This window comes from Waterburya agarophytonicola KI4 (genome assembly GCF_020640915.1).
GTDB classification, from domain to species: domain Bacteria; phylum Cyanobacteriota; class Cyanobacteriia; order Cyanobacteriales; family Xenococcaceae; genus Waterburya; species Waterburya agarophytonicola.
Genome location: NZ_JADWDC010000008.1, coordinates 1 through 115,343, shown reverse-complemented (window position 1 = coordinate 115,343; position 115,343 = coordinate 1). Strand labels below are relative to the sequence as shown.

Annotated in this window: 108 protein-coding genes (1 of these 108 running past the window's edge); 62 read left to right on the top strand and 46 right to left on the bottom strand. The window is 38.4% G+C overall.

The window, feature by feature from the left end; translation table 11 throughout:
- Window positions 1-45, bottom strand: the start of a protein-coding gene (locus I4641_RS05215; RefSeq protein WP_229639414.1) for a DUF4168 domain-containing protein. It extends 366 nt beyond the left edge of the window; the window shows 45 of its 411 coding nt (coding positions 1-45); it begins with the start codon at window positions 43-45; its stop codon lies off the left edge, out of view.
- A 488-nt stretch (window positions 46-533) separates the two neighbouring features.
- Here I4641_RS05215 and I4641_RS05210 point away from each other — a divergent pair, with 488 nt between their 5' ends.
- Complete coding sequence (locus I4641_RS05210; protein WP_229639413.1) at window positions 534-1,598, top strand: acyltransferase family protein; 1,065 nt, start codon at window positions 534-536, stop codon at window positions 1,596-1,598.
- A gap of 35 nt (window positions 1,599-1,633) precedes the next feature.
- On the opposite strand, the gene I4641_RS05205 is transcribed toward I4641_RS05210, so the two are convergent.
- On the bottom strand, window positions 1,634-2,203 hold the full coding sequence (locus I4641_RS05205; protein WP_229639412.1) for a CesT family type III secretion system chaperone: 570 nt from the start codon (window positions 2,201-2,203) through the stop codon (window positions 1,634-1,636).
- 119 nt (window positions 2,204-2,322) lie between these two features.
- Here I4641_RS05205 and tadA point away from each other — a divergent pair, with 119 nt between their 5' ends.
- On the top strand, window positions 2,323-2,868 hold the full coding sequence (tadA, locus tag I4641_RS05200; protein WP_229639411.1) for a tRNA adenosine(34) deaminase TadA: 546 nt from the start codon (window positions 2,323-2,325) through the stop codon (window positions 2,866-2,868).
- On the opposite strand, the gene I4641_RS05195 is transcribed toward tadA, so the two are convergent.
- A complete protein-coding gene (locus I4641_RS05195) occupies window positions 2,860-3,249 on the bottom strand; it encodes a hypothetical protein (RefSeq protein WP_229639410.1) in 390 nt (129 codons plus the stop codon). The genes tadA and I4641_RS05195 overlap by 9 nt on opposite strands.
- Window positions 3,250-3,390: 141 nt before the next feature.
- Here I4641_RS05195 and queA point away from each other — a divergent pair, with 141 nt between their 5' ends.
- Window positions 3,391-4,473: a tRNA preQ1(34) S-adenosylmethionine ribosyltransferase-isomerase QueA gene (queA, locus tag I4641_RS05190; protein WP_229639409.1), complete on the top strand. Its 1,083-nt coding sequence runs from the start codon at window positions 3,391-3,393 to the stop codon at window positions 4,471-4,473.
- A gap of 16 nt (window positions 4,474-4,489) precedes the next feature.
- Here queA and I4641_RS05185 read toward each other — a convergent pair whose 3' ends face one another.
- From I4641_RS05185 to I4641_RS05175, 3 genes are all read right to left on the bottom strand, one after another.
- Window positions 4,490-5,179, bottom strand: a complete 690-nt coding sequence (locus I4641_RS05185) for a J domain-containing protein (protein ID WP_229639408.1) — start codon at window positions 5,177-5,179, stop codon at window positions 4,490-4,492.
- 103 nt (window positions 5,180-5,282) lie between these two features.
- Window positions 5,283-6,236, bottom strand: a complete 954-nt coding sequence (gene cysK / locus I4641_RS05180; RefSeq protein ID WP_229639407.1) for a cysteine synthase A — start codon at window positions 6,234-6,236, stop codon at window positions 5,283-5,285.
- A 438-nt stretch (window positions 6,237-6,674) separates the two neighbouring features.
- Window positions 6,675-8,048, bottom strand: a complete 1,374-nt coding sequence (locus tag I4641_RS05175) for a cobyrinic acid a,c-diamide synthase CobB (RefSeq protein WP_229639406.1) — start codon at window positions 8,046-8,048, stop codon at window positions 6,675-6,677.
- Window positions 8,049-8,194: 146 nt separating this feature from the next.
- Here I4641_RS05175 and I4641_RS05170 point away from each other — a divergent pair, with 146 nt between their 5' ends.
- From I4641_RS05170 to I4641_RS05150, 5 genes are all read left to right on the top strand, one after another.
- Window positions 8,195-9,403 (top strand): response regulator, encoded by a 1,209-nt coding sequence (locus tag I4641_RS05170; protein WP_229639405.1) that lies wholly within the window; start codon window positions 8,195-8,197, stop codon window positions 9,401-9,403.
- Window positions 9,404-9,495: 92 nt separating this feature from the next.
- Window positions 9,496-9,861, top strand: coding sequence for a response regulator (locus I4641_RS05165; protein WP_229639404.1), 366 nt, complete (start codon window positions 9,496-9,498; stop codon window positions 9,859-9,861).
- A 25-nt stretch (window positions 9,862-9,886) separates the two neighbouring features.
- Window positions 9,887-10,363 carry a chemotaxis protein CheW gene (locus I4641_RS05160; RefSeq protein WP_229639403.1) on the top strand — a complete coding sequence of 159 codons (477 nt, stop codon included), beginning with the start codon at window positions 9,887-9,889 and terminating at the stop codon, window positions 10,361-10,363.
- Between the two features lie 39 nt (window positions 10,364-10,402).
- The gene (locus tag I4641_RS05155; RefSeq protein WP_229639402.1) at window positions 10,403-12,793 is read left to right on the top strand and encodes a methyl-accepting chemotaxis protein; all 2,391 of its coding nucleotides are present in this window, start codon (window positions 10,403-10,405) and stop codon (window positions 12,791-12,793) included.
- A gap of 65 nt (window positions 12,794-12,858) precedes the next feature.
- A complete protein-coding gene (locus I4641_RS05150; RefSeq protein WP_229639401.1) occupies window positions 12,859-15,981 on the top strand; it encodes a response regulator in 3,123 nt (1,040 codons plus the stop codon).
- Here the strand turns inward: I4641_RS05150 and I4641_RS05145 are convergent, their stop codons facing one another.
- Both I4641_RS05145 and I4641_RS05140 read right to left on the bottom strand, forming a co-directional pair.
- Complete coding sequence (locus tag I4641_RS05145; protein ID WP_229639400.1) at window positions 15,982-16,764, bottom strand: cobalt-precorrin-6A reductase; 783 nt, start codon at window positions 16,762-16,764, stop codon at window positions 15,982-15,984.
- 11 nt (window positions 16,765-16,775) lie between these two features.
- Window positions 16,776-16,970 (bottom strand): hypothetical protein, encoded by a 195-nt coding sequence (locus I4641_RS05140; protein WP_229639399.1) that lies wholly within the window; start codon window positions 16,968-16,970, stop codon window positions 16,776-16,778.
- A 233-nt stretch (window positions 16,971-17,203) separates the two neighbouring features.
- Here I4641_RS05140 and I4641_RS05135 point away from each other — a divergent pair, with 233 nt between their 5' ends.
- The 4 genes from I4641_RS05135 (at window position 17,204) to I4641_RS05120 (ending at window position 22,502) form a co-directional block, all read left to right on the top strand.
- Complete coding sequence (locus I4641_RS05135; RefSeq protein ID WP_369426726.1) at window positions 17,204-19,717, top strand: sugar phosphate nucleotidyltransferase; 2,514 nt, start codon at window positions 17,204-17,206, stop codon at window positions 19,715-19,717.
- A 115-nt stretch (window positions 19,718-19,832) separates the two neighbouring features.
- Window positions 19,833-20,336, top strand: coding sequence for a single-stranded DNA-binding protein (locus I4641_RS05130; protein WP_229639397.1), 504 nt, complete (start codon window positions 19,833-19,835; stop codon window positions 20,334-20,336).
- Between the two features lie 98 nt (window positions 20,337-20,434).
- Window positions 20,435-21,598 carry a 1-deoxy-D-xylulose-5-phosphate reductoisomerase gene (gene dxr / locus I4641_RS05125; RefSeq protein WP_229639396.1) on the top strand — a complete coding sequence of 388 codons (1,164 nt, stop codon included), beginning with the start codon at window positions 20,435-20,437 and terminating at the stop codon, window positions 21,596-21,598.
- Window positions 21,599-21,683: 85 nt separating this feature from the next.
- Entirely contained in the window at window positions 21,684-22,502 is an 819-nt protein-coding gene (locus I4641_RS05120) for a tetratricopeptide repeat protein (RefSeq protein WP_229639395.1), read from the top strand.
- 22 nt (window positions 22,503-22,524) lie between these two features.
- Here I4641_RS05120 and I4641_RS05115 read toward each other — a convergent pair whose 3' ends face one another.
- Genes I4641_RS05115 through I4641_RS05100 form a run of 4 tightly spaced genes read right to left on the bottom strand, consistent with a single transcriptional unit; the run spans window position 22,525 to window position 27,538 of the window.
- Entirely contained in the window at window positions 22,525-23,097 is a 573-nt protein-coding gene (locus tag I4641_RS05115) for a hypothetical protein (protein WP_229639394.1), read from the bottom strand.
- Between the two features lie 17 nt (window positions 23,098-23,114).
- Window positions 23,115-24,329 carry a type II secretion system F family protein gene (locus I4641_RS05110; protein WP_229639393.1) on the bottom strand — a complete coding sequence of 405 codons (1,215 nt, stop codon included), beginning with the start codon at window positions 24,327-24,329 and terminating at the stop codon, window positions 23,115-23,117.
- 55 nt (window positions 24,330-24,384) lie between these two features.
- Window positions 24,385-25,494 carry a type IV pilus twitching motility protein PilT gene (locus I4641_RS05105; protein WP_229639392.1) on the bottom strand — a complete coding sequence of 370 codons (1,110 nt, stop codon included), beginning with the start codon at window positions 25,492-25,494 and terminating at the stop codon, window positions 24,385-24,387.
- A 37-nt stretch (window positions 25,495-25,531) separates the two neighbouring features.
- Entirely contained in the window at window positions 25,532-27,538 is a 2,007-nt protein-coding gene (locus I4641_RS05100) for a GspE/PulE family protein (protein WP_229639391.1), read from the bottom strand.
- A gap of 232 nt (window positions 27,539-27,770) precedes the next feature.
- On the opposite strand from I4641_RS05100, the gene grpE reads away from it, so the two are divergent.
- The 5 genes from grpE to rsgA all read left to right on the top strand — a co-directional run bounded on the left by grpE (window position 27,771) and on the right by rsgA (window position 33,313).
- A complete protein-coding gene (gene grpE, locus I4641_RS05095; RefSeq protein WP_229639390.1) occupies window positions 27,771-28,520 on the top strand; it encodes a nucleotide exchange factor GrpE in 750 nt (249 codons plus the stop codon).
- A gap of 139 nt (window positions 28,521-28,659) precedes the next feature.
- On the top strand, window positions 28,660-30,657 hold the full coding sequence (gene dnaK, locus I4641_RS05090) for a molecular chaperone DnaK (RefSeq protein ID WP_229639389.1): 1,998 nt from the start codon (window positions 28,660-28,662) through the stop codon (window positions 30,655-30,657).
- Window positions 30,658-30,798: 141 nt separating this feature from the next.
- A complete protein-coding gene (dnaJ, locus tag I4641_RS05085) occupies window positions 30,799-31,938 on the top strand; it encodes a molecular chaperone DnaJ (protein ID WP_229639388.1) in 1,140 nt (379 codons plus the stop codon).
- On the top strand, window positions 31,935-32,219 hold the full coding sequence (locus I4641_RS05080) for a sulfurtransferase TusA family protein (protein ID WP_229639387.1): 285 nt from the start codon (window positions 31,935-31,937) through the stop codon (window positions 32,217-32,219). The genes dnaJ and I4641_RS05080 overlap by 4 nt, the downstream gene beginning before the upstream one ends.
- 5 nt (window positions 32,220-32,224) lie before the next feature.
- Window positions 32,225-33,313, top strand: coding sequence for a small ribosomal subunit biogenesis GTPase RsgA (gene rsgA, locus I4641_RS05075; RefSeq protein ID WP_229639386.1), 1,089 nt, complete (start codon window positions 32,225-32,227; stop codon window positions 33,311-33,313).
- Here the strand turns inward: rsgA and I4641_RS05070 are convergent, their stop codons facing one another.
- The 4 genes from I4641_RS05070 to I4641_RS05055 form a co-directional block, all read right to left on the bottom strand.
- The gene (locus tag I4641_RS05070) at window positions 33,314-34,543 is read right to left on the bottom strand and encodes an HhoA/HhoB/HtrA family serine endopeptidase (protein ID WP_229639385.1); all 1,230 of its coding nucleotides are present in this window, start codon (window positions 34,541-34,543) and stop codon (window positions 33,314-33,316) included.
- Between the two features lie 77 nt (window positions 34,544-34,620).
- Window positions 34,621-36,165, bottom strand: coding sequence for a hypothetical protein (locus tag I4641_RS05065; RefSeq protein WP_229639384.1), 1,545 nt, complete (start codon window positions 36,163-36,165; stop codon window positions 34,621-34,623).
- 473 nt (window positions 36,166-36,638) lie between these two features.
- Window positions 36,639-36,812 carry a hypothetical protein gene (locus I4641_RS05060; RefSeq protein WP_229639383.1) on the bottom strand — a complete coding sequence of 58 codons (174 nt, stop codon included), beginning with the start codon at window positions 36,810-36,812 and terminating at the stop codon, window positions 36,639-36,641.
- Between the two features lie 107 nt (window positions 36,813-36,919).
- A complete protein-coding gene (locus I4641_RS05055) occupies window positions 36,920-37,081 on the bottom strand; it encodes a hypothetical protein (RefSeq protein ID WP_229639382.1) in 162 nt (53 codons plus the stop codon).
- A gap of 134 nt (window positions 37,082-37,215) precedes the next feature.
- Here I4641_RS05055 and I4641_RS05050 point away from each other — a divergent pair, with 134 nt between their 5' ends.
- Genes I4641_RS05050 through I4641_RS05040 form a run of 3 tightly spaced genes read left to right on the top strand, consistent with a single transcriptional unit; the run spans window position 37,216 to window position 38,642 of the window.
- A complete protein-coding gene (locus tag I4641_RS05050) occupies window positions 37,216-37,557 on the top strand; it encodes a helix-turn-helix domain-containing protein (protein ID WP_229639381.1) in 342 nt (113 codons plus the stop codon).
- A gap of 20 nt (window positions 37,558-37,577) precedes the next feature.
- Window positions 37,578-38,195 (top strand): ImmA/IrrE family metallo-endopeptidase, encoded by a 618-nt coding sequence (locus tag I4641_RS05045; RefSeq protein WP_229639380.1) that lies wholly within the window; start codon window positions 37,578-37,580, stop codon window positions 38,193-38,195.
- 33 nt (window positions 38,196-38,228) lie between these two features.
- Window positions 38,229-38,642, top strand: a complete 414-nt coding sequence (locus I4641_RS05040) for a C6orf136 family protein (RefSeq protein WP_229639379.1) — start codon at window positions 38,229-38,231, stop codon at window positions 38,640-38,642.
- A gap of 79 nt (window positions 38,643-38,721) precedes the next feature.
- Here I4641_RS05040 and I4641_RS05035 read toward each other — a convergent pair whose 3' ends face one another.
- From I4641_RS05035 to I4641_RS05020, 4 genes are all read right to left on the bottom strand, one after another.
- Window positions 38,722-39,426, bottom strand: coding sequence for a DUF8692 domain-containing protein (locus tag I4641_RS05035; RefSeq protein WP_229639378.1), 705 nt, complete (start codon window positions 39,424-39,426; stop codon window positions 38,722-38,724).
- Window positions 39,427-39,532: 106 nt separating this feature from the next.
- On the bottom strand, window positions 39,533-45,388 hold the full coding sequence (locus I4641_RS05030; RefSeq protein WP_229639377.1) for a translocation/assembly module TamB domain-containing protein: 5,856 nt from the start codon (window positions 45,386-45,388) through the stop codon (window positions 39,533-39,535).
- Between the two features lie 298 nt (window positions 45,389-45,686).
- A complete protein-coding gene (locus I4641_RS05025) occupies window positions 45,687-46,397 on the bottom strand; it encodes a 16S rRNA (uracil(1498)-N(3))-methyltransferase (protein ID WP_229639376.1) in 711 nt (236 codons plus the stop codon).
- Window positions 46,398-46,568: 171 nt separating this feature from the next.
- Window positions 46,569-48,617 carry a DNA cytosine methyltransferase gene (locus I4641_RS05020; RefSeq protein WP_229639375.1) on the bottom strand — a complete coding sequence of 683 codons (2,049 nt, stop codon included), beginning with the start codon at window positions 48,615-48,617 and terminating at the stop codon, window positions 46,569-46,571.
- Window positions 48,618-48,731: 114 nt separating this feature from the next.
- On the opposite strand from I4641_RS05020, the gene I4641_RS05015 reads away from it, so the two are divergent.
- Complete coding sequence (locus I4641_RS05015) at window positions 48,732-49,535, top strand: SDR family NAD(P)-dependent oxidoreductase (RefSeq protein WP_229639374.1); 804 nt, start codon at window positions 48,732-48,734, stop codon at window positions 49,533-49,535.
- 11 nt (window positions 49,536-49,546) lie between these two features.
- Window positions 49,547-50,890 carry a flavin-containing monooxygenase gene (locus tag I4641_RS05010; RefSeq protein WP_229639373.1) on the top strand — a complete coding sequence of 448 codons (1,344 nt, stop codon included), beginning with the start codon at window positions 49,547-49,549 and terminating at the stop codon, window positions 50,888-50,890.
- A gap of 75 nt (window positions 50,891-50,965) precedes the next feature.
- Here the strand turns inward: I4641_RS05010 and I4641_RS05005 are convergent, their stop codons facing one another.
- Complete coding sequence (locus I4641_RS05005) at window positions 50,966-52,627, bottom strand: DUF3685 domain-containing protein (RefSeq protein WP_229639372.1); 1,662 nt, start codon at window positions 52,625-52,627, stop codon at window positions 50,966-50,968.
- Window positions 52,628-52,717: 90 nt separating this feature from the next.
- Between I4641_RS05005 and I4641_RS05000 the strand changes: the two genes are divergently transcribed.
- On the top strand, window positions 52,718-54,550 hold the full coding sequence (locus tag I4641_RS05000) for a tetratricopeptide repeat protein (RefSeq protein ID WP_229639371.1): 1,833 nt from the start codon (window positions 52,718-52,720) through the stop codon (window positions 54,548-54,550).
- Window positions 54,551-54,650: 100 nt separating this feature from the next.
- Here the strand turns inward: I4641_RS05000 and I4641_RS04995 are convergent, their stop codons facing one another.
- Window positions 54,651-55,868: an ABC transporter permease gene (locus I4641_RS04995; RefSeq protein WP_229639370.1), complete on the bottom strand. Its 1,218-nt coding sequence runs from the start codon at window positions 55,866-55,868 to the stop codon at window positions 54,651-54,653.
- Between the two features lie 34 nt (window positions 55,869-55,902).
- On the opposite strand from I4641_RS04995, the gene I4641_RS04990 reads away from it, so the two are divergent.
- A complete protein-coding gene (locus tag I4641_RS04990) occupies window positions 55,903-57,414 on the top strand; it encodes a cryptochrome/photolyase family protein (protein WP_229639369.1) in 1,512 nt (503 codons plus the stop codon).
- A 37-nt stretch (window positions 57,415-57,451) separates the two neighbouring features.
- Here I4641_RS04990 and gloA read toward each other — a convergent pair whose 3' ends face one another.
- Window positions 57,452-57,874 carry a lactoylglutathione lyase gene (gene gloA / locus I4641_RS04985; RefSeq protein ID WP_229639368.1) on the bottom strand — a complete coding sequence of 141 codons (423 nt, stop codon included), beginning with the start codon at window positions 57,872-57,874 and terminating at the stop codon, window positions 57,452-57,454.
- A 260-nt stretch (window positions 57,875-58,134) separates the two neighbouring features.
- Between gloA and I4641_RS04980 the strand changes: the two genes are divergently transcribed.
- The 3 genes from I4641_RS04980 (at window position 58,135) to I4641_RS04970 (ending at window position 60,157) form a co-directional block, all read left to right on the top strand.
- Window positions 58,135-58,329 carry an NblA/ycf18 family protein gene (locus tag I4641_RS04980; protein WP_229639367.1) on the top strand — a complete coding sequence of 65 codons (195 nt, stop codon included), beginning with the start codon at window positions 58,135-58,137 and terminating at the stop codon, window positions 58,327-58,329.
- Between the two features lie 370 nt (window positions 58,330-58,699).
- Window positions 58,700-58,930 carry a hypothetical protein gene (locus I4641_RS04975; RefSeq protein WP_229639366.1) on the top strand — a complete coding sequence of 77 codons (231 nt, stop codon included), beginning with the start codon at window positions 58,700-58,702 and terminating at the stop codon, window positions 58,928-58,930.
- An 81-nt stretch (window positions 58,931-59,011) separates the two neighbouring features.
- Complete coding sequence (locus I4641_RS04970; RefSeq protein ID WP_229639365.1) at window positions 59,012-60,157, top strand: histidinol-phosphate transaminase; 1,146 nt, start codon at window positions 59,012-59,014, stop codon at window positions 60,155-60,157.
- On the opposite strand, the gene I4641_RS04965 is transcribed toward I4641_RS04970, so the two are convergent.
- Entirely contained in the window at window positions 60,154-60,600 is a 447-nt protein-coding gene (locus tag I4641_RS04965; protein ID WP_229639364.1) for a tellurite resistance TerB family protein, read from the bottom strand. The genes I4641_RS04970 and I4641_RS04965 overlap by 4 nt on opposite strands.
- Before the next feature lie 285 nt (window positions 60,601-60,885).
- Between I4641_RS04965 and I4641_RS04960 the strand changes: the two genes are divergently transcribed.
- Window positions 60,886-61,749 (top strand): ion transporter, encoded by an 864-nt coding sequence (locus I4641_RS04960; RefSeq protein ID WP_229639363.1) that lies wholly within the window; start codon window positions 60,886-60,888, stop codon window positions 61,747-61,749.
- Window positions 61,750-61,953: 204 nt separating this feature from the next.
- Complete coding sequence (locus I4641_RS04955; protein WP_229639362.1) at window positions 61,954-63,168, top strand: serine/threonine-protein kinase; 1,215 nt, start codon at window positions 61,954-61,956, stop codon at window positions 63,166-63,168.
- Between the two features lie 33 nt (window positions 63,169-63,201).
- Here I4641_RS04955 and I4641_RS04950 read toward each other — a convergent pair whose 3' ends face one another.
- The gene (locus tag I4641_RS04950) at window positions 63,202-64,131 is read right to left on the bottom strand and encodes a Tll0287-like domain-containing protein (protein WP_229639361.1); all 930 of its coding nucleotides are present in this window, start codon (window positions 64,129-64,131) and stop codon (window positions 63,202-63,204) included.
- A 263-nt stretch (window positions 64,132-64,394) separates the two neighbouring features.
- Between I4641_RS04950 and I4641_RS04945 the strand changes: the two genes are divergently transcribed.
- The 3 genes from I4641_RS04945 to I4641_RS04935 all read left to right on the top strand — a co-directional run bounded on the left by I4641_RS04945 (window position 64,395) and on the right by I4641_RS04935 (window position 66,838).
- Window positions 64,395-65,282 (top strand): phosphate/phosphite/phosphonate ABC transporter substrate-binding protein, encoded by an 888-nt coding sequence (locus I4641_RS04945; protein WP_229639360.1) that lies wholly within the window; start codon window positions 64,395-64,397, stop codon window positions 65,280-65,282.
- A gap of 108 nt (window positions 65,283-65,390) precedes the next feature.
- Window positions 65,391-66,320 carry a geranylgeranyl diphosphate synthase CrtE gene (gene crtE, locus I4641_RS04940; protein WP_229639359.1) on the top strand — a complete coding sequence of 310 codons (930 nt, stop codon included), beginning with the start codon at window positions 65,391-65,393 and terminating at the stop codon, window positions 66,318-66,320.
- Between the two features lie 50 nt (window positions 66,321-66,370).
- Window positions 66,371-66,838, top strand: coding sequence for a divergent PAP2 family protein (locus I4641_RS04935; RefSeq protein ID WP_229639358.1), 468 nt, complete (start codon window positions 66,371-66,373; stop codon window positions 66,836-66,838).
- A 17-nt stretch (window positions 66,839-66,855) separates the two neighbouring features.
- Here the strand turns inward: I4641_RS04935 and I4641_RS04930 are convergent, their stop codons facing one another.
- From I4641_RS04930 to I4641_RS04920, 3 genes are read right to left on the bottom strand one after another with little or no spacing between them, the layout of a single operon-like run.
- Window positions 66,856-67,707, bottom strand: coding sequence for a phosphatase domain-containing protein (locus I4641_RS04930; RefSeq protein WP_229639357.1), 852 nt, complete (start codon window positions 67,705-67,707; stop codon window positions 66,856-66,858).
- Window positions 67,708-67,721: 14 nt separating this feature from the next.
- Window positions 67,722-68,804 carry an RNA ligase gene (locus I4641_RS04925; protein ID WP_229639356.1) on the bottom strand — a complete coding sequence of 361 codons (1,083 nt, stop codon included), beginning with the start codon at window positions 68,802-68,804 and terminating at the stop codon, window positions 67,722-67,724.
- Between the two features lie 7 nt (window positions 68,805-68,811).
- On the bottom strand, window positions 68,812-70,935 hold the full coding sequence (locus tag I4641_RS04920) for an ATP-binding protein (protein ID WP_229639355.1): 2,124 nt from the start codon (window positions 70,933-70,935) through the stop codon (window positions 68,812-68,814).
- A gap of 121 nt (window positions 70,936-71,056) precedes the next feature.
- Between I4641_RS04920 and I4641_RS04915 the strand changes: the two genes are divergently transcribed.
- Window positions 71,057-71,749 (top strand): RibD family protein, encoded by a 693-nt coding sequence (locus I4641_RS04915; RefSeq protein WP_229639354.1) that lies wholly within the window; start codon window positions 71,057-71,059, stop codon window positions 71,747-71,749.
- A gap of 113 nt (window positions 71,750-71,862) precedes the next feature.
- Complete coding sequence (locus tag I4641_RS04910; protein WP_229639353.1) at window positions 71,863-73,842, top strand: PAS domain-containing protein; 1,980 nt, start codon at window positions 71,863-71,865, stop codon at window positions 73,840-73,842.
- 34 nt (window positions 73,843-73,876) lie between these two features.
- Here I4641_RS04910 and I4641_RS04905 read toward each other — a convergent pair whose 3' ends face one another.
- Window positions 73,877-74,527 (bottom strand): CDP-alcohol phosphatidyltransferase family protein, encoded by a 651-nt coding sequence (locus I4641_RS04905; RefSeq protein ID WP_229639352.1) that lies wholly within the window; start codon window positions 74,525-74,527, stop codon window positions 73,877-73,879.
- Between the two features lie 99 nt (window positions 74,528-74,626).
- Window positions 74,627-76,429, bottom strand: a complete 1,803-nt coding sequence (gene proS / locus I4641_RS04900; RefSeq protein ID WP_229639351.1) for a proline--tRNA ligase — start codon at window positions 76,427-76,429, stop codon at window positions 74,627-74,629.
- A 106-nt stretch (window positions 76,430-76,535) separates the two neighbouring features.
- On the opposite strand from proS, the gene I4641_RS04895 reads away from it, so the two are divergent.
- Entirely contained in the window at window positions 76,536-77,051 is a 516-nt protein-coding gene (locus I4641_RS04895) for a molybdenum cofactor biosynthesis protein MoaE (protein WP_229639350.1), read from the top strand.
- A gap of 5 nt (window positions 77,052-77,056) precedes the next feature.
- Here I4641_RS04895 and I4641_RS04890 read toward each other — a convergent pair whose 3' ends face one another.
- The 3 genes from I4641_RS04890 to I4641_RS04880 form a co-directional block, all read right to left on the bottom strand.
- The gene (locus I4641_RS04890) at window positions 77,057-78,400 is read right to left on the bottom strand and encodes a TRAP transporter large permease (RefSeq protein WP_369426725.1); all 1,344 of its coding nucleotides are present in this window, start codon (window positions 78,398-78,400) and stop codon (window positions 77,057-77,059) included.
- Window positions 78,401-78,403: 3 nt separating this feature from the next.
- Window positions 78,404-78,946 (bottom strand): TRAP transporter small permease subunit, encoded by a 543-nt coding sequence (locus I4641_RS04885; protein ID WP_369426724.1) that lies wholly within the window; start codon window positions 78,944-78,946, stop codon window positions 78,404-78,406.
- A 151-nt stretch (window positions 78,947-79,097) separates the two neighbouring features.
- Window positions 79,098-79,496 carry a TetR family transcriptional regulator C-terminal domain-containing protein gene (locus I4641_RS04880; protein ID WP_229639347.1) on the bottom strand — a complete coding sequence of 133 codons (399 nt, stop codon included), beginning with the start codon at window positions 79,494-79,496 and terminating at the stop codon, window positions 79,098-79,100.
- Here I4641_RS04880 and I4641_RS04875 point away from each other — a divergent pair.
- From I4641_RS04875 to rlmN, 5 genes are all read left to right on the top strand, one after another.
- Entirely contained in the window at window positions 79,462-80,043 is a 582-nt protein-coding gene (locus I4641_RS04875; RefSeq protein WP_229639346.1) for a cupin domain-containing protein, read from the top strand. The two genes, I4641_RS04880 and I4641_RS04875, sit on opposite strands and share 35 nt — an antisense overlap.
- A gap of 118 nt (window positions 80,044-80,161) precedes the next feature.
- The gene (locus tag I4641_RS04870; RefSeq protein WP_229639345.1) at window positions 80,162-81,493 is read left to right on the top strand and encodes a hypothetical protein; all 1,332 of its coding nucleotides are present in this window, start codon (window positions 80,162-80,164) and stop codon (window positions 81,491-81,493) included.
- A 140-nt stretch (window positions 81,494-81,633) separates the two neighbouring features.
- Window positions 81,634-82,683 (top strand): ferritin-like domain-containing protein, encoded by a 1,050-nt coding sequence (locus I4641_RS04865; RefSeq protein ID WP_229639344.1) that lies wholly within the window; start codon window positions 81,634-81,636, stop codon window positions 82,681-82,683.
- A gap of 55 nt (window positions 82,684-82,738) precedes the next feature.
- The gene (gene uppS, locus I4641_RS04860) at window positions 82,739-83,488 is read left to right on the top strand and encodes an undecaprenyl pyrophosphate synthase (RefSeq protein WP_229639343.1); all 750 of its coding nucleotides are present in this window, start codon (window positions 82,739-82,741) and stop codon (window positions 83,486-83,488) included.
- Window positions 83,489-83,557: 69 nt separating this feature from the next.
- Window positions 83,558-84,604, top strand: a complete 1,047-nt coding sequence (rlmN, locus tag I4641_RS04855) for a dual-specificity RNA methyltransferase RlmN (RefSeq protein WP_229639342.1) — start codon at window positions 83,558-83,560, stop codon at window positions 84,602-84,604.
- A gap of 87 nt (window positions 84,605-84,691) precedes the next feature.
- Here the strand turns inward: rlmN and I4641_RS04850 are convergent, their stop codons facing one another.
- Window positions 84,692-84,889, bottom strand: coding sequence for a hypothetical protein (locus I4641_RS04850; protein WP_229639341.1), 198 nt, complete (start codon window positions 84,887-84,889; stop codon window positions 84,692-84,694).
- Window positions 84,890-85,182: 293 nt separating this feature from the next.
- Between I4641_RS04850 and menB the strand changes: the two genes are divergently transcribed.
- The gene (gene menB / locus I4641_RS04845; protein WP_229639340.1) at window positions 85,183-86,016 is read left to right on the top strand and encodes a 1,4-dihydroxy-2-naphthoyl-CoA synthase; all 834 of its coding nucleotides are present in this window, start codon (window positions 85,183-85,185) and stop codon (window positions 86,014-86,016) included.
- Between the two features lie 150 nt (window positions 86,017-86,166).
- Here menB and I4641_RS04840 read toward each other — a convergent pair whose 3' ends face one another.
- From I4641_RS04840 to I4641_RS04820, 5 genes are all read right to left on the bottom strand, one after another.
- A complete protein-coding gene (locus I4641_RS04840; protein ID WP_229639339.1) occupies window positions 86,167-86,472 on the bottom strand; it encodes a hypothetical protein in 306 nt (101 codons plus the stop codon).
- Window positions 86,473-86,769: 297 nt separating this feature from the next.
- The gene (locus I4641_RS04835; RefSeq protein WP_229639338.1) at window positions 86,770-87,405 is read right to left on the bottom strand and encodes a DciA family protein; all 636 of its coding nucleotides are present in this window, start codon (window positions 87,403-87,405) and stop codon (window positions 86,770-86,772) included.
- A gap of 45 nt (window positions 87,406-87,450) precedes the next feature.
- On the bottom strand, window positions 87,451-88,254 hold the full coding sequence (gene pgeF, locus I4641_RS04830) for a peptidoglycan editing factor PgeF (RefSeq protein ID WP_229639337.1): 804 nt from the start codon (window positions 88,252-88,254) through the stop codon (window positions 87,451-87,453).
- Window positions 88,255-88,412: 158 nt separating this feature from the next.
- On the bottom strand, window positions 88,413-89,207 hold the full coding sequence (locus I4641_RS04825) for a hypothetical protein (RefSeq protein ID WP_229639336.1): 795 nt from the start codon (window positions 89,205-89,207) through the stop codon (window positions 88,413-88,415).
- Between the two features lie 128 nt (window positions 89,208-89,335).
- Complete coding sequence (locus I4641_RS04820; RefSeq protein ID WP_229639335.1) at window positions 89,336-90,130, bottom strand: type 1 glutamine amidotransferase; 795 nt, start codon at window positions 90,128-90,130, stop codon at window positions 89,336-89,338.
- A 186-nt stretch (window positions 90,131-90,316) separates the two neighbouring features.
- Here I4641_RS04820 and clpS point away from each other — a divergent pair, with 186 nt between their 5' ends.
- From clpS to I4641_RS04800, 4 genes are all read left to right on the top strand, one after another.
- Window positions 90,317-90,610 (top strand): ATP-dependent Clp protease adapter ClpS, encoded by a 294-nt coding sequence (gene clpS / locus I4641_RS04815; protein ID WP_263858142.1) that lies wholly within the window; start codon window positions 90,317-90,319, stop codon window positions 90,608-90,610.
- A gap of 40 nt (window positions 90,611-90,650) precedes the next feature.
- Window positions 90,651-90,932 carry a DUF2103 domain-containing protein gene (locus tag I4641_RS04810; protein ID WP_229639334.1) on the top strand — a complete coding sequence of 94 codons (282 nt, stop codon included), beginning with the start codon at window positions 90,651-90,653 and terminating at the stop codon, window positions 90,930-90,932.
- Window positions 90,933-91,109: 177 nt separating this feature from the next.
- Window positions 91,110-91,523: a nuclear transport factor 2 family protein gene (locus I4641_RS04805; protein ID WP_229639333.1), complete on the top strand. Its 414-nt coding sequence runs from the start codon at window positions 91,110-91,112 to the stop codon at window positions 91,521-91,523.
- A gap of 174 nt (window positions 91,524-91,697) precedes the next feature.
- Complete coding sequence (locus tag I4641_RS04800) at window positions 91,698-92,180, top strand: orange carotenoid protein N-terminal domain-containing protein (protein WP_229639332.1); 483 nt, start codon at window positions 91,698-91,700, stop codon at window positions 92,178-92,180.
- 86 nt (window positions 92,181-92,266) lie between these two features.
- On the opposite strand, the gene I4641_RS04795 is transcribed toward I4641_RS04800, so the two are convergent.
- Window positions 92,267-93,208: a spermine/spermidine synthase domain-containing protein gene (locus I4641_RS04795; RefSeq protein ID WP_229639331.1), complete on the bottom strand. Its 942-nt coding sequence runs from the start codon at window positions 93,206-93,208 to the stop codon at window positions 92,267-92,269.
- Between the two features lie 440 nt (window positions 93,209-93,648).
- Here I4641_RS04795 and I4641_RS04790 point away from each other — a divergent pair, with 440 nt between their 5' ends.
- Both I4641_RS04790 and I4641_RS04785 read left to right on the top strand, forming a co-directional pair.
- Window positions 93,649-94,692 carry a response regulator gene (locus I4641_RS04790; protein ID WP_229639330.1) on the top strand — a complete coding sequence of 348 codons (1,044 nt, stop codon included), beginning with the start codon at window positions 93,649-93,651 and terminating at the stop codon, window positions 94,690-94,692.
- 72 nt (window positions 94,693-94,764) lie between these two features.
- Window positions 94,765-95,313, top strand: coding sequence for a hypothetical protein (locus I4641_RS04785; RefSeq protein WP_229639329.1), 549 nt, complete (start codon window positions 94,765-94,767; stop codon window positions 95,311-95,313).
- Window positions 95,314-95,370: 57 nt separating this feature from the next.
- Here the strand turns inward: I4641_RS04785 and I4641_RS04780 are convergent, their stop codons facing one another.
- Window positions 95,371-97,281: a thiamine pyrophosphate-binding protein gene (locus I4641_RS04780; RefSeq protein ID WP_229639328.1), complete on the bottom strand. Its 1,911-nt coding sequence runs from the start codon at window positions 97,279-97,281 to the stop codon at window positions 95,371-95,373.
- A gap of 231 nt (window positions 97,282-97,512) precedes the next feature.
- Here I4641_RS04780 and I4641_RS04775 point away from each other — a divergent pair, with 231 nt between their 5' ends.
- The 4 genes from I4641_RS04775 (at window position 97,513) to I4641_RS04765 (ending at window position 103,524) form a co-directional block, all read left to right on the top strand.
- Window positions 97,513-98,367, top strand: coding sequence for a DUF547 domain-containing protein (locus tag I4641_RS04775; protein WP_229639327.1), 855 nt, complete (start codon window positions 97,513-97,515; stop codon window positions 98,365-98,367).
- 699 nt (window positions 98,368-99,066) lie between these two features.
- Window positions 99,067-101,190, top strand: a complete 2,124-nt coding sequence (locus I4641_RS04770; RefSeq protein ID WP_229639326.1) for a glycosyltransferase — start codon at window positions 99,067-99,069, stop codon at window positions 101,188-101,190.
- Between the two features lie 19 nt (window positions 101,191-101,209).
- On the top strand, window positions 101,210-101,344 hold the full coding sequence (locus I4641_RS23760) for a hypothetical protein (RefSeq protein ID WP_263858141.1): 135 nt from the start codon (window positions 101,210-101,212) through the stop codon (window positions 101,342-101,344).
- A gap of 95 nt (window positions 101,345-101,439) precedes the next feature.
- Complete coding sequence (locus I4641_RS04765) at window positions 101,440-103,524, top strand: M3 family metallopeptidase (protein WP_229639325.1); 2,085 nt, start codon at window positions 101,440-101,442, stop codon at window positions 103,522-103,524.
- A 318-nt stretch (window positions 103,525-103,842) separates the two neighbouring features.
- Here the strand turns inward: I4641_RS04765 and I4641_RS04760 are convergent, their stop codons facing one another.
- The 3 genes from I4641_RS04760 to I4641_RS04750 all read right to left on the bottom strand — a co-directional run bounded on the left by I4641_RS04760 (window position 103,843) and on the right by I4641_RS04750 (window position 106,945).
- The gene (locus I4641_RS04760; RefSeq protein WP_229639324.1) at window positions 103,843-105,222 is read right to left on the bottom strand and encodes a CHAT domain-containing protein; all 1,380 of its coding nucleotides are present in this window, start codon (window positions 105,220-105,222) and stop codon (window positions 103,843-103,845) included.
- A gap of 118 nt (window positions 105,223-105,340) precedes the next feature.
- A complete protein-coding gene (locus I4641_RS04755; RefSeq protein WP_229639323.1) occupies window positions 105,341-106,327 on the bottom strand; it encodes a CBS domain-containing protein in 987 nt (328 codons plus the stop codon).
- 255 nt (window positions 106,328-106,582) lie between these two features.
- Window positions 106,583-106,945: a recombinase family protein gene (locus I4641_RS04750; protein ID WP_229639322.1), complete on the bottom strand. Its 363-nt coding sequence runs from the start codon at window positions 106,943-106,945 to the stop codon at window positions 106,583-106,585.
- A gap of 88 nt (window positions 106,946-107,033) precedes the next feature.
- On the opposite strand from I4641_RS04750, the gene I4641_RS04745 reads away from it, so the two are divergent.
- From I4641_RS04745 to ctpC, 6 genes are all read left to right on the top strand, one after another.
- Window positions 107,034-107,333 carry a 2Fe-2S iron-sulfur cluster-binding protein gene (locus I4641_RS04745; RefSeq protein WP_229639321.1) on the top strand — a complete coding sequence of 100 codons (300 nt, stop codon included), beginning with the start codon at window positions 107,034-107,036 and terminating at the stop codon, window positions 107,331-107,333.
- 62 nt (window positions 107,334-107,395) lie between these two features.
- Entirely contained in the window at window positions 107,396-107,731 is a 336-nt protein-coding gene (gene trxA, locus I4641_RS04740) for a thioredoxin (protein WP_229639320.1), read from the top strand.
- Between the two features lie 88 nt (window positions 107,732-107,819).
- Window positions 107,820-108,110: a hypothetical protein gene (locus I4641_RS04735; protein ID WP_229639319.1), complete on the top strand. Its 291-nt coding sequence runs from the start codon at window positions 107,820-107,822 to the stop codon at window positions 108,108-108,110.
- A 70-nt stretch (window positions 108,111-108,180) separates the two neighbouring features.
- Window positions 108,181-108,795, top strand: a complete 615-nt coding sequence (locus I4641_RS04730; protein ID WP_229639318.1) for a CBS domain-containing protein — start codon at window positions 108,181-108,183, stop codon at window positions 108,793-108,795.
- Between the two features lie 49 nt (window positions 108,796-108,844).
- Complete coding sequence (locus I4641_RS04725) at window positions 108,845-109,297, top strand: CBS domain-containing protein (RefSeq protein WP_229639317.1); 453 nt, start codon at window positions 108,845-108,847, stop codon at window positions 109,295-109,297.
- A 205-nt stretch (window positions 109,298-109,502) separates the two neighbouring features.
- Window positions 109,503-110,798 (top strand): carboxyl-terminal processing protease CtpC, encoded by a 1,296-nt coding sequence (gene ctpC / locus I4641_RS04720; RefSeq protein ID WP_229639316.1) that lies wholly within the window; start codon window positions 109,503-109,505, stop codon window positions 110,796-110,798.
- Here ctpC and I4641_RS04715 read toward each other — a convergent pair whose 3' ends face one another.
- Entirely contained in the window at window positions 110,799-110,996 is a 198-nt protein-coding gene (locus I4641_RS04715; RefSeq protein ID WP_229639315.1) for a hypothetical protein, read from the bottom strand.
- A gap of 82 nt (window positions 110,997-111,078) precedes the next feature.
- Entirely contained in the window at window positions 111,079-111,195 is a 117-nt protein-coding gene (locus I4641_RS04710; protein ID WP_229639314.1) for a photosystem II reaction center protein I, read from the bottom strand.
- Between the two features lie 307 nt (window positions 111,196-111,502).
- Between I4641_RS04710 and gcvT the strand changes: the two genes are divergently transcribed.
- The 5 genes from gcvT to I4641_RS04685 all read left to right on the top strand — a co-directional run bounded on the left by gcvT (window position 111,503) and on the right by I4641_RS04685 (window position 115,276).
- The gene (gene gcvT / locus I4641_RS04705) at window positions 111,503-112,621 is read left to right on the top strand and encodes a glycine cleavage system aminomethyltransferase GcvT (protein ID WP_229639313.1); all 1,119 of its coding nucleotides are present in this window, start codon (window positions 111,503-111,505) and stop codon (window positions 112,619-112,621) included.
- 105 nt (window positions 112,622-112,726) lie between these two features.
- Window positions 112,727-113,479, top strand: a complete 753-nt coding sequence (locus I4641_RS04700) for a DUF3747 domain-containing protein (protein WP_229639312.1) — start codon at window positions 112,727-112,729, stop codon at window positions 113,477-113,479.
- Between the two features lie 127 nt (window positions 113,480-113,606).
- On the top strand, window positions 113,607-114,266 hold the full coding sequence (locus I4641_RS04695) for a YdcF family protein (protein ID WP_229639311.1): 660 nt from the start codon (window positions 113,607-113,609) through the stop codon (window positions 114,264-114,266).
- A 62-nt stretch (window positions 114,267-114,328) separates the two neighbouring features.
- Window positions 114,329-114,637 (top strand): YbbN family protein, encoded by a 309-nt coding sequence (locus tag I4641_RS04690; protein WP_229639310.1) that lies wholly within the window; start codon window positions 114,329-114,331, stop codon window positions 114,635-114,637.
- Window positions 114,638-114,685: 48 nt separating this feature from the next.
- Window positions 114,686-115,276 carry a hypothetical protein gene (locus I4641_RS04685; protein ID WP_229639309.1) on the top strand — a complete coding sequence of 197 codons (591 nt, stop codon included), beginning with the start codon at window positions 114,686-114,688 and terminating at the stop codon, window positions 115,274-115,276.
- The last annotated feature ends 67 nt before the right edge of the window (window positions 115,277-115,343 follow it).

Below are 115,343 nucleotides of genomic sequence, written 5' to 3'. Positions count from 1 at the left end.
TATGTCGGGAATAAAGCCACTAATTAATCCTATTCCCGCTAGCATAGTACTACTGAGGAGATGAAAGCATATTTTGTTTAGTTTAGGTGAGACTGAATTAAAATTTAACATATTGATAGCGTTATCGATCTCGGAAAGATTACTAATTATTTTGAAGTCATTTATAAGATATAAGTTCCTATTTTTTAGATTTTTAGCTCAAAATTTAATTAAATTATATTTTAGTTACTCAATCTGAGTCATTTGAACTGAGAGAGAATAGTAAGCTTTTACCAAAGATTGTTATTGTTGTTATTAAGTTTTCTTGAAATATTTATGACTTTTTTTTATTGCAAAGCCTGGGCAAATATATGGACTAGGTAAATTGATTGTTGTATTGTAATATTAAATCCAGAAAATAATTATATGTAAAATAAATGTCAAAAAGGCTAGTTTTCAGGCATTAAAATATTTAAAGTTTTGATAAACATCAACTTATTAAAGTAATTTTTAATAAAAACATCATTTTTACCTTTTTCTCTTTAATTTATTGAATGATTACTCAATCTCCACCAAAGAAAAAAAAATTTATTAATTCCATTAATTATTTTCGAGGACTAGCAATTATAATAATTGTTTTAGGTCACTCCTACGATCTGGCTCATTGGAATATATCTAGCAATGTTGGCAATTTTATTCAGGCTTTGAGCCTAAACGGTACTGTATATTTTGTCTTTATTTCTGGCTTTCTGTACTATCACATTTTTTATCATAGATTTAACTACAAAAAATTTATGTTAAAGAAAGCACAGTATGTTTTATTACCTTATATACTTTTTTCTTTTATTCCGATTTTACTCACTGTTTTTTTTGATGGCGGAGGAGCAGCACTACCTGATAATTTAAGACAGCAACCTTTTCTTGCGGTAATTTGGTATCTTGCTACAGGTAAAATAATACATGCTTATTGGTATATACCAATGGCGATACTATTGTTTGCAGTCTCTCCCTTGGTGAATTTTATTATTAAATCTGATAGGGTATTAACAGCCTTTTGGCTTCTATTACCTGTATCATTAATCATTCACAGACCAATTGATAATTTGAATGCAGTTCACTCCTTGATCTACTTTTTTCCTGTATATCTTTTGGGTGTTTGGAGTTCGATTAATAATAAAAAAATCTATGCCTATCTTAAAGACAATAACAAGAAAATTATAATTGCTTTTCTCGCGATCGCTTTAGGGTTAATTCAAATTTTGGTTTTCAAACAAACAGGAAACTTTCACAAAGATTTTTGGGCAATAACCATACCTGATGTTAATTTGCTGCAAAAGATCCTATTGTGTTTTCTATTTATGTCAATCTTAGATATATACGAAGACACTAACTTTAATATAGTTAATAAAGTGGCAGAAACTAGTTTTGCGATTTACTTTATTCATCCGTTTTTAATCAATGCTTTATATAGCATTTCTCTAAAACTGAATATTGATTATCAAGGTAATTTTTTCACTCTAATTATAACTACTTTTTTAGTAACTCTAACCTCTATGGCGATCGCTTTAGGTATCAAAGCCGTACTTAAGAAAAATAGTCGCTATTTAATTGGATGGTAGGGGTCGAGGAGTAAGGAATAAAGTAATATATCAAGTCAAACTTCTACTTCAGACCATAAACGGTCTAACTGCATCTTCCAGGCTGCTAGAAACTGTTTTCTTTGAGCGGGATCTCCATCGAGTCCGCCCATAACTCCTTCCTGATAAAAGCGATCGATAGTTTGATAGGTAGCTTCTAAACTTTGTCCTTGAGCTTTGGCAGCTTTGACAATTTGAATAATTTGCTTTTCAATTAATTTGTTAAAAGATGAAGATAAACCTTTTTCCGCTAGGGATGACAAAGATGCGATCGCACTTTCCAAGTCTTCGGCAACTAAGGTTTCTAAGCGATGATGATATACTCCCCACAAAACATTTTGATTGATGGCGTAACGCGCTTCTCCCGTAGCCTCAAAATTATCTTCTAAGATCTGGGGTAATAAAGACTGAGCCTCGCTAGCTGTTGCAATAGGAGTTAATAATCTGAGCCAAGTGCGATCTTGAGAAAGAAGCAACAATAAATGAATCTCTGAATTTTTGATTTGCCAAGCTTCTTCTACATCATGTTTGATATCTTCGGTTTCAAACAGTTTTTCTAGAATAGACGAAATTTCTGTTATTTTCATTACTCGAACCTATAAATAAATGTTATCTTCCTCGGCTTAACATTTAGTTTAATAGTTTTCAATAACCGAAATATCTGTAATTTTATATATTTCTTTTTGTTTTTATTTCTTTTCTCGCGATGAATCAAAAACTTAAATCCCAATATCAAATTGTTAAACAAACTTTCGCCGATTTGAATTATGATTCTTATCTAACTCATACTCGATGGATGGAATACGCGATCGCTTTAGCTAAAACAGCAGGAAATGCAGGAGAAATTCCCGTTGCTGCTATAATTCTCGATTCTCAAGGGAATTTAATCGCAGAAGCTACCAACCACAAAGAAAGGTATCAAGATGCTACTGCCCATGCCGAAATATTAGCAATTCGCACTGCCAGCAAAGTCCAGCAAAACTACTACCTCCAAGACTGCACCTTATATGTAACTCTCGAACCTTGTCCCATGTGTGCGGGGGCAATTATACAGTCGCGGTTAAATTTATTAGTATATGGTGCTGATGAGCCAAAAACTGGAGCAATTCGCACCGTTACTAATCTCCCTGACAGTTGTTGCTCTAATCATCGACTAAAAGTCTTAGCAGGAATCAAATCAGAATCTTGTCGCCAACAACTCCAAACATGGTTTAGTCAAAGAAGAAATACCAAAACCGAAAGATTAAGCTAATGTTTCGGGACAGTAGCCTAGCCCCTTGGTAAACTGTTGACGGAATGCTTCGATATCTTTGATATCGGGTTTTCCATGAGAAACTACTGCAACCTGGTAGCGACGCATTACTTCCACGGGAGATTGTCCAGTTTCTAAACTCCAAAACACCATTTTAAGACGCATTTCTGGCTCGTAGGTAATGCCTAGCTCAGACATAAAAGCTTGAAAATTGCCGTGTAATTTAGGTTCGAGAGCTTGAGGAAAACGAACCTTAACAATCCAACCGTCAATTTGATGGATTACAGTTAAAGAAGCATTTGCAGTATGCTTCATGTTAAGAAGATAATCAATTGTTCTTAGAGTTACGCTGGCATTTGCCAAAAAATAAAGATAGTCCATAAACACCATTTTTCAGGAATCTTATTTATAGTTTGACAATAAATGTGTCAATTGCGCTTGGGGAAAAGCACCCGATCTTTTAAATTTGCTATAGGGGATATTACCCAAATAAGATCGTCCAATATAAACTTATCACCAATAATGAACGAGGATTTTTTACTTTCTAGCTACACTTACCAATTACCTCAAAAGCTGATTGCTCAAGCTCCTGTCACCCCAAGAGATAGCTCCCGTCTACTGATCGTAGATTCACCGATTTCTTGCAGACATGAAGTTTTTCAAGCTTTACCCCATTGGCTGCGGTCGGGAGACTTGTTGGTGCTTAATGATACCCGCGTAATTCCTGCTCGTCTATATGGTCGCAAAACTACTGGCTCTCAAGTAGAAATTTTATTATTAGAAGAAAAACCAAATAACTGCTGGTTGGCTTTGGTCAAACCAGGAAAACGATTTACCCCTGGGTCTAAGATTATCTTCGATGCCCTAGACGATCAAAAAGATCTGGGAGATTTTCAGCTTCAAGGGGTAGTAATTGATCGCGATGCAGCAACAGGAGGGCGATTGTTACAATTCGAGCTACCCGAAGGCACAACTCTGTGGCACTTTTTAGCAAATTACGGGCAATTACCCCTACCACCTTATATTACAGAAAATGATTCCCCAGGAGAACGCTATCAAACAGTATACGCTGAAAAACCTGGAGCGATCGCAGCACCCACCGCAGGATTGCATTTTACCCCTGAATTATTGGCAAAACTAGAGCAGCAAGGAATAGATCGAACCTATATTACTCTTCATGTGGGAGTGGGTACTTTTCGTCCTGTAGAAACAGAAAAAATTCTTAGCCATCAGATGCACCAAGAATGGATTGAAGTCAGCCCAGAAACTGTCGCTAAAATTAATCAAACTAAGGCTAGAGGAGGTCGAGTTTTTGCAGTGGGGACAACTGCTGTAAGAGCTTTAGAAGGTGCAGCCCAACAAGCAGGAAGCGATCTAATACAACCATTTAGGGGTAAAACAAATCTCTTCATTTATCCTGGCTATCAATGGCAAATAGTTGATGGTTTGATTACCAATTTTCATCTACCAGCCTCTAGTTTATTAATGTTAGTTAGTGCTTTAATTGGCAGGAAACGTTTATTAAGTTTATATCAAGAAGCGATCGCCCTCAACTACCGTTTTTATTCTTTTGGCGATGCGATGTTAATCTTGCCTCAAGAATAACAAGTTCGATCCAGCTTTAAAGAACAGAATGCACTCTTTCTTGAGCTTGAAGGTGTAGTTTACCCGCGATTCTAAATATTTCTTGTCCTGTATGTAAATATTGGTCGTTGTAGTTCATCGTAAACCACTGTAATTCCTTGATACCATCTCCTATGTGGTTCAAACAGTAGTAAAGATTGGCTGCAACCCCCGCTAGTTGGGGAGGATTGGGTTTAGATGCTAGTTTTTGCTGCGCCTGTTGCCAATAGTCATTGCAAGTATCGAGATAAGTAGCAAAACTTTCCATCAAGTCATCATCAAAAGGATCGGCAGACAGTTCCTCTATTTCCATTTCTAGAGGCTGAAGAATTTTTTCTACCAAAAAACAAATGGGATGATAAATCTCTCTCAGCCATTGCTGATAAGTAATTTCAGGATTAGCATTAGCTTTTCTTTGTTGATATTGCTTCTGGGCTGCTGCATTTCTGGTTTGTCGGCTGACAAAAAAATCATTAGTTTGACCGAGTTGTTGTTGTCGATCATACAACCGCCGACTTTTACTATTGCCGATGATTTCATAAGCAGCATTAAGAGCAATAATGCGATCGCAATTTTTAGTTTCTCTTTGGCTGTCAGGATGAAATTGCTTTGCCAAACGTCGATAAGCCTGTTTTATTTCCTGTTGAGTGGCTTGGGAATTTACCTGGAGAGTTTGATAGTGATTCACTGCTCTTTATCAGTCTTGAATGAGTTTTGCTAAATAATATAACCCTAGAATTAAGTAGAGTGAGAAAAATATAGCTAACAGCCACGGGCTATTAGCTATTTGCCTAATTAAATACGGGCTGTTCCATATCTGCAAACAACGGCGTGCTGAGATATCGTTCGCCAAAGCTAGGCTGAATCATCACAATCAGCTTGTCTTCGTTTTCGGGTTTTTTAGCGATCTTGATGGCTGCTGCGAGGGCTGCACCTGTAGAAATCCCCGATAAAAGTCCTTCTTCCCGAGCTAAACGACGACCAAAATGAATCGCTTCCTCATCAGTAACAGTGACAATCTCATCAATCAAATCAACTTTCAATACTTGGGGTACAAACCCCGCGCCGATGCCTTGAATTTTGTGAGAGCCTGGATTTCCCCCCGATAAAACTGGGCTTCCTGTAGGTTCGACTGCGATCGCTTTTATCTTAGGATTATACCGCTTTAAAACTTCTGCCGTTCCTGTAATTGTCCCTCCCGTACCGACTCCTGCGACGATAATGTCAATTTTTCCTTCTGTATCTGCCCAGATTTCTTCTGCGGTGGTGCTTTTATGAATTTCAGGGTTGGCGGGGTTGTTAAACTGCTGCAACATATAAGCGTCGGGGGTACTTTCGCTAATTTCTTGTGCCTTTCTAATACAGCCTCCCATGCCTTCGCTACCAGGAGTTAATTCTAGCTGCGCCCCATAGGCTTTCAACATTGCCCGTCTTTCCTTACTCATACTTTCAGGCATAGTTAAAATCAGCTTATAACCCTTGGCTGCTGCTGCCATTGCCAAAGCAATACCCGTATTACCCGATGTTGGTTCGACTAAAATAGTCTTACCAGGAGTAATAATTCCCTCTGCTTCAGCAGCCTCGATCATATTGACCCCAATACGATCTTTTACCGATGCTGCGGGGTTCATTCCTTCGAGCTTGACGATTATCTTGGCTACGCAGCCTTCTGCTTGGGGGATACGATTAAGTTGAACTAAAGGTGTTTTACCAACTAATTCTGTGACGTTTTTTGCAATTTTCATGAAACGAGATCTAATATAAATCTATATCTTTATATTTTGCTTGTTTAATAACTAATAAGATCCCTTGGTAACTAAATATTTAATATTTCTCAGGGTTATTTTGTTTATCTGAAAATCTTAAATTTCAGCAAAATAGCCAAAAACTATCCGCCCCCACAAGCTTATAACGGCGAACAACAAATTGCTCTGGCTATATACTCGCGAGGGCGGTCTAGAGGGTCTCTTAGTCGAAACCTAACTGCTGGAAGGATCTCCAACAATGTCTACCTAGTTGCTTCCTAAGAAGTGTTAGATGTGACTGTTTAGAGAACAGCCCCAGCGCGCAGCTGGCTATCATCAACTAGAAGACCCATGTTACTAATATGTTCTGTCATGGGCATCACCTCCTGCATTCCTAATAATGATTAATTGATAACTATGTATCTGAGATCAATATAACTAAGTTTGATAATTCTGGCAATTATTCAAAAATCGTTGGGCTAGATGTTGCGCTTCTCCCCAATGGAGATGGAGATAAGAAGCGTGGACTCGATTGATTTGCCAGCCTTCTGTCAGTTGAGGGCTTGATTTATGAAAGCTCTGTAATTGCCACTGTGGTTTGACGGGTAAAGTTTTAAGTTGAGAGCGATGAAATTCATGTCCTGTGATTGTTTGACCTGGACTGATTAAAGGACTATCTTGCAGAGCGATCGCCTTGCGATAACCCAAAGTTAATTTGGCTTCCATCACCACCGTAGTTGGTATTATTCCCACCATCGATCGCCTTCGTCTTGCTAAATCGATTAGCTGTTGGCAGAGATACATCAAGCCACCGCATTCTGCGTAGGTAGGAATACCACCAAGAATGATTGTTCTGAGTTGTTGTAAGACGTTTTTATTTTCAGCTAACTGTGAGGCAAAGACTTCAGGAAAACCACCGCCAAAGTATAGTCCTTGAATACCATCGGGAATATTTTCATCGTTCATCGGACTCCAATTGATTAATTCTGCCCCTAACTGAGTCAGAATATCCAAATTATCTTGATAGTAGAAGTTGAAAGCTGCATCTTTTGCTACGGCAATTTTGACTTTAGGGAATAGAGTACGGGGAGTGGGGAGTAGGGAATTTGAGATAGAAGGCGTGCTAATTAAGGGAAAGATTTTATCCCAATTAAATGATGTCTGCGCCAAGTCTGCCAACTGAGAGAAAATATGTTTGATATTAGGAAGTTCCCCAGAAGGAATTAGACCTAGATGGCGATCTGGTATAGTAACTTGGGCATTGCGTCGCAACACTCCCAAAATAGGCATCTCAATTGTATCTAATGCCGTAGATAACAATTCCAAGTGGCGATCACTGGCAACTTTGTTCAGAATTACCCCTGCAATTTTCACCTTAGGATCGAGACTGGCGTAACCATAGGCGATGGCAGCAATAGAAGTAGACATACGAGAACAGTCCAAAACCAACACCACAGGTAAGTTGAGTATTCTCGCAATATGTGCTGTACTGCCATAGTCATTTAAAGTTTTCGTGGGTTCTAGATTGCTAATGCCATCGAATAAGCCCATCACTCCTTCAATTACTACCCATTCAGCATTATATGCGTGACGTTGAAAACAATTTTGAATATATTGGGGGGAAGTAAGTACGGGATCTAGATTCCTACAGGGGACTCTCGTCACCAATGAGTGAAACATGGGATCGATATAGTCTGGTCCAACTTTAAATGATTGCACTCTTTTTCCCCGATTCGCCAGAAAAGTCAAAATAGCTAAGGTAATAGTTGTTTTGCCTACTCCAGAGCGATCGCCAGCAATGATTAAAGCCATATCATCTGTCTGTGGTTATAAATCTTTCTTATTAGAATATGAATTCTAAGCTAATTTCTGGGAACTATAACAAAAGAACTATTGCACCTCTATTAATTATTTTTCTATTTTTTAATTACGATCGCTAATATTTTTCTAGCAATATCATGAACAACAGTTTACAGAATCCTTTAAAAGTCCTTCATACAAAATCTAAAGAGTGTTGGTCTGGTTGTTTGGAAATATTAGAACCCAAAGATCCTTCTGTTAGTTGGCAAGTATATTTATTTCAAGGCAAAATACAGTATATCAGTATTACAGCAGGTCAACAAACTCGATTAAATTATCTCTGGCAGCAGTTCAGATTAGGTTCAAAGTGTCCCGATCTCGAAGATTTCCACCAAAAAACTTCTGAATACACACAATTATGTAAATGGTTATTTGATAAAAAACTAGAGAATGACCAAATTAAAAAGTTATTGTTTATGTTTGTTCGGGAAGGATTAATTAACGTTTTAAGTATCAAGGAAACTTCAATTGAATTGAAGCCAGGTAAAAGAATTACAAAAGCACTTATTAGCTTTGAGTTGACCAAGCTAATTGCTAATGAGCCAATAAAAGCACAAGTAAAGGCTTGGCAGGAAGTAAGAAAATACTATTTTTCTACTGCCAGTCGTTTATATATCGAACAAAAAAATGCTCTAAAATTCTACAAAATCTGGAAAGATTTATACACTAAGCCAGAATTAAAGAAATTAGCAAGCTCTCAAAAACTTTCTAGCTTCGTTAGTTTATTTGTCGCCAAAAGTAATCTATATGAAATAGCAACTAAAGCTAAAGTTGATACTTATTTTTTAGTAAATTATCTTCAAAAACCCATAGAAGAAAATATTCTCGAACAATTACCATTTGGAGAAGTAATTGTTGCAGATGAACCAAGAGAAAATAATGATAATTCTCACGTTAATACTGGTGACAATAGAGATCGCCAATCATCGAATGTAATTGTCTGTATTGATGACAGTAAAACAGTACAAAAACAAGTAAAAATGACCTTAGAAGCTGCTGGCTACCAAGTGTTTGGCATACTCGATCCAACTATGGCTCTCAAAGATTTATCTGAACATCAACCATTAATGATTTTTATGGATATCAATATGCCAGATATCAATGGTTATGACTTGTGCGCTCTTTTAAGAAAATCCCAAAAATTCAAAGAAATACCGATTGTCATGCTAACTGGTAGAGATGGAATGATAGATCGAGTCAGGGCTAAAATAGCAGGGGCAAATGATTATTTAACCAAGCCTTGCGATCCTAACAAATTAATTGCCATGGCAAAAATTTTAGAACATTCCATGGTAACTGCTCCATAAATTGATTGATGATAGTTTAACCTATTGTTTGGGAATTATATCAATAATCAAACAGTAATTAATTAAAGAGTAATTGACAGTAACTAATTATTATGAAAACCATCTTGATTGTTGAAGATACTCACGCAGAAAGACAAATGAGTTCTGCCCTGTTGTCTCATGCAGGTTTTAAAGTAGCTGTAGCAGAAAGCGCAGAATCTGCCTGGGAGTGGCTTAATAGTAACCCCAGTCCCAATTTAATTTTGCTAGATATTGTGATGCCAGGAGAAAGTGGTTTAGATCTCTGTCGCAAAATTCGAGAAAACTCTCAATGGAAAAATTTACCAATTTTATTTTGTAGTTCCAAAGCAGAAGAATTCGATCGCTTTTGGGCGATGCGTCAAGGAGGTAATGAATATATTACCAAGCCTTATGTACCTCAAAACTTAGTTGATAAAGTAATTCAATTTGCTAATTGAACTGAAGTTATTAAATTAATTAGTAATGAATCAAGAATATTTTAGTGTTGCATTATCTCCAGAAGAAAGCTTGGCAATACCATTGCCAAATATGGGAAAAGTGGTGCAAATAGAAACGATAGATATTTGTGCAGTTCCAGGAATAGCTGATTTTTGGTACGGGGTAGTCAATTTTAAAGGTTCTCTATTATGGGTTCTAGATAGCGATCGCTATTTCAATTTGAACAATAAAAAAGAGCCTCTTTTAAAAAAGCTGACGGCAGTAATTATCAAACAAAGTTACTCTGAAAATTCCCGAAAAATAGCTTTGGTAACGCCACAATTGTCAGGAATTATATCCTTGAAATCAGAGCAGTTAAAACCATTACCTGATAACTTTGAACTTGCTTTAAAAGACTGTTGTTCGGCTTATATTAATCTCGAAACTAAACGTACTTTTATTTTAAACCCGATCAATTTATTGCAGAAATTACACCAGCAATCGAGTTTGGCATCTGCTTAGACTTTAATTCTACTTATTTTAATTGTTAGGAAAAATCTTATGTCCGATCTGTTTGAATTAGAAAACAACAATACCGACGAACTTGTAGGTAAAATTGTTCAAGCCAGCTCTTTAGAAAGTAAAGGAGAAATAGCTCAGGCGATCGCTCTTTATCAAGAAATTGCCCAACAAGATCCTAGTGGTAATTATGGCGATGTAGCCAGAGAAGCTTTAAATAATTTACAGGATGGTAGTACCAGCGAAAATCGGGATATTATTTCACCAGTAGAAGCAAAAGTATCTTATGGTCTTTGGGATAGATTTAATCTTCGATCCAGAACTACTCTGATTTTAATTGGCATTAGTGCTTTTTCTACCATTGCAGTTAGTTCTATTGCCTATAAATTTGCCAATGGTTCGATGACAGAACAAATTACTCTTGCCGAGCAAAAAGCTGCGGTGCAAGTGGCGGATAAAGTTGCATTTTATATGAGGGAGCGTTTTGGAGATATTCAGATTATGTCCAATCTGACCATTTTAACCAACCCCGAATTGAGATCTCGAACTAATTTTAAAGACAAGCAGGCTGCCTTAGATTCATTTATCAAAGCCTATACAATTTATGATAGTCTTGCTTTTTTCGACCTAAATGGTGATGTTATCTCTCAATCTACAGGTACACCATTAAAAAATCATAGTAGTCGTAGTTATTTCCAAGCAGCAATCAAAGAGAATAAACCAGTATTAAGCCAGCCAATTTTATCGAAAAGTTCGGGCATTATGGCAGTGTATTTAGCTGCACCAGTTAAAGATAGCACTACAGGAAAAAATATTGGTGTAATCAGAGCAAGGATGCCAGTAAGCTACCTCAGAGATGTTATTCTCTCAGAAAATCGAGAAAATAATTATCTTTTAGACGACCAAGGACAAATTTTTGCTGCGTCTAACCAACAAGAGTTTGAGAGAATTCAAAATTTGCCAGAGAAAACCCAACCAGCCAGCAGTCTATTTAGTTTCTTTGATCGCTTGCAGCAATCTAGTACCAACCAAACCATTGTGAGCGATCGAGAATTGGTTTCTTATATTCCCTTTAGCGAATTTGAAGATGAATTTCGCTCCCAATTGCCAGATTTGGGTTGGAGTACGATGACAACTATTGATAAAGAGATTGCCTTTACTGCCCAAAGACAGTTATTACTCTCCTTTGCCATAGGTACAATCTTAATCACTGCTGTAGTAGCGGCGATCGCTTCGATAGTTGGTTTAAAAGCTACTCAGCCACTTTTACAAGCAGCACAAGCCGTCAAAAAACTGGGACAAGGTAACTTTGATGTTCGAGTACCCGTATCGGGAAGGGATGAGTTAGCCGATTTAGGAAATAACATCAACAAAATGGCGGGACAGATCCAAGATCTACTTCATACTCAAGAAGCAGAAGCCAAAAGTCAACGTCAAGAAAAAGAAAAACTGCAACACGGTGTAATGGGTCTGCTTTTGGACGTAGAAGGTGCAAAACAAGGCGACTTAACCGTTAGAGCAAACATAACTGACGGTGTGGTAGGGTCGATTGCCGATGCTTTTAATTCGACTCTTAAAAAATTACAGATATTATTACAGGAAGTACAACAAGTATCTAGCGAAGTCGGGGAACTATCTCAAGCAGGGGAAGGATCGGTAAGACAATTATCAAAATCTGCTTTAATCCAAGCAGCAGAAATAGATAAAGCGTTAATTAGTATTGACGAAATTAATGAATCAGTCAAAAGTATTGCTGATTATGCTCAAGAAGCAGCCAAAATTGCTCGGGATGGTTCGATTCAAGCCAAAGAAGGGGATTTAGCTATGGATGCCACAGTAGACAGCATCGAGAAAATTCGCACTACCGTGGCTAACACCTCCAAAAAAGTAAAACAGTTAGCAGAATCGTCTCAAGAAATTGCTCAAATTGTCGCAATTATCTCAGGAATCTCAGAGAAAACCAACCTTCTTGCATTCAATGCTTCTGTAGAGGCAGCAAGGGCGGGAGAACATGGAGAAGGATTTAGAATCGTAGCCGAAGAAGTACGACGTTTGGCAGATCGGATTACCGAAGCAACAAAAGATATTCAACAGTTGGTAACAGCAATCCAGCAGGACACCACTTTAGTATTACAAGGTATGGAAAGCAGTACCTCAGAAGTTGTCAACGGTAGCGAATTAGTTCGCATGACCAAACTTAATCTACAAAGCTTGGCGCAAACTAGTCAGCAAATAGATCGCTATCTCAAATCAATTTCTACTAACACTGCCAAACAAACAGACGATTCCAAACAAGTTAATGAAAAAATTAATAGTATCGCTTTGGTAGCCAAAAATACCTCTGACGAAGCAGAAAACGTAGTGCAATCTTTGCAGACTTTGGTGCAAGAAGCCCAAACCCTTCAAGCATCTGTATCCCAATTCAAGTTATAGAAGAGAATCTTCACCCCGTCACCCTGTCACCCCGTCAATCTCGACAAGTAAATTAACTATCCAACATGAGTTCTCAGTTAGATCCTGCAATTCTCGCTGCCATTACCGCCGAAGCGCGTCAGTGTTTCTTAGATGAAGATGCCCCAGAATATCTTCAGATGTTAGAAGAAGGTATATTGGATCGTGCCAATCTCGATTTTACAGCTTTATTACGTGCTGCCCACTCTCTCAAGGGTGGTGCTGGTTTGGCATCATTAACTAGTTTGCAACATCTGGCACACAAGCTAGAAGATGTCATGCTAGGAATTCAAGGGGGACAAATTGAAGAACTAGAATTAGCTTGGGCATTAGTAGAAAAGGGCATTGATGAAGTAGGTTACATTTTAAGCCAAGCCCGTAGCGTAGATAATGCGATCGCCAATCCCGAATTGATTGTTGCCTTAGAGTCTTTAGTTGAATCGAATTCAAATAATCCTCAAAATAATTCTACTAGAGGCGACGATGGAGATAGTAGCCAAAATGCTCTACTGCACAATACCTTGACAGTGGATTTGGAAGATAGCTTCATTGTGATTGAAGAATTGCAATTAGATACTTCTGAGGAGATACTCCAGCCAATCTTGACGGGTTTTGTCGAAGAATGTTTATTTCTGGCAGAAACCTTAGATTTGTCTTGGTTGGGAGAAGCAATTATTCCGATCTCTGAAACTTTAACAGAGTCAGATCTAGTGGAAGCTTTGTTAGTGACTCAAGAAGTTATCGCTAATTTACGGACGGAAATTACCAATTACTTAAGTAATCTTGCTGCTAATCAAAAGTCAGAGACAATATCAACAGCAGATCGGGATAATTATGAATTAGTTATTCATGGTTTAAACCACGATCTAGAAGAAGTTTTGCAGGCGATCGCCGATCTGGCGATGGATACTCCCGAAGAAGTTATTAACCAAGCCTTGGCAGGTTTTAGCGATCAATGTAATTTTATCGCCGAGACATTAGAATTACCTTGGTTAATCGAAGCAGTCAAACCAATTGAAACTTTAATGGTGGAAGCCGATCCTTTGGAGGCTTTATTAACCGTACAAGAATTAGTCGGAGTAATTCGCCAACAACGAGATCTCTATTTAGATAATCTTTTAAGTATGGAGGAAGAAGTTGCGATCGCAACTTCTTCCTCCATAGAGCCATCTTTATACGAAGATGAAGACGACGAAATAAATGATGAAGGTGGATTTTTTGATTTTGGCGAAGACGAGAATGAATCCCAACTCAGTACGGTAATATTTGCCCCGTCTCAGGTATCTACAGAAAAAATAGTAGCTGAAATAGCTCAAGAATCTCAGAAAGTTACTGTCAACCAAGTAAAAATTCCTCTAGATCGACTGCAAGACATGACCAACAATGTAGAGGAATTGATTTTGACTTACTCTCGTTTTGGTCGTCAACAAGAACTTCTCAATCAAGCAAATCGTCGCTTGCGATCGCTAACTCGTCAGTTTGAACCTATTCGAGAACAAATCCAAAATTTATACGATCAACTAGCAATTAGCTCGGTTAATCTATCTCAACCAGCAAACCAAGGAGATAAAAATGATCCAGAAGATAACAATAATTTTGATTCCCTAGAAATGGATCGCTATACAGATCTCCATGTTAGTCTCCAGTCGTTTCAAGAATTGATGTTACAAATTCAAGAAACTCGAACCGATATTGATTTTGTAGATCGAGAATTAGGGGAAGACATCGAACAAACTCAGAAAAATTTAAACACATTATATTCTGAGGTGACAGATTCTAGAGTCGTTCCTTTTGATTTGTTAGCCAAGCGATTTATTCCCCAAATAAAGGGTTTAAGCCAAAGATTTGATAAGCCAGTCGATCTCAAAATTGAAGGTAAAAACACTCTGGTAGACCAAATACTTTTAGAACAGCTACAAACACCCCTAACTCATTTACTTAATAATGCTTTCGACCACGGTATCGAATCGAAATACGAACGTTTTGCTCATGGCAAACCAGAAACAGCAACCATTTGTCTGACTTCTAAATTAGAAAAAAACAATCTCGTGATAACTATTCAAGATGATGGGGGCGGAATTAATGTTGAAAAAGTTTATCAGCGGGCAGTACAAAGGGGAATCTGTCCTCCTCAAAAATCTATTAAAGATTTTCAACCAGGAGAAATTCTCAACTGGATTTTTGAGCCAGATTTTTCGACCGCAGCTAAAGTCAGCGATATTTCTGGTCGGGGTATGGGATTAGATATTGTTCTTAATTTGATTCGCCAACTTAAGGGTCAAATCCAAGTACAAACAGATCTTGGTGTTGGTACTACTTTTACGATTATTTTGCCTGTTAATCTTAGTTTGCAATTACTATTATTAGTTCAATTGCAAAATCGTTTAGTAGCTATCCCCCACACCAGTATTAGAGAAATACTACCTTATAGAGATTTATCTTTTACGAACAACCAGAAAAAGTACATCAATTGGCAAGGAAAAACTATTGCTTTAGCTGTTGCATCTAATTTATTCCCCTGTCCCAGAAAACCTTTGAATTTTAGCCAAGGTAAGGTTGGTATCGTTTTAGAAACAGCCTTTGATCCCCTAGTAATTTTAGTCGATTTAATCCTCAGAGAAGAAAAACTAATTATCAAACCTTTTGACGAAACTCTTCCCGTACCCCCCTCTCTAGCAGGTTGTACGGTTTTGGGTACGGGAGAAGTAATTCCCGTACTTTTTCCTCAAGGTTTGCCACAAAAAAGTATACTATCAGCCTCTAATAAAGATAGCACTACTACTATAGCCAATGTGACTTCTACCATTTTGATAGCAGAAGATTCTGTAGCTACTAGAAAAATGCTCGACAAAATATTAACGGCTGTTGGCTATCAAGTTCTTGTTTGTCGCGATGGGCAAGAAGCTTTAGAACAAATAGATCGCCACAAAGGCAGAATTGATTTGATTGTTTCTGATATAGAAATGCCTAGGTTGAATGGTTTTGAACTTTTAGCAAAGATTAGACAAAAACCTGCCTTCAAAAATACTCCCATAATTATGGCAACATCTCGTACTGGCGATCGCCATAAAGAAGAAGCCAAACGACTCGGTGCCACAGACTATCTAGGCAAACCCGTTCAACCCCAACAGTTAATTGATACTGTTTCTGCATTGTTGAATAAAAAATAATCACAAAATTAAAGCTCGAAACTTAACAAAGTCTAGTATCCCCGACAAATTTGTAGTTTTTTGGGGATAGGTTATTTGGGGACGGGCGATGATAATCAAAGGAATATTTAAGTCTAGGGCGACTTGACGTTTGATATCTTCTCCTCCTGCTTTTCCCGATGCTTTGGTAATTACTAGGGATATATTCCATTGTTGCCACAAAGCCTTTTCCAAATCAGGGGTAAGTGGCGGACGGATGGCGATGGTGCGATCGCTTTTAAATCCTGCACTCTGGGCTATGGTGATAGATTCTATTTTGGGCAATACTCTGGCGTATAAAGTAGCACGATCTTGCCAAGATTGAAATTGCGGTAAAGTTTTGCAACCGATGGTGAGTAATACTGTTTCTTCTTGGAGATAATTACCCGCCAAAAGAGTCTCAAAACTATCGAGTTCCGTAATTAAAGAGTTGGCTATAGTTGAATTATTTCCTTGATAGTTGCTTCTTTCGTAGCGTAGATAAGCAATATTTAGCTTCGTTGTAATAGCGATCGCTTGTTGGGAAACCTCTACTGCATAAGGATGAGAAGCATCTATTACCGCCGTAAATTTTTCTTGCTGACAAAATGACTGCATCCTGGCTAAATTCATGCAGCCTGTAACTATTTGAAGACCGCGATCGTATAAAGAACGAGCAGAGGGGGTGGTAACGCTTATGACTAGGGGTATATTATTGCCAGCCAGAATCTTGGCGATCGCAACACTGTCACTCGTTCCTCCAATCAACCAAACCTTACTTCTCATTCAACAATTATTCATCTTCCTTTCAAAGCTTTTTGGAAGTTGCGACGATAAGATTTATTAGAAACCAAAAGTACTGGCCACAATAAAGCTAGAGTAATACGCCCTGGCAAACCAGAATTAAAATTAGTACGGCGATAACCAGATAAAAATTTCCAAATTCCACCAACATAAACCGCAAACAAAATCCAACCGATTAAGTATGACATAGGAATTAAGTTACAAGTTTCCAATAAAAAATCGACAATGATTATATTTTAACAATTGACAAATTTTCTTTCTTTTAATTTTAATAATCAAGCCAGACAATCTTCACTGTTCTACAATACTCAATAAATCCACGCACAAAGAATAATTTGTTACGTTGTGTCATTAATCAAATAGTTATCAAGACAAGAAAACATTCAAAAAACAATATTAACCGATAATTAAGGAGGTTATGATGCGAGCTGTACTAATGGCAGGTGGTTCGGGGACAAGATTGCGTCCTTTAACCTGCGATCTTCCCAAACCGATGGTTCCAGTGCTGAATCGTCCCATAGCCGAACATATAATTAATTTATTGAAGCGTAATAATATTACCGAAGTTATTGCCACTCTTTATTATCTCCCAGATGTCATGCGAGATTACTTTCAAGATGGTAGTGATTTTGGGGTGCAAATGACCTATGCCGTTGAAGAAGAACAACCTTTAGGAACTGCTGGCTGTGTCAAAAATATTCAACAGTGGTTGGATGAAACTTTTATCACCATTAGCGGGGATGCAATTACCGATTTCGATCTGCAAGCAGCGATCGCTTTTCATCGAGCCAAAAAATCAAAAGCGACCCTTATTTTGACTCGGGTGCCTAATCCTGTAGAGTTTGGCGTAGTGATTGCCGATGAAGATGGTCGAATCAAACGTTTTTTAGAAAAACCTTCCCTCAGCGAAATATTCTCCGACACAGTCAACACTGGAACATATATTCTCGAACCAGAAGTCTTAAAATATTTACCAGAAAATCAAGAGTCAGATTTTTCTAAGGATTTATTTCCTCTTCTCTTAGAAAAGGGCGAACCCATGTATGGTTACATTGCGGAAGGTTATTGGTGTGATGTCGGTCATCTAGAAGCCTATCGCGAGGCACAATATGATGGGTTAGATAAAAAAGTCAAACTAGATTTTTCTTATGAAGAACGTTCCGCAGGAATTTGGATTGGGAACAATACCTATATCGACCCTAGCGTTTCAATTGAAGCACCAGTTCTAATTGGCGACAACTGTCGTATTGGGGCAAGAGTACGCATCGAAGCAGGGACTGTAATTGGCGATAACGTCACTATCGGAGCCGATGCCGACCTGAAACGACCAATTATCTGGAATGGTGCAACAGTGGGGGATGAGGCTCATTTACGGGCTTGTACGATCTCTCGTGGCACGAGAATGGATCGGCGATCGCAAGCTTTAGAAGGTTCGGTAGTAGGAGCTTTATCTATTGTGGGAGAAGAAGCCCAAATTGCCCCTGGAGTTAGAGTATGGCCGAGTAAAAGAATTGAATCTGGAGCAATTCTTAATATCAACTTGATTTGGGGCAATACGGCTCAACGCAATCTTTTTGGGCAGAGGGGAGTTTCGGGATTAGCCAACATCGATCTTACTCCTGAATTCGTAGTTAAGTTGGGTGCATCTTATGGTTCGACTTTAAAACTTGGTTCGACTGTATTAGTATCTCGCGATCAGCGCAGTGTTTCGCGGATGATTGGCAGAGCAATGATTGCAGGTCTTATGTCAGCAGGAGTAAATGTCCAGAATTTAGAGGCTACAGCTATTCCTATTGCTCGAACTATGATGAATAATTCCATTGATGTATCTGGGGGAATTCATATACGTTTAGAACCCAACCGACCCGATTATCTATTAATTGAGTTTTTTGATCGCCAAGGAATTAGTATTTCCAAGTCTAAAGAAAAGAAAATTGAAGGAGCTTATTTTAAAGAAGATTTGCGTCGAGTTGCTATTCAAGAAATTGGCACGGTTAGTTATCCCAGCGGGATTATGGAAATTTATAGCCGTACTTTTGAAAAATATCTCAATATTGCAGCAGTACGTAATAGTTCCTCCAAAATTGTTATTGATTATGTATATGGAGTATCGGGAGCGATTTTGCCTCAGCTTTTGGCTAAATTTGGCTGTGACGCAGTGGTGTTAAATGCCAGTCTGAGAGAAACCGCTATTTCTGCCGCAGAAAAGGAAATGCTACTAGATCAATTAGGTCATGTGGTAGAAGCGTTGCAAGCCAATTTTGGCGTCCAGGTTTCAGCCAATGGAGAGCAGTTTATCTTAGTCGATGAAGCTGGTTTACCGATTCGCGGAGAGGCTTTAACTGCTTTGATGGTCAATACTATTTTTACCGCCAATCCTCGCAGTACAGTAGTCGTACCAGTGAATGCTTCTAGTGCGGTGGAAGAAATAGCTCGCCGTCATGATGGCAATGTGATTCGTACCAAAGTAAACCCCACGGCATTGATGGAAACTTCTCAAGACAATCTTAATGTAGTGTTGGGGGGCAACAGCGACATGGGATTTATCTTCCCCCATCTCCATCCTGGTTTTGATGCCATGTTTAGCATCGCCAAGTTGATCGAAATGTTAACTATCCAAGAGCGATCTCTGGCTGATATTCGCAACGATCTGCCTCATGTCTGTCATAAATTTTGTTCTATACGCTGTCCCTGGAAAGTAAAAGGCTCTTTGATGCGTCATTTGGTGGAAACTCATCCCACAGAGAATTTGGAGCTAATTGACGGGGTTAAAATTATTAATCCGCAAAATGACAATTGGATTTTGATCTTGCCCGATGCAGGAGAACCTTTGGTACATATTTACGCCAACAGTGGCGATCGCCATTGGGTTGAGGAGCAGCTTGCCCAATATCGTCAGCGAGTCCAAAATTTTATCGATCGCGAGCAGAATTAAGCGACCGCCAGCTTAAGATAGCTTTAAAATTACAGAGAACAAAACTCTCTATAATGAATAGTACAATTGTTCAATAAGTTTTTAACAGTTCAGATCTATAAGGAGTAGTAAACCCATGAATAGCTGTATTTTGATGGCACAGGTCATCAGCAATCCTGAATTACGTTCTACTCAAGATAATACTAGTGTTTCTTCGATGATGGTTGAATTTCCTTCTGGTAGAGAAGGAGAAGACCCAGGAAAAGTGCAAGTAGAAGGATGGGGTAATTTGGCAGAGGACATGAAAAATTCTTACCACGTTGGCGATCGAGTAATTATTGAAGGGCGGTTATCAATGAATTTGTTTGAAATGCCCGAAGGTTATAAGGAAAAGCGGGCAAAATTGGTTGCTTCTCGTATTTATCCTATGGATAGCTCCGATAATCACAATAATTCAGCTTCTGTGACTAATAATCAAACCTATCGAGCACCTAGTGAACCTTCTTCTAATGTGGTAGACTTTGCTTCAACTTATCAAGCACAAGCCGCGCCTGTTTCTGCCAACACTACTACCACCACTCCCGAACCAACTGCACCAGCAAGCGACAATAACGAAGATTGGGATCAAATTCCTTTTTAAAAACTTTACAGGAAAATCTCAAAACAAAAAAACCTTAACTAGACCCCACCTGAGAACATATAGTTAGATCGGACATCGATCGCTATATTAAAAACATCATGAAAGCAATTACTATTTTGGGGTCTACTGGTTCGATTGGCACGCAAACCCTCGACATTGTTACTCATAATCCAGATAAATTTCGCGTGGTGGGGTTGGCAGCAGGGAGTAATATAAACTTGCTAGCAGAGCAAATACGTACTTTTAAACCCGAAATAGTTGCCTTAGGCAATGAAAAAAAGTTAGCTGAATTAAAAGATACTATTGCTTCTATTCCCAATCCACCCGAAATATTAATCGGACAAGAAGGCATCTGTGAAGTAGCTCGTTATGGCGATGCAGAAAGCGTTGTCACGGGGATTGTGGGTTGTGCTGGCTTGTTGCCTACTATTGCAGCTATTGAAGCAGGAAAAGATATTGCCCTAGCCAATAAAGAAACATTAATTGCTGGCGCACCGGTAGTATTGCCCTTAGTCAAAAAACATCAGGTTAAACTACTCCCCGCAGATTCCGAACATTCGGCAATTTTTCAGTGTCTGCAAGGATTACCCCCAGGAGGATTGAGAAAAATTATTCTGACTGCTTCAGGTGGTTCGTTTCGCGATTTGCCCGTGGAAAAATTAGGTTCGGTGACGGTTAAAGATGCTCTCAAACATCCTAATTGGTCGATGGGACAAAAAATAACTATTGATTCGGCTACTTTAATGAACAAAGGTTTGGAGGTAATCGAAGCTCATTATTTATTTGATCTAGACTACGATCGCATTGAGATTGTGATTCATCCCCAAAGTATTATTCATTCATTAATTGAGGTACAAGATACATCTGTCTTGGCACAATTAGGTTGGCCTGATATGCGTTTACCATTACTTTATGCCTTATCTTGGCCAGAAAGGATCTACACTGATTGGGAACAGTTAGATCTAGTCAAAGCAGGAGATTTAACTTTTCGCGAGCCAGACCATCAAAAATATCCCTGTATGCAACTAGCTTATGCTGCGGGAAGGGCAGGAGGATTGATGCCAGCAGTTTTAAATGCAGCCAACGAACAAGCGGTGGCATTATTTTTAGCTGAAAAAATTGGCTTTTTGGATATTCCTCGATTAATTGAAACTGTATGCGATCGCTTTTCGAGTCAAAACAAAACCAATCCCAGCCTGGATGATATTTTAGCCGCAGATAGTTGGGCAAGACAAGCCATTATTGATGCGGATGCAAATTAAAATTAAAAGCGATCGAATATTTGTCCGTATCTTTGAACCAAAATTACTATATCTTAGGTATAAAGTCCTAAAATAATTCAAGTATATGAATCGGTGGTTAATAAGTCTATTTTTAATCCTTTCTTGTTGGATATTTCCTGGTAGCGTTAAATTTACTGAAGCTTCACCAGTTGAAGTCACCGAACTAAGTTCTCAACAAATTGCTCAAGGGGAAAAAATCGCCAAAAAAGCTGTTCGTGCTGCTGAAAAAGGAAATTTTGCCATAGCGGAAATTTATTGGACAGAGTTAGTTGAAAAATTCCCCGATAATCCTGCTGTTTGGAGTAATCGAGGTAATGTCCGCATTGGTCAATATAAACTTACCGAAGCGATCGCCGATTTTGATCGCTCGATTGAAATTGCTCCCTTATATCCCGATGCCTATCTTAATCGAGGTATTGCTTATGAAGGAAAAAAACAGTGGGATCAAGCGATCGCCGATTACAATCGAGTCTTAAAAATTACACCTCAAGATCCAGTAGCTTTAAATAACCGAGGTAACGCTAAAGCTGGTCAAGAAAATTGGCAGGATGCTCTAACAGACTATCAGCAAGCTGCCGATCTTGCTCCTACCTTTCCCTTGGCAAGAGGCAATGCTTCTCTAGTTATGTATCAAATGGGCGATCTATCTGAGGCGATTCGCAATATGCGAAATTTGGTGCGTAAATATCCCATGTATTCTGACATGCGAGCAGCATTAGCAGCAGCTTTATGGGTAGAAGGACAACAAGGAGAAGCGGAAAGCAATTGGGTTGCAGCAGTTGGCTTAGATAGTCGCTATCAAGATTTAGATTGGATTGCCAATATTCGTCGTTGGCCTCCTAAAATGGTTGATGCCCTGGAAAAATTTTTGAATCTCACATGAGCGAAACTTAAAGATTAATTGATCAATCCAAGATTGTCTCGTTTATTTCGGTTTCTGGTAAAGAAAATTGAGCTTGAACGACAAAAGGAAAACCAGCCCCAGATAAACCTTGTTTAATACGATCGCTCGTCCCTGCAAAAATTACAAACAAAGGGCTAATCTCCTCGGCTGCTTCGCTAAATATATGCTGCTGCTTGGGAGGCATTAACCATTCATAATCTCGATCTAAATAAACTTGAGTTTGACGCCAGCGATTGATCAGATCAGAAAAGTCTTCTTCAGGACGATGGATAAAAACAATAATTTCGACACCCATTTTAACCTGCCATTCGGGATCGCACATCAAAATCCCCAGATCGCAAGGTAAGGAAGTAGCAATGCGGGTGGTTTTAGTTTGTAAAGGATTGTTCGAGTCCAGATCGGGGCGGCGAATACGAACTACAGGAAGAGGAATAGTAATTAAACTTTGTTCGACATCTCCACTATCAGGCAAAGCTTCAAGATAGGCAGGATATTGCTTTAATAAAGCGATCGCTCCCCTAGAAGTACTATATTCTGCTAGGGAGGATTCATAGTCAGATTGTTTGATAGACACGCGATCGCTCCTGGAAATTAGGCTAATTGATCGAAGATCGAGAACATAGGCAAATACATCGAAAGTAGAATTGTACCTACCATAAACGCAATACCCACCATCATAATCGGCTCTAGCATACTAGTCAGAGCTTTAACAGCTTGTTGCACCTCATCTTCATAGAAATCGGCAACTTTTTCCATCATGCCGTCTAATTCTCCAGTTTCTTCACCAATACTAATCATTTGAATTGCTAGGGGAGGAAACACATTTTCTTTCTGAATTGCCAGGGAAATCATTCCTCCTTGTTGAATATCTGCTTTGGCATTCATTACAGCATTAACAATTACTTGGTTGCCAATGGTATTACACACAATATCAAAACACTGCAATACAGGAACCCCAGAACGGGTGAGAGTACCAAATACCCGACAAAAACGAGCTACAGCAATCTTTTCATTCAAGTCACCAAATAAAGGCATTTTCAACATAAAGCCATCAATTTGCAAGCGACCCCAGGGGGTTTTATAGTAAGTACGGAGTAAGAAGCTGATTACGGTAAACCCGACAATTGGGATTAAAACTTTCCAACTGCGAAGAATATCACTAATAGTTAACATTGTTCTCGTCAGCAGGGGTAATTCTGCACCTAAAGATTCAAAAATCCCACCAAATACTGGAATCAAAAAAATAGTCATTCCCAAAAAAGCCAGTAAGGCGAAAATCCCTACTGTGACAGGATAAGCCATTGCAGACTTGATTTCATTTTGTAATGCTGCCATGTCTTCTAACAGTGTCGAAAGACGCATCAATACTTCATCTAGAACCCCCCCAGCCTCTCCAGCTTCAACCATGTAGACATATAGATCGTTGAAACATTCAGGATGTTTACTCATCGCGTCAGATAGACTCGTACCCTGTTGTACCTCGGCACTAATAGCTAAAAGAGCCCTTTTTAATTTAGCATTGGGAGCTTGGTCTGCCAAAATCCCTAAAGCACGGATAATAGCCACCCCCGCATTGACCATTACCGAAAACTGACGAGAGAAAACTGCTTTATCTTTGACTGTTACTTTAGCTAAGGCTAATTCTAAGGCTGAAAGATCGATTTCAAAACCAGATTTATCGATTTTACCCACAGCTACGTAACGATTTTTTAGTACGAGACGAGCTTGTTCTGCTGAAGCTGCTTCGATTTTCTCTTTAAAAACTTTACCTGAATGATCTTTTACTTTTGCTACAAATATAGACATAAATAAACCACTAATTAAGTTGCGATCGACAAATAGTTGAATGAATATTGACTAGTTAACGACCTTTGGCATTTTTAGCCATACCCATCCCCCCTGCTGCACCAGCAAGGCGTTGTAGTTCGTCAGGTCGAGAACTTTTGCCAATTCCTTCTTCCATACTGATAATGCCCTTTTTAACCATGTCGGCTAAAGCTTGTTCCATAGTCTGCATATCCATTTTTGCCCCTGTTTGGATAGCTGAATACATTTGTGCTGCTTTCCCTTCTCGAATCAAGTTAGCGATCGCAGGAGTAACAATCATAATTTCCTGTGCCATAATTCGTCCGAATTCTCCTGGTTTGGGATTTTTCTTTTTGGCGAGGGTTTGGCTAAAGACAGCAATTAGAGAGTTAGATAACATCGCCCTAATTTGTGCCTGTTGACCTGCGGGGAAAACATCAATTATTCTATCTACTGTTCCCGAAGCGGAGTTTGTGTGCAACGTACCAAAGACTAAGTGACCTGTTTCTGCTGCGGATATAGCCAGACCAATGGTTTCCAAATCCCGCATCTCTCCTACGAGAATGATGTCTGGATCTTCCCGTAAAGCAGCTTTAAGAGCATTAGAAAAACTTTTCGTATCTTCTCCTTTTTGTCGTTGATGAAAGAGACTTTTAATATTGTCAAAAACATATTCAATTGGATCTTCTACGGTGAGGATATGCTCTCCTCTAGTACGATTAATTAAATCCAGCATTGCAGCCAGAGTAGTGGTTTTACCAGAACCTGTAGGTCCTGTTACCAAAACCAAACCTCTTGGTCTTTCTGTAATTCTTCTGACAACTTCAGGCAAACCTAACTGATCGAAGTTAGGAATTTTAGAAGACAATGCCCGCAAACAAGCAGCATAACAACCCCGTTCTTTATAAACATTGACTCTGAAGCGAGCTAAACCTTTGACTCCATAAGCACAGTCTAATTCCCAATGTTGCTCTAGTTCCTTTCTTTGGGTGTTGTTAAGCATGCTAAAAATTAATCTTTGGCACTCTTGGGGAGTTAGTTCTTCGCCAATAGGAGTCAATTTACCGCTGATGCGAAAATACACGGGCGCGCTAGCTTGGACGTGCATATCCGAGCCACCCATTTCGACCAACTGTTCCATCAAATCTTCGATCATTAAATCCATAATTCTGTCCTCTTAAAACTTTTTTAATATTATTTTTCTAACTAAAACGGGGAGTCATACAGTAAGGACAATCCAACCATTCGGGTTGTAATTCTGCACTACAAGTCTTACAAGTCAAACCACTTTTACGTTTGGCTTTTAATTCTGCTTCTAAGCCAGAGTCGGTGAAGGTTACTCGTTCGACTTCTTCTAAGGTGGTATGTCCTTCTTTTACGAGGTTTAAGCTATATGCCAGGATAGTAATCATTCCTTCTTCTACAGCAGTTTCTTTAATGCGATCAGTATTTGCACCCTCATTGACCAAAGATTGTAGCTTTTCTGAGTTGCGCATTACTTCATAGACACCAACCCGCCCTTTATAGCCCACTCCACCACATTTACGACAAAGACTATTACTAGCTTTTGCTTGGGCAATTTCTTCAACGTTTAAAGTATTAGATTTGTAGAAAGTAACTTCTTCTTCGGCATTAGCAGATAAACCAAATCGAGATAGTTCCGCGTGGGTAGGATTATAAGCAATACGACATTCACTACATACCCGACGCATTAACCTTTGAGCCAACACCCCCACCAAAGCACCAGAAATCATAAAGGGTTCTACCCCCATCTCATCCAAACGAGCGATCGCCCCAGCAGCATCATTTGTGTGCAAGGTAGTTAATACCAAGTGACCAGTTAATGCAGCCTCAATCGCAGTTTTAGCAGTTTCCGAGTCTCTAGTCTCACCTACTAGAATCACATCGGGATCTTGTCTGAGAAAGGCCCGTAGAATAGAGGCGAAGTTCATTCCTTTTTCACGAATTACCTGTACTTGGGTAATTCCATCCAAAGAATATTCGATAGGGTCTTCTGCGGTACTAATATTAATATCGGGACTGTTTCTTTCTGCTAGTACTGAATAAAGACTAGTGGATTTTCCCGAACCAGTAGGACCTGTGACTAAGATCAAGCCAAAGGGACGTTTTGCCATATCCCTAACGATTTCTAAAGTCTCAGGATGGGAAATCAGTTTATCTAGACCTAACTGAGTAGCCGAGTTATCCAAAATTCGCAGTACAACCTTTTCTCCGTAGCGACTGGGTAAAGTATTAACCCGAAAATCAACTTTTCTACCCTGGAACATCCGACGAATCTTACCATCTTGGGGCAAGCGTTTTTCGGCGATGTCTAATTCAGCCATGATTTTAAAACGAGCTATTACCGCAGGAATAATCTTCTTGGGCATTTGATCGAAGGGCTGCATCAAAACGCCGTCTTTGCGGTAGCGAATTTTTAATCCTTCTTCTTGAGGTTCGACATGAATATCAGACACGCCATCTTGTAATGCCTTCGCCAAAATTTTGTTGACCAAAGTGATTATCGGTGCTGCTTGAGCTTCATTAGCAGCACCAAGATCGTCAGCAACCTCCTCATCTGTTTCTTCTAAATTAAAATCAAAACTATCTAAATCTAAAGAAACATCTACATTAACTTCTTGTTTTTTAGCTGTTTCTTTTTTAACTTGCTCGTCTAAAAATCCATCGATTAGTTGTTGATAATCTTCTTGAGTAATTACCTGTCGTTTGAGTTTAATTCCCTTGGGTCTTAAAATACGATTGAGATCGTCTTGGGCTTCGAGGTTTTCGGGATCTACCATCGCCACCAACAAAGCTGGGTTTTCTCCCTCTTCTTTATGTAGGGGAATTAGTCGATAACGACGACAGATATCAAGAGGAATTAAAGAATTAATCAATTCCTCCATTTGATTGTCAGCAAACTTATCTGTTTCGATTTCTGGATCTATAGATTCGACCCCATAAAGAATTTTGAGTTCAAATAAATGATGTTTCTTATATTGACGTATTAAATCTGGCGGTAACTGTTTGCCCGTGGTCGATTCCAAAATATCCACCAAAGAGCGACCAGATTTACGGCTTTCTGCCAAAGCCTTTTGCATTTTATCGCCATCAATAAACCCTTTTTGCACCAATTGGTTGCCAAAGGGGGATAAGTTGCTTCGTAAAGCGATCGCCCGAGTTTTTTTAGAAGAGGAAGAATAAGCCATAAAATGTAAAAATATCTCAGTCTCGTTCTTTAGTGTTCCCTAAAGTTTTCTCAAAATTTCAAATCATCCAAACAAAAGATGATTTTAGAGATCGACCTTTAGAGTTTTATCTTGTGGTGCAAACAGTTTTGAGTTCCCAAAACGATTTTTTACTAAAATCTCAACGAAAGCTGTTAGTTAAGATAGATAATGCAATATCCTATATTTTGTATGTGAAGTCATAAGTGTTCCTATGAGTGAAGAGCAAAAAACACCAGAAATCGTATCCGAAAGCCCAGAAGTAATTATTACTGACAATACATCTGACACGACAGAATCTATTCCAAACCCTGAAGAATCTATAGATACGGCTAATTTATCAGAACAAACTTCTTCGATTGAAGATAGGGAAGAAGAAGTTTCCTCCGAGCAAGAAGAGATTTTTGCTGCTTTCCAACAAGAAAATGCTAATCTTAAAAAACTTTTGGATGAAAAAAGCGGACAAGTAGATTTGACCAAAGCACAATACGCAAGATTAGCTGCTGATTTTGATAATTTTCGCCGTCGAACTACCAAAGAGAAGGAAAATCTTGAATTACAAGCAAAAAAAGATGTAATTAGTCTTTTATTACCTGTAGTGGATAATTTTGAACGAGCTAGAACTCAACTAAAACCTGAAAGTGAGGGTGAAAAAGCAATTCACAGTAGCTATCAAGGAGTGTACAAGACTTTGGTTGAATGCCTCAAAAAAATGGGAGTCTCGGCAATGCGTCCTGAAGGAAAAGAATTCGATCCCAACTTTCATGAAGCAATGTTGCGAGAACAAACAGACGAGTATGCCGAAGGAACAGTTATCGAACAACTAATGCGGGGATATATTTTAGGAGATACAATCTTGCGCCATGCTATGGTCAAAGTTGCTGTTCCTCAAGAACCTGTGATAACTTCGGAAGAGAAAAACATAGAAGAAGAACCACAGGAAAATAATAATCCATCATCCTAAAGTTATAAACTGCTTATTTTACAGCAGTTTATAGGGGATACATTGATTTCGGCATATTTATAATGCCGATTAATTTAGTTTAATTTTGCTGTCAACTTCTCCAAATCTATAGATAAATGGAAATTACTGCCTAAGCACTATGGCAAAAGTTATCGGTATTGACCTGGGAACTACCAACAGTTGTGTTGCTGTGCTTGAAGGAGGCAAGCCTGTAGTCATTGCCAACTCCGAAGGTGCGCGTACAACTCCAAGTATGGTGGCATTTGCCAAAGGTGATACTCGTTTAGTAGGTCAACTTGCAAAAAGACAATCAGTTACCAATGCTCAAAATACTGTTCACAGTATTAAGCGTTTTATCGGTCGCAGATGGGAAGATACGGAAGAAGAAAGGTCGCGCACTCCTTACAAATGTATCCCTGGTCGAGATGATACCGTCGACGTTAAAATTGGCGATCGCAATTATACTCCCCAAGAAATTTCGGCAATGATTTTGCAAAAGCTAAAAGCTGATGCTGAAAGTTTTTTGGGTGAAACTGTGACAGAAGTTGTGATTACTGTTCCTGCATATTTTACAGATGCTCAAAGACAGGCAACGAAGGATGCGGGGACTATTGCTGGTTTAGAAGTGTTGCGTATTGTTAACGAACCTACCGCTGCAGCATTAGCCTATGGTTTGGACAAACAAGACCGCGAAGAACATATCCTAGTTTTCGACCTTGGAGGCGGTACTTTTGATGTATCCATTCTACAACTTGGGGGCGGGGTCTTTGAGGTCAAAGCAACCTCAGGTAATAATCATCTTGGTGGTGATGATTTTGATAACGTCATTGTCCGTTGGATGATCAAAGCTTTCTATGCTCAGGAAGAAATCGACCTCCGTACTGACAAAATGGCACTACAGAGAATGCGAGAAGCAGCCGAAAAAGCTAAAATAGAACTTTCTGTTGCCCCTAGCACTTCGATTAATTTGCCATTTATTACTGCTGATGAAACAGGTCCTAAGCATATCGAAATGGAGTTAAGTCGAGCTAACTTTGAGGAATTATCTAAAGAACTGATTCAAAAAACTCTCGACCCTGTCAAGCTGGCTCTCAAAGACGCGGAATTAAAACCCGAGGAAATAGACCGTATCATTTTGGTAGGAGGTTCTACCCGAATTCCCGCAGTCCAAACAGCAATTAAAACGATTTTTGACGGAATGCAAATAGATCGTTCTGTTAATCCAGATGAGGCGGTGGCTGCGGGTGCTGCTATCCAAGCAGGTGTTTTGGGTGGAGAGGTTGAAGATGTTTTGCTCCTTGATATCACTCCCCTTTCTCTTGGTTTGGAAACATTGGGAGAAGTCTTTACTAAAATCATTGAAAAAAACACCACTGTTCCTACTAGTAAGTCACAAATCTTTTCTACTGCTGCCGACGGTCAAACTAGCGTCGAAATTCATGCTCTTCAAGGAGAGAGAGCAATGGCAAAAGATAATAAAAGTTTGGGTAAGTTCTTGCTCACAGGAATTCCTGTCGCTCCGAGAGGAATTCCTCAAATCGAGGTTACTTTTGAAATGGACGTTAACGGCATTTTGCAGGTTTCGGCTCAAGATAAAGGGACTGGAAAACAGCAGAGTATTACTATCAGCAATACTGGAGGGTTAAGCTCTAACGAAGTCGAAAAGATGCGTTTAGAAGCGGAAAACTATGCAGAACAGGATCGCCGTAACATCGAACTAGTTAAATTAAAAAACCAAGCTGAGAATTTAATCTACAATTATGATGCAACCTTAAGCGAACAGGGGAATCTAATTCGAGACGAACTCAAAGCCAAGATTGCCAGAATTAAGGAAGAATTCAAGATAGCTTGTAATAATCCTCACGGCACAATGAGTGAGATTAATGATATTTTGGAAAAACTTCGTCAGACATTATTAGAAATTGGTACTGATGTATATCAACAAAAAAATTCTGAAGGTGATGATTCGTTCATGTTTGATGATGATGATTTTGCAGAGGCTAAGACTGAGATGGAGCTAGCACAAGAGAATAGTGTCAAAGCCGTAGTTAGCATTTCTAACGATGCCAAAATAGAAGGAGGTGATGATTTAGGCTTGGATGATAGCTCCTTTGATGATTACGAATCAGTAGATTAAGTAAAATAAAGCTATCTAAGAAATAGCTTTAACATAGCTAGAAAGAAAATCATTTATTCTTAGTAGTAACCGTACTATATTTTCTAGTTCTGATTTTGCTAAAGTAACGATCGACAAACCGTAGGAAAAAATTAAGATTTTATGGCAGGGGACTACTATCAAATCCTGGGCGTATCCCGCGATGTAGATAAAGACGAATTAAAGCGTGCCTATCGCAGTTTAGCTCGCAAATATCATCCCGATGTCAACAAAGAGGCGGGAGCAGAAGAAAAGTTTAAGGAAATTAATCGTGCTTACGAAGTTCTTTCTGAACCAGAAACTCGCGCCCGATACGATCGCTTTGGAGAAGCAGGAGTACCTGGGGCTGCAGGTGGTGGCGGCTATGAATATAGTGATATGGGTGGTTTTGCTGATATATTTGAAACTATATTTAGTGGATTTGGCGGTGGCGTAGGTAGTACTAGTGGAGGTCAATCTCGTCGTCGTAATGGTCCCGTTCGTGGAGATGATTTGAGATTGGATCTCAAATTGGATTTTCGAGAGGCTGTTTTTGGCGGTGAAAAACAGATCAAAATCCCTCATTTAGAGTCTTGTAATACCTGTAGCGGTTCGGGCGCAAAACCAGGTACGGGAGCTAAAACCTGCGGTACTTGTAACGGTGCTGGGCAAGTACGTCGAGCTACTCGTACTCCCTTTGGTAGCTTTGCTCAAGTCTCTGCTTGTACTACCTGTAATGGTACAGGACAAGTAATTGAAGAGAAATGCGGTACTTGTCACGGTGCTGGTCGTCTCCAAGAAACTAAAAAATTAAAGATTACTATTCCTCCTGGTGTAGATAATGGCACTCGCCTCAGAGTCTCTGGAGAAGGGGATGCAGGAATGCGTAATGGTACTCCAGGGGATTTATATGTTTATTTGTTTGTAGAATCTGATAAAGAATTTACTAGAGAAGGAATTAACATTAGGTCAGAAATTGCCGTGAGCTATCTACAAGCTATTTTGGGCTGTACTCTAGAGGTAAATACGGTAGATGGTAAAGAAGAATTAACTATTCCTGCGGGGACTCAACCGAACACGATCCTGACTTTAGAAAATAAAGGCGTACCAAAATTGGGTAATCCTGTCAGTAGAGGTAATCACTTGATTACGATTAGAATTAATATACCTACTAAAATTAACTCTGAAGAAAGAGACTTATTAGAGAAATTAGCGACTGTTCGAGGAGAAGCCACAGGGAAAGGTAGCAAAGAGGGATTTTTGGGAGGTCTATTTCAAAAATGAACTCTATTGACCCTCCCCAAGGTACGGATAATGCTACCTCGAATCTAGCGGATGCTCATTTAGATTTGCGGGGTACTCCCTGTCCGATAAATTTTGTCCGTACTAAACTCCGTTTAGAGCAAATGTCCCCTGGCTCTTTATTGGAAGTTTGGCTAGATGAAGGCGAACCTATCGAACAAGTACCCGACAGTCTCAAGATGGAAGGATATGAACTGGAAGCTTTGAACGAACAAGATGGCTTTTTTTCTTTATTGGTTCGTCGTCCTACAAAAAAGTCGTGAGGGATTTGGAGCAAGAATTATCCCCAAACGATCGCATTGTCGATCACGACTTAATTGGAACTGTCGTTGCCGTCCAGGCTAATTTTTATCAAGTTTGCTTAGAGAATAATTCAACTCAATTTTTGCTCTGTACTCGACGTACCAGATTAAAGAAAATTGGGCAAAAGGTGATGGTTGGCGATCGCGTTATCGTGGAAGAACCAGACTGGCAAGACAGTCGAGGTGCGATCGCTCAAGTCTTGCCTCGCACTACTGAATTAGAACGTCCTCCCGTTGCTAATGCCGACATTATTTTATTGGTCTTTGCCGTAGAAGAGCCAGCTTTAGATCCCTGGCAATTGAGTCGTTTTTTGGTTAAGGCAGAATCTACTACGTTGGAATTGTGCCTGTGTTTGAACAAGTGCGACTTGATTACAGTCGAGCAGCGGCAGCAGTGGCAGGGACGTTTAAAGCAGTGGGGTTACGATGCTAGTTATGTTAGCGTCATCCAGCAGCAAGGGATTAATCGACTGTGGGAACGTTTGCAGGGAAAAATTACTGTTGTTGCAGGGCCCAGTGGCGTGGGAAAATCGAGCTTAATTAGGACTTTGATTCCGACTATCGATTTAAGAGTAGGAAAAGTATCGGGAAAATTGCAAAGGGGTCGTCATACGACCCGTCATGTTGAGTTATTTGAGCTTCCTGGGGGTGGTTTGCTGGCAGATAGCCCAGGATTCAATCAACCAGATTTGGACTGTCTCCCTAGGGATTTGGCGCGGTATTTTCCCGAAGCCAGAATAAGATTGCAAAAAGCTACTTGTCAGTTTAGTAATTGTCTCCACAAAGATGAGCCTAATTGTGTAGTTCGGGGAGATTGGGAACGATATGAATATTATCTAGATTTTTTGGATAAAGCGATCGCTTTACAAGAGATATTACAAAAACAACCCGATCGCGAGTCTAACTTGAAGTTAATGGTTAAGCGATCGGGTAAAAGTCAATACGAGCCTAAATTGCAAACTAAGAAATATCGCCGTACGAACCGTAAAACTAAGCATCAAAACCTACAAGATATTTATGAAACCCAGTTGCAGGAAGAAACAGAAGATTCTTGATTAAGATATTCCTTGGAGTTGAGTTGTCACAACTTTCAATTTTAGAGTGCGATCACCTCGCATCACGGTAAAGTTTAAGCTTTGATTTAAACCACTGCGATCGACCACTGACTGTAGTTCGCTGGCATACGTGATGGATTTGCCATCAATAGCGGTAATTGCGTCGCCAATACGCAAACCTGCTGCTTCTGCGGGAGTTCCTGGCAAAACTCGTACGATCAAAACTCCTTCTACTTCAGGGATCGTGAAAGGAGAATTGGGATTTTTATTATTTCGTTGAGCCAACTCAGGGGTTAAAGTTCGCATTTGCACCCCGATATAAGGATGAGGTACTTGTTGACCCGCAGCTAAAGTATCAGTAATAGATTTTGCTTTATCAATGGGAATAGCAAAGCCAATACCATTAGCATCAGGACGAATGGCGGTGTTAATACCAATTACTTCTCCCCTTTCATTTAATAGCGGCCCGCCAGAGTTACCAGGATTGATCGCAGCATCAGTTTGTAAAAAGTCGATGCGCTTGTCAGGAATGCCAACCTGCGCTGAAGAACGGGTTAAAGTACTGATAATTCCTAAGGTAACGGTATTATTCAACCCTACAGGGTTTCCTACAGCGATCGCCCAATCTCCTACTCGCACATTATCGGAGTTACCCAAAGGAGCAATAGGCAAGTCTACACCCCGAGGGTCGATCTTAACTACAGCTAAGTCCGTTACTTCATCTGTGCCTTTAACTACTCCCTCAAATTCCCTACCATCTTTGAGAGTGACTGTGACTCGATCTGCACCACTGACTACATGAGCGTTAGTAAAGATGATGCCATTTTTTTGAGTAATAAAGCCCGAACCTTGCCCCCTTACTTGTCTTTCTTGGGGAATTTGCCCGTTAAAGCGATCGCCGAAAAATTCGCGAAAGAAAGGATCTTCAAAAAATGGTTCGGCTCTAGTAGCTACTGTTTTCTCTGTATCAATTCTGACTACCGCTGGCCCAGTTTGAGCTATGGCTGCTGCCACAAAGCTACCTGAATTACTAGAAACAGGAGCTTGGGCTTGAATTTGAGGCTCGGTTTTTAAGGCAATAGGATTATTTTTATAGTTAATCTTAGAGTCGGCAGGTAACATATCCGCATTGGAAGACATTACTCGGATACTGCTAAAAGTCAAAATGACTCCTAAAAAAAGTGCTACAGCGTGGCTAGCCACTTTACCTAGAAATCGTTGCTTTTTCATTATTGTTAGTCAATTTGAATTATGGAATTTTTACACTATTCAATCATAGCTCGACCTTAGATCGAACATGAAAACCTTTATTGAGTAGCTGGTTTAACGCGGTTTGAACCATCTTTAAATACTGGCTTGACTTCAGATAGCATTCTTCTAATCTGTCCTTGTCCTTGAATCAAACACCAAGCCATAATTGTCCAGGTTTGCCAGTTTTGCCATAATTCTAAACTTTGACTACCTAAAGCGATCGCACTCAATAAAAATATAAAAATTAACCACCGTAAGAGTTTTTCTGGTACTTGTTTTGGCCAATGATCCACATCTCCTCCAGAGTAGCGATAAACGACATAAAGTACGCTGCGAGAAAGGACATGACTGGATAAAAGACTCGTACCAATGGGATTGGTAGAAGTAACTGCCAAAAATCCATAGTAGCGGAAGGATTGAAGCAAAAGGTACAGCCAAGTGCGAGTATGTTTGTTTAGATGGTTATAAACCCAAAAACATAATCTTGATAAAAATAACAATCCAAACCAATACAAGCAAGTTGCTAAAATAGGATTTGAAGATACAATGTAAGTTTCGATTACCTGGCTACTAAATAGTAGTTGTACTCCTTGCGCTTTATTTAATAAAGTAATTCCAATTACACCAAATAATAACGACCAAAATAAGGGATACCAGGTTGTCATCATTTGTTTATAGAGATGATATGTAATTGATAGTTTTGGCTTTTCTTCGTATTTTTCAGCTACGCGATCGTTTTCATAATATCCTAATTCGTATACACACCAAAACGAAACTAGTAAAAATAAAATACTTATACCATGTAAAGTTGGATTGATTGCCTGCCAAGAAAAGGCAAGTAGAAGAATAGGTAAATCATCCCAAAGAATTACCTTTAAGATGTATTTTTCTCCAACTCGCTTTACTTTTTTTAGATAGAAAAATGGTAAATAAACATCTTTTAATGGTGGAATATATTTAGCCAAAGACCAAATAATTAAACAAGGCTTTTCTACTAGATCGAGTAAGGGTTTATCATCTAAGGAATCTGTCACAAGAATTGCAGATTTAATCGAAGATTCAGATAGTTGTTCCCGAAGCATCAAAAGTTTACCTTTACTGCGATCTTTTGCACCCTGCCAAAAACGACAACCTATCTCTATATTATGTCTAATAAACATATATTTGAGAATCGGATTAATGATAAAATTAAAGCCTAAAGTGGCAATTACTACAGGAGACTCGGAATTTTTTTTGATAGCATCTATCAGTTCTTTATTACTATATTTTTCAGCTAATTTCTGAGCTTTTATTTGCCATAAAAATATTGTCCAAGGTAATAGTAATGTTGGGATAGTTACCAGAAACCAGTCTTTGACCTTACTTCCTTGAAAAGGTTTTGGTAGCCAAAACCAAGGTTTGATGAGACTTAAAGTCTTGATTAAAAGCAAGCCCAATAAACGAGGACGTAAACTATTCAAATATTCAGCCGTAGAATTTCTTAAAAATAATGTTTCATCAAAATCTAGGATTATTGATGTAGTATGACTAGCTTTTTGAATTAATTTTAATGTTTCCGATTTATCAATTAAAATCAACTGCTTACTTGAATCATTTTGCATTATAAAACAAATAAATAAAGAAAATAAATGTATTGTAAAAGATAATTGTACGCCAGCTATTCTATTAAGAATTTTGCAAGATTATTAAATAATTCTTAGTTTCAGAAAGCTCTGGTTTTGACAAATAAGTTTTGCTATAATCATTGCTAAAGTTGGACTTTTATCTACAAGATTTTTTTTACCATCAAGGCAACAAAAAGTCAAATACAAAGATTATTATTGTGTTTTCTAATACATCGATAAATTAATCTTGGAATTTTGACAACAATAAGCTTTAATATTTATATTATCTGGACTAATCAAAATTACATTATCCTAAAACAGCTATCATTCAAATCTTATGTATTATCAATGCAAATAACGAATTTTTCGTTTCCCCAGTAATGAGCTTTCATACATATCTAGGATACTATCTAACAGACCCTTGTTGAAAATAGATAACTACGAACACCCAAACTATTAATTACCAATCTTCAATCTTCACTGTTTGCTAATAACTGATTAAGAACAACTTCTCGATACATCCAATGCTCGTCAGTTTTAACGTGATGAGGGCGAACCCATTTAGGCATATTGAGAGCAAAATCATTATAGCGAAATTGTTCCATTTTTCTAACCACAAAACCTTCACAAATATCTTTACCCAAACTACTTGCGATCGCTTTTATTTTAGCTTCATCCCATAAACCTCGATAAATTACATTTGGTATTTCTAAGTTCCAAATTTTTGCCTATTCTTGAGTATCCGCCCAACTCAAACAATAATTATCTTGATTCCAACGTCTAGCTTTTCTGTAACGACTACCTGACAATTCTCGAATAAGTCATTGCGATCGAGTTTGAGATCGTCTCCTCCTACCCCAGGAGAAAAGCTTAGATGAGGAGTTCGAGGATATTTATAACGTTGATAATACACAACATGAGGGTAAATATAATCGATATTGTCGATCCTAAATCAAAGAAAATGTATTTCTCAACTCTTTTTGTTGATTGTTTATTCAAGCTAAACTAAGATGTAAGTAAATAGCTCAATTATAAGGAATAATAAACGTGGACAACGATTTTGGTAAATTAATTCGTCAAGCCCGAAAAGATCGAAAATTTTCTCAAAGAGAATTAGCCAAATTACTCAAGATAGATTTTACTTATTTATCTAAACTAGAAAATAATCGAGCAGATTATGCACCCAAGGAAGAAGTTATCCGTGGTTTGGCAAAGCATTTAAAATTAAATGAAGAAGAATTGATTTTTTTGGCGGGAAGAATTCCCCATCAAGAAGAAGATTTACTCAAGCAACACTATAAAGATATGCCCGCTTTATTTCGTCGGATGCGAGAAAATCCTGAATTTGCCCAACGAGTATTTCGCGAAGCTTCAGATCGAGATAGCTAAAACTTGGGAGTTAGTCAGGAGTGAGCGTTTTTCGTCCTTTTCAATTTATTTCTAAACTAGATATAGAAGCTCGTGCTTTGGATATTTGGTTAAAAATGGCAGAATCAAATAACGAACCTCAATTACCCGTTGATGCTAGCATTATTGCCGAATTTTTAGATTTGGATATTGTTTGGGATACTATTCCTGAAGACGAGAAAGGAATTGTAGCTGCTAGAATTTTACCCCTAGCAAAACTAATTGAAATTAACGACAATATTCCCAAGCTGAGAGGAGGTTTTGGCGAGTCTACTATTGCTCATGAAATTGGACATTGGATCTTACATATTGATACGCAAAAGGTTGAAAGCTATATTAGGCTAAAACAAAAAGGTATTGATGTGCGAGTAAAGCCTTTTCTTTGTCGCAGTAGCAATTTGGCTAGAATTGAATGGCAAGCACAATACTTTGCAGGATGTTTGTTGATGCCACAACATATATTAACCGAATTAAAAAAAGACAAAGATATAACTAAATGGCAACATTTATATAAAATGGCGGAAGAGTTGGGAGTAACTATTTCTAATCTAACTACTCGCTTACAAGATTTGGGTTGGATTTCTCTGGATTCTCAAACTCGTAAGATTTATTTGAAATAATAAATATAAATATAAAGACGAAAAATAATAATAATGAACAATGAACAGAAAGATTTAGTAGAAATTTTAAAACAAGATTATCAAAGATTTCCTGACAATCAAACTTTTGAGATCTATGCAGAAGATGTTTACTTTAAAGATCCTTTAAATGAATTTAGAGGAGTCAAAAAATATCGAGAGATGATTGGGTTTTTGAGTAGCTTCTTTAGCAAAATTAAAATGGAAGTCCATAACATCACCCAAGAAGGAACAAAAATTCAAACCGAATGGACGCTTAACATGAATTCTCCTTTACCCTGGAAACCTCTTATCTCAATTCCTGGATGGAGTGAATTAGAAATCAGCGAAGATAATTTAGTCGCCTCCCATATCGACTATTGGCACATCTCCCCTTGGAATGTTTTATCTCAAAATTTCACTGTTCGACGACAACGCAGTATTTTTTGAGTAATCGGTAAAGCCATTTAGCTGTATAACCATGGGAAAATTAAAAATCGATTGCGATCGCGCTCAAGTATGAGGTGATTTATTTATTTAATATAGTTATTTCTAGATCGAACTTATCTGCCCACTGACGTAGATAACAAAGTAAGCCATAAACAAAAATAACAATTCCACTCATTTCCATTGCTTCTTCGACGGTAGCAGTTAAAGCATAGACTAAATTTTGTTGTCCTTGGGCTTCTGCTATGTAGCTACCAACCATTTCCATCAATAACGCTCCCCCAATATAACAAGAAGCTGCCAAAAAGAAGTGTTTACGGGATATATAGGGTAAGTTACTGGTAAATTTACTGTAGCGTCGGATAAACCAAATAACAAAAATTGTCCCAGGAATTACCCACATCGAATGTAAAAACCAAGGCAAATTAAGGGCGTTGCTTATTTCGGGAATAATTAAAATTTCGTGAATACTCAATACTTCGTCGATCGCCATAAACCAGAAAATCAGCGATAATAGTTGCCAATCTTTAGTATAGCGATCGCCTTGTTGTTTTTTACCCGCTGCAATAATTCTCAGTAAAATCGCACAAAAAGCGATCGTTAATGCTGAATACCAAGTAGGAAAGTTTAATTCTCTGTCTACATTAAACAGTTGCATCCAGTCTGCACGATAGCCATAACTATACTTGCAAATTTGAATCCCTACACTCACTAGAGTAAAGAAAATTACTCCAATTGTTAAATAGCGAATAATTTTACGAGGAGACAAAGAAATTTTTAGCTGCATTAAAGAACAATAAAAACTGTTAGCTAATGGACATTATAATCATTCCACTTGAAAGCTAGGAATAGTAATTAGTAGATAGGCGTAATTAAATTGAAGAGGAAGGAGTTTATTTGAAATTAAGCTCATAAAGGACTCGAATTTCGTTGTTGGTTGTTGTATCATCATCAAATACGTCGGATACATTAGCCAATATGTTGTAGTCATAGGTAAATCTTAGAGATGATTTTTTGTTGATTTCATATGTTCCTTCGACATTGGGATATACGGTGAAGTAATGCAAGCCTACTTTTTTTCCCCAGGCAACCGTAGTATCTTCTACTTGATAGACTGCGCGATCGATAATGGGTGAAACTATAAATCTTTGTACCCCTATATCAAACAGTCTCGATTGACTCAAGCCTTCTCCCCCCCCTCCTGAAATGGTGTTTTCGGCAAAAGCTAGAAACTTGTTGCTTAATAAACCGACTATTTCTCCTCGATCTAGAGAGGGAGTACTGGTTAATTGTACTGCAGTCGAATCGATTAGCTCTCGACTATTTATACCTGATAAAGAAGCTTCGTTAAAACACTGTGTCAATCGATTTAATTCTGTTTGAGAATAGTATTTACTATTTTCTAATAAAGGCGAGTCATTAGGGCGAATATTGCAGTTAGTGCTTGTTTGGGCTAAGTTGGGCAATATTTCTTCTGCTTGTCCATCAATAGCCAAATTAATTTGAATGGTTTCACTATTATTGGTATTGGTAATAGGATCGTCTATCTCATTGGAGTTAGATTCTGCTGAAAACAGGCTATTGGATTGGGCTTCTTCCTCAAAGTCTTCAACCTCAGTTTCTAAAACGGCGTAAAGAGTCGGATTGAATACTCCAGCTTCAGGGGTGAAAACAATAGTATTTTCGAGATTGCGGGCTAACTCAAAGCTGTTGCTAAACAAGTTAACGTCCGCTGTGGTTAACTGTAACGTACCCTTGGGTATGATGTTGCGCGGTTCGTCTACAGTACCGTTGAGAGTCAACCCCCCGTCTAATTGAAATTTATAAAGAGGAGCTTGTTCTAGCTTAAATTCTTTAAGGTTGATTTGTAAATTATCAAGGGCGGTGACAAAGGAAGAAGACGCCGTAGTTGATTTTGTACCCGAAGCTTTAGCAACTGCTTTTTTATTATTGGTTGTACTTGCAGTTAATTGGGGAATTTGGGTTTTAGTTGGGGCAATTTTGATTGCATCTTCTTCGGGTTTTTCGGTTTTGGGAATAGAGATTTTACCGTTTTCGAGGTTAACTTTACCACCAATTACGGGCTTTAAAGATGCCCCCGTAACAGTTACTTTGCCTTCTACTCCTCCTTTATATAGTTTTTTGATGTCGATTTCCCCTGGAGGAAGATCGATAGAGAGGGGTTTGTCTAAGCTTTTTACTTCCTTGAGAATCGGTAATTTTCCCGTAACCGATAAATCTTTCTCGGCAAAGATACCGTCTAGAGTTTCCACATTGATGATTTGATTCTTGAGGGTAATTTTGCCCGTACCGATAAATTTTTCGGAGAAAAATGGTGTTTCGACGCCTATATTGGCATTTTCTAGGTTAATTACGCCATCTGCATCGAGATCGTAGATTATACCCTCTCTATCTAAGTCCAAACGAGCTTTGGCTTCTAAATTAGCATCGCCTCCGCCACCAATCCAGTTTAAATAATTTTGACTAAAGGCATCGAGAAAAACAAAAGCTTCTTTATCTAAATCGGCTTTGGCTGTAAAGCGATCGCTTTTTCCTGGGATAATGGGATAGGGTACGCTAGCCTCTACTCGAATAGAATCTGGGGCAGTAGTATCAAAACCCAATCTAGTACCATCATAGTCATAATTTCCTGCTATTTCTGCGGGTAAGATATTGCCATTAAACGCCCCTTCAGTAAAGGCAATTTTTCCTGCCAGTTCGGGTTTTTCGATTGTTCCTTTAAGAGTACCAACGGTGTTTATTTCCCCCGCTAGATCTACAGGAATATCCACGAAGTTGGCAATATTATCGATAGTTAAATTAGCCACAGCAAATTTAGTATTAAATTGTTCGGGAGAGAGTTTACCCCGTAACGACATTGCAGCTTCTTGTACTTGTAATTCGGCTTTAGCCAGATCGACTTCTGTACCTTGTAGTTTTCCTTTAACTAGTAGTTTGGGAATGCTGATATATTGCGATTCTTCGATTACCAAACCCAAGGGCGGTACAATATTGGGATAAGCTTGGGTGGGTTGCCATTGCCAATCGTTACCTTCTACTTGAAAGTCAGCTTCGGGTGTTTGAATTGTTCCGCCAATAATAATTTCACCTGTATATTTGCCTTCAACATCTAACTCGCTGGGGATATTGCCTTTTTCTTTAGCAGCAGCATTGGCTTGAATTTTGCGATTGACAATCCGTAATTGGTTTAGTTTGCGGGCGATAGTGCGATCAACTAGATCTTTTTCTGGTGCTGGTTTTACTGCATTGGGATCGGCATAATCGGCAATATTAAATAGGTTGGTAACGTCTTCAATGGTGAACCAGCGAAATGTGGTTAAAATGTCTTGAATATAGGCTTCGGGGATATTTAATTTCCCATCAATTTGTCCCGATTCTAAATTTAAGGCTGCATTGAGATTGTATTCACTATCCCCCAAATTTAAAGAAGAACTAGTCAGTTCGGCGATATTATTAACAGGATCGTAGTTAAAATCAGCCTTGAGGTTATCTGCTTGGATATAGCCCACCCCAGGATTATTAATCGCGATATCTCCCTCGGCTGCCAGGGTATAGAGATCGAGATCGACATTCCCCGTAGTCGTACCAGCCAACTTCCCTTCAATTCCTGCGGATTTAGCGGGGGCGATGTTGAGGAGTGCCAGGGGAAAGTTCTTGATATCTAAAGAGAATTTATCGCCATTACGATTTCCCGTAGCAATAATGGGATTGTCGGTATTTTCTCCCTGACGAAATTCTAAATTATTAGGCAGGTAAGGTAGTTTGCAATCACTTTCGGTACAGGGTACGGCAGTAGCTGCAATTACATCCTGCTTTCCTTGAAGATTGAGGGCGATTTCCTTGCCTGGTTGCACGGTAACATTTCCCGCCATTGCTGGATCGAAGACAATATCGTTAAAGGCAAAATTTTGTAAGCTTAAGTCTCCTGTTAAATTGATGTTTTCGGGGTTGCTGGGGGCTGACAGTAGCTGTTTGCCGTTAAATTGCCCGTCAAACACTGCCTTACCTTTGATATTGACGCTTTCCGCTATTAACTGATTGTCTTGAGTCGTAACAGTCAGTATTTCTTTGATGGGAAGGCGATCGAAATCTATATTTGCAGCAACATCTAAATCTGTATTGGTGACATCTAAGTTATTGGTAACATCGGTTAAGGTTAAATTACCTTTAGCATTAATCCTTTGTTCGCCAGAATTAACTGCTAGTTGGTTTACGGTAATGGGAACATTAAGCTGGTTATTGTTATTAAGTAGCGGATTGATATCCCCTGTTAGATCTGCCTGGGCGTTAATATTGTCTGTGGGGATGGCAGCTAAATTTTCTGGTGCAAACTTATCTAACAACAATTGAGAACTAATATTATTGGCATTAAGATTAGCTTGCCATTGATTATTATCTAGACTGGCGATCGCTTTGATCGTTCCTGCTGCTACATCTAAGTCGGCATCTAGGGTGGCATCTACCGTACTGAGATTGGGATTTTCACTAAAAGCTAATAGCTGTTGTAATTCTGCCGAAGCGGTAACTTTACTCGATCGCAAGTTGGCAGGAATTGGTAAATTGGGCGCGACTCGATTGAGGTTTATTTGGCTGGTATTGGCATTGGCTTGCACTATACCCGAATCAATCTGACTGTTAACTGCTACGGCTTCACCATCTACAGTCAAGTTAAGATCGACATCTACTTTGAGGCTGTCTACGTTGCCATTATTGGGAATTTCTAATAGCTGCTTTAATTTACCCGAAGCGTTAATTGTGCCTGACTGCAATTTTGTCGAGACAGGAAGACTAGGGACAAAATTATCGATCGCAATATTATTGGTAACTGCTTTGGCTACAATATTGCCGTTGTTCAACTGACTATTAACCGCAACATCTCCACCATCTACATTAAGATTGAGATCCGCAGTACCCCGAATTTTTTCTGGATCTAATCGATCGAGTTTGCCGTTTAAATTGATTTTAGCTGTCTCTACTGAGAGAGGGCGATTTAAGTTCAGGTTGGGGTTATTAACTTGAGCCAGAAAGGGAGTCAGGTTAAGGGAATTAGCATTGATATCTGCTTGCCATTGTTTGGTTGATAAATTAGCATCTGCTATGAGATCTGCTTTGCCATCTCCGTAGGTAATAGTCGTATCCTGCAAAGACAAATTATTATTAGCAAAGATAGCCGTACCCGAACCTGCAATATCTTCTAAGTTGGGGGCATTTGCTTCTGCTAGATCCCATTTAACAATTGCTTTGGGGTTATTCACCGTACCGTCAATTTGTCCCCGCGCGTCAAGATTGCCGACTGTGACATCTTGAGGTAATTCATAATAAGGCGCGACTAACTCTTGAGTCGGTAGATCTGCTTTAAAACTAAATGCCAAAGGCATATTGTTAATACTAATCGGGCTATCTCTACTTAAAGCCTGTTGGATATTAGTTTCAATTGTTCCTTCTGCCAGAATACTTCCCCCCGCTACAGGATCTATCTGCACATTTTCTAGAACAACTTTAGCCAAATCTGCCCGAAAGTCAGCATTAACTCGTTTAAATTGGGTTTTATCTAGGGTTATCGTCTGAGTATTATTAATATTTCCCGTTAACTTGGGTTCTTTAATTGCCCCGCGCAGCTTAACCTGGGCTTCTACTTCCCCCGCTACGGGTACGGGTAATTGTTCGATTAAGGCAGGAGGTAAACTAGCTATCTGAAAAGGTAAGACTACCGCTTCTACATCATAACCGCTATCTAAATTAACTTGTCCGTCTACCTGTGCCGTAATATCGCCAAAGGTAGCTTGAGTTTGTTCAATTTCCGCATTGCGATCGCTAAAATTTAGTTTAGACTCGGCACTAATGGGGGTATCTAAGTCGGTAACTTCTCCCGTAACATTTTGCAGATTTACCTCCCCTCGAATATTGGCTGCGGTAATTTTATCCCAGGAAGGGATCTTAATATCTAACTCTGCATTAAGTTTTCCCGTACCTATTTCGACAGGAATCGGTAAAAGGGTTGCGACATCGGTTAAAGCTAAATCTTCTACCAATAATTTAGTATCGGTAGTACCAGTCTGGAGGGCGGTATTGCCTTTAACAGAAGCTTTCGCCTCTTCGATACCCGCATCGAGATCGTATTCGAGTAATTCTTCTTTTTGATTAAACCTACCCCTACCATCTACTTGGGCTTTGAGGGGGTTTTGTTCGTAGGGTACGGCGGTAATATCGGCTCGATCGACATCAATATCGACATCAAAATATAATAAAGGATCTTTTTTCTCTTCATCGCTAGCTAAAAAATCTAAATTAATCCATTCCCCATCCCGTTCCTGTTCCAAATAAATATCGGGTTGAGTTAAAGTAACATCGAGAGGAAGAGTACGCCTAAATAAGACAGGCAAAAGATTAAACCCGACTTTAACCCCTTCAAGAGATACCTTATCGGGATCTGTAGCCGTAGGAGGAATTACCGTCTTGCCAAATTCAATCCCCGACAGAGAAAACCCCTCAACCTCTCCCAGATCGATCGGGCGTTCAACAAATTTGCTGATCTGAGTTTCTAGAAACGGCGGTAATTTCTTTTTAACTAAGACATCAAGCCCCCAATAACCTAAACTACCCAAAGCTGCGATCGCAACTATGCCACTCGCTGTTTTTTTGGGCGAAGCTTTTAATTTGCTTACCAACCACTTGAAAGGATTAGACTTCTCTGGTTCGGGGTTGGGGGGTTGATTAATAGTAGTCATTGCTTAATTTTACAAGTAATACAACTTACTTGTAATGAAAATTGAATAAATATAAGTAAAAATAATTAAAGTAAAATACTACCTCGATTTAAAATTCTTAACCTCCGTCTTTAGGCGGAAATTTTGGGGTAGCTGGGTAATTGGGCGATCTCGTGAAGTTTAATTTTTCTCAGTTAATCAGACTTCTTGTCTAACAGAAAAGACGAAAATTGTCACCAGTAATACACTAATAATATAGTACGTAAGTAATCATAAATCCAGTCAGTGGACAAAGCGATCTCATAATAATAATTTATTACTAATTACTTGCGCATATTGCCGATACCAAAGAACTCACTACAATAGGCGCGGTAACGGCACGTAAAATGCGATTTCCCAAAGACACAGGCTCTAACCCCAAAGCGATCGCTTTTTCCACTTCTAAATCTGTCCATCCCCCTTCACACCCCGTAGCAATGACAATTGATGTTGCCTTGCTATTTTGCAAACAATTCCAGAGGCTAGGGATGTCTCCCCGTGCGATGCAGATATATCTATCTTGGTTTGGTTGAATGCGATCGAGGGCAGCAGTAAACTTAAGAGGATCTAAAATAGTCGGTACGATCTGTCTTTCTGATTGTTCGGCTGCTTCTATGGCAATTTTACGCCAGCGTTGCACTTTGTTATTACTGGGTTTGAGGATAGTGCGATCGCTGATTGCGGGAATAAAATTACTTACTCCCAACTCCGTACAACAACGCACAATTTGTTCGTAACCGCTACCTTTGGGTAAAGCGGTAATTAAGCTGAGAAATACTGGTAATTCTGTTTTAATATCAATGGATTCGATAATGTTTGCCGATTGATCCGCAATTTCTGCCATCCAAGAATTACCCACACCATCTAAAGCAATAAAGCGATCGCCATTTTCTAAGCGTAACACTCGCAATAGATAGTGCAATTGTTGAGGATCTAAACTAATTAAATCCCCTTCGATTTGTTCCGACTTGACTACTAAACGATAAACCAATTATGAATTACTCACAGATGGGAATTTGTTTTTTTCCTCAAGCTTCACGTTACCGCTTTTAAGGGTATAGTGGTAGGAAATATGCCAAGTTAATTCCTAATCTAAAATTGCCTTGGATCTTATTGCTTTGGGGAATGTTGCGGTCGCCTAAAGTTCGTTAACGATTGAATATTATTGGAATCTCAATTGTAAATTTAGTTTAAAGTACAGGTTTTGATCGCTTTCTAAAATCAATTTACCGTATCTGTGTCGTGTAGTGGATGGAGTATCTAATCTTATATTATTGAACAAGTAGGATTTTAAACTTTCTATATCGATAATATGAAAAACAACTTGTTTTCCCGTCTCTTTAACTATAATAGTGCCTTTAGCATTATAATTACCGTCCCATTCACTACCTGGAAAAAATCCGAGTAAAATATCGACTAATAACTGCTTAACTTTGTGTATCAGCCAATCTTTATCTTCATATTGAATTGTCTTTTGAAGCTCGGTATTTTCGTGGATATAATCGACAATTTTTGAAATAGCAGATATTCTATTTTTGTAGAAAGCAAGTAAAATACTACCGATAATTCTTGGCATTGCTAGATCGACCATTTTTAGATTGTATTCTAAGGTTTTCTTTTCAGGAGCAATATATTTAAACTTTCCTCCATATTTTTCGATCTCTTTAATGCGATCAGTTAATTTAGCTCTAGTCTTGATACTATTAATTTGATCTATTTTATCTTTACCTAGATTTTCAATCTTAAAAATAAAATTAGTATTGCCAGAGGCATTAAACAATGTTGGTTTACCACCTAAATAAGATTTAATACCAAAACCTTCATTAATTTTACTTATCTTTTCATTTTCAATATCGAGAATGATATCTGCTTTTTGGTAACTATTACCCAATTTTACAACTGTTAAACCCAAAGCATTTTGAATAATTTCAAATTTTGGTATGGAAAAAGTACGCCTGCCATTTTTAATAGCTATAGTTAGATCGTTTAATACCTTTTCATCGATCAAAGAACTAATTGCCAAAACTTTAGTTTGACCTGTCTGACTATTTACTATTTCTAGTTTATCTTTATCGACCAATAAAAAATCTAGTTCGATATTCTGAGATGTTACCTTGTTAACTTTAAAACAATTTTTTGTAGCTTGTAAATTGGCATCTGAAAGTATAATTTTTTGTTCTGCCAAAGTTCTGACAAAAGCTAATAATTCCGACCATTCCCCTTTATTTTTTTGTGGTTTCATGTTGGGTTGCCTATTTTTCAAACTATTCATATAAGAAATAACATTCCAAGCAACTGCTTTAACTGCATCTACTGCAACACTATTTCCCAGTTGCTTAATTGCTTGAGTGGGACTTACGGGAAATTCAAAACTATCGGGAAATCCTTGCATTTTTCTTGCTTGAATATAAGTCAATTGCCTGACCACTCCATCAACTAAATATGAATCCCAATTACGGCGATCATTAATAGGCGAACCACGTCCGCCTACTCTTAAAGTAAAACCTATTTCTCTAGAACATAAACCACCCCAAACATCACTCATGTTGAATTTTAAAGGTTTTTTAGGAGGAAACCCAAAAGTTTTTAAACTAGACTCATCGCGAAAACCAATAATAAATACTCTAGGTCTTAACTGAGGTAAACCATAATCAGAAGCTTTGACTATTTGATAATACAAAGAATAGCCAAGATCTTGCTCTAAAATTTTGCGTATGAGTTTAAAAGTTTGACCGTGATCGTGATTAATTAAGCCTCTAACATTTTCTAAAAAATAAGCTTTTGGTTTTTTGGTTGCGATAATTTCAGCAATATTAAAAAATAAATTGCCACGTTCGGAATTATGAACGTCATTAAACCCTCTTTTATAACCTGCCTGACTGAAGGGCTGACAGGGAAAACCCGCACACAGCAAGTCAAAATCAGGAATTTCTTCTGGCACGACTTTTCTTATATCTTCATTAAAATAATCTCCCTCGAAAAGTTGTGGCGAAATTTTACTAAAGTTGTGGATATAAGTTGATCTTGCATAGCGATCCATTTCTGAGGCAAATACACATTCTCCACCTAATTCGTGCATCGCTAAATGAAATCCACCAATACCTGCAAATAGATCGATAAACTTGAAATTAGGTAAGGCTGTGTTTTGTAAGTATTGTCGATCAAGAGATTCTGTTTCACCGAAAGAATAATCCAGTTCTAATTGCTTCACCACAAAATACTAGTACAATTCTCGAAGACCAGAATACATATTACTGCTTTTCAGCCTTATTTTGCCCAGATCCAACAAACATCTATTATTGAATAATCAATAACCAACAATCGCATGACTGAATTAAACAATGCCGTAACAGTGATTACAGGGGCAGCAGGAGGCTTTGGAAGAGAACTTACAAGACAGTTATTACAGGCTGGTAGTCAGGTGATTTTGAGCGATCTTAGTCAAGCTACTTTGGATGATTGTGCAGCAGCAATAAGCAGCGAAATAACTACGGGTAAAATAATTGCTTGTATTGAAAGCGATCTTTCCAGTCGAGAAGGTTGTCAGGCTTTATGCGATCGCGTTAAAGTTTTAGACACTCCTGTAGATATTCTCATTAACAATGCGGGAATTGGTTTGTTCGGTCGCATGGATGAAGTTCCCGTCGACAAATGGGAAAGGTTGATGCAGGTTAATTTAATGACACCGATGCGGTTGAGTTCTTTATTTATGGCTGAAATGATCGAACGACGCCAAGGACATATTGTTAATATATCCTCTTTGGCGGGTTGGGTAGCCCCTGGAGGAATGGCGCACTATTGTTCTAGCAAGTTTGGCTTGCGGGGTTTTAGTGAAGGATTGTTTAACGAACTCAAGCCCTATAATGTCAAAGTTACGGCAGTTTATCCCTTTTTTAGTAAGACTCCGATCCTTCAGTCAGAAAGTTTTGGTACTCTAGCCGAAATGAGAAAGGGTTCTCTCGAAGATATAGCCACCGATCCTGCAAAGGTGATGGAAACTACCATCAAAGCTATTGAGAAAAACAAACTGCACGTATTTCCCGATAGAATGGCAAATAGTATCTATCTCCTCAAGCAATATTTGCCCAAACTATACGACTTGATGAGCGATCGCTTTCCTCTAAACTAACAACAATCTGCATGAGTAATTCCGAGCGCAAGCGCAACCCGTCGAATACAATTCACAAGCAGTTAATTATTGGGGCTGGTTTTGTTGGGCTTGGTATGGCTCAAGCTCTCAAAGAAGGTGGTATAGCATACGATCAAGTTGATGCTAGTGACGATCTTGGTGGCAATTGGCATCATGGAGTTTATGAAACTGCTCATATTATCTCTTCCCGTAAGGTGACAGAATTTAGTTGTTTTCCGATGCCAGAAAGTTATCCAGACTTTCCCAGTCGAGAAAATATGCGGGATTATATTCATAGTTTTGCCGAACATTTTGACTTGCGATCGCACGTCGAATTAAATCGCCAAGTAGTTAGGGTTTTACCCGTAGAAGATAATCTTTGGCAGGTAAGCTTTGACAATGGAGAGGAACGACTTTATAAAGGGGTAGTGATGTGCAACGGTCATCACTGGTGCAAGCGTTTCCCCGAATTTGAGGGAAAATTCGACGGGGAAATAATTCATTCCAAAGATTATAAAAAACCTCAACAACTCCAAAATAAAAAAGTCTTAGTAATTGGTGGGGGAAACTCAGCTTGCGATATTGCGTCAGAAGCTGCCCGTGTGGGGTCAAAATGTACCTTGAGTATGCGAGACTCCGTATGGTTTATTCCCAAGACTTTTATGGGTATCCCTGTAGCGGATTTGGGCAAAAAAGGCAAAACTCCCGCTTGGTATCAACGGCTGATGACGTATATCTTAATTCGTCTCACTTTTGGTCAACACGAAACCTATGGTATGCCCAAACCCAAACATAGGATTTATGATAGGCATCCCACCATTAATAATGAAGTTCCGTACTATATCAAACACGGCAGAATTATTTATAAACCAGGAGTGCATCGCCTCGATGGTAAATCAGTAGAATTTACCGACGGTAGTCGAGATGAGTTCGATTTAATTGTCTGTGCCACGGGCTATTATGTAGCTTATCCCTTTTTGCCCCCAGAACTCCAAAGGGTTAAAGGTTCGGTGGTGCAATGCTATGGCGACTCTTTCCTCGATGACTATAAAGGACTGGCTTATATTGGTTGGTATCAACCCCGAAGTGGTATCGGTTCGGTACTTGGAGCTTTTGCACCTATATTTGCTCGCTATCTCAAGCTTCAAGATGAGATTAATATTCCTCTTGGTTTAGTTCTTAAAGAAATAGGTAAAAAGCCCCGTCAAACTCATCTGATCGATCCCAACGATATTTATCAAGAAGTAGAACAAGCAGAGAGAAACTTTGACAAAATAGCCCAACAAGCTAGTCAAATTGATGCCAAATATCCTAACTTTCATAATCAGCCTTTAGCAAAATCAAACAATATCTAGATGAGTTCATCTACGAGAAAGTTGCCCAACAGCCTGGTGCAAGCAAGCGCAATCGAATTAGGGTAATTATATTTATTATTTATGATTAATATCTTTGATCGTACTGCCAATTCCCTGAATAATACCCTTCCCAATTAAGCCCAACCCTTTACCAATTACTTGGGTTAAGACAAACACTACTCCATTACCAGCAAGAGCAATAAACTTGCGTACTAGAGGCGAGATCGCATCGCGAAGTTCGATCGCAATAGTCGTTAGCCAAGGAATTCCTGTTAGTTGTTCTAGTTCTGCTTTACGAGGGGCATAAACATATGATTTTCTGATTTTACCGCCATCTAAAATATATAATTGATGGCGACTTTCAAAGATATTTTGGGGATGACTAAAGTATTTTTCTTGGCGATATTTCCAAGAGAGTTGATTGCGGAAACGAGCTATTTCGCGATCGCTTTTATATTCTGGTTTATATAGTTGGTATTTTAGTTTTTCTACGTCATAAAAGTTGTTTAATATCACCTGTATTACGGAGTTTGCCAAATTAATAATTAGATTATGTAAGAGAAATTCAATTCGAGCGATCGCCTCTGGATCGTCAGATTTGCGATCGACATTATCTAAAGTAAAGCCTGGTTGTCCTTGTAGATATTCAAATAATTCAGGCACGCCATATATATAATTAAAAATATTAAGATCGACTGCAATAAAATTTTGCTCTAGAAGAATTGTTAATTCTTGTTCTTCTTCAATAGTTAGTTCGCCGTAATATTGGGTAAAAAACATACCAATAGTCCACGACCAAAGAGATTTTAAATAATCTGTATAATTTCGATCTAAAGTATTAGCAACAGGAATCATTTCGATAGTTTCGCTCAGACGTTTTACAATCAAATGACACAATTTTTTTTGAATTTGATGCTGGAGAATATCAATTTCAAGTGATGTAGAAGTCCGATTAACCAATCCCAATTGAATATCAATAACTACTCGTTCAAAAATCTTTTTATTAACAGAATCAGCAAATACTGGTAAAGACACTAATTCTGTAGCATTACTGACAACAAGCTCTCCTTGACGAGAAGATTCAATAGCTGTTGTACTATTTTCATCCAAAACAATTTCTTGGGCTACCAAACGATTGGATAACCAACGGGCAGTTAATAATTCTCGCTTTCTACCAATCAAAAATACTCGTTCCCAGTCAGACAAATCGCGATTGGTTAGTCGAGTATTAATCCTTTGCAAAGTCTCTTCTAATTCTATTCTTCCTGGCTGACTGATACGTCCTAAAGCCTTTTGCCATAACTTACGAGGAACAGCATTATTTTGCCAGTATACATTACCATATGCCACCGTATACAAGGCTTCCATGACGGTATGAATGCTGGCAGTGCGATCGCAACAACCCCGAATACCCCATCTTTTGATTCTGGCTAGGTGTCGGGGAGATAAATTATTGGGAGTTAAGAGAAATATGGGTAACTGAGGATATAACTCCCTAAATTGTTGGCAAAATTCTAGACTGCTCAATTCGGAGGGATCTGTCTGACTAATACCAATTACTAAAACATTTAAAACCAATCCTTGAGTCAATTCGCGGAAAGTATCATTATCAATGCTACCTTCGCCGACAATAGTAAAATTATCATATTGCGCGATCGCAGTACGCAAACCCAAACGAAAAATAGCATCGCGATCGACAATGTATAGTTTAATCTTGTCTGTGGTTATTTTAGTCATTAGTTATTAGGGCGTGTCATTAGTTAATGGTTCTCAATCCCCAGTCCTATAAACGGTATAATAATTTTTTCCTCTACTAATATACTGTGCGTGTCTGAATCTTTAAGCGATCGCTATTTTGCTCTAATTGACCAAATTGTCGAACTCACTCTGCAAGGAAAAATAAGCTCCTTTGAGCGAGTTTACAGGATGCTCTTGGAAAATATTGAGATTGGTACGGGAGAAATATTAGAACGCTGTCTCAATCAAAGAATCGAAACAACCACAGCACAATTAGATACTAAGCTAAAAGCAGCACGAGTGCTTAGAGCATTAGAAACCATCGAAAAGCAATGGTTGCGTTGGCAAGCAGAAAATCAAGTTGATGCTGATATTAACGAAATCGCTCAAGATATTTTAGCTGTCGAGCCTGAAGATTACTTTTTGGCAATTGTCGATGCGATCGATCCCAACCAAGATGAACCCTTGAGTTTTGATGAATTAAATAAACTAGCAGAAAGTTTTAAAAATGCTGCAATGAGCCAAGAAGACGTTAATTTGGCTCAAGATTGGCGACAATTGTCTCTGGGTATTACTGAAGGCTTGAAGTCTTTTACTGCCCTTGAAGGAGACTTGGTAAGCTGGATGTATGGCACTGCTAGCAACTTTTCAGGCTTTGGTGCAGAAAAACCCAACCCTTGGCGAGTATGGTCAAAGAAAGTATCTAGTCCTTTATTAAAACAGTTATTTCTCACTCTATCTCAACAACAGTCAGCCAGAATTTTTGCCCAAATAGCGAGTAATCTAGAACTGAGAGCTTGGGTAGAGTTAGCCATTGTCTTGCAATATTTAGAACGAGGTTTAGTCAATTGGTACGACAAACAGCCCTACGATTCTAAGTTTGGCAAAGAGTTATCCTATAGTACGATGCTCACTTTTGCTTCTATTTGGGGGGAACTATGGCAGGTATTTGTCGATATCCATCCAGCTTTAGCAGACGGTTGTTTTTTGGTAATGCTACAAATCTTACGAGCCTTCGCTCAACGAGAAGATTTTCCTTTATATAGTGGCGTGTTTGCCGATTTCTCTGGGGAATATTTACAAGATACTCTCGACTATTTTGACGAACCCTTAAAACAAATAGAGGGAACGGAAGAAAAAGCCCGTATTATGACTTTACTAGGCTATTCTCAAAGAACTATCGGTGCGTACGAAAAAGCCGTGGCTTTTCATGAGGAAGCTCTGGAAATCGCTATCGAAGCCAATGATTTTGCTTGTGAAATCGCCAATCTCAATCATCTCAGTCGCGCCAATGTTAACCTTAAAAATTATAATGAGGCAATTAACTATAGTCAACGAGCCTTAATTGCAGCCCGACAAGTAGGAAATAAACTAGGAGAAGCCAATGCCTCGGTTAACTTAGGCTATGCCCAGGTGTTTGCAGCGCGACAGTTAGAAAGTATCGATCTAGAAAACTATACTGAAGCCATTCGCTATCTCGAACAAGGAGTAGAATTAGCCAGCAAACAAAAAGACTGGCAAAGTCAATCTTTTGGTTATACTAGTTTGGGCATTGCCTACGTATCTTTAGAACAACCTACTACGGCGATCGCAGCTTTGGAAAAAGGGGCAGAATTAGCTCGATATTCCCGAGATGTCTATCTTCAGGGTTTAAGCTACTCTTATCTAGCAGAAGCTCACTATGGCATCGAAGATCGCGCTGCTGCTATTACCTATGGCAGTCTGGGAATGTATCTATTGCATCAAATCAATTCCATTGAATGGCGACAGGTGGCGGGATTGCTGTCGATTTTACAAGGACAAGTAGGAGAAGAGGAATTTAAACGAATTCTGGGACAAGGGCGATCGCAAATTATCAGTTTAATTAGCGTCGATGGCTATGACTATCTTCCTCAGTTATTAGAAGAATACAAACGAAATTGAAGAAATATAACAGTAGATAGATTATTAGTGCGATTATACTAACAAGTAATCGATCCCTTGACATTTTTAGAGATATATCGATCGCCTGAAATAACGCTTTTTAAATACTTCTTAATGCCACAATAGGATCTAATTTTGCTGCTGCTTTAGCAGGAAATACCCCAAAAGAAAGACCGATAGCTCCAGAGACTCCGACGGCTAATACAATAGCTACAGGGGATATTGTAGGTGCAAGGGGAGATAATGCCCCGACGATTATAATACCCGTAACTCCCACTACCGTACCGACTGCACCCCCCGCAGCAGAAAGGATAGTAGCTTCAATGAGAAATTGCCACAAAATATCGCCTTCTTTTGCCCCAATTGCCTTGCGCAAACCGATTTCTTTGGTTCTTTCGGATACTGCTACTAGCATGATATTCATCACCCCAATACCTCCTACTAGTAAGGAAATACCTGCGATCGCAGCCAGCAATACCGTTAAGCCACTAGTAATTGTTCCGACGATTTGTAAAACATCTTTTTGAGTACTGACGCTAAAGTCATCTTTTCCCGTAATTTTGTGGCGCAGACGCAAGAGGTTTTCGATCTGTAACTTAGCTGCGCGAATGCTATCCTCGTCCTTGGCTGCGATAGAAATGATGGTTACTTGAGTACCATAAGGAGATGTGTTACCCACAATTTGATTCGCCATGGTGGTAAGGGGTACATATACTGTTAAGTCTTGGTTTTGCCCCAAAAAAGCACCTTTAGCTTTTAAAACGCCAATTATTTCTAAATTAATATTTTTGACGCGAATTTTTTTGCCGAGAGGATCTTGTTGGGGAAAAAACTTGTCAGCGATCTCCGCACCTAAAACCACTACCCGACGGTTGCGCTTGACATCTATACTACTAAAAAACCTGCCCTTATCTACTTCAAAACTTCTGACAGTTAAATATTCTGGGGTAGTACCGATAATCTGTTCGCTAGCGTTACGATTGCGATAGGTAATCAATTGATTTGCTGCGATTTGAGGGGCAACATCCCGTATACTGGGGACTTGTTCTTTAATGGCGATCGCATCTTCCCATACCAGGGTTTGTGGGGTATTAAAAGTGGTTCGTCTTTCTTCTTGTGTTCCCGCCCCAACAAAGATTACATTAGGACCTAGAGATTCAAATTGTTCTGAAGCGAGATTTTTTGCCCCTTCTCCTATTCCTACCATAGCAATTACCGAAGCATTGCCAATCACAATACCCAACATTGTCAGACTGCTACGCATTTTGTTGGCTACCAAAGTAGCCGTAGCCATTCTAAAGCTTTCTATAATGTTCATATGATTAGGAATTAACTATTAAAATTATTAGTTTATGACAGTCGGTATTTGGATTTTAGGCGATCGCTTGACAACAAAACAGTTAAGCTTGAAAAATAATCAAGATAATAAACAGCAAACCCCTGTTATCTTTATTGAGTCTAACAATTATGTTCAGCAGCGACTTTATCATCGGCAAAAATTGGTATTAGTTTGGTCGGCAATGCGTCATTTTGCTGAAGAGTTAAAAGCAGATAATTGGCAAGTAACTTATAAAATCGCTTCGGATTTTATAACTCCATTAGAAGACTGGATTGAGCAGTATAAAATTACAGAATTACAGCTAACTATTCCCTGCGATCGCCCTTTTTATCAATTAATTAAAAATTTAGCTTTAAACTGTCAGGTAACTTTTCTAGAGGACACCCATTTTTTATGGGATCGGGATGAATTTATTGCTTGGGCAAAACCTCGTAAGCGTTTATTGATGGAAGATTTTTATCGAGAAAGTAGAAAAAAATTCAATGTTTTAATGGATGGTCAAAAACCCGTGGGGGGAAAGTGGAATTACGATAAAGATAATCGCAAAGCACCTAAAAAAGAACTTAAAACTCCCCAACCTTTAACTTTTACTCCCGATGCCATTACTCAAGAGATAATTGAATATATTAAACAAGAAAACTTATCTGATTACGGCAAAATTGAGCCTTTTAATTGGGCTGTTACCAGACAGCAAGCTCAATCGGTTTTAGCTTATTTTGTAGAAGAATGTTTGGCTGATTTTGGTACTTATCAAGATGCCATGCTTGCGGGAGAATATACTATGTGGCATGGCTTAATTTCTCCTTATTTGAATCTGGGATTACTCGAACCGATGGAAGTAATTGATGCAATTGAAACGGCATATTATCAACAAGAATTACCTTTAAATAGTGTTGAAGGTTTTATTCGCCAAGTAATGGGATGGCGGGAATATATGCACGGTATTTATCATTTGCAAGATGAAGACTACAGTCAAAACAATTGGTTCGATCACCATCAACCCTTACCAGAATTCTTTTGGGATGGATCGAAAACAAAAATGAATTGCTTGGGTCAAACTCTAACCCAAATAGAAGAAACAGGTTACGCACATCATATCCAAAGATTGATGATTCTCAGCAATTTTGCTCTCATTGCAGGTATATCTCCCCAAGAGATCGAAAACTGGTTTCATAGTGCCTTTATCGATGCCTATGACTGGGTAATGCAAACAAATGTAATCGGTATGGGACAATTTGCCGATGGAGGTATCCTGGCTTCTAAACCCTATGCAGCCTCCGCTAACTACATCAATAAAATGAGCGACTATTGCCAAGGTTGTCAATACAAAAAAAGCGATCGCTTGGGAGAAAAAGCTTGTCCTTTTAATTTCTTTTACTGGAATTTTCTGATTCGCCATCAAGACAAATTGCGATCGCTTGGTAGAATGAATTTAGTCCTCTCTCACCTCAAAAGAATTTCTCCCGAAGAATCAGCACAAATAACCTCTTTAGCTAGCCAATGGTGGGAGAAAGAAACTAGGTAAAAAGGTGACTGGATCGAACCGAACCACTTACTACTTATCAAGCCGTGGCTGCTGCTTCTTTTTTTGCCGATCCTTGCGTACCCAACTGAATCAATTCAATTTTGTAACCATCTGGATCTTCCACGAAAGCAATCACAGTAGTACCGTGTTTCATTGGTCCTGGTTCTCTACTAATTTTACCACCCTGAGCCTTAATGCGATCGCAAGTGCCATAGATGTCATCCACTCCTAAAGCAATGTGTCCGTATCCTTTACCCAAGTCGTATTCTTCGACTCCCCAGTTATAGGTAAGTTCGATTACTGTATTGTCTTTTTCTTCGCCATAACCCACAAACGCCAGGGTAAATTCGCCACTAGGATAGTCTTTGCGACGTAATAGAGTCATGCCTAAAATATCGCAATAAAAAGCGATCGATTTGTCTAAGTCTCCTACTCGCAGCATGGTGTGCAACATTCGCATATTTAAAATTCTCCAATTTTTGAGTTCACTTTTTTATTTTAAAAGGATTTTTATGTGGCATGAAATTATGATTTAATATTTTCTTAAGTAAAGCCGAGAACTAAGCTAAATTAACTGTCTGCTTATTAGTACTGTAGTATTTTATTTTCTCAGAGATAGTCACTCTTTCTCTTTTATATTAAGTCCCTCTTCGATCTCATTTTTTGCTGGTTCTTGTCTTAGTCTAAATAATCACTTCCCCCACATCAGGAGTTTAAATAATGAATTTCGAGTCTAATCAGTTGTCTTTAGAACAAGAATTTAAACATGAAGTATTTGTGTCCAAAATTCAAGAGTTATCCTACGAAGAGACTAAAGAATTGCTGGTTAAATTTCACAAGCAGATGTTGTTTAAAGACAACTTCTATCGAAAGTTATTTCGCAGCCAAAGAAAAAGCCATTACAAAACAGATTGATAAGTTTTGTATTTCATTAATCGATCTTAGATAGATTTGTTAGGATTAAATTATTAATATCGTAAATTGATACAAAAAAACAAAATATTAAGTTAAGAGTTAAGGTTTAAGACAAACAATAATCTTGATGGTGGGATTGAGTATGTTTTGAATCTTAGCCTTTTTGTAGGTGAAAAATGATGTTTACAAGTCAAGAAGTCATAGAAATAATAAAATCTTTTAGTACAATACTCGGTAACTTCAGACAAAACAGATTTAGAGCTAAAGCATCGAGCTAACAGTTTTTTTTAAACTTACGCTTTGATAGCCTTTAGGCAAAGTTTAGAAGAGTTTGTACACCTAACATGAAATTTCATATAAGATAATATGTATGAAGATTAAAGCCTCAGGTATTCAGACTGGCGATCGCATTATTGCCTACTTCAAGAACAAGATGCAGATCTGCACGGTAAAACAGATCTCTACTTGCGATCGACCCAATATAAAATTATGGGTGTTTTCGGGGGAACATTATCGCCATTCAAGCGCGGGTAATATTCAGTTTAAATCAGAAACTTTCGTCGATTTAATCGAGCAAAAATCTCCTATTTCCAAAAGTTAAAGCAAAGTAACTGTAGAGAGATAGTAGTTTCTAGAAGCTAAATATTTTATAATTTTAGCTCTATCTAGTATTCAAAATATCATGCGCGATCGCACTTCTTTTCTACGCCCCGATCTAGCCCAATTAGCTGCATATACGCCCCACCCAGGAGGAGAAACCCCAGCTATTGTCGATCGCTTGGATACTAACGAAAGCCCTCTAGACTTGCCAACAGATATCAAATCTAAGTTAGCTTGGGCATATCAAGAACAAATAGAGGCAAATCGCTATCCCGACGGTAGCCATCAAGAATTGAAAAAAGCGATCGCTGAATATACCACTGAGTCTGCTAATCTAAATGACAGTCTAAATACCGATAATATCTCTGTCGGGAATGGTTCGGATGAATTAATCAGATCGATCCTGATTGCTACTTGTTTGGGGGGTAATGGTTCTATTTTGGTCGCAACTCCCACCTTTTCTATGTATGCTATCTTAGCCAAAACTTTAGGTATTCCCGTTGTTACTATTGCCAGAGATGAAACGGATTTTTCTCTAGATATAGCAGCAGCACAACAAGCGATCGAATCAACGGATAACCCACCGATAAAAGTTGTGTTTGTCGTGCATCCCAACTCCCCAACGGGCAATGTTTTAGCTGACAAAGAATTAGATTGGTTGAAAAGTTTGCCAGAGAACATTTTAGTAGTAGTAGATGAAGCCTATTTTGAATTCTCTCAAACCTCTATAGTGGGAGAAATAAAACAACGTAACAATTGGATTATTTTGCGTACCTTTTCCAAAGCTTTTCGACTAGCTGCCCATCGCGTCGGATATGCGATCGCCAATCCCGATATCATTAGGGTATTAGAAAAAGTTCGTTTACCCTATAATCTACCGAGTTTTTCCCAAATAGCAGTCTCCGTCGTCTTACAACAACGTCAATTACTCTTACCTTTAGTTCAAGAAACCATAGAAGAAAGAAAGCGAGTCTATTCAGTGTTACAGCAAAATAGCCACTTCCAAGTATGGCAGAGTCAAGCTAACTTTTTGTACCTCCGCTTGAATAATATCGATCGCAATCATCAAGATAGTTTGTTAGCCAAGGTAACTGCAAGTTTAAAAGCAGAAGGAACTCTAATACGTCATACTGGAGGTGGCTTGCGGATTACTGTTGGTACTCCTCAAGAAAGCGATCGCACTTTAGCCAGGTTAGAAAAGCAAGTATCGCTTTTGATTAATAATTAGCCTTTATTCTTAATCATGATTACTTCGGTGATGCGATCGACTTTATCTTCAGGAATAGATAAACAGTCTGATAGTTTGGATAGCATAGACAACTCTTCTTCAAACATTGCCCCGTCAGCAAGGGTAATATCTGTTGCCAAGGCAAAGACAGTTTCATTCAGATATTCTGGCAAATTGGGCAAGGCTAATTGCAACAAAGTATCTACATCATAAGTTTTAATGATTCTCAACAGTTTATTCAAGGTATTTATAATACTTGCTTTTGTTTTATCTTTGAATAGTTTTGTTCTTTGAAGAGTTGTCATCAAGTTTTGCAATTCGGTTTCTGCCATATGTCCATCCACACTAACTGCACACAACATAATTGCAGCAAAAGATTCTTTAGGAGTTAAATAGATATTTAGTTCTTTTTGAAGATTGGAAGTCTTAATAGTTGAATTCATTGCAATATAGTCAATAATGTTTTGTTTATATTGATATATTTCCCAAAAAACTAAGTTTGATCGACAATTTACCCAGTCTCTTGTAAAAATAATCTCAAGTAATGAACTACCCCAACTTAACTGACTTAGAGCGATCGCAACAATATTCAAGATTTAAGAGACTTTTAGAAAGTATCATAGCCGCATCAAGAGATAGTTTAATGATTTAAACTAACCTAAAACATATTAAAGTAAATATAGCCTTTCTCTTCAGGAGAAGGAATCAATAAACTATCTCGATATATTGTGTCACAAGAAGACTTATTTATTCCAGGTAATTCCCCAGTCAAAAAACTATCATTACGGGAAAAAGTAGCTTTTTATTTAGAAGATACTCAAACTAATTTAGGCTTATATTCTGACCTGAGTATTTTAGGTTTAATATTACTATCTTCAGCTATTTTTGTAGCTCAAACCTATCCTATTTCTCAACAGTTAGAAAACATTTTAGGTTTATTAGATTTAGCAATCTTAATTGTTTTTACCTGCGAATATATTCTACGCTTTTGGTCGGCAGAAAACCCACGTAAATTCTTTTTCAGCTTCTTTTCTCTAATAGATTTAATATCGATACTCCCCCTACTATTAGGCTGGATGGATATTCGTTTTTTGCGGGTATTTCGCTGGTTTAGAATTGTACGTATTGTAAGGTTTTGGAAAATCGAAAAGCGATTATTAGGTATAGCCAATGAAGATAGTATCGTTTTTGTGAGGATATTTTTAACTCTATTTACTTTAATTTTTGTCTATGCAGGATTAATTTATCAGGTAGAGCATCAAATAAATAGCGATCGCCTAAAAAACTTTTTTGATGCTTTTTATTTTGTGGTGGTAACTATGACTACTGTAGGTTATGGCGATGTAACTCCTCTATCTCAAGCGGGTCGAGTCATGACTTTGCTGATGATTTTTACGGGAGTATTATTTATTCCTTGGCAATTAAGCGAACTAATTGGGCAAGTAGTAAAAACTTCTAATTTAGTAGAACAAAAATGCTCTAATTGTAAATTATCTCGCCACGATCCCGATGCTTTATTTTGCAAACAATGTGGTGTAGAATTAAGCAAAAAAAATCGAACTTTATCGGAAATTATTCTAGAAGAAAAATAAGAAAATAAAAATATTAGTTTACTTTTATTTCATCTTTTGTTGTTCTAAGCTTGATGTAAAACTCTGGTTATAGTAATTCAAGAGAGATAGAATAGTATCTTAATCAAGTTCCATTCCTTATATAAAGATACTTCGGCATAAAAAAACATTCACAACTGTAGTATTAACTACGAGTTATATAGTTAATTTTTATTAATTGCGACCATGAGTTTATGTATCAATCCTCGATGTGAAAAATCAGAAAACTCTGATACTATGCTTTTTTGTCAAAGCTGTCACTCGGAACTGTTAATCGATGGACGCTATCGGGTACAGCGTTTGGTCGGACAAGGAGGATTCGGTTTGACTTATGAAGTCTTAGATCTAAATTCTAGACCAAAAGTATTGAAAGTATTAACTGACAATCATCCGAAATATGTGGAGCTATTTCAACAAGAAGCTCGCGTATTAGAAATTATGGATCATCCTGGTATTCCCAAGATTGATTTGAATGGTTATTTTACTTATTATCTTCAGGGCATTCCAGAGCCATTGCATTGTATTGCAATGGAAAAAATTGAAGGTTTGGATCTAGAAGAATATCTAGCTCAAAGAGGCAATAAACCTATCTCTCACAAGCGAGCTTTACGTTGGCTGGCTGAATTAAGCCTAATTTTAGAACAAGTACACAAATTCAACTTTTTTCATCGAGATATTAAACCTAGCAATATCATGTTAAAAGCAAATGGTTGTCTAGTTTTGATTGATTTTGGGACAGCCAGACAGGTTTCCGATACATATATTCACAAGCAGTCAGAAGGATTAATTACAGGGATAGTTTCTAGCGGATATACCCCCATAGAACAAATGAGAGGCAAAGCTGTCAAACAATCAGATTTTTATGCTTTGGGGGGTACGATGATCTTCCTCCTTACAGCTTGCAACCCTCTAGATTTTTATAACTCTTTTGCAGACAAATTTGAATGGTCTCAAGCAGTAGAAAATGTTTCCCCTAAGTTCGTTAATCTAATCGATTCAATGGTATCTTCTTTCCCCGCCGATAGACCCCAAAATGCTAGAGATATCTTCCAAGAAATTGTCAAAATTGATTCTAGTTTGCAAAGTGTAGAAAATTACTGGATAGAGCCATCAAAAAATTCATCTTCTCAAGTAACTTCTTCCTTCAGTCAAATACCAGTCGCTTCTTATAACATTAATTATTCAGCACAACCAAAGCCAATAGATCGACGAATTCCCTCAGATTTTGTCGATCGCTGTCGTCACGAATTAGCGGAGTTCATTGGTCCTATGGCTGGTATCATCTGCAACCAAACTTTAAGTAATAATCCTGGTTTATCCAGTTCGGAATTTGTTTTAGCATTGGCTACCAAGATTTCCGATTCTCAAGATGCACAAAAATTCAAACAGCATTTACTTTAAAGTATTAGCTTTAATCCAAGCTATCATTAAAAATTAAGATTTTGGCGGCTTATTCTCAATCATTTCCATTGCCATTTTTAAACTTACTTTAAGACGGTTCAAAGAACGAGCTAAAATACCTATTTCATCATTACTTTCGTGTTGGAACTCTACGCTAAAATCTCCCGTACTCAAGTTTTTAGAAAAAGAGGACATTTTATTAATCGGATCGGTAATAGTAAGTTTCAGAAATATATTTAAGATAATAATTCCTAGTACCAAAAATATCAAAACCCTGCCAATCACTAGCCACCGTAAATCTCGTGCTTGTCGTACGACTTCACTGGCAGGAACAGAAATAATTTGCGCTCCCACAATTTCATTCAATTTCCACCCAAACCCAGTATCTTTGCCATAAGTAGCAATTTGGCTTGGAGGCGCTTTTTCAGGCAAGCTATGGCATCTCAAGCAACTTTCTTTATTAACCGCCAAAGGACGTGCAATATAAAATAATTCTCCTCCTGGTATAGTACGAAAACCATACTTTTGAAAGTCTGCCATCTTCCCTTCTCTAGAGCCAACATCTCGACGAAAAGATTCAACAATTTCTGTTTCAAATTTATCTGCTTTATCTCTCAAATTAGTAGGATTGAGAGTAGCTTCTTTGTAAAAAAACTGACTGTATTTTTCATTACTTCTGAGATTTTCAAAAATTTCTCTCGCTGAATAAGCGGGTACAGTCTGTGGTAAGAAGAATTGCTCTGTTTCTAGACGCGATGATAGTTCGGGCTGGATTTGACTGCTAGTATATTGACGTACCGAGTTCATCGTTTCAATTAGTAGAGATGCTTTGTCTGCAACTATTTCTTCTGCATAGTTTTCCAATATTCTAGATAAAATAAAACTAATAGCCAGAGTTATGGATAGAAAAATTATAGCTAACAGAATATTAAGCTTAATACCTAATTTAATATTTTTGGTCATATAATTTTTCCTTTCAAACTAAACAGTATTAAAGATTGAAAAAGTTTTAATTTTGGAAACGATATTTCTTCTTCTAAAATAAACCTTAGCAATCGACGAACAAAAATGACAAAATAAATGATAAATATTAATATTTAGAACAATATATTTTTCTCAATCGTTCTAGATCGATCTTTATTGTTAAAATTAGATTGACTAATTAGATAAAAACAAGTCTATTTTATTTCGCACGATCAAAGGATTTGTAAAGATTTTAGTTGAAGTTGAGCAAAAATATGTTACGCCATCATTTCCTGGGATTAATATTGGTTTTGTGGGCAATAACAGCCTGCGGTCGAGGTGAAGAAGAAGTTTATCAAAAACTAGTTATTGGGGTAATCGGTTATGGAGAAAGCAGTAGTTCTTTAGAAGAATATTCTGATCTACAAGACTATTTAAGCATTCAATTAAAAAGTATCGTTGAACTAGAGCCAGCCTATAATGAGATTCAAGCTTTAAAGCAAATTAGTCAAGAAAAATGGGATTTAGTTTTTGCCCCTTCTGGTTTAGCGGCGATCGCAATTTATCGCTACAAATATCAACCCCTAGTCCCTTTAGAAGGAATAGAAAAATTACGCTCGGCGATCGTAGTTAACCAGGATAGCTCTTTTAAGAAAATTTTAGATCTGGGGGGAGAAAGTATTGTTTTAGGACAAGAAGGTTCGGCAACCAGCTATTATTTACCGATATATAATCTTTATGGTTTAACTATGGAGAAAGTTCTTTTTTCTCCCACTCCTCAAACTAGTCTAGAATTGCTCGAACAAAGAGAAGTCGATGGGGCTGCTTTGTCTGTGGAAGAATTCAATCAATATCGTCAAAACTTCAAAGCAAATCAATTTCGTATCATCGATCTTGATTCTCACGTTATTCCCACTGGAGCAATCATCATTTCCAATAAAATTGGTAGCAGAGAGTTTGTAGCAATCCAAAAAGCTTTAGCCACAGCTCCCTCTCATATTGCTGCGTCGGCTAAATTTTTACCTACCGAAAAAACACCCCAGTATGAGTATTTGATCGATGTAATCAAAAGGGTAAAACCGATTACAGAAAACATTAAACAGCAGCCTGCTCTATTTTATGAGCCAAAAAAAGCACCGCTTAATAACTAAAAAAAGGGTAAGAAAGTCAAAATTCACATATAGCTTCATAAAGCTTGGTTAAAGTTCCTCATCAGGTAATAATGAAGATCGATCGAATTAAGTACATTTTCCTGTTGTATGGTGCAAGCAGACAAAAAACCCAGAAAGTCAGAAAAACCTCTTACGTTTGACTTAAATAGCTATTTAAAACAGCAAAAAGATCTAGTGGAAAAGGCGTTAGATCGATCTATTGCGATCGCTAGACCAGAAAAAATTTACGAAGCCATGCGTTATTCTTTGCTAGCTGGTGGCAAACGTTTGCGTCCCATTCTCTGTTTGGCTACTTGTGAATTGACTGGTGGTGATGCCGAGATGGCGATGCCTACTGCTTGTGCTTTGGAAATGATTCACACCATGTCCTTGATTCACGACGATCTACCTGCAATGGACAACGATGATTTTCGTCGCGGAAAACCAACCAATCACAAAGTATACGGCGACGATATTGCTATCCTAGCAGGAGATGGCTTATTGGCTTATGCCTTTGAATATGTTGCTACCCAAACCAAAAATGTCGCTCCAGAGAATATAATTCGGGTAGTAGCTTGTTTGGGACATACAGTAGGTGCTGCTGGTTTAGTTGGCGGACAAGTATTAGATTTGGAGTCCGAAGGAAAACCTGATGTTACTGCCGAAACTTTAAGTTTTATTCATACTCATAAAACAGGTGCGTTGTTAGAAGCCTCCGTAGTGTCTGGAGCAATTTTAGCCAACGCTCCTCAAGAAGATATCGATAGACTATCTAAATATGCTCAAAATATTGGTCTAGCTTTTCAGATAATTGATGATATTTTAGATATTACGGCAACAGACGAGCAACTGGGCAAAACTGCTGGTAAAGATCTTGAAGCACAAAAGGCTACTTATCCTAGTCTATGGGGCTTAGAAAAATCCCGCGTTAAAGCACAAGAATTGGTAGATAGTGCCATCGCACAATTATCGATTTATGGTGCAAAAGCCGAGCCTTTAAGAGCAGTAGCCAACTATATAGTAACTCGCGATCGCTAGAAGATAATATCCACCGACTAACAACATTTTTGGGGCAAAGAAGAAAAACCATGCAAGAATTTGCCGATATCTTACACAATCAGATATTAATGGTCGCACTCTTAGCCTGTATTACAGCACAAGGGTTAAAGTTAGTTATTGACCTATTTAGAAGCCGTAAATTAAATGTTACGTATCTAATGTCCCCTGGAGGAATGCCTAGCGCACACTCTGCTTTAGTTGGCGCATTGGCTACTAGTGTTGGGCTGACTAAGGGTTGGTCGTCTGCCGAATTTGCGATCGCTTGTCTTTTTGCAATCATTGTCATGTACGATGCTGCGGGAGTACGTCAAGCTGCGGGGAAGCAAGCCAAAATTCTCAATCAATTAATCGATGAGTTATTTCAAGAAGAACATAATTTCAACGAGGAAAGATTAAAAGAATTGCTCGGACATACTCCTTTTCAGGTTTTGGTAGGTTTGAGCTTGGGTATTAGTATTGCCATGGTATTTTCCAAATACATCTGGGTAGTGAGTTAAAGAATATTAATTATTATTCAAAAGTCGCCTTCTGCTACCTGGAATACAGTCAAACCCAAACCTCGCCACATATCTACTACTTGTTGGCGATCGTCTAAGATGAAAACAATATTATATTTATCCTTTATATGATTTTCGTATAATTCTTGTTTGATAGTAGAATCTTTTCTCAGATCGCCAGTTTTACGCATATAAATATGTTGGTATTTAACGCCGTATTTGTTTAACCACCCTTCGGTTTTTTCCTTGCCGTCATCAGTACGTCCCGACATAATGATAATAGTTTTGCTATCTTGCCATTTATGGACGGTTTCGAGTACGGGATAGTTGGGTAAATCCAAATCGCAACGAGAGACATCAAAAGGACTGCGATCCCCCATAATAGCTAATGTACCATCCATATCTACAATAATGGCATCGGGTAGATCTGGGTTATGAATTACTGGCTTGACAACTTGCGATCGTACAAATTGATTGTACATCTTCATAATTACATCTTTACCCACCGATTTTGGTCTTAATAAATCCCGACGAATACATTCTTCAACGGGAACTTTTAAGAAAGAATCATTAATAATGACTCGCGCTTTTCCTGCTACCAATTCTTTAATGCGATCGATATTATGTCCGAAATTAGTATCGTCAATAACTACGTGCTTCCCCGCTTTTAGTGCCATTAGAATTGTCGTATCTCGCAGTTGGAGAATAAACTTTTCATTCCCTTTCGACCAATAAGAAGCGTGAGCCATTTCCCGTAATAGATCTTTATTTGTTCGCACCCAACGACCAGGATTTGCTAATAATAATTCTTTGGCAAACTGGGATTTTCCTGATGCAGGTAAACCTTGTAAAATTAAAACTTTTTTCATTAATTGTTAGTCGCTTATCCTAATTCTTGAAAATTAATATTTAATAAATTCTCCAGTTTATAAATTGAAGTTTGTGCCAGAGATTCTTTAACACTATTCGATTTTCCCGCCCGTAAGGCGAATAAAATCCCCGAATAGCTCAAATTTTTGACAGCTATCGCAAAATCCTTTTGTACGGGAATATTTTGGTACTTATAATATTGCTCTTCAATTTCTTCAATTAAGGCATTATATTGAGTTGCAATTTGTTGATATAGCTCTTGCCATTCGGGATAATAATTGAGAAATTCTTCCCCTTCATTGGTAACAACAATCTCTAACATTCTTCTAGAAGAAAAGCCTGTTTTTAAATGAGAAATAGCTACGTATTGAGGAGATTTGACCTTAATTCTCTTAAACTCGCGATCGCAAATAATATAGCCTTCCGAGTCCATCGGGTCCAACTTATCGGTCATGGCAACAATTTCCTCTAAGGTTTGCAGGGGATAAGTTGCAACCAATTGCCAGTTATATTTGTCTGTCCAAATCTGAGGATCTTCTTCTTTTAAAGTAACCTTGTTACGAACTCCATGCAATACTAACTTATGGCGATCGTGTCTGACTACAATTCGATTGTAAGGAGTCATCAACTCAAACATAAAACAATATTCAGTTTCTGTTGGCAATTGATAATCTAATTCTTGCCAAACTTTCCAAAATAAGGATTGAAAAGTATACTTGAAGCCACTTACATCTCCTCCAGCATCTGCCATACCACTAGATTGAACTCGCCATTCTCCTTCATAATAAAAAAGAGTCATTAAAGAACCATCAAGCTTTTCATATATCCGTGCAGCATCCCAATTCAACTTAGGAGCGTAGCTTTCTCCATAATTAAAAAACTTATCATAGGGATAAGAAACTATATTCCAATTATTAGTTTCATCAAAAATTATTCCCCGACATTGTTGAACTATTTTTTCTCCCATTGGCGATTCTAATTGAGAATATTTAAGACAGACTAAATTATCAATCTTGCTATGACGATTGACTTTAATATTATATTCTTCAGTTAATTTATCTAATCCTCTATTTCTTAAATAGTCCTGTAATTCCATTTATTTATTACTTATTACTTGTTATTTCTGCCAATGGTAGAGATATTTTAACTGTCGTGCCTTGGTTTTCTCCTGCACTATATAAAGAAATAGACCCATTCATCAATTCAATTAAATTGCGAGAAATAGCCAAGCCTAGTCCAGTTCCGCCAAATTTTCTGGTTGTCGAACCATCTACCATAACAAAAGGATTAAATAACTTATCTTGCTGATTTGTTTCAATACCAATGCCCGTATCTTCAACAATAACTATTACTTCTGGATTATTATAATTTTGTTCTTTACTAGATAAACTATGCTGATTTTTGTTCGATAAATCATTTTCATCAGATTCTAAAATTTCACTTCGATAAAAATCATCCCTGGATAGAGATGGGAAATCACTGCCTTCTTTTGCGCGCTCTAAATCTAATAAAGATTGACTATTTTCTACTTCTAAACTGTTGATTTTCACTTTGGTGCTAACTTCAATTGCCACCGTGCCACGATCCGTAAATTTAACTGCGTTGCTAATTATATTAATTAGAACTTGTTTCAATTTTGCCGAATCTGCTAAAACATAAATATTTTCTTGCCAAAGAGGAGTTTTTAAGCATAGTTTCTTATGTTGAATCGATACTAAATGTAAATCTATAACTTCATGTAAGATTTTTTTTAGGTCAACCTTGACAATATTTACCGACAATTTACCCGCTTCAATTTTAGAAATATCTAAAACATCATTGATAATTCCCAACAAATGAATTGCTGCATCATCCGCCTGTTGTAGGAATTCTCTTTCTTCTTCCTTGGTATCACAATAGCCATCTTGAACAATACGAATACAGTTAATAATGCCATTGAGAGGCGTTCTTAACTCATGAGAAGTAGTTGCCAAAAATTCGCTCTTTAACTTATTAGCTGCCTGTGCTTCTTTCCACGCTGAAACAATTTCATCTCCCCAGGCTCTAAGTCGACTCACCATATCATTGAGAGCTACAGAAAGCTGATTAAACTCCCTGATTTGGAAATTCTCTGGAAGGCGTTTTACCTGGGAAACAAATTCAGCAGAATCAACTTCATCATTAGATCGATCGCTGCTACCGTGCAAACGCTCTTCTCGCAGAGAGTAGTCTCTAATTTGCTCTAAAGGGCGAGCCAATTCGCGGGATAAATAAAGAGTAACCAAAGAGCTAGCAGCAATCAAGCCCAAAGTCATCCCCACCAAAGCTTGGCGAATATCCTTGAGGGGTTCGAGGGCAGCATCAATGGGGCTTACCGCCAAGATAATCCATTTCTCTGAATTCTTATTGGTAACAGGAGAAGAAATCGAACTATATCCAGCAACTAACTCCACTCCATCAGTTTCTAAATAAAATAAATGTAAAAAATCGGGCTTGTTAGAGATTGCATTGTTGAGTAGAGCATTGAGTCTTTGAGAATCTGGCATTTGTTTGATGTTACGCCCCACTCTCTGAATAAAAGGATGTGCCAAAATAGTGCCATCTTGATCGATGACTACGGGATAACCTTCTAAAGATCCTGGTTCGATAATTTCCTGTGCCAAAATAGCCGACTTGACGCTAAGAGCGTAGCGCAAATCGCCATTGCGATCGTAAACTGGAGCGGTAATCCAAAGCTTGAGTTGTCTGCGTAAAGGATTTTCGTTAGAATCCTCCGCATCCCGAATCAAAGAAGTTGAAGGCAACAAGAGTTTGACACTTGTTTGAGCAGCAGTAGTAAAAATGCGCTGTTTCTTTTTCTTCCAAGTGCTACTTTCCAACTCGATCGCTTCATTGCAGGTAGTGGCAGTAACTTGACTAGTGTTGAGATCGGTAATTTGAGCGCATAAAATCTCGGTGGGCAAAACTTCTTTTAGTTGAGAGATTAATAGATCTGGCTCTAACATATCCGAACGAGAAATGGCGGCATCGCTAGCACTAGCGAGATTATTGCGTAAAGCTTCTATTGATTGTTTAACTAGATCTCCTTTTCTCACAGCACTTTCAGTCAAATTTTGCCTAGCAGTTTCCAAAAAAGCAGAGCGAGCTTTTCTGTAAGTGACATAAACTCCAATTAACAAAATTGGCACACTAACCAAAAGAATGCGCGAAAGTAATATACGTCGGAAAGAAGATTGACCAGGTGTCATAAGAATAGATCGAGGCGCATGCTTACACTATAATCTCTATCGTTGTATTTTTATCATAGCCACTAAGACAATATTTGCCATGCTTATAATCTAGAAAATTAAGCCCACTTGAAAACAAACTATGAATAATAGATCCCGAACTATCGCTATTTTAGCCATGACTGCGGATGGAAAAATAGCCGACAATCAAGGCTCTGCTGCCCGTTTTGGCTCGGCTCAAGACAAACTTCATTTAGAAAGACAAGTTTCTTTGGTGGATGGAGTGATTTTTGGTGCGGGTACATTGAGAGCCTATGGCACGACTCTATCCGTATCCGATCCTCAACTACAAAAAGCCAGAAAAATGCGATCGCAATCCGTACAACCTGTGCAAATAGTGCTTTCCGCATCGGGAAATCTCAATCCGCAGTGGCGATTTTTTCAACAGCCAGTACCGCGATGGTTGTTAACTTTACCCATAAATGCCCAATTATGGCGTAATAAACCAGAATTTGAGCGCATTATAGTTGCTAATACTGCCCGAGAAAATGATTCTCAAATCGACTGGCTATCTACTTTAATTTTGTTAAAAAAACTAGGTTTAAATAAATTAGCTATTTTAGGTGGAGGAGAATCGATCGCATCTCTTATGGCGCAAAACTCGATTGATGAATTATGGTTGACAGTATGTCCCGTAATATTTGGTGGCAATAATTCTCCGACTCCAGTCGGCGGTAAAGGATTTTTACAATCTCAGAGTAAGAAGCTAAAATTGCTGGAGTTTCAACAAGTTGAGTCAGAAGTTTTTCTTCACTATCAAGTATCCAACAATTGATTTGTTAACTTCTCTGGCATTTTGGGGAACACTGATTGCAGGAGAACCTAGGATAAGATACAAAATCGAGTTGAAATTAAGCCCAAATTTTAGATAGGAAAATTAAGCTATCAATGGTAAAGCAGAAATTTGACCCATTAGTTACCTCTGATAAAAGTCAAAAATATCATCGAGCTTTATGGGATAATTCTCCTACTCCCCAAGCTGTCTATGAATTTGACGGCACAATTTTAGATGCCAACCAGGCTTTTGCTACTTTGATCGGTCGTAATATTATAGAGACTCTAGGCTTAAACATCTGGGCAATTACACCCCAGGAATATCATTACAAGCAGCCGATAGAGCAAGCTCGCTTAGAACAAGAGGGAAGCTTTACCATCGAAAGAGCTTATTTAGATTCTACTGGCAAGCGCGTACCTGTGAGATTGTCGGCGGTCAAACTGGAATTAGAAGGAAATAGTTTAGTTTTGTTAAACGCAACGAAAATATCTTCTTCTACTACTGTTGAGGTTCGTAATTCCCAATCTACTCAACAAATCCAAGAGGTATTGGATAAATTGCCGATGGCTGTTTTTTGGAAGGATCGAGATTCTGTCTTTTTAGGTTGCAATCAAGTTCTAGCCGATGTTGCGGGGTTAGCTTCTCCTGAGGAAATTATAGGCAAAACTGACTACGATCTTCCTTGGAAAAAAGAAGAAGCAGATTGGTTTAGAGAATGCGATCGCCGTATAATAGAATCGGAAAAACCTGAACACAATATCATTGAGTCACAAAAGCAAGCAGATGGTGGCGAAAAATGGTTAAAAACTAATAAATTTCTTTTACGCGACTCACAAAACAAGGTAATTGGTATAGCGGGAACTTTTGAAGACATTACCGAAAGAGTTGAGTTAGAAAAACAACTGGCAGAACAAGCACAAAACTTAGAAAGTTTAATCGTCAAAAGAACTGAAGAATTAATTGCTAGTAAAGCTCGTTTTGAAAAGCTAGTTACCAACGTGCCAGGTGCAATTTATCAATTCAAACTCCATACCACTGGTAAATTTTCTTTTCCTTATATTAGCTCTGATTGTGAAGAAATACTTGAATACACTTCAGAGCAAATCATCCAAAATTCTGAGTTAGTTATTTCTTTAATCTGTCAAGAGGACATATCGAATTTTGAACAGGTAGTCAGTCATTCTGCCCAAACTCTTAAGCCTAAACATTGGGAAGGAAGAATTGTAACTCCTTCTGGTAAGAAAAAATGGATTCAAACTGCATCCAAACCAGAAAAACAAGGGGATGGTTCGATTATTTGGGATGGACTAATGACTGATATTAGCGATCGCAAACAATCAGAACGAGAACTAAGAGAATCTCAACAACTACTACATTTAATATTTGATACTTTACCTCAAAGAATTTTTTGGAAAGATACTAATTTTAATTATTTGGGTTGTAATAAATTATTTGCTAGTGATACCGGGTTGAGTTCTCCTGAAGAAGTTGTGGGCAAAAATGATTTTGAATTAAGTTGGCATAAATCTGCTCATCTATATCGTGCTGATGATGAAGTGATTATGGCTGGTGGCTCGCCTAAAATTAATTATGAAGAGTCTCAAATTAGAGATGATGGTACTATTCTGACCATTAAAACTAGCAAATTACCGTTAAAAGATAAAAATGGTCGTACGATTGGTTTGTTTGGTTGCTATGAAGATATTAGTACCATCAGTCAACAACAACAAAAAACTGAAAAAGCACAAGACTTTTTAGCTAAAGCTATAGATAGTATTCGTAATCCCATTTTTGTTAAAGATACCAATCATCGTTGGGTACTAATAAATGATGCTTATTGTGATTTTTTAGGCTATTCCAAAGAAGAAATGTTGGGTAAATCCGAACCAGATTTTTACGCCCCAGAGGAAGCTGATATTTATTGGGCAAAAGATGAATTAGTCATGCTGTCGGGCGGTCGAGAAACTGAAGAAGAACCGTTCACAGATCGAGATGGTAATGAGAAAATAATTGTTACTCAAAAGTCTTGTTTTCAAGATCTTGATGGTAACAATTATTTGTTAGGTATGATTATTGATATTTATGATGCTTGAGTTGACAAGTAAATCTTTAATTAATTTGACTGTTTTAATGACGATCATTCAAATCTATTTTGGCTATTTCTTGGGCTGCACTTTGCAATTGTAAAATATTGGTAGATTGTTTTAAAAGATAGATTGGTAGGCAAAATATTAATAATAGTTGCCATACATCTAAATTAAAATCATTTATGGTGAACTCCCCGCCAGTCAGATAAAAATTAAAATATAGCAAAATGTAAAATAATTCATTGCCCAAGATTAATAGATCCATGAAAGTTTTGTTGCCATAATAAAGCCTCATTAGCCCATTATTTGTCCATTCAGATGAATCTTTATGACTACCTAGTCCCAACATTCCCGTAGCGTAAATCAAATAATAATGGCTGCTAATATCGAGAGCGATCGCACCGATGAAAAATAATAAATACTGCGGATATAACTGCGCCAAAATCAGACAAAAACCCGCCGTAGCAGAACGATCTGCCACCATGTCCAAAGCTGCGCCAAAGTTACTACTTTGGTTATAAGCACGAGCAGCACGCCCATCAAATTCATCTAAAATGAAGGCGAACGCGTAAAAACCAATACATAATTGCCAACTACCTAAACTATGGCAAATAAAGGCAATTAGGTAAAAAAGAAACCTAGCATAACCAATAATATTTGGAACAAACAGAAATACTTTATTAATAGCCATATGGCGGACAATGAATTAGTTGAATTAATTAAATAAAAACTAGATTTCAACAATTGTCCATTGTCCATTATCGATTGTCCATTAATTTAATATTTAAACTTAACTTTCCTCTTCAATCCATCCTTTAATTATTTCTACTACTGATTCAATTGCTATATCTTGAGACTCTTTCGTAGCTCGTTTGACCACTTCCACTTTACCCTCCTCAAGAGAACGCCCTGTCACTACTCGATAGGGAATACCCACTAACTCGCTATCCTTGAATTTAACTCCCGCTCTTTCTTTGCGATCGTCAAGTAAGACTTCTACTCCTGCTTGTTTAAACTCCTTATAAAGCTTTTCTCCCGCAGCCATTTTCTCGGTATCGGCAATATTGGGTACAATCACAACTACATGATAAGGTGCGATCGCCACAGGCCAAATAATACCATCTTGATCGTAAGATTGTTCTACTGCTGCTTGAGCTAAACGAGAAACACCAATACCATAGCAACCCATCCACAATGGTTCTGTTTTACCTTGTTCGTTGGTAAAATTTGCACCCATCGCTTCAGAATATTTTGTCCCTAGTTGGAAGATATGCCCCGCTTCTATACCCCTGGCACTGATTAAAGTTTGATTGGGATCGCCAACAGAGCGATCGCCAGCTTTAGCTTCTTGAATATCTACCTGTAATTCTGGTAGGGTAAAGTTCTCGCCCCAGTTTGCCCCCACGACGTGATAACCCACTTGATTCGCTCCCGTAACAAAGTTTTTGAGATCGACAACAGTGCGATCGACTAATCTCAGAAATTTCTGGGCTACATTTTTATCAACACTAATATAATTATCCTCAAGATCGGGTGCAACATAGCCCAAGGGTAAAGATTTTGCTGCCCATTTCTTCTGGGCTGTTGGATCGGGTACGGTTAAAGAAATAATTGTCTTAGCTTTATATTGGGGTGCGAGTTTAGTAAGTTCGTTAGTAAGTTTTGTTTCGTTAACATCGCGATCGCCACGAATATTAATCAATGCCAATACCGTCATTCCACTATCATAAATAACCTCATAAAGCACATTTTTGACAACTACTGTAGGAGAACATTTCAAAATCTCTGTGAGTTTGGCAATAGTGTCTGTATCGGGAGTGGCAATCTTTTCATAACTATTGAAGGGAGACTCTTCAACATCTGGAGGAAGAGAGATAGCTTTTTCTGTATTAGCTGCATATTTGCCATCTTCGGTATATAAAATCTCATCTTCTCCAGCTTCGGCAAGGATCATAAACTCTTGAGAACCAGAACCCCCGATTGCCCCAGAATCTGCATCTACAGGACGAAATTCCAACCCACAGCGAGTCATAATATTGCGATATGCCCGATCCATCTCTTGATAAGTCTGTTTTAAACTCTCCTCATCAGTATGAAAAGAATAGGCATCTTTCATAATAAATTCTCGACCGCGCATCAAACCAAAACGAGGACGAATTTCATCGCGGAATTTGGTTTGAATTTGATATAAATTAAGAGGTAATTGACGATAAGAACGAATTGTCTCGCGAGCGATAGTTGTGATAATCTCTTCATGAGTTGGCCCTAAGCCTAACTCTCTGTCTCCCCGATCTGTCAGGGAAAACATAATTCCTTCAGCTTTGGTATAGGTATCCCAACGCCCTGACTCTTGCCATAGCTGGGAAGGCTGTAACTGGGGTAACAAGCACTCTTGCGCTCCCTTTGCATTCATTTCTTCTCGTACGATCTTAGAAACCTTTTGTAACACTCGCCACATCAAAGGCATATAAGCATAGATACCGCTACCAATACGACGAATGTAGCCCCCTCGGAGCAACAATTGATGGCTGGGTATTTCTGCCTCTGCTGGAGTTTCTCGCAATGTCACAAACAGCATCTGGTTTAGTCGCATGGTTGATTCCTTCGGTAAAATTGCAGACTTTTTATTTTATCAGTCATCGAAAGATTTCCCGATATCTCGATCTAGTTATAAAGATTAATTTGTTTTAAAATAAAATATGGCTAATCTCAGTACATCTATTACATCTTCCTCTGGCGATCGCCATCATGGCGATGATTTTGCTATTACAATCGCGCCTCTATCCATAGCAGAAGCCTATAATCTAGCTGACGATCCCGCTAATGGTGCAGTGGTAGTAATGAGTGGTACGGTACGCAATCAAACTGGTGGTAAAGCTGTAGAATATTTAGAATATCAGGCATATCAGCCCATGGCGATCGCCGTTTTCAATTCGATTGCCCTTCAGATTCGCAATCAATGGCAGGATGTTAACCGTATTGTGATTCATCATCGCGTCGGTAAGCTCAAAATTGGCGAAATCAGTGTAATTGTAGCAGTTGGTTGTCCCCATCGAGGCGAAGCGTTTGCTGCCTGTCGCTATGCGATCGACAATCTAAAACACAATGCACCCATTTGGAAAAAAGAGTATAATATCCTGCTGGATGAAAAAACAGGGAAAAAAATAGTCTCAGGTTCTTGGGTTTCTATTGGTGCTTGCGAGCAAGATAACTAGAACAATTAAACCGCCCTTGGGGATGCACTCAAAGATGGCAAAAAACTAACTATTTGAGGAAAAATAATAATCAAAGCCAATACCAAAAGCTGCAAGCAAATAAAAGGAATCGCTCCGCGATAGATATCTTCTGTTGTCAACTCTGGTGGTGCTACGCCTCGTAAATAGAAGAGAGCAAAGCCAAAAGGTGGAGTCAAGAAAGAAGTTTGTAAATTAGCCCCAATAATTACCCCATACCAAACTAAATCTATGCCTAACTGTTGGGCTACGGGGGCAAAGATAGGAATTACAATAAAGGCAATTTCAAAGAAGTCAATAAAGAAACCCAAGAAAAAGATTACCAGCATATTGACTAGTAAAAAGCCAATTGTTCCCCCTGGAATATCGATCAGAAGACTTTCCATAAATCTATCTCCCCCCAAGCCTCTAAAAACCAAACTAAATGCCGTGGAGCCGAGTAAAATAAACATTACCATCGTAGTAATTCGCATAGTTGCATCGCACACTTCCCGCAGTGCAGCCCAATTTAACTGACGATTAACCGCAGCTAAACTAATTGCACCAACCGAGCCTAATGCACCTGCTTCTGTCGGGGTGGCGATACCAAAAAAAATACTGCCCAACACCACCATAATTAACAATAATGGAGGAAGCATTACAGTTATGACTCTAACTAAAAGCTTTTTTCCGCTAATCCTGACGCTAGCAGGCAAAGCGGGGGCAACTTCGGGATTAAGAAATGCCACAATCAATACATGAAGGGCAAAGGCTGTTGCCATCATTAACCCAGGAATTAACGAACCAATAAATAAATCACCAACGGGAACACCTAATTGATCTCCCAATACTACCAACACCACACTAGGAGGAATAATCTGTCCCAACGTACCCGATGCAACAATTACCCCCGCAGCTAATTCCTTACTGTAGCCATAGCGCAGCATGATCGGTAAAGAGATTAAACCCATTGCTACCACTGTTGCAGCCACGACTCCCGTCGATGCAGCTAGTAACGCCCCCACAATTACTACAGCTAAAGCTAAACCTCCTCTAACTTTTCCAAAGAGGATACCCATTGTTTCTAATAACTTTTCGGCGATGCCAGTTTTTTCCAGCATCGAACCCAGAAAAATGAAATAGGGAATTGCCAAGAGGGTATAGTTAGCCATGATGCCGAAAATGCGACTGGGCATGGCATTAAAAAAAGCAAAATTAAAGTCTCCTACTGCCGCACCTATTAGGGCGAATAATATTGCCACACCGCCTAAAGAGAAAGCGACGGGAAAACCAACGGATAATAAGACTAATGCCCCTGCGAACATTGCCATTCCTAACCAGTCATAACTCATCATTTAGCTTTCCTCCTGACTGGAGCTAGTTTCTATATATATATTCCAGTTTTTAATTGCTTCGGATATTCCTTGTAAGATTAATAAGATAAAGGCAAAAATAATCGCAGATTTAATCGGATAGCGCGGTAAGCCGCCAGGATCAGCAGACATTTCTCCTATTTTCCAAGAATTTAATACTGTTCCCCAGGAATAGTAAATTATTAAACAGCTAAAGGGAATTAAAAAGAAAATACTACCTAAAAAATTAGCTAGAGCTTGACGACGACGACTCCAGCCTTTATAAAAAATATCTACCCTGACATGATCGTTGTATTTGAGAGCATAGGCTGCACCGAACAAAAATACCACATCAAACAGATACCACTGTATTTCGATCGCAGCATTGGAAGTAAGATTTATCCCAATAATACGCCCAATGTATCTCCCGATAACATTCCACGCACCCACTACCACCATTAATAGTACTAGCCAATAGGTCAGACGACCAATCCATTCATTTATGAGATCGATCGCTCTGGCTATGGGTACAGCTTTACGGGCGATAGGCGATATTATTTTACTGGCGATCGATAATATTATCTCTCCAGTGTCTTGTATTAGCTTTTTCAAAGCTTGTCCTCAACCATAATCGATCTATTATCGCAGTAGTTTAATTGATTGCAACAGTAAAGTTAAGAGTTATTAGTTTGCCAATTTAATAAAGATTTTGGATTGCACCTTCTACTACTTGTTGAAATTTGGATACGCTGTTATCTGACCTCGATCTCGCGATTAGCATTGCACCTTCTAAGGTAGCCAACAACTGCGCTGCAATCAGATCGGGGGAAGTTGTAATTTTTAAACTACCATCGACTTTTCCTTTCTCAATTGATTGACTCAGCCATAATTCGTTATCGGTAAAAAAATCTTGAATTGCTTGCTTGACTTCATCGGAGAGGGAATTAATTTCTGATGCGAGCATTCCACACAAACAAAATTTGTTATCGACCGCTAAGTTATCTTGAAACAATTGTACATATGCTACTAATTGCGATCGCCTAAAATGGCAAGCATCGCCGATGGCGGGAGTTGAACGCAGGATGCTCGATCGCATTGGTGATGAAGTAGCCAGAGCAACTTCTATTGTGCGTTATGCACCGAATAGTAAGTTTTCCGCTCACATACACGGTGGAGGAGAAGAATTTATAGTTTTAGAAGGTGTGTTTCAAGACGAACACGGGGACTATCCTCCAGGATCTTATGTCCGCAATCCACCCCAATCTAAGCATACTCCAGGTTCAGAAGAGGGTTGTGTTATTTTTGTTAAACTGTGGCAATTCGATCAAAGCGATCGCACTGAGATCAAAATAAATATTCAAGATATACCTGGCGTTGCCGATCTTCATCGCTTGGGAGTTTCGATCCAGCCGTTATTCAAAGACGAACGAGAAGAAGTTCGGATAGAATCATGGCTTGCCAATACAGAAGTTATTATTGATGCCTCTAATGGTGCGGAATTACTCGTACTAGAGGGAAGTTTTATTGAAGGAGAAGACAATTTTCGCCCTCAGTCTTGGTTGCGACTGCCAGCTAACAGTATGGCGATCGCATATACAGGGGATAAAGGTGCAAAAGTTTGGTTAAAAACAGGGCATTTATAGTTATTTCTGTTTATTTTTCAGCGATCGCAAATATTTTAAGATAGGTAGGCAATAAATAATCTATATTCAGGGAACACTAAACACAAGAAACTACGTTGATCATGTTTAGTCTTACTCCATGTCATTACGTCTGAATCATAAAGCCTATAAAATTCTTGTTGCTGAAATCAATAAGGCAGCAGTGAAAGATAAATATGCGGGAGAGGTATCCCAGAAAATTGCTTTAAAGCGACTCGACAAGTTAAGTTCGATCACGGGGAAACCCGTTACTGAAGCAGAATTAAAATCTTTAATTGGCGATCTGTTTCCCGATTTTAATCCGAAAGTTATTCACAAAGCGATTAAAGTTAATCGTCCCCCAAGTAAACTGTGGCTATTACCCAAAATAGCTATCGGCTGGGGTGGATTGGCTGGATTAGTCTGGTTGCTTAACTTACCCTATCCCATGATTCGTCGCCCTCTAGCCAAAACTGCTCCATTAATCCTTCTACCAAGTTATCTAAGAATGGATCGTAACTATCGCAGTGCGATCGCTAGAGTAGAACAAGCAGACCAATTAGTCAATCAAGCTACTAGTTTGGCAGATATCAATCTGGGACAAGAAAAAGTTAAACAAGCGCAAAAACATTTGGATGCCTTACCTGTTTGGTTTTTGGGTTATGAGCCTCAGATGTATCGTACTTTTTTTAGTTTTGGTTGGAAGTTTACGTTTGACGAATTTGAAGCAGCAAGGGCAAAAGTAGGACGAATGGATGCCAAAATTTTTCAAGAAGTCAATGCCTTTGAGAAACTAGAACAAGCACAAACAGAAATTCAACAGGCAAAAGACAATTATCGAAAGTCGGAAGATACTCTCAGCAAGCAACAAGCGATCGCAGCTTGGCAAGCTGGAATTGATAAACTGGAGCGACTCCCCCAAAGTACTGTAGCCAAAAAACAAGCAGACGCAGCTTATGAGGCTTATAGAAGAGATTTTCGTCAGGTATCTGGTTTGATAGCAGGAAATCAACGTACGAATACTATTATTGCCGTAGCCGAACAATTTTATACCCAGGCTAATAGTAGTTGTCCTGAATTGTCTCACTCTGCCCATCGCTGGCAACAATGTATTAAACTTTTAGAAAGAGCGATCGCTAGTTTAGAAAGAGTACCTTTAGAAGATGGGGGTTACTTAGAAGCTCAAACTTTGCTTGCTAATTACGAAGCAGAATTGGGCGAGATGCGTATTCGTCTGCAAGAAGAAGAATATTCTCAACGAGCTTATGAATCTGCTCAAAATGCGATCGCCAACTTACCCAAATCGGTAGATCCCTACAATCGCGATCGCACTGCGAGGGAAATACTCACCATCATCAACCAATTAGAGAAAATTAAACCTCGTACCACTGTTTATCAAGACTCTTTGAGTCTGATGGGGTTTGCCCAAAAGAAATTAAAACAATTGCAATAATTAAAGCGATCTACTAACAATCATACTTTTGCCGACTTTATCTAGACAAAAAACTTCCGACTTTCCCCGACAGACAAACTAAGAGGATTTACGTAAGCTGTTATGTAAGCAAATAAAATACAGTTTTGACAGCAAGCATTATGTATCAGCAAAAGATCGATTTGGCGGGAGAAGTTTGTTTTCGCCCTAACTTTTGGCAAACGAAAGGGAGAATTAATTACTTAATTAATGAATATCTAAATCTCGATGAATTACGCGATCTCATGGAGGAATTACCAGACCAATTTAGAGATCCTCAACCCCGTCAATGGTCGAAAATAACTTGGCAAGATATAAATCCAGACGATGTTATCGGCATTGAACTAAATATTTTTTTGTCTATTATCAAGGGTGCATTAGACACCGAAGCACCTATAAGGGGCTATACCCAAGCTAGCAGACAAGCTCGCGCGTTCCCTTGCGCCTTTAGGCGACGCGGGGTCGCTCGCCAATACCTCGAACCAATCCACCCTAGTATGGCAAAATTCGTTGGTGGAAGCGTATCGGCAGATGGCAAAATGACCGCATTGGGCTTGTGGGAAAAAGAAGAGCGTCAGCATACTCCAGCCTTGATTAAAATTTATCAACAACTCAGCCACGACAAAATTATTCCTCAACCCAAAACTGCTAAAGTTTACCAAGCTAGAGAAAATCCCTACCAAGACTTGTACAAACACGGATTACACCGCGTAGCTACAGAATATAGCGCGGTTTGTCTATATATCTGGTTAATGTCTCATACGACGGGAACAACTCAACAAGTATTAGGAGAATTATTACAAGATGAAGTCAATCATTTAACTAAATTTTTGGGGATGGGAATGTGGTTATATCCCGATGGGACAGAACAGCTAATTAAGTATCTTCTTAACCAAATTCATACTATCTTACCTGTATCCTCTGAATCGGACGCAAAATCTAAATCGACTCTGAAATCGACTTTTCAACGTATGATGTCAGTCTTGAATTGGCAATCATGGTCGATTTTATCCCAGGGGGAATTAATTTATACTTTTATCTGGACATTGAAGCAAATGTATCACTGGAGTAGCCAATTAACCCCAGAGTATTTACAATCATGCTGTGCCTCACCAGAGTTTTTTGGGAATAATAATCTTGAATGCGATCGCTCTGAAATTATCATCTTCTAAATCCTAAAAATCAAAATTTCTATTTATTTCATCTTCTTAATTTAAAATAATTCCCATGACAGCCCAACTATTAACTACTTTATCTAGCGAAACTAATCTAGCCAAATTGCCAAACCACGTTGCTGTAATTATGGATGGCAATGGTCGCTGGGCAAAACAAAGAGGTTTGCCTCGAATCGAAGGACATCGCAGGGGTGCAAATACTCTCAAGGAAATGCTGCGCTATTGCAAAGATTTGGGGATTAAAACTTTAACGGCTTATGCCTTTTCCACCGAAAATTGGGGTCGTCCTACGGGGGAAGTTAATTTTTTGATGGGCTTGTTTGAAAGATTGCTCCAAAAAGAATTAAAAGAGATGGAAGCAGAAGAAGTCTGTATCAACTTTATTGGTGACTTGAGTCCTTTACCCGTCTCTTTGCAACAAGAAATGCGCCATTCAATGGAGCGTACTCAAGATAATCAGGGCGTGTTTTTCAACGTAGCAATTAATTATGGCAGTCGCCACGAAATGATCGGGGCTTGTCAGGCTATTGCTGAAAAGGTGCAAAAAGGTGAATTAACCGCCAGCGAAATCGATGAGTCAACCATCTCTCAGCATCTTTATACTTCTGCTAGTCCTGACCCCGATTTATTAATTCGCACTAGCGGAGAAATGCGTTTGAGCAACTTCTTATTGTGGCAGCTAGCCTATACAGAAATATACGTCACTGATACTCTTTGGCCAGATTTTAATCTCGAACAATTTGATCGCGCTATAGAATCTTTTCAACAACGCGATCGCCGTTTTGGTAAAGTTAAACAATAATTTGTCGGTTAATTCTATAAAATAAATGTATCTAGGTAAAAGAATTAACCGCCACAGCATTAAAACATAATGACGCTACAAACAGTCACGCCATCTACTAATTCAGAAGTTTTATTAGGTAAGTCTTTAGAAGAATTAACTGAGTGGGTGCAGCAACAAGGTCAACCACCTTATAGGGGAAAGCAACTCTATCAATGGTTATACCAAAAAGCCTCGCGATCGCTTTTAGATATTTCGGTATTTCCCAAACAGTGGCGCGAATCAATGGCAGACTATCCTATTGGACGCTCTACTATTCATTATCGCAGTGTTGCTCCCGACGAGACTCGTAAATATTTACTCCGTCTGGCGGATGGTTTGATTATTGAAGCAGTAGGCATTCCCACAGCCAAACGCTTAACGGTATGCGTATCTTCCCAAGTTGGTTGCCCGATGGACTGCGATTTCTGCGCTACAGGAAAAGGCGGTTTTACTCGCAATCTCAAGAGCCATGAAATTATCGATCAAGTCCTCACCGTCCAAGAAGATTTTGGACAAAGAGTCAGCAACGTCGTCTTTATGGGGATGGGCGAGCCGATGGCAAACATCGAAAATGTAGTCCCTGCGGTCAAATCCCTCAACCAAGATGTAGGAATTGGCGCGCGATCGCTTACAGTATCTACAGTAGGTATTCCTGGCAAAATTCAACAGCTAGCCCAGCACAAATTGCAAATTGTTCTCGCGGTGAGCCTTCATGCTTCCAATCAAGATTTGCGCCGACAATTGATTCCCAGTGCCAAAAAATATACCATAGACAATCTATTAGATGAATGTCGAGATTACGTCCAGGTAACGGGCAGAAGAGTCACTTTTGAATATGTTTTGCTATCGGGAGTCAACGATTTACCCGAAAATGCGCGAGAGTTAGCCGAAAAACTAAAAGGGTTTCAAACCCACGTTAATCTTATTCCCTACAATCCTATTTCTGAGGTTGATTATCAAAGACCAAAACAATACCGCATCAAGGAGTTTGTCAATATCTTAGAAAGTTCAAACATAGCCGTCAGCGTCCGCTATTCTCGCGGATTGGAAGCAGATGCAGCTTGCGGACAATTAAGAGCTTCTAAAGTTGGTTGATTGGTCTTAATAGATAAATTTAATCAACGTCTTGCTTTTTGCTGCGATCGCGATAATTTTACCGCTATATTAATGCTAGTTAACAATTCAAGCAGAAACAGGATTGATTGCGCAAAAACTCTTGATTCCAGGGGCGTAAGCCTCAATTACCTTGCCAGTTTTAAAACACTGTATCAAGAGATAATCGCAGGATTCGCAAGCAGTGCGCTTAATACTATTGTCGATAACACTTCTGGTAGCGCGATCGCCACAATTGGGACAATGAATCGTTTGTGTTTTAGTCATTTTTTTTTATAGAACTTTAAAACTTATTAAATTTAAGTCATTAATTCTATTTACATATCAATTTTAAAAGGTTCTTTGTTATCTGTTTTAATTATAATTTCCTTCTAAGAGACATTTATCATTCTTTATATAGATTTTAGATAGTTCAATCGCGATCCCCAGCCATATCAAAAAAAGATAATTGTAATTCTTACTTGTTACTTGTTCTTTTTTCTTTGTTTCTTATATTTCATCCCTCAAAAAGATGATTTAATTTTAGAAAACAATAATTATGCTTTCTATAGCAACAACCTATGCAAGTCGAATGGCAAACAGCTAAAACTTACGAAGATATTATTTATCAAAAATATAATGGCATCGCCAAAATAACCATCAACCGTCCCCACAAACGCAATGCCTTTCGCCCGAAGACAGTATTTGAAATGTACGAGGCTTTTATAGATGCTCGTGAAGACAATACCGTCGGCGTAGTTCTTTTGACGGGTGCAGGACCTCATACCGATGGTAAATACGCTTTTTGTGCGGGGGGAGATCAAAGCATTCGAGGCAAGGCAGGATATATCGATGATCAAGGTACGCCTAGATTAAACGTATTAGATTTACAGCGTTTAATTCGCTCCCTACCTAAAGTAACTATTGCTTTAGTTGCTGGCTATGCCATTGGGGGGGGTCACGTCCTTCATGTTTTATGCGATCTTACTATTGCTGCGGATAACGCCATATTCGGACAAACTGGCCCGAAAGTAGGTAGTTTTGATGGTGGATTTGGTTCTGGTTATTTGGCTCGGATTGTCGGGCAAAAAAAAGCAAGAGAGATTTGGTTTCTCTGCCGTCAATATAATGCCCAGGAAGCTTTAGATATGGGATTAGTCAATCGTGTCGTACCAGTAGATCGATTAGAAGCAGAGGGGATCGAATGGTCGCAAGAAATATTACAAAAAAGTCCGATTGCAATTCGCTGCCTAAAAGCTGCTTTTAATGCCGACTGTGACGGTCAGGCTGGTATACAAGAATTGGCAGGTAATGCCACGATGCTTTACTACATGACGGAAGAAGGAGCAGAAGGAAAACAAGCATTCTTAGAAAAACGTCCGCCCGACTTTCAGCAATATCCCTGGTTGCCATAGGCCAAAGATATCCTGCCAAAAAAATGCGCTCCCAAGATATCGGGAGCGTATTGCGATCGCAAATTATTAATATTCGTTTAATTTGAATTATTTTATCTTTTTTCTTGAAAAAAATTATTTCCAAAATTCACAACAAAGTTTTTCCAGCAACTACTCTGATAGATGAGTAATTGTTGTTTGAGAAGTTGCCGTTTGCAAGTTATTCTCAATTTTGATCTCGGATATTTTGGGAGATATTTTGGAAGATATTTGGCGATCGGATTCTCTGTTTATGGAAGTTTCTAAGTGAAAGATCTCTTCTAATTTTTTCAAAGTAGTGTCAAAGGGAGGACTAGCAAAAGTACAGGCTTTCCAGCTACTTTCGACTGGTACTCCTAACATTTGACAAGACCCACCACGACGACCTTCTGGCTTATAAAAGCGACAGTAACGACAGGCAGAAGTTGCAAAATTCATTTCTTTCATTTAGATTTTTAGAATTGGTTTTATTCCATATCCATTCCGATACCTCTATTCTGCGCTTTCTTCATAATCACACCGATCCCATTGAAGCCGATATGTGTCAAGGCTTAGAGTGATCCCCAAGCAGTTAAAAAGTTTTATATTGTCTTTATAATCTATTAATGAATAGACATGAAATATCAAAAAAAAGTATCAAAAAATACGGTTTTTTATCAGTGAATATATGGAGAGTAGGATAAAAAACCTATAGGGATCGCGAACAAGAAAGAAAATCGGCTTTTATAATACGATCTATTTTGAGTCTGAAAAAGTTGGCGGACGATATTCTCGCGATCGCTTTTGTGCTATACAAATATAACATGAATTCCAGCGTTCTATCTCTCCTGTAGGGGTGGGAGAATTACAAATAGGACAAGACAATAAAGATGAAGATTTTCGTCTATTTTGACTGATAGTATCCAACCAACGCTTTGCTGCTATCTTGGCTTTTTCTGAGGGAGAATGATCGTCTCTGGTATTCTCTAACTTGTTTTCACTAAAGGACGAATTCATTAGATTTTTTTTAGGTTTTTGAGATTTTTGCTTTTGAGAAATCTCAAATAAAATCTGAGTAGAACGATCTTGATGGGCCGTTTGATGCCATCCTGAAGATGAAAAGCGGATGTCTTTGAGGGTAAAGGGTAATTGTTTATTTAGTCTCTTGAGCAGGCTATAGCGTTGAAAAGAAAGCTCTTGCGCTCTAGATGCACTAGAAGTAGCAATCCAAAGAATTTGTCGGTTGATATAAAGGGGACGAGTATGTTCTGCGGTATTTTTATTAACGGTATTATGCCAACATTGCAAAAGCTGGCGATAGTCGCGGAATTTTTCCCAACCAGGCTGTTGTTCTAGTTGGGTGAGGATTTTTTCGACAGAATGGAAGTGCAATAGTTTGTTATTAGTTATTAGTTATTAGTTATTAGTTATTAGTTATTAGTTATTAGTTATTATTCCCGACCATTGCACTTTTTTTTCTCCCGTACGTCGATAAGAGAAAAAGAAATCGTCGTGTTGATAAGTACAGTAGTTACGAGCGATCGCTATATGTTCTGGATTAATATTTAGTTGTTCTAACTGTATTTGATTTACCCTGGATACATCAAGGCGAACTTTCCCTGGTAATTCATCATCAAATAAAGGTGAATTTGGTAGTTGTTTTAGTTCGTGGAGTATTTCCCCTTCTGTTTTGTCGATTGCATCAGAGATGATGGTTTTACCAACTTCTATGGCGACATTTTCGTTTACCTGATACATCTTACCTGAGATGGCAGGGCCAATTGCAATTCTAAGATTTTCTCGCTCGCTGCCAAACTCAACCAAGCGCGCGATCGCACTTTTGACAATTTCTTGAGATGTTCCTCGCCAACCAGCATGAATTGCGCAAACTCCACCAGTTTTGCGATCGCCAATTAAGATAGGAGTACAGTCTGCACTGGCTACCCAGACTGATTGTTCTGAAATATGACTAATAACTCCATCTCCATCGGGGAAGGGATTATCTAAATTTTGTTTTGCGATCGCGGTAGTTATTTCTTGAGAAGTCAGCACTATGTTTCCGTGTACCTGTTTGACTCTATAAGCACTGGTTTTTGGTTGCAAAATAGAAGTCAAATCTTCAGGAGTGCTGGGATAAAATACTTTCGTAAAGAATCCATGCTGCCACGCTGATAGCAAATCGCAAGTTAAATAAGAATTGCCTTCAACTGTTTGCCATTGCCAACCATGTAAGTTATTCATTATTAATTGTTAAATATTTATCGCTAGACATACAAGAGGGGACTATAGATAACAATTCTTCTATAATCCCCAATTTTAAGTTGAAACAAATAGCTTTATTTTTGACCTAAAAACAATCGCGCTAAATAAGCAAGACAATTGAAAAAACAGTAAAAAATTTAGTCTGGAACGATTGCGACAAAAAGCTTGGTTTCTTCTTCATATCTCCAAGCTATTCCCTCTGGATCTTTACTTTGACTCCACTCTTCAAAATCTGGATCTGATTTACGTCTGCCGACAGTACTAGTATTAAGATCGAGACGTTTGGCTAATTCAGCTTGAATTAAAGATCTGCCAACATCAATCGAAGAATTTTCTTCGATATCTAGATCGTTTGATTCGATTTCAGGCTCGATAGTTGCTGTTGAAGACGTTGATTCTTCTTTGGTTAACTGAGCAACACTAGAAGAAGATTCGCTCGATCCGTTTTTTTCTTGCTTGGCTAACAGGGCAATTCCTCTAACGGATAATTTATTAGATTCTTTAGCTGCTAGCTGATAAGAATTGATGACAGGTTCGGGTTCGCTATCATCAAAAATACTTCCTAAAGCACTAGCAGTAGGAAAATAATAAACGAAACCTTTGTCTTTGATTTTTTGAGGAGTAGTGCCATATTCATCACTTTTGCGAATCAAAAATGTTTTGGCATCTTTAAGGGAAATATTTGCTTTTACGGATAGATCTACTGGAGTTAGATAACCCTTATTTTCTTTGATCGACTGATTGAAGTAAGGGTTGATTTCTCCACACCATTTTTGCCATCGATAGTTTTGCCAAATTTTAAAAGCTACGATTAATGCTGCAAGGGCAAGCAAAAAAGGCCATAGCTGATATAAAACAACAAAACCAAAAGCGAAAGGTATGATCAGAATTAAAATTCCAGCAGAGCCATTATCTAGTACTTTGACCGTCATAGTTTTGGTTGCAATTGCATTTATATTGATCTGTTGCAAGATTATCTTGCATATTTTCTCTAATTGCAATACTAAGGCAAATTATGTTGCATAGCACGCAACTTAATGCAAAGATTAACAATTAATGTCTAAACTGTTGCAAGAACATTGAATAAGTCAAGACGTTGCAACATAGCTTTACGTGCTGCAATAGCGATCGAATCATCGATCGCCTTTAATTCAATGGCTCGCTCGTACTTATTTTGCAAGGCTTTAACGATCAGCCAATCGGCAATAAAAGGATTTTTGGGCAACAAAGGGCCATGAGAATAAGTTGCGATCGCATTTTGATAAAAAGCTCCTGCGGTTTGATCTTCTCCGTTATTGCCATATCCTCTAATAACTTTGCCCAAGGGTTGCACGTCATTAAGATAAGTTCTTCCTCCGTGATTTTCAAAGCCAATAGCGATCGGTTTTTCTCCCACCATGGCTGCTAATTCAGAAGCAATGGGATTGGCAGTAATTTCAAATACTAAATTACCAATGCAACGTCGAGCATCAATTCCAGGATGTTTGCTTACCATATCCAACAAACCCAAACCATCAATTCTTTTGCCTAATGCGGGTTCGTAGTAGTGTCCTAAAAGCTGTGGGGATCCACAGGTGAAAACTCCTGGCGTACCCCGATCCAACTTGTTTTTTAAAGCTTCAGCTTTTGCCCCTTGCAAATCTCGCATGACAATCTCTTGCTGGCGATCTTGCGCTCCCCCTCCCACAATGATATCTACTCCCTCGAATACTTCTGGGGTGGTTTCTTTTTTTAGGGGAATAACTTCTACCTCTATATCCCGCCACTGACAACGTCTTTGTATGCAGATAACATTACCGCGATCGCCATAAGTACTCATCAATGTGGGATAAAGCCAGCCGATTGCAATTTTCATTTCTATAGTAGTAAAAGATTGATAATAGCAAATTAAAATATGGCTATTAAATTAGAAAAATGTGCCAAATCAATTTTGAAGAAATAGTTAAAAATAGCTAGACTATTTGTACAGTAAGAATTAATCGTCGTTATAAATAGATTAATTGTAAATATCTATTGAGTTGAATTATAAGGATTTACCTGAATGACTGCTACACCAACAGTAATCAAAGAGAAGTCTGGTCAAACCATCAAGCAACACTATCCTAACTACAAAATAATTGTGTTAAATGATGATTTTAATACTTTTAAACACGTCATAGAGTGTTTAGTTACATATATTCCTGGGATGAGTGGCGATCGCGCTAGAGAATTAGCCGATGAAATACACACTCAAGGACAAGCTTTGGTTTGGGTAGGCCCTCAAGAACAAGCGGAATTATATCATCAACAGTTGAAGCGTGCTGGTTTGACTATGGCACCGTTAGAAAAGGCTTAATCGTTGAACATTTATTATTTATCATTAAACAAAGTAAGTTATGGCTTCTGATGGTCGGTTAGTCTGGAATCATTCAACTCATCTTGATGGTTTGATTCCCATCTTAGAAAAATTGGTTAAGTGTGAAGGAATTACTACCATTACTCCAGGCAGAATTAAAAAAACCAGAAGCCATATACCTAAAATCAAACTCAAAGTTTCTGTTCCTATTCGCGGTGGTTATAAGGTTATTGCTCGTCAAGGCAAAACCGTCCAAGAGGTTTTTATTTTAACTACTTTAGAACAAACTGTTTTAGAACAGGCGATCGCTAATATTATGTAGTCGAGATTTTGCGATCTTTGTGTTAGTTATCAAGATCGCAAATATGAATTGAAACTAATCTAAATTAAATACAACAAAAATCCCTCACCCTCGACAGTATAAATCTTTTGATAGAAGCGATCGCATTATAATTTAGCGTATTTTTAATGGTAGGTAAACTATATCTATATTAATTAAATGACCTATACCGAGATCGATCAGCCTATTACTATCGAAGGAGTAGAAGAGTCGACGATTTTCAATTATTTTACGACTATAAATCAAGCAGAATTTGAACAGACTGCAAGTCTATTTGCAGAAGAAGGAGAACTGCACGCACCTTTTGAAAAACCAATTGCGGGCAGAAATGCGATCGCATCTTATTTAACTAAAGAAGCAGCGGTAATGCAATTATTTCCCCAAAAAGGTATCAAAGAAATAGAAGGGGAGGTAGAACGGATTGAGGTAACAGGTAAAGTTAAAACGTCTCTGTTTCAAGTAAATGTAGTCTGGCATTTTCAGTTAAATCCAGATCGACAAATTGCGATCGCCAGAATTAAATTAATAGCATCACCTCAAGAGTTATTAGGATTAAAAAGGTTCCAAAGTTAAATTCTTTTCTCTGATTATTGATCGTCTGTCCTTAGTTATAGTTGAATACAAGCATTTATCTATCTTTGTGCGGTTATTTAAAAACTCATAAATTCATAGTGTATAGATATTACGGCTTTTACAATCAAAAGCTCACAGAAATCTTAAAATTCTTGAATTAGGAGTATAAACAATATGGGTGCAACAGCATCAGATTCCAATGTCAGCGTAATACTAAACAGCTACAGTAGCTTATCGACAGACGAAAAATTAGCTCTACTTTGGTATGTTTATACTAAGATGGGTACTTCTGTAACTCCCGCAGCACCAGGGGCAGCAGCAGACGAAATTGCAGGAGGACTATTCAATCAGGTGAAAGAATTGTCTTTTGAAAAACAAATTGAAGTACAGCGCAGCATTATTGAAGGCAAAGATACCATCATCTCTCGCGAATATGGCTCTTTGAGCGAAAATACTAAACTATACTTCTGGTATCGTTTGGCACAGGGAATGGAAGCAGGAACAATCATCCCCGTACCCGACGATTACGAACCTACAGGCAATGTAACTCAGCTGTTATCTCAAATTGAATCAATGGAATTCGAGCAGCAAATTACTCTATTAAGAGATGCGGTAGTCAATGCTGGCGCAGAACCAAAAACTGGCGCAGGAGTGTAAGTTAGTAAGTCGATAATTTAACGATTTAATAGTCATTCATTTACAAATAATAAATGAATGATTTTTAGCTCCTTCATTCCTTATTTTCAACTCATTGCCCCCGTACCAAAAAACTTGGGCGGCTCTTTAAGAGTATAAACAGTAGTTTCTTCGGCGATCGCTTTACGGATATATAATGGAGTTTGGAGAATTCCTAATAGTGTTATTCCATCGATAAAACGATATCCTCCTTTAGTTTTATCGGACAGCAATTTATCGACTAATTCTGGTTGTGGCTTCGTATTAATTGCGACATCAGAGCAAAGAGCGAATCCCCAAGAGCGTCCGTAAGAAGGGGTTGGCGCAGATAGAGACGTAACTTCGTCAAACACTGCTTTAAGGGTGCTAACCAAACGAGCATGATCCCCGACTTCTGGGGGAGATATAGGCCCTGCTTGTACCATTACATAGCCTCCAGGGTTGAGTACCCGCTTCAATTTGGTAAAGTATTCTTTGGTAAACAGGGGAAAAGATGGCCCCGACTCTATAGGATCGCTAAGATCGGAGATAATAATATCCCAAGTCTCTTCCGTAGTGTCTAAAACTTTTAGCGCGTCGGCAATGACCAATTCTACACGAGGATCTTCAAAAGCATTTTGGTGCATTTCAGGGAGGTGTTGCTTGCAAGCCTCTACTACTTGTCCATCAATATCAATCATCATCACTTTTTCGACAGTATTCCAGCGCAATATCTCGCGAATAGTTGCCCCTTCTCCACCACCAAGCACTAAAACTCTCTGGGGATTTTGATGAGCGATTAAAGCAGGATGTACTAAAGCTTCGTGATAAATAAATTCATCAACAGTACAAGACTGCCATTTCCCATCTAACACCAATCCTTTGCCAAAAGCTCCCGTTTCAACGATATACATCTCTTGATAAGGGGTTTGTTGATATGCTAGGACTTTAGTTACTCCATGAGTATAGATATCCCAAGAAGTAATATATTCATTGATCCACAGATCGGCTTTTAATTCGCTACCAGACATTTTAAAAGATGAAGAATTAGTGATTAAACAGACGTTAATCATACCAATTTTATTTCACCATAGAATCTCGGATCAAATATTCGCTTAATTTAAGCGGTAAAACTAAGTAGAAAAAAAGCCTAATCAGGAAATTACCGATGTTATCGATAAACTATGTAATAAGCGATCGCCGATCTAATTACACTGATTAATATTGAACAACAAATCGCTCTAATTGACTGGATTTATATAAGATCTTGTGACTCGATCGCAATGGAAAATTGGGATTTTTCGTAACATTTTATCTATAAGCCCAATAACCTTTATTTTCAGGGCAAATGCTGCTTTACAATCCTTTGAAGAGTTTATGTATGATTATTTTTTTGGCTAGTTATCTATTAAGATAATTTGAAATCGTCGATTATATAGACGTATTGATTCTATTATTTTAGGTATATTAAATGATTAATATTTTATTAGTAGACGACCAAGCCCTTTTATGCGAAGTTCTAAAAACCTGGCTTGATATCGAACAAGATCTTCAAGTTGTAGGAGTAGCTCACAATGGAGAAGAAGCGATCGATCAGGTTGAGAAGCTTCAACCTGATATTGTCTTGATGGATATTGATATGCCACAGATGAATGGCTTGAATGCAACTAAAATCATTTGCCAACGCTTTCCCCAAGTAAAAGTGATTTTTTTAAGCGGTCACGATGATGATGCTTATTTAGGTAAATCATTACGGGCGGGAGCAAAAGGTTACTTACTCAAAAATACTACCGCAGAAGAATTGGTACTCAAAATTCGTTCTGTCTACAATGACGTAAATTTACTAGATTCGAGTGGAAATAACAAATCTTTAGGATTTTTCCAAAATCAATTGGAAGAGTTAATTGAAACCTATCAACAAAAATTTATTGATCGCCTTGCCGAACATGAAAATGTGATCGCAAATAGTAATTTTTCTGACGATCTCGAACAGAAATACGAACAGCGCATTCGTGAAATCGAAGATAAATTATATGCCAAACAAGTAAAAAAAATCAACGAATTAGAATATAAAAATCAATCTAGTTGGGAATCAGTTCGTAAAGAGTTAATCAGTGTTAACAGTCAATTCAATCAAGCAAATCGTAATTTGACATTACAGTTTAATCAGCAAATAAATCTTCTTAAACAAGATTTGGATGAAAAATTATCCGATGCTTTAGAAGATTGGTTGCGTCAACGAGCAGCTTTGCAAGAATGGGCTGTACAACGAGATGAAATGCGTCCTTCTATGGAAGAATATGAATCAAAAAATCGTCATGAATTGATGAGTGTTGTTAATCCTATTAGAGCTTCTTTTGGTGATGTCGATAAACAATTTAAAAAAATGCGTACCTGGACAATTGCCAGTAGTATTTTTACTCTTATTGCTTTAGTTATTTCTGGCTATTTATTATTTTCTCAAGTTCAATCTGGTAATTTTCCCTTTAATTCTACTGAGGATGTGGGAAATTAATTTTTCAGCATAAGTTATAGATTTATAATCTAGAAAAATATATTGTTTGCTAATTATTGCAAATATTTTTCCATGTTAAAGTCTTTATTATTAAGTTCTATATTATTAGTAAGTCAGTCGACTAAAAGCGATCGCACTGTCGACAATTTCTATAATGAAGGAAACTTTAGCAACGCTTTTTCTCCCTACGCAATATCTCCCAATTTTAGGGAACTGAAACATAAACTAGAAGGCTATGGATTTGTAGTGAATATTGCTATTCCACCAGACTATCAATTAACCCCGCAACGACAAGATTTTCAACGGAGAAGAGTCAGAAAGCCCTATGGTTTATTAAATGCTTCCAATAAATCGATTTGGATTAATCCCATTGTATTTGAATTAGGAATTAGCCAGCCTGTATTAATTCACGAAACTATTCACGCAGCACAATTTTGCCAAGGAAAGGGTAATTTGCAAGTACTAGAACTAGATATCGAACCTATCAAACAAGCCCAGCCTTTTTTTAAAAGATATGTAAATACTTACAGTCAACAAATAGAAAGAGAAGCCTATGTTGTACAAACTCAAACCAATAGTTATGAATTAGCTGTGTCTTTATTAGATAAATATTGTCAATAGTTTGCCTAATTAAATAGTTACAAAACGAGGACGAATAAGTATTCGCCCTCGATCAAATTACATCAAGCCTTTAACATGACTCATAATGCCTTCTGGATCTAATCCTTGATAGGGAAACTGTTCCCAAAGTCCGCCACAACCTTCTTCGTGAACGCCCAAATAGGCATACTTGGGAGTTAAACCACGTTCTAGTAACCAAGAACCAAAACGACTACCTAAACCAGTACGACGATTGAAAGATTCAACAACTAAAACAAAGGGTGCTTTCCCAATTTTGGCGATCGTCTCTTCGTCAACTACATTAAGAGTAGATTTATTGATCAAACCTACATTAATCCCCTCTTCTTTCAGACGTTCTACCGCATCCAAAGAACGATATAAAGCATCGCCAAAGCTGACAATATAACCCGCATCACCTTCGCGAATCACTTCATCTTTGCCTGGGGTAAAGGTATAGTCACCGCCGAAGAATTCCTTACCTCCATCATCTAAAATCATGGGAACTTTGGAACGAGTGGAGAAGATAAAGCGCATTCCTGGGTTATGAAATACTTTTTTAACGCAAGCACTCATTTGATTGGCATCAGCAGGGAAATAGAGACGGGTTTCATAACCATCTTCTAGTCCGTTATCTGCATACATATTATTAATACCAAAGTGACAGGTATTATCTGCCATATCATCAATACCAGCGTGGGAGAAATGACACAACAAGTTGGACTTATTCAAACGTGCCATAGTAATCTCAGAAACACACATTTCTAAGAAAGCACTAAAAGTAGCAAACACGCCCTGCTTGCCTTCTTCCATACCAAAACCCGCAGCAGCCGAAAGGTTTCCTCGTTCCATAATTCCCGAAGGAATAAAGACTTCAGGATAAGCATCGTGGATTTGTTTGAAACCACACGAACCTTCTAAGTCACTATCAATAAAGATTACTTTCTCTTTGCGATCGCTGTCACTCATTTCACCAAGTACAGATACTACCGCCTCGCCAAAGACATTACGATTAGAACCAAGTTTGTCGCTCACACCCAAGAATTGATAGTCGTTGCTGGGTTTTTTGATGTTTTTAAGGAAATCTGCTGCAGCACCTTGACCATGCTTTTCTAAATATGCGATCGCTTTATCTACAGCAATTACATCATGTCCGTGAGTAGAACCCTCGATTCCTTCGATACCAGGACACATTGGACGTTTATTAATTAACGCAACTGGGCCATCACTAGTTACTGCTGCACACATGCGGGTGTAGAGAGCATCAATATCCTCGCCGTCTCCCTCATTAACTTCTAAACCATGACCAGCCAGAGTTTTTTCAACAGTATAACCTGGTAAATAGTCAGAAGGATGACCTGCGATCGTCACGTCATTATCGTCAATAAATAGTTTTACATTCAGATTTTGTGCCACTGCAAGACGGGCAGCCTCGGCATCATTACCTTCTTGTTGCGAACCATCCGAACCCAAACAGACTACTACCTTATCTGGATTTGCTAAAGCTATACCATTAATATAAGGCCACATATGACCCAATCGACCAGAACTAAATTTGACCCCTGGAGTTAGACCCAATTCAGGGTGTCCTGGTAATTTGGAATTGGCTGCGCGATAGTTAAGTAAATTCTCTTTAGGTAAATCGCCATGCAACACTGCCATTAAATATTGAGTTGCAACGCGATGACCTGCTTCATCAAAGAAGATAGACACAAATTTATCGGGTGCGCCACGGAAAAAAGCATCGAGAATCATTACCTCGGGTACAGTATCAAAAGGTCCTCCAGTATGTCCCCCAACACCTCTGGCTGCACCAGTAGCAGTAAAGAAAACGATCGCTTCGCGACAAAGTTGAATATTGGCTTTGAGGTCTTCTCTTTGTTGGTTTGTCAAAGTAGAATTGCTAGGATCTAGAGCTAGAGGTTTATAGGCGTCAAGATCGATGGGAAAACTAGTACTTGTTGCTGTCATGATTTATCTTATAGTGTTTGAGTAAAGTGCTTTGCTAAAAAACTGTTACATCAAGGGTCTGATATCAATTTCTATTGGTTGAAATGTAATACTCATAAAGAGCGATAAACAAGTTTAAGTTTATCGGGTTGTGGCAAATAGGGAAATCCCCAGGTTTTAATCTGAAATTAATTTACTGATGGATAAGTTCGATTATATTCAGATATATTCAACCTACTTTTGATGGGCATCATGAACAAAACTATTTTATTTGCCAGAATTTTAGGAATAATAGCGATCGCCAGATCGGCTAATCTCGCTAATTCCTCCGAGATATTAACTGGGAAAAATTCTTCAAATATTGCTCGAACAGAAATTGCAGCTAATCGAGCCTTTGATTACCAAGACTATCAAGCAGTCTTGCAAACTTACGTAGACGACCGCGGATTAGTTGACTATGTTGGCTTACAGGCAAATAGAGAACAGCTAGATCGTTTTAATCAATCTCTTGGAAAGGTCCCGCCCGAAACCTATACATCTTGGAATCAAGCAGAGCAAATTGCTTTTTTGACTAATGCTTATAATGCTTTTACTCTCCAATCTATAATCGATCAAGATCCTCTCAAAGACAGTATCAGAGATATTCGTGGAGTCTGGAATAGGCGTAAGTTTAATTTGCTTGGAGAGGAAAGAACTCTCGACAATATAGAACACGATACTCTGCGCCAAGACTTTAACGAACCGAGAATTCATGTAGCATTAGTTTGTGCTGCGATGAGTTGTCCTCCTTTGCGCAACGAGCCATACGTCTCAGAAAAACTTGAGGCTCAACTAGATGAGCAAACAGCTAAATTTGCCCAAAGCATTCATGGTTTTAGCTTGGATCGCCAAGACAATCGAGTTTATTTATCTTCTATCTTTAAGTGGTATGGCAAAGATTTCATCGAAACCTATGGTATTAATGCAGGATTTCAGGGAAACGAACAGCAAAGAGCCGTTTTGAATTATTTCAGCAGTCAATTAGCTCCTCAAGATCTTCAATTTCTCCAAAATAATGACTATCAAGTCAAGTATTTAGACTATGATTGGTCGCTCAATAAGCAATAAACTAATTTTTGAATAACTTGAATAACATTTAGTCATAACTATTTTCTCAAGCTAGCTATCTGACAAGATACTGATTTTAATCTATGTCAAGTACATTAGAGTATTTTACTGGAGCAAAAAGCTTGAATATTAATTTTTTGAGTACAATATTTGATCGCATTTTTCAATGAATTAATATCTTGTTCGTAGAATATTTTAAGCTTAATTAACTTGCTTTAAAGTTATTCAACCCTGAAAAATGATAGATTTTTAATACTCTCTGAATAGACTAATGACTATTAATATAGCAATTGATTGCCTCTATGCCTAAAGATTTTCATTTTCAAAATATACTTAAAAAATCCTTTCTTGTTAATAATATCTATTTGAGCTTATAACAAACTTATTCTCAAGATAGACTGTGGTTTAAGTTATTAGCTTCACTTTTATGTCTCAGCAATTTCACGCAATCGAACTCAAGCCGTAATTTAGTCTAAAAGCTCTTTTTTTTGCTGTTTTTATCACAGTTCAAGACGAATAAAATGTATGTTAACGAGAAATTTACATATGTTTTGTTAAGCTGGCTCTACTTAGATAGGTATCATCACTCCTATATATATAATGCAAACTATCAAGCCAGTCTCAGAGTCAAACAGAGGGATTTATGTCAAGCGAAAGTCTTCAACCAGATTTTCCTTACATTTTGCAACCCTAGGGATTTTGTCCGTATTAGGTTTTTTGGGCGCGATCGCTGTTTCCTGGCTGTTGGGTAATAGTCACGTTACAGAACTATTTATTCAGCTACATTTAATTCAAGCAAACCCTCCTAGCTGGTTGATGCCGCCCGAAGTAAGTAATAAATATTATTTGCTGGCACCGACAGTAATTTTACTTGTCTTGGCACAAGTTGTGATGAAGTTGTCACCAGAGCCTACTACTTGGTCGCGTCGTTTGGTAGCAATGACATTGTTTGCATTATTCCTGCGCTATTTTTTCTGGAGATCCCTTTCTTCACTAAATTTAGCAACTCCAGTAGAAGGTATATTTAGCTTAATGCTTTTCTTGATGGAATTGTTAGCAATGGGTGGTGGTGCGTTGCAGTTGCTGTTATTGCTGACAGTAAAAAATCGCGATCGCGAAGCAGAAAAATATAGTGTAGCTGTCAAGGAGAATTCTTACAATCCATCAGTAGATATCTTAATTCCTACCTATAACGAACCTGATTTTATTCTCAAGCGAACTATAATTGGTTGTCAGGCGATAAATTACGACAACAAGCAAGTATATATTTTAGATGACACCAGAAGACAAAGTGTCAAGCAATTAGCTCAAGAATTAGGCTGTCACTACATTACTAGATCTGATAATTTTGGTGCTAAAGCAGGAAATTTGAACAACGCCCTCAAGAAAACCAGTGGGGAGTTGGTAGTGGTTTTTGATGCAGATTTTGTTCCTACCACCAACTTTTTAGAGCGTACGGTGGGGTTTTTCCAGAAAGACAAAATAGCCTTGGTTCAAACACCCCAAAGCTTTTACAATTCCGATCCCATAGCGCATAACCTGGGTTTGCAAGAAGTCTTAACCTCTGAAGAAGAAGTATTCTATCGCCATCTCCAACCGATAAAAGACGGTACGGGTAGTGTGGTTTGTGCGGGGACATCTTTTGTCGCTAGACGTAATGCCTTAAGAGAAATTGGTTACTTTGCCACGCAGTCAGTTAGTGAAGACTACTTCACGGGAATTCAATTATCCGCCAGAGGTTATGAATTGGTCTATCTCGATGAAAAACTCAGTGCGGGTTTAGCCGCCGAGAGTATTGGCGCCCATATCGAACAAAGATTGCGCTGGGTAAGGGGTACTCTGCAAGCTTTCTTTATTAAATCCAATCCTTTAACCATTCCTGGTTTAAATCTATGGCAAAGATTGGGACATCTAGAAGGAATTTTCCACTGGTTTACCTGTATTCCCCGCGTCTTCTTTTTAATTGTTCCTGTAATTTGTATTTTTGGTCAGTTGAATCCCGTATTAAGTAGCTCGTCTGAAATGGTATACATCTTTTTACCCTATTACATGATGCAGCTTACTATGTTTAGTTGGTTGAACAAGCGATCTCGTTCTGTATTATTATCAGATGTCTATTCCTTAATTCAAGCTATCCCCGTATTTGTGACGGTATTCAAAGTTATGTTTAGTCCTTTTGGCAAAGGATTTAAAGTAACTCCCAAAGGTTTATCTAGAGATAAATTCAACTACAATTGGTCATTGGCTTTACCCATGACAATCCTATTTGGCGCAACTATGGTTAGTTTTAGCGTTAGTTTGCTCAATCCTCCTTCTACTAGTTTTAATTTAGGATTGTATTGGAGTAGCTACAACTTACTAACCATTAGTGTGGCAATGATAACTTTATTAGACTTGCCCAAGCCTAGCTTTTACGAATGGTTCACAATTAAAAAAGAGATTGATGTATATAGCGATCGCTCTACCTACCAAAGTGTAACCCAAAAAATCTCAGAAGAAGGAGTCGAAATCATTTTAGAGCGATCGGCAGATTTATCCACAGATGTATTTGTCGAACTTTTACCTGAAGTACTGATTGTTTCAGGAAAAGTAACTCGTAGTTATCTTGAAAATGATTATCTAATTGTAACCATCAAGTTTAACCAGCTTAACCTCGAACAACATCGAGAATTAGTGGAAATGCTCTATTGTGTTCCTGGTAGATGGCAAAAAAGAAATACCCCCAATGAATTACAGTCTATATTTATTCTCTTTAAGCTAGTGTTGCGACCTTTGATGTTCTTAAATTCTAAGAAAGTTAGTAAGTTAAAGTTGCAGTACTAATTATAAACAACAAGTAATTATGGATAACGATTTAATTCCTTTTTTAGCAGGAGTGGGTTTTTTGATTCTCTACTTGATTTTCTCCGCAGCAACGGAAATGGGAACGAAATTACCCCGAAAAAAATCTGTAGAAGAGAACTCTAGTTCAGACTAAAATTTCGGTAATCCCAACCTGATTGCTACTGTCATGCAACTACTCAAAGCGTTAATGTAAATAAATATAAATATAATCCCCAGACATCTATTTACATGACAGACGCAGCTATTACCAAAAATTGTTTATTAATTGGCAAGGGATTGCCACCCTTTAACGAAATCGAGGCGGAACAAGTTGTTCCTGCAATGACGCAACTATTAAAAGAGTTATCAGAGGAAGTTACGAAACTAGAGAAAAATGTAACTTCTACTTGGTCTGGTTTAGTTGAACCCTTGACAGCTATTGAAGAGCGTTTGGGCTGGAGTTGGGGGATTGTGGGACATTTGATGGGAGTTAAAAACAGTTCTCAGTTGCGTGAAGCTTATGAGAAAATGCAGCCAGAGGTTATCAAGTTTTATACTAAGCTAAGTCAAAGCAAGCCTTTATACGAAGCCTTTAAAGGAATTAAAGATGGTGCAGAGTGGGATAAATTAGAAACATCTCAAAAACGGATTGTCGAATCTTCTATCAAAGATTTTGAACTGTCTGGGGTTGGCTTAGAAGGGGAAACTAAAGAGAGATTTAATCAGATCCAATTGGAGTCTGGGGAATTGTCGACGAAGTTTTCTAATAATGTTTTAGATGCCACAAAAGCATTTAAACTAAAGCTTACCGACAAAAAAGACGTAGAAGGTTTACCTCCCTCTGCTTTAGGTTTGATGGCTCAAACTGCCAAAGCTGAAGGCAATGAAGATGCTACACCTGAGAATGGTCCTTGGGTAGTTACTTTGGATTATCCTAGTTATGTTCCCTACATGAAGTATGCAACTAACAGGGAATTAAGAGAGAAGCTATACAAAGCCTTTGTTTCTCGCGCTTCTGATGGCGAATTTGATAATCGCGGTAATATCGATCGCATTTTGGCATTGAGAAAGGAAACAGCTAATATTCTTGGTTTTGCTAACTTTGCCGAATTAAGTCTCGCGAAGAAAATGGCGACGGATGTGGATGCAGTGCAGAATCTACAGGAAGATTTGCGCGTAGCTAGTTACGATGCAGCAGTCCAAGAGTTTGAAGAGTTAAAATCCTTTGCAGGGCAAAGTGATCTGAAAAATTGGGATACTAGTTATTGGGCAGAAAAGCAACGGGAAGCAAAATTTGACTTTAATGAAGAGGAATTACGTCCTTACTTCTCTTTACCTAAAGTATTAGACGGTTTATTCGGTTTGGCTAACCGCATCTTCGATGTCACTATTACTGCTGCTGATGGCGAAGCACCAATATGGCATGAGGATGTACGTTACTTTAAGATAGCCGACGAAACTGGAAATGCGATCGCTTTTTTCTACCTCGATCCTTATTCTCGCCCTGCTGAAAAACGGGGAGGTGCGTGGATGAACGACTGTATTGGTCGCGCTAAAATAAACCTTGATGGTAAAACCGAAACTCGTTTGCCTGTAGCTTATCTAACCTGTAACCAAACTCCCCCCGTAGACGATAAGCCTAGCTTGATGACATTTAACGAAGTAACTACTCTTTTCCACGAATTCGGTCACGGCTTACAACATATGTTGACTACTATTGACTATGTTGGTGCATCGGGCATTAACAACGTGGAATGGGATGCGGTAGAATTACCAAGTCAATTTATGGAAAACTGGTGTTACGATCGCCCTACTCTTTTCGGCATGGCAAAACACTACGAAACTGGCGAAACTCTCCCTGAAGAATACTATCAAAAATTAGTAGCTGCCAAAAACTATATGAGTGGATCAGCTATGCTGCGCCAGTTACACTTTGGTATGTTAGATATGGAACTCCATTCTAATTATGAGCCAGGAGGAGACGAAACTCCTAACGATGTTCGCAATCGTTTGGCAGAGACTACTACGGTGATTCCTCCTATTCCTGAAGACAATTTCTTGTGTGCTTTCGGACATATTTTTGCTGGAGGATATGCAGCAGGATACTATAGCTATAAGTGGGCAGAAGTTTTGAGTGCGGATGCTTTTGCTGCTTTTGAGGAAGTCGGATTGGAAGACGAAGACGCAGTTAAATCTGTCGGTAAGAAATTTAAAGATACCGTACTATCTCTTGGTGGTAGTTTGCACCCGATGGAAGTATTTAAGTCTTTTCGAGGTAGAGAACCAAATACAGAACCATTGTTAAGACACAGTGGTTTGGTCAAAACTGCTTAAATACTCTCCAAAGCGATTTTGGGTAATTAAATTCCATCATTCTCCAATAGGATTTTAATCTATTGGGGATTTTTTTTGAATTAAAGAAGAGCAGTATTGTTTTAAGCAATTAAATATATTCTAGTTCAGCCAAGTCCCGTATAAATCTAGAAGATATATTCATTTTGCTTGCATCCTGCTCCTCGACAAAATTGACCGTAATATCTAGAGGAAAAATTCTGATACTGGTCTAAGTCTTACTTCCTGTTCCAGGTAAGTTTTTATGTATAAATGAGAATTTTGTAATATTTGTTTATATTTTTCTTGGTTATGATGTAATTACCAAGGATTGCCGATAATCGTAAATCCCGCCCAATAAAAAGGGTGGTTAAAGTTTTGTAATTCTGCCCTGGCGGTATTTGAGGGTAAATCGACTTCTATTGCCGAACCTCGAACTTTAGTCCCTTCGACATATACCTTTTGCTGCAACATACTCAATTGAGCTTTTCTCAAAGCTTCTGCTTTGATGGGAGTCGATCTCAATTCCTGATAGAATTCACTCATCAAAACAACCGTTCCCGCGTCGCTAATCGTCCAGAGGCTAGCCAAGGCTGATTTAACTCCTGATTGCATGGCTAACCCCGCAAAACCAAATTCTGCATCTTTATTACCCAAAGCAGTTTCACAAGCACTCAAAACCAACAGATCTACTTGGGGTAAATCTAATTCTAAATTAGTAAGTTGGTCTAAGCTTAACTTACGATCGTCAAATTGAATATAAGAATTTTCGGGGGATCCTGAATCAAACAATGAGTGGGAGGCGATATGAATAATATCAAAACTTCCTGACTGATGGGCTTGTTTAAGATTGGCAACGGTAAAATCTTGATTGAGTATTTTTTCTCCCGACCATAATTTTGGCACAATAGTATCCAACTCGATCTCTACTCCTGGTAAGGATGGCAGATCGTCAAACTCTGACGCACCTGTGGCTAAAACTTTTTTATCGGTTCGGGGTTGATAACTAGTATCGGTCAAACTAAATGCAGGTATACGAGCGATGTTATATTTTTCAACCACAAACTTTTCTCCGTCGTGTAGTGCAGAAAAGGGTAAAGATCGCAAAGTAGTCCCAGTACAAAGTAATACTGTATCGATCCCTTCTGCTGCTAAATAAGGATCTAACGGTTTAAACAGCCAGTTATAAATCAATCTTGCAGGAGGCAGATATTTAAGAGAATTGCGATCGCCAATTCCCGCTTCTAAATCCCTAATCCTTTGGGTTAATCTTTTGCGAGTAGCACCTCGCACTTGTTTAACGACAAATTGATTGTTGGGAGTAACCAACATTAACTGTAAAAAATCATCATTAGGTATCGCCCAAATTACCGCAGGATTGATTTTAGATCTTTCTTTAACGTCCGTTAATTGCCGAGCAATTTTTTTTGCCGATCTCGAACTATGAGAAAAATTGCGGTCAAAATACTGTTCGTAATCTGCTTCCCATTTGGTTTCTAATTTGTCGAGAGTATCGGAAAATTCTGCTAAATCTACTAATTCTGCTTCGGGTTCGTTATTAGATTCATTAGCAGATATTGTCTGAGAATTTAAGGGGCTAACATTGGTGAAGATGATTGCGATCGCAACTAAGATCGAGATTAGCCAATACATATAGCTGTGCCATATTCCTTCGATACTTTTCAACAGTTGATAAAACATAATGCTTAAGGATAAATTTGATCTAGTCTTAATCTAGTCTTAAATTAATCGGTTACTATCTAGTTAAGGATCTAAAATAGCTCATTTTGAATTAACGGTTACTTAAATTATCCTGAGTCTATCTTTCAATTTCTTTTTGCTCGACCAAAGCCAATAATTCCGCTTTTTCTCTTTCTAACTGTTGCACCGTACTTTGCAAAGTTTCGATGACACCATACATTTCCATCGGATCGAAAATCCGCAAAATACTAGTTTGAGTTACAATTCCCAAACCTTGTCCCCAATTCCAAGAAACAACCAAACGTCTTACTTTACGACGCTGCATTTCTTGATTTGCCATTAATAAAGAATCTTCAGGGCTGAGTAAAAACAAAGGTGTACTCATTACTTGTCCTGCTTCCAAGTTATCTAATCTGGCTTGCAAAAACTTAAACTGTAAAATATCTCTTTCGGTAATAATTCCTACGGGAATCAGAATATTTTCGGCTTCGTCTACTTCCACAATCACAATACAACTAACTCTATTTTCTGTCATTAACCGCGCGATATCCAGTACTGTGGCATTGATAGGTGCGTGGATGACATTTTTACTCATTACATCAGCTACCCGCCTTAATTTGAGCAAATTTGCTGGTCGCATTGCTTGGCGGATCGTTCCTGGAGAAATTACTCCCAGTAGGCAATTTGACTCGTCAACGAGGGGCAAATGGCGAATGCGATAGCGTCGGAACAAAAACAAAGCTGCAAATATATCTTTAAAGTTACTCTTTGAAAGAATAACTACTGGGCGAGTCATTACTTCTGCCACTGTTACATCTTCAAAACTTAATTCTCGGGCGGTCAACTTAACGATATCTCGCTCTGTCAAAATGCCTAATAGCTTAGACTCTTCCATGACTAAGACGCATCCAGAACGACTTTTTTGAGAGTGAGAAAAATCTAATTCTGCACTTTTGTCTCCCATCCCACAACTAACTCCAACCGCTCGACCCATAAGAGCGATCGCCTGTACCAAAGAAATATCTGGAGTAACGATTAAAGGTTCTCGATCTATCGCTGTTTCTAAGTCTGGAGAAGCAAAATCAAGGTGGTTATTAGATTCCATAAAGCGATCTTTGAAATTATTTGATTCAACCCTCTCAATTAAACAGATTTGGCTTTAATTAAATTTTTTTTAAGATCTACTGAGACTTCCAGCAGATAACGATCGCTATATCTCCCAAAACTATTCGACAGATGTAACAAAAAATAACTTTTATTCACTGTCATACCTAAATCTTGACTAGTTTAAGGTTATCATGATTACGGATGTTACGAATCGAGAGCCAAGAGCCAACAAACAAGAGCCATGCAACTTACTTTAGGTTGTTCCGTTCGAGGGGGATTGAGGGATGTCACTAGTGTGGTCGGTTTTGCCATAAAGACGGTCTAAAACGCGCTTAATGGATATTCTACGCCATTGTTGACCTCGCTTGGTTTTATAACCATTGCCGTTTAACCAATCAGCAATCTGTTGAAGAGATTTACCAGATTTATGATGGCGACGAATTAATTCAATAATTTCCTGTTCTTGAGAATTGGTAACTAGTTCTCCATCTACTGCCTTTTGACCGAAAGCAGGAGAACCGTAACCAGCATAGCCTCCTAGGGCGGCTTTGGCTTTTCTCCCTCGTTCTAATTTATGCCAAATTGCATTTTCGGCGTTGGATTTTTCCGCGCTCATAAAACAACTGAATGAAAAATAAAGAATCTCGTATTCGTAAGTCTATCAATAAAAGTTTTATCTTCCAATAATTAACAAAATCAAAATTATGACAACTTACAAAGTAACTTTAGTTAACGAAGCAGAGGGATTAAATCAAACTATTGAAGTGGCAGACGACCAATATATTTTCGATGCTGCCGAAGATAACGACCTGGAGTTACCTGTTTCTTGTCGTTCAGGTTCTTGTTCCAGTTGTGCGGGAAAAATTCTTGAAGGAACTGTAGATCAATCAGATCAAGCATTTCTTGATGACGAACAATTAGAACAAGGATTTGTTTTAACTTGCGTTGCATATCCCACTTCTGACTGCAAAATTATGACTCATCAAGAAGACGAACTCTACTAAGCGAATAATTAAAAACAATAACAAAGACCTCTACCAAAACTATTTAAGAAAAGGATAATTTTATGACTTCTACGACCAAAGCAAACTTTATTAACTCCGAGCAATTAGAAGAATTAATCGCTAATAACAAACTAGTCTTAGTAGACTATACGGCAACTTGGTGTGGTCCTTGTAAAGTAGTCGCGCCCCTAATGGATCGCCTAGCTACAGAATACGGCGATCGCTCTACGGTAGTCAAAGTGGATATCGATGAAAATCGCGACTCCGCCAAAAAGTATGGCATTAGGAGCATTCCCGCTGTAATGGTATTTAGAGATGGAGAAGTGATCGAAAATCTTTTTGGTTCGCAACCTTACGAAATCTACAGCAATATTTTGGAAACTCAAATCAGACTTTAAAGTTTGTCAGCCTATTAGAGATACTGTCAGAATTGTAGCAATTGTCTCTATTTCTTTAGATCGATAAATTTGTCGAAAAAATCCAGTTATGAATCGAACTTATACTGTCCGATGCCCTGATTGCGGACACTTGGCAATACGTAGCCACCTCAAAAGGAGAGTCGAACCAAAAAGCGAGGGTGCGATCGACGAAACTATGGCAACAGAATGCCCTAGTTGTGACTATTTATTAGTTACCTGTTCTGTGAGTGGCAAAGTACTTGACGCTCACTCTTCTACCACATCAGTCATTGCCAGAAAACAACCAATCGACGACCATCCTTCGATTTCCCCTAGAGTCGGATCGGCAATTTCTTGGTCTATAAGGCGATCCGCATAGAAATAGAGCATATAGTCAAATTTAACCTTAGTTAGCCAATTTTATCTAAATTTTCAGGAGATTCCAATAAATGCTGTTAGCCAAAGATATTATGACCCCTAATGTAATTACAATTAGTGGTTCGGCAACGGTAGCAGAAGCCGTAAAAATAATGAAAGACAAAGGTTTGCGAGCTTTGGTTGTAGACCGCCGTAGCGATAGCGATCCCTATGGAATCGTGACCGAAACCGATATTGTCTACAAAATAGCAGCATTCGGACACGACCCCAAAAAAATGCGGGTATACGAAATCATGACCAAACCCTGCATCACAGTCAATCCCGATTTAGGAGTTGAATATGTAGCTCGTTTGTTTGCCAATACTCGCATTCGTCGCGCTCCCGTGATTGAAGGCAAATTACAGGGAATTATCTCTGTCAGTGACATCCTCAAAAAAGGCGATTTCGTCGAAAAACCCAAGCAGTTATATATTGAAGACAGATTAGATGTAGCCAGAGAGGAGGCTCGTGCTGTCTGCGCTGCGAAGGGTGCAACCTCCCCTGAATGTGCTGCTGCTTGGGATGAAGTAGAAGAATTACAGGCCGCTGCTGCGGATAAACGTCAGTCTGAAAAAAAACCTAGTTCTTTAGAAGCATATTGCGCTGAAAATCCCGATGCTAGAGAATGTCGGATTTATGAAGACTAGTTTCGATCGTGTTTAATCTAACGAAATTGTAATTGAAGAAGATATCAAGATGATGCAAGCTCAAGAAATAATGACCAAAGATGTTGTTACCATTAGCGGCTCTTCAACGGTCGCAGAAGCCGTGAAAATTATGAAGGATCAAGGTTTGCGAGCTTTGATTGTAGAGCGTAGAAGCGATGGCGATCCCTATGGAATAGTGACCGAAACCGATATTGTCTACAAGATAGCAGCATTCGGACACGACCCCAAAAAAATGCGGGTGTACGAAATCATGACCAAACCCTGCATTACAGTTAACCCCGATTTAGGAGTTGAATATGTAGCTCGTTTGTTTGCCAATACTCGCATTCGTCGCGCTCCTGTAGTTAAAGGTCAATTATTAGGCGTTATTTCTATTAGCGACATTCTTAACAAAAGTGATTTTGTTGAAAAGCCTAAAAGTGAGTTTGAACTATATTGCGAAGACAATCCCAGTGCCTTAGAAGCAAGAATTTATGATTGATAAAATGTATGATTAATAAATAGTTAAAGATTTAGGTAAGTTGTAAAAGTTGTTAGTAAATCCCAACAAAGCTGATCGACATCGAGTTTATGCTTATCGTTGAGCTATCCCCAATCAAAAAAGTCATTTGTGGTAGATTAGACTTTAACTATAAGAATCTGTTGTTGTAGATCGCTCTTGCTACATTTATTATATTTTTAAGCTTATGGTAACGAAAAAGAAAGGACTGCTTCTGGGAACAACTGCTGTGGCACTATCAACAGTAGCCGTTACTGGAGCGGGGATTCACCTGTCCCAAAGTCAAGCTTTAATTCAAAGTGGCCCCAAAGAAACAGTAGATGAAGTTTGGCAAATTATCAACCATCAATATGTTGATACTAGTTTTAATCACAACGATTGGCTCAAAATTCGCCAAGAATTTGTCAAAGATGCTTCTTATGAAAATCAAGAAGATGCCTACAAAGCAATTCGCGATATGCTGGGTAAGCTAGAAGATCCTTATACAAGGTTCATGAACCCAGAAGAGTTTCAGAATATGAGGATCGACACTTCAGGAGAATTAACTGGAGTAGGTATTCAAATTGCTAAAGATGAAGAGACAGACAGACTGATCGTCATTTCTCCTATTGAAGACACTCCCGCATCTTCAGTGGGGATTTTGGCTCAAGATTTGATTGTCAAAATAGACGGCACTGACACTACAGGAATGGATGTAAATGATGCTGTCAAATTGATTAGAGGAGAAAGAGGTAGCAAAGTTACTCTCACCATTGATCGCAATGGCAAAGAAAGCGATTATGAAATTGTTCGAGAAAAAATTGAAATTCACCCCGTTCGCGCCCAAGTCAGAGACACGGAACTAGGGAAGATAGGTTATATTCGCCTGACTACTTTTAACGAATATGCTGCTAGAGATATGCAGAATGCGATCGAAGCCCAAGAAAAAGAAGGGGTAGTAGCCTACGTGATGGATCTGCGTTCCAATCCTGGCGGTTTGCTTTATTCTAGTATTAATATTGCTCGGATGTGGCTAGATGAAGGAACGATTGTATCTACCGTTGATCGTAAAGGAATTAGCGACAAAGAATCTGCTAAAAACAAAGCTTTGACTGACAAGCCTTTGGTCGTACTAGTTAACGAAGGTTCGGCTAGTGCTAGTGAAATACTTTCCGGTGCTTTGAAAGATAACAAACGAGCAACTTTGTTGGGGACAAAAACCTTTGGTAAGGGTTTAGTGCAGTCAGTTCGTCCTTTAGGAGATGGTTCGGGATTGGCCGTAACTATTGCTAAATATCTTACTCCCAACGGTACGGATATTAATAAAGAAGGCATTCCCCCCGATATTTTAGTTGAATTAGATGAAGAACAGCTAAAAGAACTGTATGGTGGCGATCGCTCTAAGTTGGGAACGGAAGCAGATCCTCAATTTGCTAAAGCACTCGAAATACTGACAGAAGAAGTTCGAGCATACCAAAATTCTGAACCTCAAGCAGCAAAGTAATTATTTCGGTTGGCATTTTCCCCCGCGAATCAAGCCAATTTTTTTAGCAATTGCCTCTTGCTCATTGTTAAACGAACCCCATTGAGATTTGTGGTCTGATTTCTCTGGGGTTTTTGCTCGTTCCCAGTCTGACTCGACTACTTCACAAGTTCCGTCTTCTTGCCTAACCACATACCAAAAACTTTTATTATTACTCATGATTTTTAGATAAAAAAAAGAAGCTTTAAGTGATTAGAGCTTCTCGTTATTTGTATATCGATCTAATTTTGAATGAAAAGTATTATTCAGAATCGCTACGACCAGGATTACGAGCGGGATCGCTTGATAGGAAACCAAAGATGAAGATGCCGATAAAGAAAAATACAGTAATATAAACAGCAATTTTGAGAGTAGCCATTTTAATTTTCTCCTAATAAGTCTAAAAAAAAAGTTGACAAGTAAATTGATTGAATTATTTATGAATGTTTTTGTTACGGAATTGAACTAACTAAAAATATTATTAGTAAAAGGTCTACTTAAAAGGCGATCGCACTTTTGGCAGACTAAGCAAAATTCTCGACAAAAGACTTTACGTAATTATTAAATCATACCCGAATAAATACCTTACCATAATTCGATTTCTCTTTTGTAACTCCCAAGGGATTAGTCTTAAGCGGTAGGCTATAAGTTATAAGCCAATTAAATGTAGATATTTTTAACCAGACATGGCAGATAATCAATCGTCAAATTTGTTACGCACTCCTTTGTTTGAACTAGCTCAGTCTCAAAAAGCTAGATTTACAGCTTTTTCTGGCTGGGAAATGCCCGTACAATATCAGGGATTGAAGTTAGAACATCAAGCAGTGCGATCCCACGTAGGCATGTTTGATATTTCTCACATGGGAAAATTTACTTTTGAGGGTCAAGGTTTAATTGATGCCTGGCAAACTTTAGTACCTTCGGATTTAAGTCGTCTCAAGCCTGGAGAAGCGATGTATACCGTGTTGCTCAACGCCGAGGGAGGAATTATTGACGATATTATTTTTTATCTTTCCTCGGCAACACAAAGCGAGCAAAAAGCAGTCGTTATTGTTAATGCAGGTACTACAGATAAAGACAAAAATTGGATTTTAAGCCACTTGCAAGACAGTTCTATAGTAATGAAAGATATTTCTAGAGAACAAGCTCTAATTGCCCTTCAAGGTTCTCAGGCTGCAACTGTTCTTCAGACTTTAGTCAAAGAAGATCTTAGTAAGATGAAAGCTTTCCGCCATCAAACTGTAGATGTTAATGGAGAACCAGCATTTATTGCTCGTACGGGCTATACAGGAGAAGATGGCTTTGAAATCATGCTTGCTCCCGAAGCAGCAAGAGAATTATGGCAATCTTTGTTATCGGCGGGGGTTATTCCCTGTGGGCTGGGGGCGAGAGATACTCTCCGCCTAGAAGCAGCAATGAGTCTCTACGGACAAGATATCGATGAGACAACAACACCTTTAGAAGCTAGTTTGGGTTGGGTAGTTCATCTCCAGGATAAAGGAGATTTTATCGGACGCGAATCACTAGAGTCACAAAAAGCATCGGGAATCAAACGCCGTTTGGTGGGAATAGAAATGTCAGGAAGACATATTGCTCGCCATGGTTATAGAGTGATGTATGAAGGGAAAACAGTAGGAGAGGTGACTAGCGGTACTTTAGCACCGACGATAGAAAAAGCGATCGCTTTGGCATATGTTGCGAAGGATTTGAGTAAGGTAGGACAAGCTTTAGAGATCGAAATTCGCGGCAAAACCCATCCCGCAACAGTGGTGAAAAAACCTTTTTATCGCTCTCCTCATCAATAACTCAGCATTAGTTAATTAATCGTTCATTAATGGTGCATAAACATTAGACTTGTGGCGTATTCAGAAAGTAACAACTTAAACAAAATAATATAGAGGCTTTCTGATATGAAATCTAATAATCGCATCCAATCATTATTCTTAGCTTTATCCGCGATCGCAACTACTGCTATAATCACCGCACCTCAAGCTAAGGCAGTTTCTTTTCAAGAGCAAAAGGTTAGTCAAAATGATTTTGCTGTAGTCGCAGTACCCTTTGGCTATCAAGAGCATCGACTAGAAATAATCGAGCAAATCTCTGGTAAAAAGCAATGTTGGCAAGAATCTGGTTCTGCTCCTGTCAAATTAGATTTGTTATTGCTAGATTTCGACCATACCAATAGCTGTCGTCGTATTATCAACACCAATGGTTATACTCTCCGTCTTAATGGTCGAGATGAAAGAGTTGCTCACGTGGTTAAAATTGTTCCCAACAACAATGAGCTACAATTGGTGGCGTTTCATAAAGATCCTTCCCAGCCCAGCATCGTTATCGGCAAAACTAATGGCTTAAGCGATGGTGCAATGAAGATGATTCTCAATCCTGGCTGGGAAATTACCAAAAGAGTTCACGAAGGAGAAGTAATTGACCATCTCTACTTAAGTGGCAAATCTGGTTTAAATACCTATTCTGCTAATCCTAATACCATTTCCACCACTGCTTCTACCCCAATAACTCCTTCTAAACCCAATAATACTCAACCCAATAATACTCAACCTAATACTTTGGCTAATAGTGTCGACCAAATTTATAACAACATCGTTAGTCCTTTCTTACGAGATTTATCTCAAGCAAATACTAACAATCAACCCCGTCAATAAAGTAATGAGGAATCAAAAAAACAATAACAACTATAAGTGGATATGGCGATCGCTATATCTACTTTTTTTCTCTTAAAGTAAGAATTTAGAATATTGCATCATCATAAAATGATAGAGCTTGAACAATATGCCAAGAAAAAAAATAAAACTGTGGGGCTTAATATCATATAAACCTCGATGGGGATTAAATATTCGAGGTTGGTTGGGGATTTTTTTGGCGATCGCTTTTTTATTTTGGTTAGTTATATTCAAGTTAGAACCTTTTTTAGCATATTCTGCACCAGTAAAAGCAGAAATTTTGGTTGTAGAAGGATGGATCGGTGATGAAGGTATTATCGGTGCGATCGACGAATTTGAACGCAATCCTTACCAGCTAATAATCACTGCGGGCGCACCTTTTGGCAGAGGAGAATATTTATCGGAATATCGAGATTTTGCCCATCTTTCCTGGGCGACTATGGTAAGTTTGGGTTTAGATCCTGCCCAGATACAACCTATATTTACTCCCCAAGTGATACGCGATCGCACTTTAACTTCAGCAGGTGCAGTTAAACAATGGCTCGATCGCAGTCAATTAAATCCTCAAGCCATCAATGTCTATACCGTAGATGTACACAGCCGTCGTACTTGGTTCCTTTACAAGCAAGTATTTGAACCAGAAGTATCTGTCGGTATAATTTCTCATCCCCCTTTAGATTACGATCCCGAAGTTTGGTGGGCTTCTAGCGAAGGTTTTCGGAAAATATTCTCTGAAGCAATTGCTTATATTTATGCTAAATTTCTCTGAAGATCGAGAGGTAATTAGCCAATCGATTCTACAATTCGATCGATGGAATTTAGGTATCAACTATGACTCAAGCTCTTGTTAAATTTTCTTCTGAAGACTGCGGTGTCTGTCATAAAATGTCTTTTTATGATGCCAAGGTAGCAAAGGAACTAGATTTAGAATTTATTGATGTAAAAATGCAGGATACTGCCACGTATCGTAAGTATCGCCAGATTTTAATGGCACAATATCCTGATAAAAAAGAGATGGGATGGCCTACTTATATCCTTTGTGAATCTCCTGAAGGAGATTTTAAAATCTTGGGAGAAGTCAAAGGCGGACACCCTAAAGGAGAATTTCGCAGTCGCTTACAAGCAATTTTGTCGAACTAAAATCTAGTTTACTTCTTCTTTGTTCCTTATTCCTTATTCTTCAATCAAATGTCAATTATTGAAATCGTCGATAGTCTTCCTACAGATAATATTACAGTTAAAGTTCTCAAAACTATCAGCACTTTTATTCCTGGTAAGTGGGAAAATTTAGTCGGTTTCGACAATACAATTACCGCCATTACTGGTGTGATTTCCCCTCAAGAAATCGATAAAATTCGCGATCGCGCCGTGGCTTTGTACGATGATAAAAAACAAGGTTATCAAACTGCTATTTGGCTATATCGTACCGTAGACAATACCGATAAGGCGATCGCAGCAGCTGCGATCGCTGATAAACTGGGCGATAAGTTTCGTTTTATTCCTTTTTTAGATAAAATTACTCCCAAAGCAGATTCGATACAGAGCGTCGATCTCAGGATTAAATTAGTAGCAGAATTAATTATTTTTAGTAAGCTTAACGGTTTATCTCTCAATCCAGTACAGTTTGCTTCCAGCCTCAAAGACAACTATCAAAAAGAAGCTTTGCTACGCATGGTAGCTTTAGTCTGTATTGATGGTATTTTGCCTCTTGGAGTTAATTTCGTTGATAAAGTTAAAACTGATTTGGAACAAAGAGACAATCTTCCCTCTAGTCATTAAATAGGGGTAATAGACATACTACCCCCTTGGGGATAGTTGACATCAAAACCGTGATTTTAGCCTTAAC

What these genes read in the sequence shown, in the direction of transcription:
- I4641_RS05210 (WP_229639413.1), top strand. Translation starts at nt 534, where the DNA reads ATGATTACTCAATCTCCACCAAAGAAAAAAAAATTTATTAATTCCATT.
- I4641_RS05205 (WP_229639412.1), bottom strand. Translation starts at nt 2,203, where the DNA reads ATGAAAATAACAGAAATTTCGTCTATTCTAGAAAAACTGTTTGAAACC.
- tadA (WP_229639411.1), top strand. Translation starts at nt 2,323, where the DNA reads ATGAATCAAAAACTTAAATCCCAATATCAAATTGTTAAACAAACTTTC.
- I4641_RS05195 (WP_229639410.1), bottom strand. Translation starts at nt 3,249, where the DNA reads ATGGACTATCTTTATTTTTTGGCAAATGCCAGCGTAACTCTAAGAACA.
- queA (WP_229639409.1), top strand. Translation starts at nt 3,391, where the DNA reads ATGAACGAGGATTTTTTACTTTCTAGCTACACTTACCAATTACCTCAA.
- cysK (WP_229639407.1), bottom strand. Translation starts at nt 6,236, where the DNA reads ATGAAAATTGCAAAAAACGTCACAGAATTAGTTGGTAAAACACCTTTA.
- I4641_RS05175 (WP_229639406.1), bottom strand. Translation starts at nt 8,048, where the DNA reads ATGGCTTTAATCATTGCTGGCGATCGCTCTGGAGTAGGCAAAACAACT.
- I4641_RS05170 (WP_229639405.1), top strand. Translation starts at nt 8,195, where the DNA reads ATGAACAACAGTTTACAGAATCCTTTAAAAGTCCTTCATACAAAATCT.
- I4641_RS05165 (WP_229639404.1), top strand. Translation starts at nt 9,496, where the DNA reads ATGAAAACCATCTTGATTGTTGAAGATACTCACGCAGAAAGACAAATG.
- I4641_RS05160 (WP_229639403.1), top strand. Translation starts at nt 9,887, where the DNA reads ATGAATCAAGAATATTTTAGTGTTGCATTATCTCCAGAAGAAAGCTTG.
- I4641_RS05155 (WP_229639402.1), top strand. Translation starts at nt 10,403, where the DNA reads ATGTCCGATCTGTTTGAATTAGAAAACAACAATACCGACGAACTTGTA.
- I4641_RS05150 (WP_229639401.1), top strand. Translation starts at nt 12,859, where the DNA reads ATGAGTTCTCAGTTAGATCCTGCAATTCTCGCTGCCATTACCGCCGAA.
- I4641_RS05145 (WP_229639400.1), bottom strand. Translation starts at nt 16,764, where the DNA reads ATGAGAAGTAAGGTTTGGTTGATTGGAGGAACGAGTGACAGTGTTGCG.
- I4641_RS05140 (WP_229639399.1), bottom strand. Translation starts at nt 16,970, where the DNA reads ATGTCATACTTAATCGGTTGGATTTTGTTTGCGGTTTATGTTGGTGGA.
- I4641_RS05135 (WP_369426726.1), top strand. Translation starts at nt 17,204, where the DNA reads ATGCGAGCTGTACTAATGGCAGGTGGTTCGGGGACAAGATTGCGTCCT.
- I4641_RS05130 (WP_229639397.1), top strand. Translation starts at nt 19,833, where the DNA reads ATGAATAGCTGTATTTTGATGGCACAGGTCATCAGCAATCCTGAATTA.
- dxr (WP_229639396.1), top strand. Translation starts at nt 20,435, where the DNA reads ATGAAAGCAATTACTATTTTGGGGTCTACTGGTTCGATTGGCACGCAA.
- I4641_RS05120 (WP_229639395.1), top strand. Translation starts at nt 21,684, where the DNA reads ATGAATCGGTGGTTAATAAGTCTATTTTTAATCCTTTCTTGTTGGATA.
- I4641_RS05110 (WP_229639393.1), bottom strand. Translation starts at nt 24,329, where the DNA reads ATGTCTATATTTGTAGCAAAAGTAAAAGATCATTCAGGTAAAGTTTTT.
- I4641_RS05105 (WP_229639392.1), bottom strand. Translation starts at nt 25,494, where the DNA reads ATGGATTTAATGATCGAAGATTTGATGGAACAGTTGGTCGAAATGGGT.
- I4641_RS05100 (WP_229639391.1), bottom strand. Translation starts at nt 27,538, where the DNA reads ATGGCTTATTCTTCCTCTTCTAAAAAAACTCGGGCGATCGCTTTACGA.
- grpE (WP_229639390.1), top strand. Translation starts at nt 27,771, where the DNA reads ATGAGTGAAGAGCAAAAAACACCAGAAATCGTATCCGAAAGCCCAGAA.
- dnaK (WP_229639389.1), top strand. Translation starts at nt 28,660, where the DNA reads ATGGCAAAAGTTATCGGTATTGACCTGGGAACTACCAACAGTTGTGTT.
- dnaJ (WP_229639388.1), top strand. Translation starts at nt 30,799, where the DNA reads ATGGCAGGGGACTACTATCAAATCCTGGGCGTATCCCGCGATGTAGAT.
- I4641_RS05080 (WP_229639387.1), top strand. Translation starts at nt 31,935, where the DNA reads ATGAACTCTATTGACCCTCCCCAAGGTACGGATAATGCTACCTCGAAT.
- I4641_RS05070 (WP_229639385.1), bottom strand. Translation starts at nt 34,543, where the DNA reads ATGAAAAAGCAACGATTTCTAGGTAAAGTGGCTAGCCACGCTGTAGCA.
- I4641_RS05065 (WP_229639384.1), bottom strand. Translation starts at nt 36,165, where the DNA reads ATGCAAAATGATTCAAGTAAGCAGTTGATTTTAATTGATAAATCGGAA.
- I4641_RS05040 (WP_229639379.1), top strand. Translation starts at nt 38,229, where the DNA reads ATGAACAATGAACAGAAAGATTTAGTAGAAATTTTAAAACAAGATTAT.
- I4641_RS05035 (WP_229639378.1), bottom strand. Translation starts at nt 39,426, where the DNA reads ATGCAGCTAAAAATTTCTTTGTCTCCTCGTAAAATTATTCGCTATTTA.
- I4641_RS05030 (WP_229639377.1), bottom strand. Translation starts at nt 45,388, where the DNA reads ATGACTACTATTAATCAACCCCCCAACCCCGAACCAGAGAAGTCTAAT.
- I4641_RS05015 (WP_229639374.1), top strand. Translation starts at nt 48,732, where the DNA reads ATGACTGAATTAAACAATGCCGTAACAGTGATTACAGGGGCAGCAGGA.
- I4641_RS05010 (WP_229639373.1), top strand. Translation starts at nt 49,547, where the DNA reads ATGAGTAATTCCGAGCGCAAGCGCAACCCGTCGAATACAATTCACAAG.
- I4641_RS05005 (WP_229639372.1), bottom strand. Translation starts at nt 52,627, where the DNA reads ATGACTAAAATAACCACAGACAAGATTAAACTATACATTGTCGATCGC.
- I4641_RS04995 (WP_229639370.1), bottom strand. Translation starts at nt 55,868, where the DNA reads ATGAACATTATAGAAAGCTTTAGAATGGCTACGGCTACTTTGGTAGCC.
- I4641_RS04990 (WP_229639369.1), top strand. Translation starts at nt 55,903, where the DNA reads ATGACAGTCGGTATTTGGATTTTAGGCGATCGCTTGACAACAAAACAG.
- gloA (WP_229639368.1), bottom strand. Translation starts at nt 57,874, where the DNA reads ATGCGAATGTTGCACACCATGCTGCGAGTAGGAGACTTAGACAAATCG.
- I4641_RS04980 (WP_229639367.1), top strand. Translation starts at nt 58,135, where the DNA reads ATGAATTTCGAGTCTAATCAGTTGTCTTTAGAACAAGAATTTAAACAT.
- I4641_RS04975 (WP_229639366.1), top strand. Translation starts at nt 58,700, where the DNA reads ATGAAGATTAAAGCCTCAGGTATTCAGACTGGCGATCGCATTATTGCC.
- I4641_RS04970 (WP_229639365.1), top strand. Translation starts at nt 59,012, where the DNA reads ATGCGCGATCGCACTTCTTTTCTACGCCCCGATCTAGCCCAATTAGCT.
- I4641_RS04965 (WP_229639364.1), bottom strand. Translation starts at nt 60,600, where the DNA reads ATGAATTCAACTATTAAGACTTCCAATCTTCAAAAAGAACTAAATATC.
- I4641_RS04955 (WP_229639362.1), top strand. Translation starts at nt 61,954, where the DNA reads ATGAGTTTATGTATCAATCCTCGATGTGAAAAATCAGAAAACTCTGAT.
- I4641_RS04950 (WP_229639361.1), bottom strand. Translation starts at nt 64,131, where the DNA reads ATGACCAAAAATATTAAATTAGGTATTAAGCTTAATATTCTGTTAGCT.
- crtE (WP_229639359.1), top strand. Translation starts at nt 65,391, where the DNA reads ATGGTGCAAGCAGACAAAAAACCCAGAAAGTCAGAAAAACCTCTTACG.
- I4641_RS04935 (WP_229639358.1), top strand. Translation starts at nt 66,371, where the DNA reads ATGCAAGAATTTGCCGATATCTTACACAATCAGATATTAATGGTCGCA.
- I4641_RS04930 (WP_229639357.1), bottom strand. Translation starts at nt 67,707, where the DNA reads ATGAAAAAAGTTTTAATTTTACAAGGTTTACCTGCATCAGGAAAATCC.
- I4641_RS04925 (WP_229639356.1), bottom strand. Translation starts at nt 68,804, where the DNA reads ATGGAATTACAGGACTATTTAAGAAATAGAGGATTAGATAAATTAACT.
- I4641_RS04920 (WP_229639355.1), bottom strand. Translation starts at nt 70,935, where the DNA reads ATGACACCTGGTCAATCTTCTTTCCGACGTATATTACTTTCGCGCATT.
- I4641_RS04915 (WP_229639354.1), top strand. Translation starts at nt 71,057, where the DNA reads ATGAATAATAGATCCCGAACTATCGCTATTTTAGCCATGACTGCGGAT.
- I4641_RS04910 (WP_229639353.1), top strand. Translation starts at nt 71,863, where the DNA reads ATGGTAAAGCAGAAATTTGACCCATTAGTTACCTCTGATAAAAGTCAA.
- I4641_RS04905 (WP_229639352.1), bottom strand. Translation starts at nt 74,527, where the DNA reads ATGGCTATTAATAAAGTATTTCTGTTTGTTCCAAATATTATTGGTTAT.
- proS (WP_229639351.1), bottom strand. Translation starts at nt 76,429, where the DNA reads ATGCGACTAAACCAGATGCTGTTTGTGACATTGCGAGAAACTCCAGCA.
- I4641_RS04895 (WP_229639350.1), top strand. Translation starts at nt 76,536, where the DNA reads ATGGCTAATCTCAGTACATCTATTACATCTTCCTCTGGCGATCGCCAT.
- I4641_RS04890 (WP_369426725.1), bottom strand. Translation starts at nt 78,400, where the DNA reads ATGAGTTATGACTGGTTAGGAATGGCAATGTTCGCAGGGGCATTAGTC.
- I4641_RS04875 (WP_229639346.1), top strand. Translation starts at nt 79,462, where the DNA reads ATGGCGGGAGTTGAACGCAGGATGCTCGATCGCATTGGTGATGAAGTA.
- I4641_RS04880 (WP_229639347.1), bottom strand. Translation starts at nt 79,496, where the DNA reads ATGCGATCGAGCATCCTGCGTTCAACTCCCGCCATCGGCGATGCTTGC.
- I4641_RS04870 (WP_229639345.1), top strand. Translation starts at nt 80,162, where the DNA reads ATGTCATTACGTCTGAATCATAAAGCCTATAAAATTCTTGTTGCTGAA.
- I4641_RS04865 (WP_229639344.1), top strand. Translation starts at nt 81,634, where the DNA reads ATGTATCAGCAAAAGATCGATTTGGCGGGAGAAGTTTGTTTTCGCCCT.
- uppS (WP_229639343.1), top strand. Translation starts at nt 82,739, where the DNA reads ATGACAGCCCAACTATTAACTACTTTATCTAGCGAAACTAATCTAGCC.
- rlmN (WP_229639342.1), top strand. Translation starts at nt 83,558, where the DNA reads ATGACGCTACAAACAGTCACGCCATCTACTAATTCAGAAGTTTTATTA.
- I4641_RS04850 (WP_229639341.1), bottom strand. Translation starts at nt 84,889, where the DNA reads ATGACTAAAACACAAACGATTCATTGTCCCAATTGTGGCGATCGCGCT.
- menB (WP_229639340.1), top strand. Translation starts at nt 85,183, where the DNA reads ATGCAAGTCGAATGGCAAACAGCTAAAACTTACGAAGATATTATTTAT.
- I4641_RS04840 (WP_229639339.1), bottom strand. Translation starts at nt 86,472, where the DNA reads ATGAATTTTGCAACTTCTGCCTGTCGTTACTGTCGCTTTTATAAGCCA.
- pgeF (WP_229639337.1), bottom strand. Translation starts at nt 88,254, where the DNA reads ATGAATAACTTACATGGTTGGCAATGGCAAACAGTTGAAGGCAATTCT.
- I4641_RS04825 (WP_229639336.1), bottom strand. Translation starts at nt 89,207, where the DNA reads ATGACGGTCAAAGTACTAGATAATGGCTCTGCTGGAATTTTAATTCTG.
- I4641_RS04820 (WP_229639335.1), bottom strand. Translation starts at nt 90,130, where the DNA reads ATGAAAATTGCAATCGGCTGGCTTTATCCCACATTGATGAGTACTTAT.
- clpS (WP_263858142.1), top strand. Translation starts at nt 90,317, where the DNA reads ATGACTGCTACACCAACAGTAATCAAAGAGAAGTCTGGTCAAACCATC.
- I4641_RS04810 (WP_229639334.1), top strand. Translation starts at nt 90,651, where the DNA reads ATGGCTTCTGATGGTCGGTTAGTCTGGAATCATTCAACTCATCTTGAT.
- I4641_RS04805 (WP_229639333.1), top strand. Translation starts at nt 91,110, where the DNA reads ATGACCTATACCGAGATCGATCAGCCTATTACTATCGAAGGAGTAGAA.
- I4641_RS04800 (WP_229639332.1), top strand. Translation starts at nt 91,698, where the DNA reads ATGGGTGCAACAGCATCAGATTCCAATGTCAGCGTAATACTAAACAGC.
- I4641_RS04795 (WP_229639331.1), bottom strand. Translation starts at nt 93,208, where the DNA reads ATGTCTGGTAGCGAATTAAAAGCCGATCTGTGGATCAATGAATATATT.
- I4641_RS04790 (WP_229639330.1), top strand. Translation starts at nt 93,649, where the DNA reads ATGATTAATATTTTATTAGTAGACGACCAAGCCCTTTTATGCGAAGTT.
- I4641_RS04785 (WP_229639329.1), top strand. Translation starts at nt 94,765, where the DNA reads ATGTTAAAGTCTTTATTATTAAGTTCTATATTATTAGTAAGTCAGTCG.
- I4641_RS04780 (WP_229639328.1), bottom strand. Translation starts at nt 97,281, where the DNA reads ATGACAGCAACAAGTACTAGTTTTCCCATCGATCTTGACGCCTATAAA.
- I4641_RS04775 (WP_229639327.1), top strand. Translation starts at nt 97,513, where the DNA reads ATGAACAAAACTATTTTATTTGCCAGAATTTTAGGAATAATAGCGATC.
- I4641_RS23760 (WP_263858141.1), top strand. Translation starts at nt 101,210, where the DNA reads ATGGATAACGATTTAATTCCTTTTTTAGCAGGAGTGGGTTTTTTGATT.
- I4641_RS04765 (WP_229639325.1), top strand. Translation starts at nt 101,440, where the DNA reads ATGACAGACGCAGCTATTACCAAAAATTGTTTATTAATTGGCAAGGGA.
- I4641_RS04760 (WP_229639324.1), bottom strand. Translation starts at nt 105,222, where the DNA reads ATGTTTTATCAACTGTTGAAAAGTATCGAAGGAATATGGCACAGCTAT.
- I4641_RS04755 (WP_229639323.1), bottom strand. Translation starts at nt 106,327, where the DNA reads ATGGAATCTAATAACCACCTTGATTTTGCTTCTCCAGACTTAGAAACA.
- I4641_RS04750 (WP_229639322.1), bottom strand. Translation starts at nt 106,945, where the DNA reads ATGAGCGCGGAAAAATCCAACGCCGAAAATGCAATTTGGCATAAATTA.
- I4641_RS04745 (WP_229639321.1), top strand. Translation starts at nt 107,034, where the DNA reads ATGACAACTTACAAAGTAACTTTAGTTAACGAAGCAGAGGGATTAAAT.
- trxA (WP_229639320.1), top strand. Translation starts at nt 107,396, where the DNA reads ATGACTTCTACGACCAAAGCAAACTTTATTAACTCCGAGCAATTAGAA.
- I4641_RS04735 (WP_229639319.1), top strand. Translation starts at nt 107,820, where the DNA reads ATGAATCGAACTTATACTGTCCGATGCCCTGATTGCGGACACTTGGCA.
- I4641_RS04730 (WP_229639318.1), top strand. Translation starts at nt 108,181, where the DNA reads ATGCTGTTAGCCAAAGATATTATGACCCCTAATGTAATTACAATTAGT.
- I4641_RS04725 (WP_229639317.1), top strand. Translation starts at nt 108,845, where the DNA reads ATGATGCAAGCTCAAGAAATAATGACCAAAGATGTTGTTACCATTAGC.
- ctpC (WP_229639316.1), top strand. Translation starts at nt 109,503, where the DNA reads ATGGTAACGAAAAAGAAAGGACTGCTTCTGGGAACAACTGCTGTGGCA.
- I4641_RS04715 (WP_229639315.1), bottom strand. Translation starts at nt 110,996, where the DNA reads ATGAGTAATAATAAAAGTTTTTGGTATGTGGTTAGGCAAGAAGACGGA.
- I4641_RS04710 (WP_229639314.1), bottom strand. Translation starts at nt 111,195, where the DNA reads ATGGCTACTCTCAAAATTGCTGTTTATATTACTGTATTTTTCTTTATC.
- gcvT (WP_229639313.1), top strand. Translation starts at nt 111,503, where the DNA reads ATGGCAGATAATCAATCGTCAAATTTGTTACGCACTCCTTTGTTTGAA.
- I4641_RS04700 (WP_229639312.1), top strand. Translation starts at nt 112,727, where the DNA reads ATGAAATCTAATAATCGCATCCAATCATTATTCTTAGCTTTATCCGCG.
- I4641_RS04695 (WP_229639311.1), top strand. Translation starts at nt 113,607, where the DNA reads ATGCCAAGAAAAAAAATAAAACTGTGGGGCTTAATATCATATAAACCT.
- I4641_RS04690 (WP_229639310.1), top strand. Translation starts at nt 114,329, where the DNA reads ATGACTCAAGCTCTTGTTAAATTTTCTTCTGAAGACTGCGGTGTCTGT.
- I4641_RS04685 (WP_229639309.1), top strand. Translation starts at nt 114,686, where the DNA reads ATGTCAATTATTGAAATCGTCGATAGTCTTCCTACAGATAATATTACA.